The sequence below is a fragment of the Pantoea sp. BAV 3049 genome (assembly GCF_009765445.1).
Lineage (GTDB): Bacteria > Pseudomonadota > Gammaproteobacteria > Enterobacterales > Enterobacteriaceae > Erwinia.
Genome location: NZ_WHOY01000031.1, coordinates 1,172,302 through 1,287,644, shown reverse-complemented (window position 1 = coordinate 1,287,644; position 115,343 = coordinate 1,172,302). Strand labels below are relative to the sequence as shown.

Here is a 115,343-nt window from a genome sequence, read left to right as displayed (position 1 = left end):
CGGATTACGCGCAGGAGCCATACTACTCAACGGCGGTTGGCTTACTGCACTACGGAAAAGAGTCTCACCTCAGCGGTGAGGCAGATGTGGAAAAAAGAGCCTCAGTGGGCAACTGGTTCAAACGAATCAACAGCTGGCTGAGAAAAGAGTTTTAATTTTGAGAAAAGGGGATCATGCTAAGCTTGTTTATGATCTCCCGGCGACAGGCACATAACGGAGAGAAATTATGTTTGAACCTATGGAATTAACCAATGACGCGGTGATTAAAGTCATCGGCGTCGGCGGCGGCGGCGGTAACGCCGTAGAGCACATGGTGCGCGAGCGCATCGAAGGCGTAGAGTTCTTTGCCGTTAACACCGACGCCCAGGCGTTACGTAAAACGGCAGTAGGCCAGACTATCCAGATTGGTAACGGGATTACCAAAGGTCTGGGGGCTGGCGCGAACCCGGAAGTGGGCCGTAACTCTGCTGAAGAAGATCGTGAAGCACTGCGTCAGGCGCTGGAAGGTGCAGACATGGTGTTTATCGCAGCTGGCATGGGTGGCGGTACGGGTACCGGCGCTGCACCAGTTGTGGCTGAAGTCGCAAAAGACTTAGGTATCCTGACCGTTGCTGTGGTGACAAAGCCTTTCAATTTCGAAGGCAAAAAACGCATGGCTTTCGCTGAGCAGGGGATTGCCGAACTCTCCAAGCATGTCGATTCTCTGATTACAATTCCAAACGACAAGCTGTTGAAAGTACTGGGCCGTGGTATCTCTCTGCTGGATGCGTTTGGTGCAGCCAACGACGTGCTGAAAGGCGCGGTACAGGGTATCGCTGAACTGATCACCCGTCCTGGCCTGATGAACGTCGACTTTGCTGACGTGCGCACCGTGATGTCCGAAATGGGCTACGCGATGATGGGTTCTGGCGTGGCTTGTGGTGAAGACCGCGCTGAAGAAGCGGCTGAAATGGCGATCTCCAGTCCACTGCTGGAAGATATCGACCTGTCTGGCGCTCGCGGCGTGCTGGTTAACATCACTGCTGGCTTCGACCTGCGTCTGGATGAGTTCGAGACTGTAGGTAACACCATCCGTGCGTTTGCTTCCGACAATGCGACCGTGGTTATCGGTACCTCGCTGGATCCGGAAATGAACGACGAGCTGCGCGTAACCGTTGTGGCTACTGGTATCGGCATGGACAAACGTCCGGAAATCACGTTGGTAACCAATAAACAGCAGCAAACCCAGCCTGTGATGGATCATCGCTATCAGCAGCACGGCATGGCCCCGTTGCCTCAGGAGCAGAAACCTGCGGCGAAAGTGGTCAACGATCCGGGTACGCAAACCAACAAAGAGCCTGATTATCTGGATATTCCGGCCTTCCTGCGTAAGCAGGCGGACTAAGAATTTCCTGAGAATTGGGATTCTCCGCTCTTTGTGCTAAAGTGTTCGCCCGCCAGTAAGATATACTGGCGGTCGGATGAGTAATTTTGCGAGATAATGCGATGATCAAACAACGGACATTAAAACGTATTGTTCAGGCGACGGGTGTCGGTTTACATACCGGCAAGAAAGTCACACTGACGTTACGCCCTGCGCCGGCTAATACCGGGGTCATCTATCGCCGCACTGACTTGAATCCACCGGTTGATTTCCCGGCTGATGCAAAATCCGTGCGTGATACCATGCTCTGCACTTGCCTGGTTAATGAGCATGACGTGCGTATTTCTACAGTCGAACACCTGAATGCAGCCCTCGCAGGCCTTGGCATTGATAATATTGTGGTGGAAGTGAACGCGCCTGAAATTCCTATTATGGATGGCAGCGCTGCCCCCTTTATCTATCTGCTGATGGATGCCGGCATTGAAGAACTGAACTGCGCTAAGAAATTTGTCCGCATCAAACAGCCTGTCCGGGTTGAAGATGGCGACAAATGGGCGGAACTGAGACCGCATAACGGGTTTACGTTGGATTTCACTATCGACTTTAAACACCCGGCGATTGATGCCAGCTCACAACGCTACAGCATGGACTTCTCTGCTGAAGCCTTTGCGCGCCAGCTTAGCCGTGCCCGTACATTCGGCTTTATGCGTGACATCGAAGCACTGCAGTCCCGTGGCTTGTGCCTCGGCGGCAGCTTTGACTGTGCAATCGTGGTGGATGACTACCGCGTATTGAACGAAGACGGTTTACGCTTTGAAGACGAATTCGTGCGTCACAAAATGCTTGATGCGATTGGCGATCTGTTTATGTGTGGTCATAACATCATTGGTGCGTTTACCGCATTCAAAGGTGGTCATGCACTGAACAACAAGCTGCTGCAGGCTGTTCTGGCTAAGCAGGAAGCCTGGGAATGGGCGACCTTCGAAGACGAAGCAGAGCTGCCGGTGACCTTCAGGGCACCCAATCTGGTTCTGGCATAAACCAGAGCTACTTATTACGACTGGTTGAGCTGGTACTCTCTCCGGCCAGTGACGCCAGTCGTTCTATTATCTTCTTCAGTTTTTCCGGGCTTCGGCTTGCGACACTCCGCAATATTTCCGCACTATGCTCACTGAGCTGACGTCCTGCTGATTTCTCTTCTGACTGTTTGCTGCTTTCCTGCGCGCTTTCCTGACCTTTTACTGCTAACGATGGATTTATCCTGATGTCGATTGCCGTCAAAGATGGTAATATTTGCGCTCGTAAAGCTGACAGCAGGCTGGATTGCTCATAGCGTAAGCGCATCATCCAGCTGGCATTAGCGGTTTCGAGCACCAGAATGCCCTGGCGAAAATTCGCCACGCGGCACCAGGGATGCAGCTGTGCCGGGAGAACACCCTGCACCGCACGGTTCAGCTTGTTCAGCGCAATGGCGCGATGCTGAATGGATTGCAGCATTCCCTGGCCTTCAGTTGCTTCGAATAAATTTTCTATAGATTGCGGGCGACTATCGCGCATAGCAGGCTCCGGCGGAAAACAGTGGGTATTCTAAATCGTTGGCGACAATTTGGCAGACGTTATTTCTGGCCGCATCTCCTGTTGGGGATGGTCGCGGCGAGTCTCGGCCTGCCACATGCTGCCAGCGACCGTACAACCTTACCAGAAACCTCTTCCCGAAGCCTGAATATAAGCAGCGGTGTGCGTTTTGACAGTCTCGCTCTGCTGCAGGAAAGCGCCCGCAGGCCGAATTTTACGGTGGATTACTGGCATCAGCATGCCATCCGCACCGTTATCCGCCATCTCTCCTTTACGCTGACGCCAGCCAGTCTGCCAGCAGCCGAGCAGGCCGTGCCGCTCGAAGTACAGAAGCTGGCGCTGCTGGATACGCTCAATGGGTTACTGACCCACGAGGCAAAACCGCCAGCCATTATTCGCCAGACAGAACAGCGCCAGGCGACAATCCAGCCCCGCTATCAGGCCGGTCTGTGGCTGGCCCGGATTCAGGGCATCCGCGCCGGACCTGCTTCTCTCGCATAATATTTGTTAATCCATCATACCTGAATTAAATGCTTCACCGCAGAACGCGGTGGTTGAGAGAATTTATTTACTATGTTAATCAAATTATTAACCAAAGTTTTTGGTAGCAGCAATGACCGCACGCTGCGCCGTATGCGCAAAGTCGTTGAACAGATCAACAAAATGGAACCGGATTTCGAAAAGCTGTCTGACGATGAGCTCAAAGGGAAAACCGTTGAGTTCCGTGCGCGTCTGGAAAAGGGCGAAGTGCTGGAAAATCTGATCCCGGAAGCCTTTGCGACCGTGCGTGAAGCCAGTAAGCGCGTGTTCGGCATGCGTCACTTTGACGTCCAGCTGCTCGGCGGTATGGTACTGAACGATCGCTGCATCGCTGAAATGCGTACCGGTGAAGGTAAAACGTTGACTGCAACGCTGCCAGCTTACCTGAATGCCCTCAGTGGCAAAGGCGTTCACGTGGTTACCGTGAATGACTATCTGGCTCAGCGTGATGCGGAAAACAACCGTGGCCTGTTTGAATTCCTCGGCCTGACCATCGGCATCAACTTGCCAGGCATGCCTGCTCCGGCCAAACGTGAAGCCTACGCTGCGGACATCACTTACGGAACTAACAACGAATACGGTTTTGACTACCTGCGCGACAACATGGCTTTCAGCCCTGAAGACCGCGTGCAGCGTAAGCTGAACTATGCGCTGGTGGATGAGGTCGACTCCATCCTGATCGATGAAGCGCGTACCCCGCTGATCATCTCCGGGCCGGCAGAAGACAGCTCTGAGCTGTATATCAAAGTTAACAAGATCATCCCGAGTCTGATCCGCCAGGAAAAAGAGGATTCCGACACCTTCCAGGGGGAAGGCCACTTCTCCGTGGACGAAAAAGCCCGTCAGGTCCACCTGACCGAGCGTGGTCTGGTTGCCATTGAAGAGCTGATGGTCAGCGAAGGCATCATGGAAGAGGGTGAGTCTCTGTACTCTCCGGGCAACATTATGATGATGCACCACGTGACCGCCGCACTGCGTGCCCACGTGCTGTTTACCCGTGACGTTGACTACATCGTGAAAGACGGTGAAGTGATCATCGTTGATGAACACACCGGGCGTACCATGCAGGGTCGTCGCTGGTCTGACGGCCTGCATCAGGCCGTGGAAGCCAAAGAGGGCGTGGAGATCCAGAATGAGAACCAGACGCTGGCCTCTATCACCTTCCAGAACTACTTCCGCCTGTATGCCAAACTGGCGGGCATGACCGGTACAGCAGACACCGAAGCGTTTGAATTCAGCTCGATCTACAAGCTGGAAACCATCGTGGTGCCGACCAACCGTCCAATGGTGCGTAAAGATCTGCCGGATCTGGTCTACATGACCGAGAAAGAGAAGATCGATGCGATCATCGAAGATATCCGTGAGCGCACCGCCAACGGCCAGCCGGTACTGGTGGGTACCATCTCCATCGAGAAGTCTGAAGTGGTGTCAGAAGAGCTGACCCGCGCCGGGATCAAACATGCGGTACTGAACGCCAAGTTCCACGCCCGTGAAGCGGATATTGTTGCTCAGGCTGGTCAGCCAGCGGCTGTGACCATCGCCACCAACATGGCTGGTCGTGGTACGGATATCGTGCTGGGGGGTAGCTGGCAGGCAGAGATTGCCTCGCTGGAAGCGCCAACGGCGGAACAGATTGAAGAGATTAAGAGCGCCTGGCAGATTCGCCATGATGCGGTGCTGGCTTCAGGCGGTCTGCACATCATTGGTACCGAGCGCCATGAATCCCGTCGTATCGATAACCAGCTGCGGGGCCGTTCTGGTCGTCAGGGTGACAACGGTTCTTCCCGTTTCTACCTGTCAATGGAAGATGCGCTGATGCGTATCTTTGCCTCCGACCGCGTCACCAACATGATGCGCAAGCTGGGCATGAAGCCGGGCGAAGCCATCGAGCATCCATGGGTGACCAAAGCGATTGCCAACGCACAGCGTAAAGTGGAAAGCCGTAACTTCGATATTCGTAAGCAGCTACTGGAATATGATGACGTGGCTAACGACCAGCGTCGCGCTATCTACACTCAACGTAATGAGCTGCTGGACGTGGCGGACGTCTCTGAAACCATCGGCAGCATCCGTGAAGATGTGTTCAAAACCACCATCGATAGCTACATTCCACCGCAGTCTCTGGAAGAAATGTGGGATGTGCCGGGGCTGGAAGAGCGTCTGAACAACGACTTCGATCTGGCATTGCCGATTGCTGAATGGCTGGATAAAGAACCAGAATTGCATGAAGAGACGCTGCGTGAGCGCATCATGGAGCAGGCGAAGGAGCAGTATCAGCGTAAAGAAGAAGTGGTCGGCATTGAGATGATGCGTAACTTCGAGAAAGGCGTGATGCTGCAGACGCTGGACAGCCTGTGGAAAGAGCACCTGGCCGCGATGGATTACCTGCGTCAGGGTATCCACCTGCGTGGTTATGCTCAGAAAGATCCAAAACAGGAATATAAGCGCGAATCCTTCGCCATGTTCGCCGCGATGCTGGAGTCACTGAAGTATGAAGTGATCAGCACCCTGAGCAAAGTTCAGGTGCGCATGCCGGAAGAAGTGGAAGCCATGGAAGAGCATCGTCGTGAAGAAGCCGAGCGTCTGGCGCAGCAGCAGCAGCTGAGCCATGTGGATACTGAAACCGAAGCAGCGATTGCGCTGGCGGATCAGACCGGCGATCGCAAAGTGGGTCGAAACGATCTGTGTCCTTGTGGTTCAGGTAAAAAATACAAGCAGTGCCATGGCCGTCTGGCATAACAGCCGGTTGTGACGCTAAAGGGGCTGGAGATTCTCTCCGGCCCTTTTTTTCGCAATCTTTCCTGAATAGCGTTGAAGAGCCTGGCCAGCCCGACCGTTCAGTCAGAGAAACAGTAGCCAGCCTGTCCTCAGCCATTCTGCCAGAGAAACAGCACCCAGCCTGCCAGCGCCAGCGCCGGACCAAAGGGAAATGGCTGTTGCAACGAGCGGCCGCTGAGCAACCTAGCGGCAACAAGCGCTATCAGCGCTACTGCTGAAGCCATCAGCATCAGCACCGGAAGCCAGAAAATCCCCAGCCACGCGCCGAGAGCGGCCAGCAGTTTGGCATCACCCCGCCCCAGCCCCTCTTTTCCCCGCAACAGTCGGTATCCCTTTGAGAGCAGAAAAAGCGCGCTGTAGCCTGCCACTGCACCGAAGACTGCCTCAGTCAGCGGCGGCACCGGTAGAAAACCGCTTGCGTTGCTCAGTAACCCTGACCACAGCAGCGTCAGTGTCAGCCGGTCCGGAAGCTGCAGAGAGTGGATATCGATCGCCGCCAGGCCCAGCAATAACCAGCTTAGCAGCAGCGTCAGCAGCAGAAGAATGCCGCCCGGAATACGCCAGATAACCAGCAACGTTACGACGTTTGCCAGCACTCCGGTTAAGAACAGCTGATGACGTTGCAGTGTCATACACATTTTCCCTCCTTTGAATGGTCTGGCGGTGACTTCCGGGGCGACTATACCTCCCGGGAGTGGGAGGCGTCGCTGACTATCCTTCATTGCAGGGTATTGCATAAAAAAATTGCGGGGAGGCTCGTAAGAGGCTGTTTCTGACTTGTTATCAGACGCGAACGCTGGAATAGTGGCGGGGTGTAAAGTCTCTCAGAGAAAAAATGAATGAAGCATCTGCAAGTGGCGGTAGGCATAATCCGCGATCAACACCAGAATATCTTTCTGGCCAGGCGTTCCGCTCAGTCGCATATGGGCGATCTGTGGGAGTTTCCTGGCGGAAAAATCGAACCGGGTGAAACGCCGGAGCAGGCGCTGAAGCGCGAGCTGTATGAAGAAACCGGGATTGAAGTCACCAGCGCCGTCGCTTTTGACCAGTCTGAACATGCGGACAGCCAGCTTCGGGTGACGCTGCATTTCTATATCGTGGAAAACTGGCAGGGCGAGCCTTACGGACGGGAAGGGCAGCCTCAGCGCTGGGTTGCGCAAAAGGATTTGGTGGCAGAAGAGTTTCCACCGGCTAACGTACCGATTGTGGCCCGCCTGCTGGCCGAAGCAGAGTAATGCACTGCCCGCCACAGAAACTGGCGGGCTCAGGCGATTAAAAATGCTTAAGCGCGACAGCTTCCGTTAAGGGACAGACGCAGATTAATCGCGATCCCTGGGCAGCTCGCTCCAGTCATCGCTTTCTGAGTGCTCGCCTTCGCTGGCAATCCGTTTCTCTTCGTTTGCCCATTCGCCCAGATCGATCAGCTGGCAGCGCTTGCTGCAGAACGGACGCCAGGGGCTCAGCTCATCCCAGATCACATCTTTTGAACAGGTCGGGCATTGCACAATCATTACTTCATCATTCATTAGCAAAAAACCTTAGCAGCAGGCCAGTTGGAAATCGAGACGCGCCGGCACTTCGCCATGCTCGCTGTCGAGCGGCAGAAAACGGATGGCATAGCGGCTTTTATGGCCGGAAACCTGCGGATAGAGCGAGTCGGCAAGCAGCAGCTGCAGGCGTAACAACTCAGCGCCTTCGGCGTTATCCTGGAAAAAGCCGTTCAGGCTGGTGTGGTTGCGAAATTCGCCAGACTGGCGGATCAGATCGAGGATCAGCGTCAGCGCGTCACGGATCGGGGCGAGGGAATCCATCCATTGCGTCACCTGTGCATCACGCATTTCCTGCCCGATATGCAGCCAGATATGTAATGTGGGGAGATCAAAACTGCAGCAGCCACCTGGGATACTCAGGCGCTGGCGAACCAGCCCAATCAGGCGATCTTCACGCATCAGCTGGCCCATACGCGGTGCGGCCATCAGCGTGGCAGAACGGGATTTCAGGCTGTCGCGCAGGCTGTTAATCAGCTCCATATCCACACCCGGCACCTCGGCCCAGGAGCGCAGTTTCTGCTGTTGCTTATCCAGCTCCTTGGCGATTTCGGTACGTAATTCGCCGCGCTCAAAAACGTCTAACAGCTCTGCTGCATTATGGAAAAAGGTCAGAGCACCCAGATGGTCTGTAATCGTCCGGCTGCTCTCCAGCTGGCTGAGCAGGAATTCAATTCGCAGCCAGGTGCGCATTTTTTCGTTCAAAGGGTACTCAAATAAAACGGTTGTGCTCATGCTGTTAATCCTGGTCTGTTGCCCCGGCAAGCTGGCGGTAACGCTGGTCCAGCAGAGCAACTCGCGCGGCCACATCATCTGGTGACCCGCCGTTATCAATAATGTCATCGGCCACGGCAAGTCGCTGTTCGCGCGTTGCCTGTGCAGCCAGAATATGCTCAGCCTGTTCGCGGCCGATCCCGTCCCTGGCCATGGTACGTCTCAGCTGCGTGTCGCGATCGACGTCCACTACCAGCACCCGGTTCGCCAGGTGCTGTAAATTATTTTCAACCAGCAGCGGTACCACCCATAAACACCATGCGGATTGAGTCAGCGCCAGCTGGCGGTGAGTTTCTGCGTGGATCAGGGGGTGCAACAGGGCATTAAGCCAGGTTTTATCCAGAGGCGAGGAGAAGATGCGCTGCCGTAAAGCCGCCCGGTTCAGCGTGCCATCTTTCTGTAATACATCCCCACCAAACTTATCATGGATAGCGGCCAGAGCCGGTTTTCCCGGTTCCACTACCTGTCGCGCGATGATATCGGCGTCGACAATGTCCACGCCACGTGCGGCAAAGGCATTGGCAATGGTCGTTTTTCCGCTGCCGATCCCGCCGGTCAGCGCAACAGTATAGCGCATAAGCCTCTTTTCTTACGGTACTGACCAGTGCCATCAATCTTTGCTGCGATCGCCCGCTGCGAAGCTTGCGGGAATAATGAGGCACAGATCACATCACAGAGTGTCGGATAAATTTATGCGATTGTAGCGTAAATAAACCTGTTTTCGCAGTCTTGTCGGCGCGTTTTTACCGCGTATGATAGCTTCACTGGAGCTGGCAGCAGCGCCCGATCGTCAGATTTGCGCCATCAACCAGGAAGTGATTTATGCGTATTGAAGAAGATATTAAGTTAGGTTTTAAAGATGTTCTGATCCGGCCAAAGCGTTCCACGCTGAAAAGCCGCTCACAGGTAGAGCTGAACCGTCAGTTCACCTTCAAACATTCCGGCGTTGCCTGGTCAGGTGTGCCGATTATTGCCGCGAATATGGACACCGTTGGCACCTTCAGCATGGCAGAGGCGCTGGCCTCTTTCGATGTGCTTACCGCCGTTCATAAACATTACAATGTGGCGCAGTGGCAGGCGTTTATCTCCCGCGTGCCCGAAAGCGTGCTGAAGCACGTGATGGTTTCTACCGGTACCTCTGAAGCTGATTTCATCAAGATGCAGCAGATTCTGGCACTCTCCCCGGCACTCAATTTTATCTGTATTGATGTGGCTAACGGTTACTCCGAGCATTTTGTAGATTTCCTGAAGCGCGCCCGTGAAGCCTGCCCGGGGAAAACCATCTGTGCCGGAAATGTGGTGACTGGCGAAATGGTTGAGGAGCTGATCCTCTCCGGCGCGGACATCGTTAAAGTAGGCATTGGCCCGGGTTCCGTCTGCACCACCAGGGTTAAAACCGGTGTGGGCTATCCTCAGCTTTCTGCGGTGATCGAATGTGCCGATGCTGCTCATGGTCTTGGCGGCCAGATTGTCAGCGATGGTGGCTGCTCGGTACCGGGTGACGTGGCCAAAGCGTTCGGCGGCGGTGCTGATTTTGTAATGCTGGGGGGGATGCTGGCAGCGCACGATGAGTGTGAAGGCACTATCGTTGAAGAAAATGGTGAGCAGTTTATGCTGTTCTACGGCATGAGCTCAGAGTCGGCCATGAACCGCCATGTGGGCGGCGTGGCAGGCTATCGCGCAGCAGAAGGTAAAACGGTTAAGCTGCCCGTTCGTGGCCCGGTGGACACCACTGCCCGCGATATTCTCGGTGGCCTGCGTTCAGCCTGTACCTATGTTGGGGCCGAGCGGCTGAAAGAGCTGACCAAGCGCACCACATTTATCCGCGTGGCAGAGCAGGAAAACAGGGTGTTTAACCGCTAAGCGCCAGCCGTTGCTCAGCCAGTCTCCGTTGCCCATCCCGCCCTCTGCGGGGTGGGCTTTTAACCCAGAGCTTCACCCAGATTAAAGATTGGCAGATACATGGCAATCACCAGCGTACCGACTATTCCCCCGGTCACTACCATCATCAGCGGTTCCAGCGCCGCAGCCAGATTATCCGCCCGTTCATGCGTGGCATTTTCGTAAAGTTCTCCTAACCGGGACAGCATGCTGTCTAACGATCCGGCTTCTTCCCCCACTTTAATCAACTGAAAGCTTAAAGGCGTGAACAGCGGATGCCCGGCCAGAGCCTGATGCAGAGGATTGCCTCCGGAGATGTGTTGCTGTAGTCCGGCAATCGCTTCCTGCCAAAGTCTCTGACCCAGGGTCTTTTCCACCGCCTGTAAACTTTGCAGCAGTGTCAGGCCCGCTTGCTGAGTTAACGCCAGGGTCATAAATATTTTGCTCAGTTGGCCATCGCGGAACAGCTCGCCAATTAACGGAAGCTTCAGCAATCCCCGCTGGTGCCAGCGCTGCCAGTCGGGAGAACGGCGCGTTTGCCATCGCCAGCCACAGATCGCGGTAAGCCCCACGGGCAGCAGAATCGGTCCATATTCCTGCATATTCTGGGAAAGCGAGATCACTGCGGTGGTGAACAAAGGCAGGGGAGCATCAAAAGCCTGTTAGATGGCAACGAACTCCGGCAGGACAAAGAGCAGCATCCCGATGCTGACCAGCAGAGCGATCGCCAGTACAAACAGCGGGTAGCGCAGAGCTTTAACCAGCTTCTTTTGCAGCAACCGTTGCTTTTCCTGTTGGCTGGCTAGCTGCAGGCAGCATTCGTCCATCTGCCCGGTCAGCTCTCCTGTCTGCATCAGAGCAGGAAACAGGGCCGGGAAGACAGTAGGCCACTCCGCCAGTGCCTGTGAAAAGGGCGTCCCCCCGGTCACGCGCTGCTGGATATAGCCGAGCAAGGCCTGCCAGCCCGGTTCGCTGTGTCCTTCACCGGCCAGTTGCAGGCTGGCAGAAAGCGTCATCCCCGCCCTGAGCAGCGTGGCAAGCTGGCGGAAGAGGGTGATCTTATCCTGCCATTTCCAGTCTCTGGCACGATAACGCCGCCCTGCTGTCAGCTGCAGGGGAAGAAAATCCCTCGCGACCAGTCGCTCCATAGCCTCCTGACGGTTAAGGCAGAAAAATGCCCCCTGCCTTAACTGCCCGTCAGCGCTGACCGCTTGCCAGCGGAACAGAAGCGGATCAGCCATCCTCTGTTCCTACAATGCGATTCAGCTCTGCCAGCGTGGTATCACCCCGATTAACACAGTGCAGTCCCTCAACGAATAAAGAATTGAATCCCTGCCGTTGTGTCAGCTCCAGCAGTTTTTCGTGTGAGCAGTCCGCAGCAATGGCGTTTTGCAGTGGAGCAGTGATCGGCAGTAGTTCAAAGAGCGCCAGCCGCCCGTAATAACCGGAGTAACAACGTTCACATCCCACGGCCCGCCAGGTTTTGACCGTACCGGGCCACAAAGTTCTCGGGAAGTGGGCCAGGGCTTCTCCAGGCTGGCGACAGTGTGGGCAGAGACGACGAATCAGACGTTGGGCAATCACCAGTTTCAGAGCCGAAGCCAGTAAATAGCCAGGGATGCCAATCTGTCCCAGCCGCGTGAGCGTTTCCGTGGTGGAATTGGTATGCAGCGTGGAGAGGACCAGATGGCCCGTTTGCGCCGCTTTAATGGCAATCTCTGCCGTTTCGGCATCGCGGATTTCGCCAATCATAATCACATCAGGATCCTGACGCAGCAGTGCACGCAGGACACGATTAAAGTCCAGCCCTGCTTTGGGGTGGATCTGGGTCTGATTGACGCCAGCCAGTGGGATCTCAATGGGATCTTCCACGCTGCATAAGTTGCGGCAGGGATCGTTAAGCGAACTCAGCCCGCTGTAGAGGGTAAAGGTTTTGCCACTCCCTGTGGGGCCGGTTACCAGGATCAGCCCCTGCGGTCGCGCCAGTGCCTCACGGAATCGCCGGAGGGAAGCTGGCGGCATTCCCAGATTTTCCATAGCCACCGACTGAGTTTCGTTTTGCAGCAGGCGGATAACGGCTTTCTCGCCAAAGCCGGTTTGCAGCGTGGAGAGGCGAAAGGAAGCCTGCTTTCCTCTTAACGTCAGCGTAAACTGCCCGTCCTGTGGCATCCGACGCTCGGCGATATCCAGACTGGCCAGAATTTTCAGTCGGGCCAGCAGCGCGTTGCCATTGTCGCTGAAAACGGACGGAACGCTTTGCAGCACGCCATCCACCCGAAAGCGAATGCGCAGGCCTTCTGCCTGCGGCTCAATATGCACGTCCGAGGCCCGTTGCTGAATCGCTAAAAAAAGCAGGTGATCAATCCGTTCCGTCGCCGTTTCGCTGTTTCCCGCAGCCGCTTCGGTCTGGCTGGTGCCGGAAGACTGGGCCTGTTCATTGCGGAAATGTTCAAGCCGCGCAGGTGGCCAGTATTCAACATCAATGGTGCAATGAGCCGCAAAACGAAGTGCTGCCATGATCTCCTGTGGGAGGGCGGTCGCCGAAGCAATATTCAACCGCTCAGCAGTAAAGTTCAGGATCACTGCCTGATTTTGCTGGCAGATGGTTTCGACGGCACGCCGTGTGGATGAAGTGATCATGGGTGACTCCCGCTGGCAAGATCGGCAAAACGGAAGACGTTTTCGCAGGCTTCTTTCAGCCCTGACTGTGAGGAGGCGCAGCTGCGCTGCCAGCTCATTTGCCCTTCTGCGCCATCCCAGACTGGTTGCATGGTAACCTTCAGACCGTTCAGGCTCTCCTGCCCGGTCAGGGTCACTGCTCCGGCCTCGACAGTCACCGCAGAGACGTAGCGGGACCCTTTACCGGCAGGAATGCCATGACTACCTTCACTGCAGCTCCCGGTTCCTCCCTGTTCAATTGCACATATTTCAACGGACGTTTTGAACGGCATAGCCGTTTGCAACATGTCGGTCAGAGCGGCTTTCTGCAGATAGCCCTGGTAAGCGGGCAGCCCAATCGCGCTGAGGATGGCGATGATGGCAATCACAATCATCAGTTCAATCAGGGTAAATCCTTGCTGGTATTCCATATCAGACCTCCTTGTGGTGTAGAGGTCTGCAAGGTAGCGCCAGCCATTATCACTGAACAGCAGGCAAAATCAGTTTCCCGAGCCGGTATGGAGAGAATTTCAGCGCGTTGCATGAGCATACATTGCCACCTGAAAGCGGCTCGCAAGATGGTGGTAAAGAAAGAAAAACGCCATCACTTAATGGATGGCGTGGGGTATAAAAGGGCAACTTAACGAAAACGCATGGAGAGGTCCAATGCACGAACATGCTTGGTTAACGCGCCAACAGAGATGTAGTCGACACCGGTTTCCGCGAAGATGCGCAGCGTCTCGTCAGTGACATTGCCGGAAACTTCCAGCAGGGCGCGGCCATCGGTGCGCTTAACAGCTTCACGCATCTGCTCCACGCTGAAGTTATCCAGCATGATGATATCTGCTCCGGCATCAATGGCCTGATCCAGCTCATCCAGAGATTCGACTTCCACCTCGACCGGCACGTCCGGATGTAGCCAGAAGGCTTTTTCCACGGCCTGGTGAATCGAACCGGTGGCAATGATGTGGTTCTCTTTAATCAGGAAAGCATCCGATAAGCCAAGGCGGTGGTTGGCTCCGCCGCCGCAGAGCACGGCATACTTCAGCGCGGTACGCAGTCCCGGTAAGGTTTTGCGCGTATCCAGCAGTTGGGTTCGGGTACCATCGAGAATAGCCACATATCGGCTGACCTCGGTTGCCACGCCTGAAAGCGTCTGGACAAAATTCAGCGCGGTGCGTTCTGCAGTCAGGATCAACGCAGCGGGGCCGGTGACTTCAAACAGCGGCTGGTTGGCTTTGATCGCATCACCATCTTCAACATGCCAGACGATCTGTGTTTTGTTGCCAAGCTGGATAAAGACTTCCTCCACCCAATGTTTGCCGCAAAATAAGCCGTCTTCACGGGTGATCACTACCGCGTGAGAAGTAGTATCGGCAGGCAGCAGGCTGGCGGTAATATCATTGGCAGGATCCACTTCACCGCCCAGATCTTCACGCAGGGCCTGAGCAACGCTTGGTGGAATATCATCCTCAATACGGTCGAGCAGCGCGGTTCGGCGGCTGTCCGGATCGTAACGACGGGTAGTCATGATCAAACTCCGAAAGGTCGGATAGAGAGTCCGACCATGCTAGCCTGTTTGTCTGCGGCTTGCCAGCCACCACATGGTAGGTGAGCACGCTGGTCAGCATGGGCTTATTCTCCGGCTTCAGCAGGTTATCTACCGTACCCGCTGGAAGTTTGGCAAAGGCTTCGTTAGTGGGGGCGAAGACGGTGAACGGCCCCTTGCCTTGCAACGTATCGACCAGGCCGGCAGCTTTAACGGCAGCCACCAGGGGCATTCCTTGTGGAGTAGGGAAGGCAACATTGCCTCACAAAGCTATTTACGGATGAGGGGGCAAACTGGATGCAAAAAAAAGAAAAAATTTTTCCGGGCGATTTTTTCCGGCCACGCAATGTGCTTTCCGAAAAAGAGAATCATGCTACTCTGATGAAATCTTTATGAAAGGAGAGCAGAGCATGCAGCTGCAAGCAGGGTGGATCCACGGAGTGAAACGGGTGCCTTCTCCCCATTTCAACGAGCGCCCCGATAATGAAACGCCAACGCTGCTGGTGATCCACAACATCAGCCTGCCGCCGGGAAAATTTGGCGGTCCATGGATTGATGCGTTGTTTACCGGCACTCTCGATCCCGAAGCCGATCCCTATTTTGCCGGTATTGCTCATTTGCGGGTTTCTGCTCACTGCCTGATCCGCCGCGATGGCGAAATCGTTCAGTATGTTCCTTTCCATCAGCGAGCCTGGCATGCGGGCATTTCCTGTTATCAGGGCCGCGAAGCCTGTAACGACTTTTCAATTGGCATCGAGCTGGAGGGGACGGATACGCTGCCCTATACCGATGCGCAGTACCAGGCGCTGGAAGAGGTAACCCGTTTACTGACTGAGCACTATCCGCAAATGACTGAACACATGACCGGGCATAGTGATATTGCGCCGGAAAGAAAGACCGATCCTGGTCCGGCATTTGACTGGGTAAGATTTCGGGGTGCGCTGGGTCAGCCCGGTGCCACGCCAGAGCAGGAGTAACAGGCATGACGCTTTTTAGTTTGTTGTTGGTATTAGGCTGGGAACGCCTGTTTAAAATGGGTGAGCACTGGCAGCTGGATCATCATCTGGCTGGTTTTTTCCGCAGACGTAAGCATTTTTCAATGCTCCGGACTGTGCTGATGACGCTGGTGGCTATGGTGGTAGTGGCGCTGTGTCTGCAGGCACTGAAAGGATTATTCTTTGGGCTTCTGCTGCTGATTTTCTGGATTGGTGTGGGCCTGCTGTGTATTGGGGCGGGGTCTGTGCGCCTGCATTATCATGCTTATCTTAAGGCGGCCAGCCATAACGATACTGCAGCCCATACCGCGATGGCGGAAGAGCTGACGCTGATCCACGGCCTGCCGGTGGAGTGTAATGAACGCGAGTATCTTTGCGAGCTGCAAAATGCTCTGCTGTGGATTAACTTTCGTTTCTATCTGGCGCCGCTGTTCTGGTTTGTGATGGGGGGGCCGTGTGGTCCGGTTTTACTGGTGGGATACGCATTCTTACGAGCCTGGCAGAGCTGGCTGGCCCGTCATTACTCTCCGCTGGAGCGCTCACAGTCTGGAGTTGATGCCATCCTCCACGTAATCGACTGGATACCAGTGCGTCTGGTTGGCGTGGCTTATGCCCTCCTGGGTCATGGTGAGCGTGCGCTGCCCGCCTGGTTTGCATCGCTGGGCGACCGGCATACTTCGCAATATCAGGTGCTTACCCGTCTTGCACAGTTCTCACTGGCGCGGGATCCACATACGGATAAGGTGGAAACACCGCGTGTGGCTGTTTCACTGGCGAAGAAAGTTTCACTGGTGATCGTGGTGGTGGTGGCGTTGCTCACTATTTACGGTGCTCTTGTGTAATGCCCATCAATGATGAGTGATACATCCAGCCAATTGGATATATCACTTAGCAGCTGTGACTATTTATTCTGAAGGCGTGTCGGTTCCAGTGTCCGTGCTATTGCCATCAAAAAAAAACTCCGATAAATGCACCAATACTGTCACCAATAAATCCACCGATTTTTATTTCCGATAGCTCCGGTGACGCTCGAAACTATCTTTGTTACTGCCGGTGGATTTGATTAACAGCGCTTAAAATCAGGCTGAAGGTGTTTCATCGTTGCCGCCGAAAAGGCCTTCAACCAGCGATCCAAAAGCATCACCAATAAAGCCGCCGACTTGCTTACCGATATAGCCAGTAATGTTGGAAACCACAGTGGTAACAACTGGAATCATCACCAGACTACCAAGTGCCTGTCCGATAAAGCCGCCTGCCTGTTGTCCTGCCCAGCCAGTCAGATCGCGGAACAGGCCTGCGCCGCTAACAACTTCAATTTCCTGTGTAGTCAATTCTCTCATTTTATAATTTCCTTATATTCCCTGTTGAAGAGACTGATTTGTAACCCGCCTGGTTACACTTTGCAATAATTAACCCCGGTTATTACAGGCTTTAGAATCAAAATCGATTTTATTCGATGCATTTCAGCGGTATTTTCAGGAAAAAAAGACAATAAAAAAGGGCGCCTTAGCACCCTTTAAGACTGGTTTAAATCAATCAGGCTTTCGCAGCGCGGTTCTTAATCGCGTAGCCAATGGCCAGGATTACCAGCCAGACCGGGATCAGCCACACGGAGATCGCCATACCTGGGGTCATCGCCATAATCACCAGAATGCCCACCAGGAACAGCAGGCAGATCCAGTTACCGGCAGGATAGAAAAGCGCTTTGAAGCGCGTCTGCACGCCCTGCTGATCTTTCTTACGGCGGAACTTCAGGTGAGCTAGGCTGATCATCGCCCAGTTGATCACCAGCGCGGAAACCACCAGCGCCATCAGCAGACCAAAGGCTTCGCCAGGCATCAGATAGTTAATCAGCACGCAGATGGCGGTAGCCGCAGCAGAGACGCCAATCGCCACAACAGGTACGCCACGGGCGTCCACTTTCAGCAGCGATTTCGGGCCGTTGCCCTGTTTCGCCAGGCCGTACAGCATACGGCTGTTGCAGTAGACACAGCTGTTATAAACAGACAGGGCCGCCGTCAGGATCACCACGTTCAGCGCGTTAGCCACCAGGCTGTCACCGAGATCGTGGAAAATCATCACAAACGGGCTGGCACCGCCAATCACTTTGGTCCACGGGTAAAGCGACAGCAGGATGGTCAGCGAGCCAATATAGAAAATCAGGATACGGTACAGCACCTGATTGGTGGCTTTAGGAATGCTCTTTTCCGGGTTGTCCGCTTCGGCTGCCGTAATCCCCACCAGCTCAAGACCGCCGAAGGAGAACATGATCACCGCCATCGCCATCACCAGGCCGGAGATGCCATTCGGGAAGAAGCCGCCTTTATCCCAGAGATTCGTCACGGTCGCATCCGGACCGGCATGGCCACCAAACAGCAGCCAGGCACCGAAGACAATCATCCCGACCACCGCAACCACTTTAATGATGGCGAACCAGAACTCCATCTCACCGTAAACTTTTACGTTTGTCAGGTTAATAGCGTTAATCAGCAGGAAGAAAACCGCGGCAGAAACCCATGTCGGGATTTCCGGATACCAGTACTGAATGTACTTGCCGACGGCAGTCAGCTCGGCCATTGCCACCAGGACATAGAGGATCCAGTAGTTCCAGCCCGAGGCGAAACCAGCAAAGTTGCCCCAGTATTTATAGGCAAAATGGCTGAACGAACCGGCTACCGGCTCTTCAACCACCATTTCACCGAGCTGGCGCATGATCAGAAAGGCGATAAATCCGCCGATGGCATAGCCCAGCAGCACAGACGGGCCGGCCATTCTGATCGTGTCAGCGATCCCCAGAAACAGGCCGGTACCGACGGCGCCTCCTAACGCGATGAGCTGAATATGGCGGTTTTTAAGCCCGCGCTTCAGCTTATCGCCCTGCTGTTGTTCCATAATTACCTCATGGTCTCGTTATTTTTTTAACTCAGGACGTGCCTTTGTCGGTCTTTTAGTACATCTATGTACTGAATTCTGTACAGTGCAGTAGGTAAGAATTAGAGGGTAATGCTACCTTCGCGACAAGAATAGTGATAAGCGCTGCCCATTGCACTCGCTTTCTCTTTTTGTGCGGGAGAGTGCTTAAAAAAACACCTGTCGGGCAGAATTCACGTTTCTGTCATATAGCGGGTGAAAAGACGACCCGGTTTACCTTATGGCGAGGGGGTTTACAGGGCACTAAGCGCTTGCCGGATTTCATGAAAGTTAAAAAATTTAACATTTAATTCCGCGTGCTTCAGGGTCGCTTTTTAACCACTAACCTGTTGCAGATTAACGAGACCGTCGTCCGATTTCAGTCGGTTGCCATATAGACATCAGGTGAATACTTTGTTACTTTACGGGCACCTTATTGCAATTGGTATTACCAATTTACTCCGGCAGCAGGCAGAAGAAGGGACGATGGCCTACAGCAAAATCCGCCAACCAAAGCTATCCGATGCAATTGAGCAACAGCTCGAGTCCCTGATTATGGAAGGGACGCTGCGTCCGGGTGAAAAGCTACTCCCTGAACGTGAACTGGCTAAACAGTTCGATGTCTCCCGTCCTTCTCTGCGTGAAGCTATCCAGCGTCTGGAAGCGAAAGGTCTGCTGCTGCGCCGTCAGGGTGGTGGCACCTTTGTGCAGAAAAGCCTGTGGCAGAGCCTGAGCGATCCGCTGGTTGAACTGCTTGCCGGTCATCCGGAATCACAGTTTGATTTACTGGAAACGCGCCACGCGCTGGAAGGGATCGCGGCTTACTATGCCGCGCTGCGTGGTACCGATGAAGATATCGAGCGCATTCGCCACTGCCATGTGCAGATACAGGCCGCACAAGATTGCGGGGATCTGGACGCCGAGGCTAACGCGGTCATGCAGTATCAGATTGCTGTCACAGAGGCGGCGCATAATGTGGTGCTGCTGCATTTGCTCCGTTCCATGGGGCCGATGCTGGAACAGAATGTTCGACAGAATTTTGAATTGCTCTACTCGCGCCGCGAAATGCTGGCAAAAGTGAGCGGTCACCGCGCCAGTATTTTTGAGGCGATTGTGGCACGCGAACCTGAACAGGCACGCGAAGCCTCACACCGCCACCTGGCGTTTATAGAGGAAATATTGCTGGACAGAAGTCGGGAGCAGAGTCGTAGAGAGCGCTCCCTGCGACGTTTACAGCAACGTAATGAATAGCGCGTAACTATAACGCGGAAACCCGGCCCGACACCGCTGGCGAGATTTATGCCAGGATTGAAGGCATAGCGACGGGCCTGTCTCCCTGTGCTTTGGCTTACCAGAGTGCAGGGAGACAGGCTCCAGACAATTCAACGTATTAGACACAGATAAGGAATACCCCCATGTCAGAACGTTTACCCAATGACGTGGATCCGATCGAAACTCGCGACTGGCTACAGGCGATCGAATCGGTCATCCGTGAAGAAGGTGTTGAGCGCGCGCAGTTCCTGATCGACCAGGTATTGAGCGAAGCACGCAAAGGTGGCGTGAAAGTGGCTGCAGGCGCTGGGGCCAGCAACTACATCAACTCTATTGCTGTTGAAGATGAGCCGGATTACCCGGGGAATACTTCTCTGGAACGCCGCATTCGTTCCGCGATCCGCTGGAACGCCATCATGACCGTTCTGCGTGCATCGAAGAAAGATCTGGAACTGGGTGGCCACATGTCCTCCTTCCAGTCTTCTGCGACCGTCTATGAAGTGTGCTTTAACCACTTCTTCCGTGCGCGTAGCGAAAAAGACGGTGGCGACCTGGTATACTTCCAGGGGCACATCTCTCCGGGCGTGTACGCACGTGCTTTCCTGGAAGGCCGTCTGACCGAAGACCAGATGAACAACTTCCGTCAGGAAGTTCACGGTAAGGGCCTCTCCTCTTACCCGCATCCTAAGCTGATGCCTGACTTCTGGCAGTTCCCGACCGTCTCCATGGGCCTGGGCCCACTGGGTGCGATCTACCAGGCTAAATTCCTGAAATATCTGGAACACCGTGGCCTGAAAGATACCTCACAGCAGACCGTTTACGCCTTCCTGGGCGACGGTGAGATGGATGAGCCGGAATCCAAAGGGGCGATCACCATCGCGACCCGTGAAAAACTGGATAACCTGGTCTTCATCATCAACTGTAACCTGCAGCGTCTTGACGGTCCTGTGACCGGTAACGGCAAAATCATTAACGAACTGGATGGCATCTTCGGTGGCGCCGGTTGGGAAGTGATCAAAGTTATCTGGGGTGGACGCTGGGATGAATTGCTGCGTAAAGACACCAGCGGCAAGCTGATCCAGCTGATGAACGAAACGGTTGACGGTGACTATCAGACCTTCAAATCCCGTGATGGCGCGTATGTGCGTGAGCATTTCTTCGGTAAATATCCGGAGACCGCAGCCCTGGTCAAAGACATGACTGACGACGAGATTTGGGCGCTGAACCGTGGCGGCCATGATCCGAAGAAAATCTACGCTGCACTGAAAAAAGCTCAGGACACCAAAGGCAAGCCGGTGGTGATTCTGGCGCATACCATCAAAGGCTATGGTATGGGTGACACCGCGGAAGGCAAAAACATTGCACACCAGGTGAAGAAAATGAACATGGATGGCGTGCGTTACATCCGTGATCGTTTCAACGTGCCGGTTGACGATGCCAACATCGAAAAACTGCCGTACGTTACCTTCGACAAAGAGTCTGAAGAGTATAAATACCTGCACGGCCAGCGTGAGAAGCTGGGTGGCTATCTGCCAACCCGCCAGCCAAAATTCAGCGAGAAGCTATCCATGCCTGCGCTGGAAGACTTCCGTCAACTGCTGGACGAGCAGAACAAAGAGATCTCCACTACTATCGCTTTCGTGCGTGCTCTCAACGTGATGCTGAAGAACCCGTCGATCAAAGATCGCCTGGTGCCGATCATCGCCGATGAAGCGCGTACCTTTGGTATGGAAGGTCTGTTCCGTCAGATTGGTATCTACAGCCCGAACGGTCAGCAGTACACCCCGCAGGACCGCGAGCAGGTTGCTTACTACAAAGAAGACGAGAAAGGCCAGATCCTGCAGGAAGGGATTAATGAACTGGGCGCAGGCGCATCATGGCTGGCGGCGGCAACGTCTTACAGCACCAACAACCTGCCAATGATCCCGTTCTATATCTACTACTCCATGTTCGGTTTCCAGCGTATCGGCGATCTGTGCTGGGCAGCAGGCGACCAGCAGGCTCGCGGCTTCCTGGTGGGTGGTACTTCCGGTCGTACCACGCTTAACGGCGAAGGTCTGCAGCATGAAGATGGTCACAGCCACATTCAGTCGCTGACCATTCCTAACTGTATCTCTTACGATCCGGCTTATGCCTACGAAGTGGCAGTCATCATGCATGACGGTCTGGTTCGTATGTACGGTGAAGCGCAGGAAAACGTCTACTACTACATCACCACGCTGAACGAAAACTACCACATGCCTGCCATGCCGCAGGGTGCGGAAGAGGGTATCCGTAAGGGTATCTACAAGTTGGAAACTGTGGAAGGAAGCAAAGGCAAAGTGCAGCTGTTGGGCTCAGGTTCTATCCTGCGTCACGTTCGCGAAGCAGCGCAGATCCTGGCGAAAGACTACGGCGTTGGCTCTGACGTGTTCAGCGTAACCTCCTTCACCGAGCTGGCCCGTGATGGTCAGGACTGTGAACGCTGGAACATGCTGCATCCGACGTCAGCCCCACGTGTGCCATACGTTGCCCAGATCATGAGCGATGCACCGGCCGTGGCTTCAACCGACTACATGAAACTGTTTGCCGAGCAGATCCGCACCTTCATGCCAGCCAGCGATTACCGCGTACTGGGCACTGATGGTTTCGGTCGTTCTGACAGCCGTGAAAACCTGCGTCACCACTTCGAAGTGGATGCGTCTTACGTGGTGGTTGCGGCTCTGGGTGAACTGGCTAAACGCGGTGAAATCGATAAGAAAGTGGTTGCGGATGCCATCACCAAATTCAATATCGATGCCGATAAAGTCAACCCGCGTCTGGCATAAGAGGTAAAAGATTAATGGCTATCGAAATCAAAGTACCGGATATCGGTGCAGACGAAGTGGAAGTCACCGAAATCCTGGTCAAGGTCGGTGACAAGATTGAAGCGGAACAGTCGCTGATCACCGTGGAGGGCGACAAGGCTTCCATGGAAGTCCCTTCGCCAGAAGCTGGCGTGGTGAAAGAGATCAAAATCTCTACCGGTGACAAAGTGGAAACCGGTTCGCTTATCATGATTTTCGAATCTGCTGAGGGTACCGCTCCTGCGCCTGCCAAAGCAGAAGAGAAAAAAGAAGAAGCGAAACCAGCCGCAGCGGCTAAAGCAGAAAGCAAAGAAGTGAACGTGCCGGACATCGGCGGTGACGAAGTGGAAGTCACTGAGATCCTGGTTAAAGTAGGCGACACAGTGGAAGCCGAGCAGTCACTGATCACCGTTGAAGGCGACAAAGCCTCAATGGAAGTGCCTGCCCCGTTCGCGGGTACCGTGAAAGAGATCAAAATTGGCACCGGCGACAAAGTCAGTACCGGTTCCCTGATCATGGTCTTCGAAACGGCAGGTTCAGGCGCAGCGGCGTCTGAAGCCAAGCCTGAAGTGAAAGAAGAAGCGGCGGCTCCTGCCGCTGCGGCCGGCGGCCCGAAAGATGTTGCGGTTCCGGACATCGGCGGTGACGAAGTTGAAGTGACCGAAGTGATGGTGAAAGTGGGCGATAAAGTGGCTGCCGAGCAGTCGCTGATCACCGTTGAAGGCGATAAAGCCTCAATGGAAGTCCCTGCGCCATTTGCCGGTACCGTGAAAGAGATCAAAGTCTCTACCGGCGACAAAGTCAGCACCGGCTCACTGATCATGGTCTTCGAAGTGGAAGGTGCAGCTCCGGCAGCGGCTCCTGCAGCGAAGAAAGAAGAAGCTGCGCCTGCGCCAAAACAGGCCGCTCCAGCTCCAGTGAAAACGGAAGCTAAAGGTGAGTTCTCCGAGAACGACGCTTACGTCCATGCCACTCCGGTTATCCGTCGTCTGGCACGTGAATTCGGCGTGAACCTGGCGAAGGTGAAAGGCACCGGTCGTAAAGGCCGTATCCTGAAAGAAGACGTTCAGGCCTATGTGAAAGATGCGGTGAAACGCGCCGAGACTGCGCCAGCCGCAGTGACCGGTGGCGGTCTGCCAGGCATGCTGCCATGGCCGAAAGTTGACTTCAGCAAGTTCGGTGAGATTGAAGAAGTTGAGCTGGGTCGTATCCAGAAAATCTCTGGTGCTAACCTGAGCCGTAACTGGGTGGTGATCCCTCACGTAACCCAGCACGACAAAGCCGACATCACTGACGTTGAAGCTTTCCGTAAGCAGCAGAATGACGAAGCGGCGAAAAAGAAACTGGATCTGAAGATCACCCCACTGGTGTTCATCATGAAGGCGGCTGCCAAAGCGCTGGAAGAGTTCCCACGTTTCAACAGCTCGCTGTCTGAAGATGGTCAGAAGCTGACGCTGAAGAAATACATCAACATCGGCGTGGCGGTTGATACGCCAAACGGTCTGGTGGTTCCGGTGTTTAAAGACGTCAACAAGAAAGGTATTGTTGAGCTGTCTAACGAACTGTCGGTGATTTCGAAGAAAGCGCGTGACGGCAAGCTGACCGCTGGCGATATGCAGGGCGGCTGCTTCACCATCTCCAGCCTTGGCGGCATTGGCGGGACATCGTTCACCCCAATCGTCAACGCACCGGAAGTGGCGATCCTTGGCGTGTCCAAATCTGCCATGGAACCCGTCTGGAACGGCAAAGAGTTCGTTCCACGTCTGATGTTGCCTCTGTCACTCTCATTCGACCATCGGGTGATCGATGGCGCGGCGGGTGCACGCTTCGCGGCATACATCGCCACCATCATGGCGGATATCCGCCGTCTGGTGATGTAAAAAAGTTACAAGGCCGGCAAATGCCGGCCTTCTCATAGCCGACTTTCGATGTTTTAAGTCGACAAGGTAGTTGAAAACGTTTCGTATCAAGTGGTTTGCAGTTAATTAACAATTCTGTAAACTCTTGCGGTGAAAACGTACCGGTGGATGAATGAATATCCCAGCGGTTAACTAAGAGGTCATGATGAGTACAGAAATTAAAACTCAGGTCGTGGTACTTGGGGCTGGTCCTGCAGGTTACTCTGCAGCCTTCCGCGCAGCCGATTTAGGTCTGGAGACCGTCATTGTTGAGCGTTTCAGCACCCTCGGTGGGGTCTGTCTGAACGTGGGTTGTATCCCTTCTAAAGCGCTGCTGCACGTGGCGAAAGTGATTGAAGAAGCCAAAGCGCTGGAAGAGCACGGTATCGTGTTCGGCAAGCCGCAGACTGATATCACCAAGATTCGTACCTGGAAAGAGAAAGTCATCACTCAGCTGACCGGTGGTCTGGCGGGTATGGCTAAGGGCCGCAAAGTGAAAGTGGTCACCGGTCTGGGTAAATTTACCGGCGCTAACACGCTGGTGGTTGAAGGCGAGAATGGTGCCACCACCATCAACTTCGACAACGCGATTATTGCTGCGGGCTCCCGTCCGATTCAGCTGCCATTTATTCCACATGAAGATCCACGAGTGTGGGACTCTACCGATGCGCTGGAGCTGAAAGAAGTTCCTGAACGTCTGCTGGTTATGGGCGGCGGCATCATCGGTCTGGAAATGGGCACCGTGTATCATGCGCTGGGTTCTCAGATTGATGTGGTCGAGATGTTTGACCAGGTCATTCCTGCGGCTGACAAAGACGTGGTGAAGGTGTTCACCAAACGTATCAGCAAGCAGTTCAACCTGATGCTGGAAACCAAAGTGACCGCCGTTGAAGCGAAAGAAGACGGTATCTATGTCACGATGGAGGGTAAAAAAGCGCCAACCGAACCACAGCGTTACGACGCAGTGCTGGTTGCGATTGGTCGTGTGCCAAACGGTAAAGGTCTGGATGCCGGTAAAGCTGGCGTTGAAGTTGACGACCGGGGCTTTATCCGCGTCGACAAGCAGATGCGTACTAACGTGCCACACATCTATGCAATTGGCGATATCGTCGGTCAGCCAATGCTGGCGCACAAAGGTGTCCATGAAGGCCACGTAGCGGCAGAAGTGATTGCAGGTAAGAAACACTACTTCGACCCGAAAGTCATCCCTTCCATCGCTTACACCGAGCCAGAAGTTGCCTGGGTGGGTCTGACCGAGAAAGAAGCAAAAGAGAAGGGCATCAGCTACGAGACGGCGACCTTCCCGTGGGCGGCTTCCGGCCGTGCTATCGCTTCCGACTGTGCAGACGGTATGACCAAACTGATCTTCGACAAAGAGTCTCACCGTGTTATCGGTGGTGCAATTGTCGGCACCAACGGTGGCGAGCTGCTGGGTGAAATCGGTCTGGCCATCGAGATGGGCTGTGACGCCGAAGATATCGCACTGACTATCCATGCTCACCCGACTCTGCACGAGTCCGTTGGCCTGGCAGCAGAGATCTTCGAAGGCAGCATCACCGACCTGCCAAATGCTAAAGCCAAGAAGAAGTAAGTTTCTTTTTTGCTGATGGAAGCCTCCTTGAAGGGGGCTTTTTTTTGCATTTTATTTGCTGGATTAAAAATTAAAGACGGATTAAATTTTAACCAGGAAGTTGGTGGTTTTTTCTGGCCCTGAAAACTTCAATACTATCATTGGGATTATTTTAGGGTGTTCCCCACATGCGTGGGGATAAATTTGATGCTCATGCTATGTTCCTTTGTGAAATAGGGTGTTCCCCACATGCGTGGGGATAAACCGGCACGTCCGCTGGTAATTGATCGCGACAGGACGTGTTCCCCACATGCGTGGGGATAAACCGCATGTTCACACGCCAGCCGTTCCCCAGGATACGTGTTCCCCACATGCGTGGGGATAAACCGAACATTCAAACTGACTTTTCCGCCATTACGGCGTGTTCCCCACATGCGTGGGGATAAACCGGTAGGGTATTCGCCCCTTGAAACCTTGCTCAGGTGTTCCCCACATGCGTGGGGATAAACCGCGCACGGATACGGAACAGTTTTCTGCCAAAAAGTGTTCCCCACATGCGTGGGGATAAACCGCCATACCCACCGGCCAGGTGCCGGGTCAATTTGTGTTCCCCACATGCGTGGGGATAAACCGATTTCTGGCTATCCATATGAATTAGCAGATGAATGTTCCCCACGTTAGTGGGGATTACCGTCTGGTACTATTCTTTAATCAGGCAACCTTTCTTAGCGTGAAATCGAAGTGGATGGCATCGTAAGGGAAGAGAATACCTTGTTCACCTTTTTCGATAACGCCCTGGTTGATGAGCTTTTTAACATCAGAATGCACAGCTCTGACATCTCGATTCACCCGGCGTGCAACCTCACGTATTGAAACCTCACCAATGCCGGTCATTGCGTGGATGATTGCCATTCGGTTGGGGGATAACGTGTCGTGCAGTAATTCCCAGCTTATAAACGAGAGAAAGTGGCCTCTGGTCGACTCATCGCCGCGCAGTGCCGCCAGTGTGTTCTGTTTGAGTTCATCGAGTGAGGCTACCCGGATTGTCACAGTGGTCATAGTATTACCTCCTGAGTGTCTCTATATCGTTAAAAAAATCGTTAATCAGCGCTTCGATTGTGGTGAACACCGTATTCATCTCGGCCAGACCGACATGCTTGTGATCGCCTTTTCCCCGCTCATTGTCGTATCGCATGATGCAATCCCCATCTACGACGTAAGCCAGACTGTATTTGTAGCTGTGGAAACTACCAGGAATGTTGGGATCAACTTCCCAGATAACCATCGAAATAAATGACTGATCATCAAGGTAATATTTATCCTTACGAAACAACGTGGCACTCATAATCCTTACCTCCGTGTGCTTGTGCTGCTAACAATAGCAACACATTGATATTGTTGTCCATGAAAGCAACACTGATGTGTGTTCTTCACGCTGGCGTAGGTTAACCGCTCATATTCTTCAGCCTCGCAGATGACGAATGTCCAAAGGCCATGATTAAATTGTTAAATCATAAGTATTGTAAACTGATCGAGATCAGCTGATTTTTTTCTTTCAAGATAAAGCTCAGTTTTTTGCTTGTAAAAGCCATACTATTTGATAATTTTAAAAAGCTCGTACTTTTAATCATAAAGGGAAATTATGAATCCGGATGTGCCTGATTTCTATCGCTATTGGGGGAAAAGTAGAAATAACTTAACCACCGCAAGCGCACCATATCATTTGCTCGCCTGGCATTGTCTGGATGTGGCGGCATGTGGTTATCTTATGGTGAAAGAAAATCGCTATGGCCTCGGCGACATTCTGGCAGACCTTGGCCTTACAGGGGAAGATGCCGAGCAATGGATTGGTTACCTTTTTGCCTGTCATGATATTGGGAAATTTGCACGAGGTTTTCAGCAGCAGGCTTCTCATCCTGGCTCGCCTTTGGTTTTGCCAGTCAATGGTATAATTTATAGTGTTCGACATGACTCTTTGGGCTACTGGTTATGGGGGAAATTATTTTTATCCTGGTGTAATGAAGAAATCGATCTTTTCTCTGATATTACACCTGACGAGCGAGATAATTTTGGATGGGCACTTGATATCTGGATGGCAATAAGCGCTGGGCACCATGGAAAACCTCCTGACAAATCTGTAGATGGATGTTCACTGGCATTTACCAAAGAAGATGTTATTTCTGCAGGCCAATTTTTGTCTTCAATAAATATATTATTTCCGGTCAACAAACTGCCAGAAAAGTGGTTGGAAAAAAGTTGGCGTAAAATGTTAAAAAAACAAAGTTGGGTCCTGGCAGGAATTATCACCTTAGCCGACTGGATTGGATCGGATGAACGCTATTTTCCATTTGAAAGCCGCCCGCTACCGCTGAAAAATTACTGGTCTGTAGCCTGTGAGAGAGCCAGGCTTGCGCTTTCTCAGTTACCAGTACCATCCCTAAACACTCGTTATGCCGGGCATCAGGCACTTTTCCCTTTTATTCGGACATTAACACCTTTGCAGCAGTTCGCGACTAAGCTCGATATCAATTGCTCTGGGCCGCAATTATTCGTATGCGAGGATGTTACTGGTGCGGGGAAAACGGAGGCAGCAATTATTCTTGCTCATCGTTTATTATCTGGAAATAAAGCCAAAGGGTTATATGTTGGTTTGCCAACTATGGCGACCGCGAATGCGATGTATTATAGGCTGAGTAAAGCGTATCGTGCTCTCTTTACGAAAGATAGTCGTCCTTCTCTGGTGTTGGCACATGGAGGAAGACATATGTCAGCTGCGTTTTCTGATTCAGTTTGGAAACCAGAAGAAACATCAGAATATCGTGATTATGCCAGTATCGACGCCAATGCAAGCAGTGAGTGCCATGAATGGTTTGCCGATTCAGGAAAAAAGGCTTTACTGGCAGAAGTTGGAGTTGGAACAGTCGATCAGCTCCTGATGGCAGTGATGCCATTCCGCCATCAGTCGCTACGATTATCAGGAATGCGGGATAAAATAATGCTTTTGGATGAGGTCCATGCTTACGATAGCTATATGGTCAGGCTGTTAGAAGGGCTACTCCGCTTCCATGCGTCTTTGGGAGGGAGTGCAATTATTTTGAGCGCTACACTGCCGGCAAGCCTGCGGGAAAAACTACTGGTAGCTTTCAGTGATGGTGCCGGATTCAGTCATTGTGCCCCTCAATCTGATGCTGGATATCCCTGGTTAACCCAACTTTCCTCTATGGGATTAAAGGAACAACAAATTCAGACCCGTAAAGAGGTACAGCGCCGCGTGGCAATAAATTGGATAAATGACAGCGATCGGGCGCTGGAGATTATTTACCAGGCAGTAGAATCAGGGCAGTGTATTTGTTGGGTGCGTAATACAGTTGATGACGCTCTGATGGCTTTTCAACGTTTGTCAGATGAAGGAAAAGTCTCTTCGAAAAATCTTTTGCTTTTCCATAGCAGGTTTGTCTTTAAAGATCGTATGGAAATTGAAAACAAAACGTTGGACTGGTTTGGTAAAGAAGCATCAGCTGATAACCGACATGGCAAAGTTTTGATCGCTACGCAAGTTGTCGAACAAAGTTTGGATCTCGATCTGGATCTGATGATTTCCGATTTAGCCCCTATCGATCTACTCATCCAGAGAGCCGGACGATTACAACGCCATATTCGTGATGCTTACGGCAATTGCAAATCTCACTTGCCAGACGAACGTCATCCTCCCGAACTTCATATTCTGGCCCCTGAGTGGCATGAGCAGCCTGAACCGGGTTGGCTGGGTGAGGAATTAAAGGGAACGGGTTATGTTTACCCCGATCATGCTTGTTTATGGCGTACTCAGGCATTGTTGCAACAATTTGGGCAAATTCGGATGCCTGAAGATGCCCGTGCTTTGATTGATGGGGTATATGAAGAAAAAATCCCGACACCTTCAGGATTACAGACTATTTCTGATGATTTTTTTGCTGAAGTGTTGAGTCGCCGCTCAGTAGCAACCCAAAATTTATTACAACGTGATAAAGGTTACGACAGGGAATCAAGCGATTTTTTTTGGGATGAAGGGCGGGAGTTTTCTACCCGGTTGGGTGAAATGAGTGTGGATGTTTATCTCGCTTGGTTGGATCGGGAAGGGCAGTTACAGCCTGTAGCTAATGAAGGTGATTATTTGTGGGAAAAAAGCCGGGTTCAGGTTCGCTTATCCTGGTGGCAAAAACATACCCGCAGTTTTTGCCTGCCAGACGAGTTGCTACTTGAGGCGTTTCGTAAGCAAATTTACCGGCCTGCGGCGCAGATTGTGCTGGTTTCCGAAAATGGAGAGGCGAGTTACTACAACAGACATCAGGGATTTACAGGGTGAAGGTTTATCCCCGCTGACGCGGGGAACGTATAATAAGACTATGGTGTAACCGGTTTATCCCTGCTGCTGCAGGGAAGCTTGGGAGAATATCAAAGTAATACCTAATTTTAAAAGTTAAAATTTCTGATTACTTCCAGTTAGAATAAGAATAAGGTGTAACCTTTATTTTTTTATCTTGACCCTAAAACATTAATGCCTATTATGGATGCCAACAGAGGGGAAAGATGCTCCTGCAAAGGATCTATCTTTGGAGGTGGACGCCAATACCGGAGCAGAGGTGAGACCTGCATTCTAAACGGCGTCTGTGTCACTATCAATAAAAAGGTATTGTTATGGTGATTACACTGGCATTCAATCATCAGGAAATCGTCTTTTTGATGTTTATCCTGCTGGCCAGATTGAGACGTTTGTAATGCCTGCTGGCCTTTCATGGGCCAGCTTTACAGGAGTTAAATCAATGGATTTGATAACAGAGCCGTGGTTACCGGTAATCAGTCGTTCCGGCACCAAAAAGAAAATTTCTATTTCCGCTCTCCTAGATAGCGACATTCATGATGTTGCTTATCCACGGGCTGATTTTCAGGGGGCGGCCTGGCAGTTTCTTATTGGTATATTGCAATGTTCCGTTGCACCTGAAGATGAAGAGGATTGGACTGAAGTCTGGAAAAAAGGAATTGATGCGACAGTTTGGAAGCAGGCATTACAAGTAATCACGCCTGCGATGCAATTCGGTGCGTGTAAACCGGCTTTCCTGCAAAGCTACGAGCCACTGGACAGTGAGAATACCTCCATTATCGGGTTGCTGATTGACGCACCTGGTGGTAATACCCTTAAGCTCAATAAAGATCATTTTGTCAAACGTCATACTGGCGAACGAATCTGTCCGCATTGTGCGGTGATGGCATTGTTCACTGTGCAGACTAATTCTCCGGCAGGTGGCGCCGGTTACCGCGTCAGCCTGCGTGGCGGTGGCCCCTTAACAACGCTGGTAGTGCCTGTTGCAGATGGCGAATTTCCACTTTGGCAGAAGTTGTGGCTGAATGTTTTACCCCAGGAAGTACGGCCAGATTCAGCTCGATTGGCTGACATTTTCCCATGGCTTGCACCAACAAGGACCAGTGAAAAATCGGGAAACAAAGTGACTCCCGAAAATACTCATCCTTTACAGGCATATTGGGGAATGCCAAGGCAGATTGAGTTGGATTATGAACATACCCAGGCTGGGCTATGCGATCTCTGCGGTGAACACCATGAAGCATTGCTTCTTGCGATGCGCAATAAAAATTATGGCGTACAGTACGACAATTGGTTACATCCGCTTTCACCCTATCGCCAGCTTCTTAAAGATTCCAGTGCTCCTTATCTTGCGCTGAAAGGCCAGCCTGGTGGGTTGAGTTATAAAGACTGGCTGGGATTGACGTTGAAATGTGAAGACAATTTTAACCGGACTATCCCGGCGCGTGCTGTCCGTGCCATCGCCGGAAGGCGGCGCTTACCTGTAACAGGATTATGGTGCTTCGCATGGGATATGGACAATGCTAAAGCACGTTGTTGGTATCAACATCGTATTCCATTAATCAACAGTACCAGCTCAGAAAAATTAAGCGATGTTATCCAGCGTATTATTATGCTCGCCTCGGCTGCTTTGCAGATATTAAGAAAATATTTAAAAAGCGCATGGTTTATCACCCCGGAAGAGGCAAAAGTTGATTTCAGTATGATTGATATCGCCTTCTGGCAAGAAACAGAATCAGCGTTTCGTTCCTTATTAAATATCTTGATCCCCAATCCTGAACTTCACCATTCCGCAACACGCTATGCATTGAAAGAGTGGGAAAGAGGACTCCATCTTTATTTGTTGAATGTATTTGATCTTGAAGTGTTGACCGATCCTGAATCGCCTGATGACATCTTGCTGCGCCAGCTAAAAGCTCGTCGGAAGCTTGATGAAGACTATTGCAAACTGAAATTGCGCAGGGAAGTTCTGGCACTGGCAGAAGAACAAAAGGAAACAGGAAATGTTTAATAGCGATACCGAAAAAGAAATAATTATCATTAATCTTGATGCAAAAAAGATATTAACCGATTGGTTTGATATCTTATCGGAGCGCGATGCGAGACCGGACGGGACGCGAATTAATGGTCGTGCGCGCCGAGCAGAGTTACGCCGAATGGAACCGCCGTTTGGCGTGATGATGTGCGAAGGTTATGATGCTTTATTCTGTAAACTTGCCAGCGTTATGCCTTTGAAACCTGTTGACAAAATGGCGCTGGCTATATTTGTCTCGGTTGCTGTTCATATCAAAAATAGTGAGACGGGTCGGAGTTTTGCCGCGCAGTTGGGCGAAAAGATAAAAGATAAACCCTGTCTGACTCCATCACGTTTTGAACGCCTACAGCAGGCAGAAGAACCAGAGGTATTATGCGTACAGTTAATTCGCGCGGTAAAGCTGCGTGGAAAAGAAGGCGTAAACATAGTCTCTCTGGCTGATGGCATATTTTTATGGATGAGGGAATGGCAGGATCGGCAAGAAGATCTTCCGGTAACGGCTAACCCTTTTGCACGCAATCGTATTCGTTGGGCAAGTGAATATCTTTCTTCCGCTCGTTAGTTATTTTTTATAAGGACTTAATAATGACAACCTTTATCCAGCTTCATTTACTGACGGCTTACGCCCCTTCTAACCTCAATCGTGATGATTCCGGCAGGCCAAAAACCGCGAAGATGGGGGGCGTTGATCGTTTGCGCATCTCTTCGCAAAGTCTGAAAAGAGCATGGCGAGTCTCTGAACTTTTTAGTGAGGCAATGACAGGGCATATTGGAAAGCGAACCCGGCGCATCGGCAAAGATTATGTTTATGAGCCCATGCAGGCTTTGGGAATTACCGATAAAGTAGCCAAAAGTTCGGCGGAAAAAATTGCAAGCCAGTTTGGGAAATTGAAAAAAGAGAATACCCTCGAAATTGAACAATTGGTGCATATCAGTAACTATGAAATCACACTGATTAAAGATTTGGTTAATGTACTCATCGCCGACAAGCGCGAGCCATCAGATGAAGAAGTGAAGCTGCTGAGAAAAGATCAGCGAAGCGTGGATATGGCGCTGTTTGGCCGGATGTTAGCTTCATCGCCGGAATTTAACGTTGAAGCAGCATGCCAGGTGGCTCATGCGCTGGGTGTCAGTGCGGTTACCGTTGAGGATGATTTTTTCACTGCGGTGGATGATCTAAACAATAAAGAAATCGACACTGGATCGGCCCATATGGGGGAGCAAAATTTTGCTTCCGCGCTTTTTTACACCTATATCTGCATTAGCCGCGATCTGCTGCTGGAAAATCTTGGTGGTAATGAAGAACTCACCGATCGTGCGATAGCGGCGCTGACTGAAACGGCGATGACGGTTTCACCAACTGGTAAACAAAATAGTTTTGCTTCCCGCGCTTATGCTTCTTACGTGCTGGCTGAAACAGGTAACAAGCAGCCTCGCTCGCTGGCGGTCGCATTTTTTCAGCCAGTGCGTGGTGAGGATCAGCTACAAACAGCCATTGAGCGCTTACAGCGCCAGCGTGACAATTTAGACCAGGTCTATGGGAAATGTGCGGAGCGACGCTATGAACTGGATGCTACAAAAGGCGAAGGCTCAGTGGCTGAGCTGCTGGACTTTGTGCATGGATAAGGAAGCGCTATGAAGCAATACCTGGTTTTTCAGCTTTATGCGCCGATGGCATCATGGGGAGAAGAGGCTGTTGGAGAAGTCAGGCACACGGCCGCCATCCCCACTCGCTCTGCCATCCTGGGCCTGCTTGCTGCCGCGTTGGGAATTTATCGGGATGAAGAAGAACGTCTCTCTTCATTCAACCAGCATTATCATCTGGCGGTACGCCCATTATCGACTGGTGAGCGATGGTTACGCGATTACCATACGGTTAGCGTACCTCGTGAGAATAAAAAATACCGTTATTACACGCGACGTGATGAACTTTGTCTGGCTCCCGATGAGGTCGGAACGATTGTCACTCAGCGCGAATATCGATGTGACGGATACTGGCATGTGGCTGTAAGTGCGACTCAGCATGCCCCCGTTGCCCTTGAAGCCATACAAGTGGCTTTGCTGGCTCCCCATTTCCCTCTTTATTTGGGGCGAAAATCCTGCCCGCTGGCGCTTCCTCTCTCTCCCTGCCTTATGAGTGGTTCCCTGAATCAGGTCTTTCTTCAGGCTGAACGGACTCTTGTTGCTTCAGAGCTGACGATACTCACGCAAAACCAACGCTATTGCTATTGGGATGATCCTGAAGAAACCAGCCTGCTTCAGCAGGAACAGCAGTATTGTCATCATCAGTCTGTTAGTCGTCGGCGTTGGCAATTTGGAAGTTATATCCGCTACAGTGGAATATTACAGGAGATGGAATAATGTATCTGTCTCGTATTCACCTCCGGTTAGAGCGCCTGAACCCAGCCATGCTGCAGAAATGGGATGAAGCCACTTCTTATTCGGCTCATCAGTGGCTATGGCAGCTTTTTCCTGAGCAGAAACTGAGAAATTTTTTGTTTCGTCAGGAACCTCAGTCACGTTTTTTTGTTTTGTCAGAATCTCCTCCTTTAAGCCAACATGAATTGTTTCTTATCGAAACTAAGCTCTTTAATCCACGTATTGAAGATGGTTTGGAGCTTGATTTTCAATTGCGTGCAAATCCCGTCATTAGCCGAAAAAATAAGCGGTATGACGTGATGATGGATGCTAAATATCAGGCCAGAGCCAGTGGTATTGCGAAAGAAAAGTGGTGGGATATTCAGACTGCAGCAGCCAGTCACTGGCTGGAAAAACAAGGGCTCCAGCATGGTTTCGTTTTGACCGCGCGCTCCTCAGGGGATTTTGGCTGTTGGGCTGGTGATGATAGTGAAGTGTATCCAGCTGTGAGTAGTGATTGTGTTAGAGCACATCAGCAACATCGTTTTATGCGACGATCTGGTGAACAGCCAGTTCTCTACAGTAGTGTTGATTATTCGGGGATGCTTAGAATTACTGATGCGGTCAGGTTTCGGCAGGCTTTATACCGGGGCTTAGGTAAAAGTAAGTCATTTGGCTGTGGCATGTTAATGATAAAAAGGCCGGATTTATGAGTTGGCTCCCGCTGAAACCTTTGGCATTGAAAGATCGTGTTTCAATGATCTTCCTGCAATATGGTCAGATCGATGTAATTGACGGTGCCTTTGTCTTGATTGATAAAACCGGTGTGCGAACGCACATCCCGGTTGGTTCTGTCGCCTGCATTATGTTGGAGCCGGGTACACGGGTTTCTCATGCTGCAGTGCGCCTCGCCGCAACGGTAGGCACGTTGTTGGTTTGGGTTGGTGAAGCGGGAGTTCGGCTTTATGCATCTGGTCAGCCTGGAGGTGCCCGGTCGGATAAGCTGCTATATCAGGCAAAGCTGGCGCTGGATGAAGATCTGCGACTTAAAGTCGTTAGAAAAATGTTTACCCTGCGCTTCGGAGAGGACGCTCCCAGCCGACGATCCGTTGATCAGCTGCGCGGTATTGAAGGAAGTCGGGTTCGGGCAACCTATAAGTTATTGGCCAAACAATATGGTGTTAAGTGGCATGGGCGACGTTACGATCCAAAAGATTGGGATAAAGGAGATGTTGTCAATCAGTGTATAAGTGCGGCAACGGCTTGCTTATATGGTGTTACCGAAGCGGCAGTGTTGGCTGCCGGTTACGCACCGGCAATTGGTTTTGTACATACCGGTAAGCCGCTTTCGTTTGTATATGATATCGCCGACATCATCAAATTTGATACCGTTGTACCTAAAGCGTTTGAAATAGCACGCCATAATCCAGCTAAACCCGATCAGGAGATAAGGCTGGCTTGCCGGGATATTTTTCGCAGTAATAAAACATTGGCAAAACTTATTCCTTTAATTGAAGAGGTGCTTGCTGCGGGGGAAATATCGCCACCACTTCCTCCGGATGACGCTCAACCTGTTGCTATTCCTCTCCCTGAAACGTTTGGTGATGCAGGTCATCGGAGTGGATCATCATGAGTATGGTTGTTGTGGTAACTGAGAATGTCCCCCCACGATTAAGAGGAAGGTTAGCAGTCTGGCTTCTTGAAGTCCGAGCTGGTGTGTATATCGGGGACGTATCAAAACGGATACGTGAAATGCTTTGGGAACAAATCACGGTGCTATCTGAAAGCGGTAATGTAGTCATGGCATGGGCAATGAATACAGAATCTGGATTTGAATTTCAGACGTATGGTGAAAATAGAAGAATCCCGGTGGACCTTGATGGTCTGCGTATGGTTTCTTTTCAACCAATTGAAAAACAATGAGTTAGCGATCTTTAAAAATTTGATTATTTTGGTGGGATTTTCTTTGGTAAAAAAACCTTAGAATACAATAATATATTTTTAGAGTGTTCCCCGCGCCAGCGGGGATAAACCGATAGTCGGTGTTTCCAGGCTGCTTAACGTTCCGTGTTCCCCGCGCCAGCGGGGATAAACCAGTCTGCCGGATACGGAAAATCCGTCATCACCCGTGTTCCCCGCGCCAGCGGGGATAAACCGTATGGATTCAGTTTCTTAAAGAGGAAAAACAAGTGTTCCCCGCGCCAGCGGGGATAAACCGAAAACCGCTATGACGACAACTGGCAGGCTGAAGTGTTCCCCGCGCCAGCGGGGATAAACCGTGATCAACAGTAAGCCGAAAGGCGGGAGATGTGTGTTCCCCGCGCCAGCGGGGATAAACCGCGTCACGATGATGTGGCGGCAATACAGCTAAGGTGTTCCCCGCGCCAGCGGGGATAAACCGGGATTACCTCGCCGTATACGCGCTCCATCGCTGTGTTCCCCGCGCCAGCGGGGATAAACCGTATTCAGCTTGTTTTAGCTTATGTAAAAACAGGTGTTCCCCGCGCCAGCGGGGATAAACCGGGAAGCGTAAACGCCGTCACCTTCACCCGGTCGTGTTCCCCGCGCCAGCGGGGATAAACCGCACGCGCTGGATACCAGCGTCAGCACCCGTACGTGTTCCCCGCGCCAGCGGGGATAAACCGTTTTTTTTAAAAATTAATGTTATGAACACCATGTGTTCCCCGCGCCAGCGGGGATAAACCGGGGGGCTTGCTATGTGTGGAGGCGGAGGAAAAGTGTTCCCCGCGCCAGCGGGGATAAACCGAACCGGGTATCAGCTGGAAAAGCTGGATTAGCGTGTTCCCCGCGCCAGCGGGGATAAACCGGAGAGTTTGAGCTGCTGCAGCTTCTCGCTGGCGTGTTCCCCGCGCCAGCGGGGATAAACCGCCATTGACGTTGCTACCAGTCTTCATATGCAGGTGTTCCCCGCGCCAGCGGGGATACACCGACCTATAACCGTATATGCCGCTTCGCTCAGGGGTGTTCCCCGCGCCAGCGGGGATAAACCGCAGAGATTTCAGCGGTGAATTGATGTCGCTGCGTGTTCCCCGCGCCAGCGGGGATAAACCGAATGCACCCAGTGCCACTACGTGAAGCCAGTCGTGTTCCCCGCGCCAGCGGGGATAAACCGATGGCTCTAAACTCAAAAAGTTTAAGTGTTTAGTGGTCCCCGCGCCAGCGGGGATAAACCGGCATGGAAACAGGCTACAGTACAGCTGGACGTGTGTTCCCCGCGCCAGCGGGGATAAACCGAGTCAGGGTAAAATTAATTCAGGGCTTGTAAAGTGTTCCCCGCGCCAGCGGGGATAAACCGCGGGAGGCATAGCCTACAAATTTATCTCGCCGGTGTTCCCCGCGCCAGCGGGGATAAACCGAGCCTGGGGCTGGGTCAGTACCGGCAGTCAATGTGTTCCCCGCGCCAGCGGGGATAAACCGTTAAATAAATCTGCCTCGCTGATACCACAAAGGTGTTCCCCGCGCCAGCGGGGATAAACCGGATGAAACCATATAGCTTAATCATGGCTGGAAGTATTCCCCACCTGTCGGAGAAATGCATGCTTACACTTCAGGCCACCACTCTGTAGTAGGGGAAAGCTCTTCTCCACCCTGGTTAAGCTCCAGCAGCCACTCAATAAAGCAGCGAAGAACGCTGGAGTAGCACTTGCGGCTGGGATAATAGAGCCAGAAGCCTTCGGAAGGTGTAGAGAAGTCGGTCAGCACTTCTACCAGCTCGCCACTTTACAGCCGTAACAAAGCCAGCCCTTTCAGCACAAATGCCAGCCCGGCACCCATAGTGGCTGCTTCAATTACACTGGCGTATAACAACATGCTGCTCACCCAACTGAATGAGATAGCCGCTGGTTACAGCAGCACCTCAGCTCAAATAGCCCTGGCGTGGGTTCTGACTAAAGGTCAGCACATCGTACCTATCCCCGGCGCGAGCAAAATCACTCATCTGGAAGATAACTGTTGTGCTGCATACAGTGAGTTGAGGGCAGGGGGTAATTGAGTTGCTGGATCGGCTGTTCAACAGTGAAAACATTGCCGGAGAGCGTTATAACGCAGGCGAGTTTGCGCTGGTTGAGCGGTAGAATTGGCAAGCCTGATGTACTGATAGTCAGTTAATAAATGAAGCTACCCCCCTGTACTTCGTTGGGTATTATTCCAGGCAGAAATAGGGCGGTGGCTTCTGCTTTTTAGTCGCCAGTCACAGTAGCCCTTTCTCAGACCTTTTTTTTGAGGTGTTTGTAACGCTATGATTTTTAATGACTCGATATCATGGTAAAAGAAAAGGGTATTTTGGCGATATGGGTCAATTCTTTTTGTAAAACGGGGCGTTCTGATGCTTTCGCTACTGTTCACTGCCGTACAGGCAGCTTAGAAAAGATCCGGAGTTTGAGGAAACAACGCTAATGTGTTGACTGCCGTACAGGCAGCCAACAAACACACATACCGATGGTTTTACGCCAGAGCAGGTTAAAACAAGGGTTTTCCATTCCCCATATATAACCTCTTTCACTCATGCCCCCGAATGAAATAGCGCCAGGTTATGTATATCCGACGGCTCCCGGCTGATGAGGCTTCATGCTGCAAAATAATGTTGCTTTTTTGTAAACAGATTAACATGGGCATGAAATCCTGCTATGCTGGCCCTCGCGGAACCGGGCGCTTTACCCTACAGAATGAGCAAATCACCTCGCGGTGAACCTGAGGGCGTCCGGTATGCCAATACAATGTGAGCGAGGAGAACGTCGTGCTAGAAGAATACCGTAAGCACGTTGCCGAGCGTGCTGCCCAGGGGATCGTTCCTAAACCATTAGATGCTTCCCAAATGGCCGCGCTGGTTGAACTGCTGAAAAACCCGCCAGCGGGTGAAGAAGAATTTCTGTCCGATCTGTTAATTAATCGAGTCCCGCCAGGTGTTGATGAAGCGGCCTACGTGAAAGCCGGCTTCCTGGCTGCTGTCGCCAAAGGCGAAGCGACCTCTCCTCTGGTTTCCCCAGAAATAGCCATAGAGCTGTTGGGAACCATGCAGGGCGGTTACAACATCCACCCGCTGATTGATGCGCTGGATGATGAAAAACTGGCCCCCATCGCGGCCAAAGCCCTGTCCCACACGCTGCTGATGTTCGACAGCTTCTACGATGTGGAAGAAAAAGCCAAAGCCGGTAACCCGCACGCTCAAAAAATCCTGCAGTCCTGGGCCGATGCCGAATGGTATCTTTCCCGCCCTGAGCTGGCTGAAAAAATTACCGTTACCGTCTTCAAAGTCACCGGCGAAACCAACACCGATGACCTGTCTCCCGCTCCTGATGCCTGGTCCCGTCCTGATATCCCACTGCACGCGCTGGCCATGCTGAAAAACGCCCGCGAAGGCATTGAGCCGGACGACGCTGGTAACATCGGCCCGATTAAACAGATTGAAGCCCTGCAGAAGAAAGGTTTCCCTCTGGCCTATGTCGGCGACGTGGTCGGTACTGGTTCTTCCCGTAAATCCGCTACCAACTCGGTACTGTGGTTTATGGGCGACGACATCCCTAACGTGCCGAACAAAAAAGGCGGCGGCGTGGTGCTGGGCAACAACATCGCCCCAATCTTCTTCAACACCATGGAAGATGCTGGTGCCCTGCCGATTGAAGTGGATGTGCAAAACCTGAACATGGGCGATGTCATCGACATTTATCCGTACAAAGGTGAAGTGAAGAACCATGAAACCGGCGAAGTGCTGGCGAACTTCTCACTGAAAACCGAAGTGCTGCTGGATGAAGTGCGTGCCGGTGGTCGTATCCCGCTGATCATTGGTCGCGGCCTGACTACCAAAGCGCGCGAGTCTCTGGGCCTGCCACACAGCGATGTGTTCCGTCTGGCGAAAGACGTGGCGGCAAGCACCCGTGGCTTCTCTCTGGCGCAGAAAATGGTTGGCCGTGCCTGTGGTACCGACGGCGTGCGTCCTGGCAGCTACTGCGAACCAAAAATGACTTCAGTCGGTTCTCAGGACACCACCGGTCCAATGACCCGTGATGAACTGAAAGACCTGGCGTGTCTGGGCTTCTCCGCCGATCTGGTGATGCAGTCATTCTGTCATACCGCCGCTTATCCTAAGCCAGTTGATGTGTCGACTCACCACACTCTGCCAGACTTCATTATGAATCGCGGCGGCGTTTCCCTGCGTCCGGGCGACGGTATCATCCACAGCTGGCTGAACCGTATGCTGCTGCCGGATACCGTGGGAACCGGTGGTGACTCACATACCCGTTTCCCAATCGGTATTTCCTTCCCGGCAGGTTCTGGTCTGGTGGCGTTTGCTGCTGCGACCGGCGTGATGCCACTGGATATGCCTGAGTCGGTGCTGGTGCGCTTCAGAGGAAAAATGGAGCCGGGGATCACCCTGCGCGACCTGGTTCACGCCATTCCTCTTTACGCCATCAAGCAGGGCTTGCTGACTGTTGAGAAGAAAGGGAAGAAAAATATCTTCTCCGGCCGTATCCTGGAAATCGAAGGTCTGCCAGATCTGAAAGTTGAGCAGGCGTTTGAACTCTCCGATGCCTCCGCTGAACGTTCTGCTGCTGGCTGTACCATCAAGCTGGGCAAAGATCCGATCATCGAGTATCTGAACTCCAACATCGTGCTGCTGAAGTGGATGATCTCCGAAGGTTACGGTGACCGCCGTACGCTGGAGCGCCGTATTCAGGGCATGGAAAAATGGCTGGCCGAACCTGAACTGCTGGAAGGCGATGCCGATGCGGAATACGCAGCGGTGATCGACATCGATCTGTCGGAAATCAAAGAGCCAATCCTCTGTGCGCCGAACGATCCGGACGATGCCCGCCTGCTGTCGGACGTGCAGGGCGAGAAGATCGATGAGGTCTTTATCGGTTCCTGTATGACCAACATCGGTCACTTCCGAGCGGCTGGTAAGCTGCTGGACAGCCATAAAGGCCAGCTGCCAACCCGTCTGTGGGTGGCTCCGCCAACCAAGATGGATGCGGCCCAGCTGACAGAAGAGGGCTATTACAGCGTCTTCGGTAAGAGTGGTGCACGTATTGAGATCCCGGGCTGTTCACTGTGCATGGGTAACCAGGCGCGTGTGCAGGACGGCGCGACGGTAGTTTCCACCTCGACCCGTAACTTCCCGAACCGTCTGGGTACCGGTGCAAACGTCTATCTGGCATCCGCTGAACTGGCTGCGGTAGCGTCTCTGTTGGGCAAGCTGCCAACGCCGGACGAGTACCAGCAGTTTATGGCGCAGGTTGATAAGACGGCGGTGGATACCTATCGCTATCTGAACTTCGACCAGTTGAGCCAGTATACGGATAAAGCTGACGGCGTGATTTTCCAGACTGCGGTTTAAACCATGCAGGAGGATTAAGCTGATGAAAATAGCTTAATCAGGGATCGGCTGAACGATCCATGCATTTTATTGAACCGGGAAAGTTTTCTTTCCCGGTTTTTTTATGCGAATTTCTTAGCGTGGTGCTGTTTTGTCTTCTCCAGGCGTTCCTGGTTTTGATACTTTTGTGGAGGTGGTTGATGAAATGATGAGTACATGGAGAAAGAACCCTTTTTTAACTGTGGTTCTAACCTGTTGATTTATCGTGCTCTCTTAGAAGGTGTTTAAAAAAGTTTTTTTCGATTTTGGTTAGATTTATTTTTAAAACAATGAGTTATGATGCAACTGTCACTTTTCACTGCTGTACAGGCAGCACACAGCGCAAAGCTGTCAGGTACGCGGCGACACCGCCTTCTTCATAGATATCATCTAATGCCATCTGTGAGTAGACTTCGGCGTAATCCGGATCGGCTTTCAGTTCCTCAATCATGGCAGCATCATGATTGGCTGAAGGGGATGATTCTCAGAAAGCTGCCTTGATTGCTGCTTCATTATTTCTCTTCATGTCCTTTCTCCTGATAAAGCTGCTTTTCCCGAGCCAGCCTGCGATAATGCGAGTCATCCCCCGGTAAATTACCGCCACTGCGCGGAAAATGCACGGTATCCGTGCGCGACAAATCAGTCAGGTCAGAGGAAAGCACCATGGAATATGAATTTTTACGAGACGTCACCGGCGGGGTGAAAGTACGCATGTCGATGGGGCATGAGGCTGTGGGTCACTGGTTTAATGAAGAAGTGGATGAAAACCTGGCCCTGCTTGACGAAGTGGAAGCTGCCGTGGCAGAAGTGAAGGGCAGCGAGCGCCAGTGGCAGCGCGTCGGCCGCGAATACACGCTGTGGATGGATGAGGAAGAAGTTATTGTCCGCGCTAATCTGCTGAGCATTGAAGGCGATGAGATGGAGGAAGGAATGAGCTACTACGACGAAGAGAGCCTGTGCTTCTGCGGCGTGGAAGATTTCCTTGCCGTGATTGCTGCCTACCGCGCATTTTTGCAGGGGCGATAGCGGACAGTGCGCCAGTTGAAGCACTGCTTCCCTGCCAGTGAAGATTCAGGCTGGCGGTTTTAATCCCGCCTGGCTTGTGAGTCTTTCGCCCGTCACCGCTCGTAAGCGTCGTTTTCCGTCAGCGTCATTGCCGGTGCATCTACAGTGACCTGCTCAAAGTGCAGGTTATTGACGCCAGCAATCTTGCCAAATTCCTGCGCCTGCAAATGAACATGGCTGAAATGAAGTTTATTAATCGGGCACTCCTCCGTGCCTTCAATAAAGAAAGCACGGGAGAAATTCTGCTGCCGGGTAAGCTGGCTGGTGATATGGGAAATCATAATATTTTCCACGCGCGTCAACCCGGCCATTCCCTCCACGCCCTCGCTAAGTTTGCGCCAGTGTAAAGGTTGCTGATCGCTGACTTGCTGGCCGTAGCTGTATTGCGGGAACCAGTTCAGCTGTAGCATAAAAGGGTAACAGACATCCTTTAACGTCAGATGTCGCACGATAATATCTCTGATAAAGCCCCCGCGATTACGGGATGATTTAATACGAAATCCTACGCCGGTACCAGAGAAGTGATTATGCTCAATAATAACTCTTTCGATGCCACCAGAAGTTTCGCTGCCCAGCGTAATACCAGAACCTTTATGCAGTTCGCAATTGCGGATAATAATATCGCTCGCCGTTTTTGCCAGCTGCTGCGCTTCTGCGCCGCGTCCCGATTTAACGCAGATATTGTCATCATTGCAGGAAACGCTGCAGTTCTCGACGCGAACATGCTGACAGGAGTCGATATCAATGCCGTCGGTACTGGGGCCAGTGGAGTTGTTCACTGCCACATTCTGCAATAAAACCTGAGTTGAGTAGCACAGATGGATATTCCAGAAGCCGGATTCTCGCGAAGTAAACTCACTCAGCGCTATCGCTTCACTCTGATAAACCACCACATTTCGCGGGCGCTCGCACTCGTAATCGACCACCCAGCGCAACCCTTTTTGGCTGTACTGCGCCAGCATGCCGCCGTTTTCATCATCGCCCCAGAATTTATGCCACCAGAAGGCACCCTGTCCGTCGAGGGTACCTGCTCCGGTCACTTTCACGTTACGGCACTGGTTAATATTCAGGATCCCCGCAGGCCAGGGCATCTCAATACCGGCGACACGAGTCGGTATTCTGCGGTAGTCCTCCAGCCGCTGGCTGCCCAGTAACACCGCGTTTTCAGCCAGTTCCAGCGTCAGATCGCTTTTAAGAAACAGGGAACCAGTCAGAAAACGTCCGGAAGGAATAAATACGGTATCGCCCGATGAGGCCCGATCGATAGCATCTTGTATTGCCAGAGTTGCGAGAGTGACACCGTCCGGAACAGCACCGAAATCTGAAATGTTTAAAATCGCCATTTATCCTGCCTTCAGGTACGAATCGAAAAGGATTAACGTTATCAAACTATCATCCATAAACGGCCGTATTATTGTTTCAGGTCAGGTATTTTAGCGTACTGATAAGCGGGGGAAAACGGATGAATTATGTGCTCTGCAGCCCTGGTCTGTCCCAGGGCGTCCTGATTAAAAAAAGCGTTTCTGCCTATAAAGAAGCGCCCCCGCAAAGTACCAACTCCTGTCCTGTCATTGCTCCGGCGGCGGGTGACAGCAGATAGCTCACCAGTCCGGCCACTTCCTCCGGCTGAATATAGCGTCCAATGGGAGGCAGCTTCGGCGGTGAGCTTTCCCTGCCCGGCATATTGAGCATTGGCGTGGCGGTGGCCCCCGGTGCGACGATATTGGCGGTGATACCCCGTGGAGCCAGCTCTGTTGCCCAGCTTCGCACCATGCCTTTCATGGCCGATTTGGTGGCAACGTACTGGCTGCGGCCTGCCGCCCCGGTTGACGTCCGGCTGCCGAGCAGCACAATCCGGCCTCCTTCTGTCATCGCCGGAGCAAAAGTGTTGGCCAGGCATTCCGCCACGGTGATATGCAGATGCCACAGCTGACGGCTGACCTCCTCATCCAGCTCACCCAGTGGCGCAGCCTTCATCATCCCGGCAGCATGCACAATCGCCTGAGGGGCTTCCATGTCTGCCAGTACACTACCCAGCTGCTGGCGATCGTTCAGATCGACCGACAGCGAGGTGAAGGCCGGATGGTCGCGTTCGATCCTTCTCCGGCTCAGGCCGGTTACCTGCCAGCCATCAGCCAGCAGGCGTTTCACCACCGCCTCACCAATCCCTGAGCTGGCCCCGGTGACCAGCGCCTGGCCCATTTTCATTGTGTCACCCACTCTTCATTCACACAGACGTATTTGATTGCCTGACGATACCAGGTATAAGCGATGTGCAGCTCGCCATTCACGCCCTGTTTGATGCTGGGATAGGAGAACTCGCGGTTGAGCTTCTGCTGCGAGTTATTGGTCATGCAGTAGCCGTCGCCCTCGTCGAGGTTGCGCTTCCACGGCCAGCTTTTGCCGCCATCTTTTGAAATCGCCAGCGTCATTGGGGCACGCGGTGCGCCCCAGAAAGCTGTTTTACCGGTACGCACCACGGGCTCAGCGGCAACGGCAACGCCCTCATCTTCATCCTCAATCTCGTCATACAGCGACAAACGGCGCTCGCTGGCACCTTCGGCGCTCATGGCATTATAAACCAGCGCCAGATCGCCATTCGCCAGCGTGGTCACCTGAATGGACGAATTGTTATTTGGCAGGTCAGTTGGCTGCGGCGCTGACCAGCTTTCACCGTTATCTTCCGAGCGGCTGAGGTAGATATGATCCGCCCAGCGGCTGCGATACAGCGCCAGCAGCGAGCCATCCTGCAGTAGTGTGATATTCATATGCACACAGCCGGTGCTGTCCGGCACGATCACGTCGCGCCAGCTCCTGCCCTGATTGGCAGAGATTTTCACCGCGCTGGTGTCGTTATTGCCGACCCATTTTTCACCGGGCTTCGTGGTGCAATAAAACACAGGAAGCAGCCAGTTGCCGTTCGGCAGCACCACCACCGGCTGGCGGATAAAGGTGCCGGGACGATCCAGCAGGGTGGCAATCGGCCCCCAGCTTTTACCCAGATCCATCGACTGGCGATAGCGCACAATAGCGGTGTCCTGATTGCCGGATTTCTGCGCGGTGTACATCAGCCAGAGCACGTTATCCGGGGCCAGAAACAGCACCGGATTCTGCTCCGATCGGCTGCTGTCTTCCGACAATTTCTGCGGTTCACTCCAGCGCTGGCTGCCTTTTGCCAGCCGCGAGCACCAGATGGAGATATCGGCAATCCCCTCCTGAGTGCCGCCAAACCAGCAGCAGAGCAGGTCGCCATCCGGCAGCGGCAGCAGATTGGCCGCGTGATTCTGTGGGCAGGCAGAGGGCAGCATCGCCACCTGTAGCTGGCTGTCGTTTTCGGCCGGATGAACCAGGCCATTGCGATCCACGGTCACTGTTTCCTTCATATTACGCTCCACTCTTTTGCAGACTGTTTTTGGTTTGCTTACTGCTTTCACGACGTGGGATCAGATGGTCAATGACCATAATCACCGCTGGAGTAATCAGTGCGATATACATGTTGTTGATACCGAACGGGTCACCCAGCACGAACCACACCGAGGTCACCACGCAGGCACCAATCAGCCCCCAGTTGGCTCCTCTGGCGCTTTTAAACATCGGCAGATAGAAAGCGATAATTGCCACCACGGAAATCGACAGGCGGATAGCGCGTGTGAAGAAAGAGAGCTTCAGCACTTCCGGTACGAACAGCACGAAGACCAATGGGGCAAAGCCGATGACCAGCGACAGCAGACGTGTCATTTTGAACTCGCGCTCTGGCGTCGGGTTACGGTAGGGCACGTAGAAGTCTTTGACGATCAGCGAGGCAATCGCCAGCGCCACCGTGCCCACGCTGACGAAGATCGAGGCGACCAGCGAAGTGGTGACGATCCCGGCCAGCCACGGACTCATATCCTGCAGGAACACCGGCAGGGCGTAGAGGCTGTTGATCTCCGGATGAAGGTACTTCGCTGCCACGCCAATCGCCGCGATGGCAAGGCCAATCGGCAGGCAGAAAAAGAAGGCCACCCAGGTCGCGCGTCGGGCTGCGGCAGGCGTTTTGGTCGAACAGATCGCCTGAATCACAAACTGGGTACAGAAGATCGACCCGATAGTCCCGATCAGCCAGGCGACAATGGTGCTGGCCCCCACGTGGCCGTCCCAGGTCCAGTAGAAGTCCGGCATTTTCTGCACCATCGGCGTGATGCCGCCGGTCATCTTCAGCGCCACGCCCAGGATAATCAGGATCCCCACGTACTTCAGGCCGCTGTGCAGCATGGTCACCCAGGCCATCCCCTTCATGCCGCCAAAGGCAAAATAGAAGGTGCTGACAATGGCGGTGATAAAGGCTGCCACCGGCAGGTTCACTTTCAGCACGGTGGAGATAGCCGCCGCGCCGCTGACGTAGTTACCGACGTTCACCAGCAGCAGGGCATAAATCATAATGATCGAGATAATGTTTTTGGTGGTGCTGCCGTACTTCTCGGCAATCGCCCCGGAGATGGTGATTTTGCCGGTGTTGTAGATGCGCTTCACCAGCAGCAGCCCGAAAATCGGGAAGCCAATAGCCGCCCCGATCACCGACCAGGAAGCGGCAAAACCACTCTCGAAAGCGGCCTGTGCAGTGCCGACGGTGGATTTGGCACCGATGTATTCAGACATCAGCATGATGCCGACGATAAAGGCGGGCATAGCCCTTGCGCCTTCCATAAAATCGCCGGAACTTTTGCTGCGTAACCGGTAAGTCAGCCAGGTGGTAAAAAGAATATAGGCCAGCACCATCCCAACGATGATCAGCGTGCCTTCAGAGGAGAACTCTTTCATAGTGATGCCTCACAATGAGTCAAAACGCGCCGACCTTCTGGTTCTGTTCGCGCCGTGTAGGGTTAAAGGAGTTTCAGACGGTGGCTATTGGCGTGGCGGGAGAACCCACTGCGCCGGGCAGCCTTAGTGGTGGTGCTGTTAATAAAAATGCGTGGCGCTGGTGGGCGCTCAGCCAGTCGGCCAGTTCGCTCATATGCCAGAGTTCGCCCAGGTAAACGCCCAGCCGGAACAGGCAAAGTTCATGCAGCGGGTGCGAAGGGTAGAACTCGTTGTTGAGCGGCTGGGCAGGCAGGATTTCAACCGCCGGGTTATCGGCCAGCAGGGCGACAACGCCGCTGTCGATCACCCACTGGCGCAGTTCAGGATCGCTGCCGTTCAGCCCGGCGAAATGTGCATTCAGGTACGCCATATCGGGTTTGCCAGCCATCTGGTAAATGGCTTCGTCCATGCCGGTGCGAAAGCAGACCAGGTCGCCCTGACGGATCCCAATGCCTTCTTCATCGAGGATCTGGCGTAGATGCTGGTAGCCAAAAGCAAAGCGCTTAATACCAAAATATTTTTTGATATCAATCATTACCGCGCGGCCCTGGATGCCGTGCTTTGCCATATTCTCGATGCCCAGTGCCTTCGCGCCGAGATGGCTGCCATGCGAACAGCCACAGCCGCCGCGATAGTCCGTTTCGCCGACGATCTCTTTTCCGGCGCGATAGCCGTTATAAAACACCATCTCCGGCTCGCCGTTGCCCGCCACGTCAAACCACTGCCCCATATGTGCCAGACTGTCCCACTGGGTGGAATACTGCAGGGCGAGAGTGACCGCATCGTCGCAAATCACATCGGTCAGACGCGCGTCATCTCTGGAGAGTGGATAGGTCATATTGGCATTCTCGCCGCGCCGGGTAGCTGCCAGCTGTGGTGGTGGCCGACGTGGGTTCATGGCCGTTCCGCCAGGCAGATCCAGCGGCAAACTCAGGCAGAAGGTCTGCCCGGTCTGCACCTCGGCAATGCCTTCTCTGACCTTTTGTGGCGTCAGCAGATTCAGCCGTCCCAGCTGATCGTCCGGGCCAAAGTCGCCCCAGGTGGCGTGTTCAGGGCGCTGTTTCCAGCGGGGGGCAGTGGTCATCAGGCTTTTCCTCCGGCGGTATTGAGCTGCATTGGCGTCACGCGCGGCAGCCAGAAGCCGTAAATCAGCGCGCCCAGCAGGCCGACAATCCCTGCCAGTACCAGCGGGATCACAAATGAGTGGGTGAACTGCATCAGCACGCCAATCAGGATCGGTGAAATGATGCCGGCGAGGTTGGCCGCCATATTCTGAATGCCGCCGATGGTGGCGACATTGGCGCGGTTAGGTGCAACGTCTGAAGGCAGTGCCCACAGCGCTGCAGAAGCAAAAGTGGCGGCGAAGTTGGCGAAGCATAGCGCGCTCAGGGCCAGCGTCACGGTCGGCGAGAAGGCCGCCAGGCCAATCACCGCGCTGCCCAGCATGCCACCGACCAGCGGAATTTTACGCGCCACGGTCAGCGAGACGCCGCGACGGACCAGACTGTCGGAAAGCAGGCCGCCGCACCAGCCGCCGACAATGGCGGCAATGCCGGGCAGCATGCCGAGAAGGCCGAACTTCATCAGCGACAGATGGAAGGTTTCCACCAGGTAAGTGGGGAACCAGGTGAAGAAGAAGTAGGAGACGAAGTTAATGCAGAAGAAACCGGCCATCATCGCCTGCACGGTACGCTGGGTGAGCAGCTGACGGATGCTCATCGGCTCACCGGTTTGCGGATCCTGATTCGCTTCAATGAATTCCACCTCTGCGGCAGATACGGTTTTGTGCTCGCGGGGATCGCGGTACCAGATATACCAGCCCACCGCCCAGATCACGGCGACCAGACCGGAGATCACAAAAGTCATGCGCCAGCCGACCAGCGCGATCAGGAAGGAAATAATCGGGATCGCCAGCGTGCCGCCGATCTTGCTGCCGTTGTTAAACGTGGCGGCGGCGAAGCTGCGTTCCTGACGAGGGAACCAGCGCGTGACCGTTGAGGAGCTGGCAGGATAGCTGGGCGCTTCCACCGCGCCGAGCATAAAGCGGAAGCCGACCAGCGCGGTTAAGCCGTTTGCCAGGCCGCACGCTGCGGTGGCAAGGCCCCAACCGAGGCTGCTGACCGCGAAGGTGATCCGTGGCCCGAGCTTATCGACCAGCCAGCCGCCCGGCAGCTGGAACAGCACGTAACTCCAGAAAAACGCCGAGAGCAGCAGGCCGCTGTCGGTGCTGGATAACTGGAGATCGTGCGACATAAACGGGATCGCCACGCTCATCGCGGCACGATCGACGTAGTTAATCGCAATTCCAAACGAGAGAACGGTAAGGATCACAAACCGCATCTTCCCGCTGGCTCTCTTTTCACCTGCGTTGGCAATCACAGCATTATCATGAGAATTGATCGACATGATCGGCTCCGGAACAGAGTTTTTTATAGTTTTAAGGCGATAAAGCCCCCGTCACACCCCATTATTGGGGTGTGAACCGGCAGGCCGCAGGGTTATGCCCGGCCCACAGACATCTGGTGCGCCGGGGCTTTTTCTTCGTCGGAAATGGGCTCGACTTTGCCCATCAGAAACAGGTAGTTGAGGATGCCGATCACCACCAGAATGGCGGAGAAAACCAGCGCCCAGGTGAAGGAACCGGTAGCGGCAACGATGGCACCGGTGACAATCGGACCGACTGCGCCACCGAGATTAGAGACGGTATTTTGCAACCCGGCCACAATGGAGACGCTGTTTTTCGGTGCCACGTCGCCGGGCAGCGCCCAGACCTGGGAAGCAGCCACGGTGGTGCCGGATTTTGCCACGCACAGCAGGAACACGGTCATAAATACCGAGTCAGTAAAGGGTGCGAAGCCAATGCACAGCGCCATCAGCAGGCCGATGGTCAGGAACAGCTTGCGGGTGGCGGTCAGTGACAGCACTTTCTTGTGCACCATACGATCCGAGGCCCAGCCAGCCACCACTTCGATGATCATTCCGCACAGCAGAGGCAGGGCGGCGATCATCCCCATCTTGATGAAATCCATCCCTTTTTCTTTCACCAGATAGGTCGGCAGCCAGGTGATAAAGAAATAGGAGGTGTAGTTAATGGTAAAGAAGCCGATGCACATCGCCCAGATGTTGCGATAGCGCAGCAGCTTGTACCACTTCATCGGTCGTATACCTTTATCACCGTGCTTGCGGGCCTGGCCTTCACGGATCAGGCTGATTTCGTGCTTGCTGATGTAGTTGTGATCTTCCGGATTCTCGGCATAGATAAAATACCAGGCGATCACCCACAGCAGGCCGACGCTGCCGATGATCAGGAAGGTCAGCCGCCAGTCGAACATGTAGATCATCCAGACGATCAGCGGCATCGCCACCGCGCCACCGAACTTCGAGGCGCTGTCGAACAGGCCGGAAACGGTGGCTCGTTCTTTGTCCGGGAACCAGCGGGCGGTGATCCCGGCATTGCTGGGGTAGGCGGCCGCTTCTCCGACACCTAACGCCAGGCGCAGGGCCAGCAGGGATTTAAAACCGGTTGCCAGCCCCATCACCGACGTGGCGATGGACCACCAGGCGACGGCCAGACCAAGACCCTTTTTCTGGCCGAAACGATCGGCGAACCAGCCCGCCGGGATCTGCAGCAACGAGTAAGACCAGAAGAACGCCGCCATGATGAAGCCCATCATTTCTGGGTTCAGCTTCAGCTCGTCGATCAGGTGCGGAGCCGCCGCCGACAGCACGGTGCGGTCAATATAGTTGATGGCGATTGCCAGCCACATCAGGCCTGCAATCCACCAGCGGATACGGGTATTACCAGCAGAAGTGTTCATAGTCTTAGCCCGGTACAGAGGTGGTTATTCGCTGGATCGTGGTCCAGCTTTGTTTAACGGGGCGGGAACGACGCCCCGGGCCTGATTACAGTGAATTCATCACGTTGACGGGTCGTTGCTGCTCTTTCACACACTGAATAATTTGCTGCACACAGCGCTCGCCGATGGCGCTGATCGCCCCGTCGGTGTAGCCCGCGATATGCGAGGTGGGGATAAAATTATTCAGCGAGAACAGGGGATGCGTCTCCAGCGGTTCATGATCAAAGACGTCTGCGGCTGCTCCGGCGATCGCATTGTCGGACAGGGCGTTAAACAGATCGGCTTCATTCACCACGCCACCGCGTGAGACGTTGATCAGAAAGGCCGATTTCTTCATCCTCGCGATTCTGGCAGCATTAAAGAGGTTGCGGGTTTCATCGGTCAGCGGCGTATGCAGAGTGATAAAGTCACACTGCTCCGTCAGCCGATCCAGGCTGGCAAACTCAATATTGTGCTCATCGGCAAATTTCTGGTCGGGATAGAAATCAAACGCCAGCACGCGCATGTTGAAGCCGCTGGCACGCAGGGCGACCTGCTTACCGATATTGCCGAGGCCGATAATGCCCAGCGTTTTGCCGTACACATCGGTGGCGAAAATGCGTGGCCACTGCCCGGCACGGGTTTCCACTGCGGCCGTTGTCACCTGACGTGCCGCATTGAGGATCAGCGCAAAAGCGAAGTCGGCCACGGCATGTTTGTTGGCATCCGGCACGTTGGTCACAAAGATACCGCGTGCTTCAGTGGCGTTCAGATCGATATTGTCGACGCCCACGCCGTGCTTGCAGACAATCTTCAACTGCGGTGCCAGCGCGAGTAATTCTTCATTTACGTCGGTAAAGGCTACGATCATCGCAACCGTCTCTGCCAGGTGCGGCTGCAGCGCGCTCAGCGGCGCATCGGCAGGCAGCGCGACCAGCTCAAAACCCTGCTGGCGCAGCGTGTCGATCGGCTGGGCATCGTATTTGGCGAATGAGGGAGAAGTACAAATCACTTTCATCTTGCGTATCCTGGTATCAAAGCAGGCGGCACCGCAGCGCCGCCGCAAAATCAGTGAGTGTATTGATTGACGATCTGGCGAATGCGTTGCTCTTCTTCGGCGCTGAAGCGCACGGCATAGCGGCTTTCGCCCACGTCATGGCCCATCAGCGAGACGGCTTTTTTCACCGCCGCAGGCGAGAAGCCTACGCTGTAAAGATCGGTACGCAGGCCGGTGACGTTTTCCTGTGCCTTGTGCGAACCAGCGATATCACCCGCGTGGAAGTGCGCCCAGATGGCATTGATTTCATTCGGTGCCACGTTAGCCAGCCCGGAGATGCAGGCAGAGCAGCCATCCACAAAGCCCTGATGGATCAGGGAATCTGGGCCGTTCAGCACGTCAAAATTATCAATGCCTTCCGCCGCTTTCAGGAAGCCGCTCAGGCTCTCGTAGCTGCCCGCGCTGTCCTTGATGCCGACAATGTTCGGGTGAGCGGCCAGCTTGCGCACCGTCTCCGGTTGCAGCGTGTTGCCGGTGCGTGCCGGAATGTTATAGAGGAAAACCGGCACGTCCAGCGCATCGGCGACTTCTTCGTAATGGGCGATCAACTCTTCCTGCTTCAGCGGAACGAACCAGGGAGTGATCACCGAAACGGCATCCACGCCCAGAGCCGCAATTTGCTTGCCGAGGCGAATGGTTTCACGGGTGGAGATCTCGCCAATGTGCGCGACCACGTGCGCTTTGCCTGCCACTTCTTCCATGCAGGTTTTCGCCACGGCCAGCTTCTCTTCGGCGTTCAGCACGAAGAACTCGCCGTTGGTGCCGCCGCAGAAAATGCCGTTACCGGCTGCCAGCTGACGCTGGATCTGCACGCGCATGGCCGCTTCGTTATAGTCGCCATCTTTAGTGAACGGCGTGACGATGGCGGTCAGTACGCCGGTGATTTTTTTGTTCATGGTGTCCTCTTAATCTGTTAGTGATTCTGTGCCGGGAACAGCGCCAGATAGACGTCGCGGACATCATTTGCGCTGACCGGGGCAGGAACGTTTTTCATCAGGCGCTGTACGTCCAGCGCGGCTTCGACGAGATAGGGCAGGTGATCTGAGCCGATGCCAAGTTCATCCAGGCTGGCGGGCAGCTTCAGGCGCTTCACCAGCGCGGAGAAATAGTCGACCAGCGCCACGGATTTCTGTTCTTCGCTCAGTGACGGATCCGCATCCGGCAGCAGGTCATAGGCCTGAGCAAATTTGCTCACCGCAGCCGGGCGCACAAAGCGCATGCACGGAGCCAGCAGGATGGCATTCGCCACGCCGTGGGGTATGTGGTACTTGCCGCCGAGCGGATAGGACATGGCATGAACCAGGTGCGTACCGGCATGAGCAATCGCCGCGCCGCCGTAATAAGAGGCCCAGAGCATGTCGAGGCGGGCTGCCAGGTTGCCAGGTTCTGCTACGGCAATTTCCAGGCTGGTAAACAGTTTTTTCAGGCCAATCAGCGCATAGTTATCGCTTACCGGATTCGAAACGGTGGCGGTGAAGCACTCAATCAGATGGCAAAGCGCGTCAATACCGGTAGAGGAGGCGATGTGTGCAGGCATGCTGGTGGTCAGTTCCGGAGCCAGCACCACATAGTCTGGCAGCATCACCGGGGAGATAATGCCGACCTTGGTCTCTTTCTCAGGAATGGCCAGAATGGCGTTTGGCGTGGCTTCTGAGCCGGTGCCTGCGGTAGTCGGGATCAGCAGTGAAGCGGTGCGGCGCTGTGGCTTTTCGCCTTTCAGCAGCGCTTCCAGCGTTGGCGCATTCTCCACGCAGAGCACCGACAGCAGTTTAGTGACATCCAGCACGCTGCCGCCGCCGACGCCAATCACCAGATCCACACCGTCGGTATTCAGCGTTGCTGTAATCGCGGCCACATCGTGCTGGCTTGGCTCTGGCGGCACGGAGTCAACCATGGTCACTGCCTGAACCTTACTGCCAATTTGCTTAATCAGCGTCTGCACCGCTGGAATGCCAGCGATGTTCTTATCGGTCACCAGCAGGACGTGCTGTACGCCGTGCAGCAGATAGCCAATGTCATTGAGAGTCTGGTAGCCACTGATTACGGTGCTGTTGATATTCATTCGCCTTACCTTATGCCTTGCCGTCGTCGAATTGATTGTATTTCGTCATTTTCCCGCCAGAATGCGCGAGCTGTGCCTAATTTTATAGGACAAATTGATTTCGATTAATTTGATCTTGCTCACATATAATCAATCATGATTGAATATAATCATATTCAGCGGAGGCCATCGGCTTCCCTTCTTTTCAGCAGGAGACGAGATGACGCGCAATCAGTGGAAGCAGCCTGTACTGGCTATCGCCGACGACTTTACCGGGGCTAACGATGCCGGTAGCGGGCTGGCCAGAGCAGGTGCGCGGGTCAACGTTCTGTTTGATGTGGCGGCGGAAGTGGCAGATGCGCAGGCGGATGTATGGGTGATCAGCACCGACAGCCGGGCAGTCAGCGCGGAGACGGCGGCACAGCGTACCCGACTGGCGGTTGAACGCTGGGCGGAGAAAGTTCGTGGCGGTTGGATATTTAAGAAGATGGATTCAACGCTGCGCGGCAATCCGGGCGCAGAGACAGAAGCAGCCTTGCTGGCAAGCGGAGCCGCTGCGGCGCTGGTGGTGCCTGCGGTGCCGAAACTGGGCAGAACCACGCGGGAAGGTCTGTGCTACATCCACGATCGCCTGCTGACGGCAACAGAGTACGCCAGCGATCCTAAAACGCCGGTGAGTAACGCCAGCGTGCTGGCGCGGCTGCAGGAACAAAGTGAGCTGAAGGCTGGGCTGTTGCCGCTTTCTACGGTACGCAAACCGGATCTGGCTGCCAGCATGGCTGCGGCCATAGCTGAAGGACAGCGGCTGATTGTGGTGGATGCCGAAACCGATGAGGATCTGCTGCACATCATGCGTGCGGCGGCGGCGTTACCGGCCAGGCCACTGCTCGCCGGGGCTTCCGGACTCAGTGATGCACTGAGCGACCTGCTGACGGAAAGTGATGAGGCCAAAGCCTCTTTATCCGCGCCGCTGAGCCCTCAGTCTACAGTGCTGGCGGTGGTCGGCTCGATGAGCGAAATTGCCCGGCAGCAGATTTCCCGGTTGCAGCAACGCTATCCGCTGCAGCTGATTGACGTCAGCATTCAGCAAATTTTCAACGGCGAGGGTGCAGATGCGCCATGGCGGCAACAGGCAATCAACGCGCTGCAACAGGGGCAGCACTGCGTGATTCGCACCTGTCAGCAGGCGAGCCAGCGCGAGGAAATTGACGCGCTCTGTGCGCAGTATGGCCTGACCCGCCAGCAGCTGGGCGAACAGATTTGCGCTTTCCTGGCCGGGCTGACCCGCGATGTCCTCAGCGACGTGCAGCCTGCCGGGCTGTATCTCTCCGGCGGAGACGTGGCGATTGCGGTGGCGCGAGGCCTGGGGGCTGAAGGGTTCAGGATTATGGGGCAGGTGGCGGGCTGTGTGCCCTGGGGCCAGCTGCTGAAGAGCAAAAACGACCTGCTGGTGCTTACCAAGGCTGGCGGTTTTGGTGATGAAAACACCCTGGTAGAAGTTTTTCGTTTTATTGAGGAGAAGGCTGGTGAGTAAAATTATTGCGGTTACCATGGGCGATCCGGCGGGTATTGGCCCGGAAATTATCATCAAATCCCTGGCGGAGGGAGAGCTGTCAGGTGCACCTGCAGTGGTGGTGGGCTGCGCCAGTACGCTGCAACGCATTACAGGCATGGGCATCACACCACAGGCTGAGCTGCGGGTGCTGAACAACGTGGCTGACGCGCACTTCGCGCCGGGCATTATCAATATCATCGACGAGCCGCTGGCTAACCCGCAGGCGCTGAAGCCGGGCGTGGTGCAGGTTGAGGCAGGTGACCTGGCTTACCGCTGCGTGAAAAAGGCCACTGAGCTGGCGATGGCGGGCGAGGTGCATGCCATTGCCACCGCGCCGCTAAATAAAGAAGCGCTGCATTCGGCAGGGCATCTGTATCCCGGCCACACGGAGCTGCTGGCGAAACTCACTGGCAGTAAAGATTACGCGATGGTGTTGTACACCGATCGACTGAAGGTGATCCACGTGACCACCCATATCGCCCTGCGTAAGTTCCTTGATACGCTGAACCGTGAGCGCGTGGAGACGGTCATTGGCATGGCAGACACCTTCCTGCGTCGCGTTGGCTTTGATAATCCACGCATTGCGGTGGCCGGGGTTAACCCTCATGCCGGAGAAAACGGCCTGTTTGGTGACGAAGAAATTAAAATCGTCGGCCCTTCCGTCCAGGCTATGAAAGCGGAAGGCCTGAACGTCTTCGGCCCGTGCCCGCCGGACACGGTTTTCCTGCAGTGCTATGAAGGCCAGTACGATATTGTGGTGGCAATGTATCACGACCAGGGACACATTCCGCTGAAGCTGCTCGGCTTCTACGACGGGGTGAATATCACAGCCGGACTGCCGTTTATCCGCACTTCTGCCGACCACGGAACGGCATTTGATATTGCCTGGACAGGTAAAGCGAAGTCTGAGAGCATGGCGATCTCCATCCAGTTAGCGATGCAGCTCGCATAAGGACATATGAAGGGACAAAGTCGCCTCGACCAGATTATGGACTATCTGAAAAGCCATAATCTGGTGACCGTCGATCAGCTGGTGGCTGCGATTTCAGCGTCACCGGCGACTATCCGGCGGGATTTGATCAAGCTCGATCAGGAAGGGGTTATCAGCCGGTCGCACGGCGGGGTGACCCTCAACCGTTTTATCCCTGCTCAGCCGACCACGCTGGAAAAAATGCAGCGCAACCTTGCTGAGAAGCAGGCCATTGCCCGGGCGGCGGCCAGTATGGTCAGCTCAGGTGATTCAGTGGTGCTGGACGCGGGTACCACGATGATGGAACTGGCCCGACAGCTGACGCATCTTCAGCTGCGGGTGATCACCGCCGATCTGCATATCGCGCTGTTTCTGTCCGAATTTAAACAGATTGAGGTGACGATTATTGGCGGACGGATTGATGATTCCAGCCAGTCCTGTATTGGCGACCATGGTCGCAGGCTGCTGAGGAATCTCTATCCCGACGTGGCGTTTGTCAGCTGCAACTCCTGGAGTCTGGAGAAGGGCATCACCACGCCGACCGAAGAGAAAGCCGGTCTGAAAGAGGATCTGCTGGCCAATGCGCGACGCCGGGTTCTGCTGGCCGACAGCAGCAAATACGGCTCCTGGTCACTGTTCTGTGCCACGCCGTTGCAGAACCTGACCGATATCGTCACCGACAGCCACCTGAGCGATGACGTTTACCACGAATTGTGCGGGCATCCCTTCGACCTTCAGTTGACCCAATCCTGAAGCACAAATAAAAACGGGCGACCCTGAGGTCACCCGCTAATCACCGTTGATTATCTTACGGCGCGACGGACGGAATGTTGCGTCCGTAGTAAATCTCACGCATCTCTTTCCACAGCAGATCGGTAATGCGTTTGTGCTCCTGCTGGCTCAAATCTTCCGGTCTGGTGTTGAACAGGTAGTGTTTCAGATCGAACTCTTTCAGCAGCATCTTGGTGTGGAAGATATTCTCCTGGTAGACGTTCACATCCATCATGTCGTACATCGACTTCATGTCTTCGGACATAAAGTTCTGGATCGAATTGATCTGATGGTCGATGTAGTGCTTCACACCGTTAATGTCGCGGGTAAAACCGCGCACGCGATAGTCAATGGTGACGATATCGGATTCAAGCTGGTGGATCAGATAGTTCAGCGCTTTCAGCGGAGAGATCACGCCACAGGTCGACACTTCGATATCAGCGCGGAAGGTACACAGGCCGCCTTCAGGGTGGCTTTCCGGATAGGTATGCACGCAGATATGGCTCTTATCCAGGTGCGCAACCACGGAATTTGGCAGCGGACCAGGGTGCTCAGAGTTATCGATGTCTTTCGGATCGATCGGCTCTTCGCTGACCAGGATCGTCACGCTGGCGCCCTGAGGCTCATAGTCCTGGCGGGCGATATTCAGCACGTTAGCGCCGATAATCGAACAGGTTTCGCTGAGGATCTCCGTCAGGCGGTTGGCATTGTACTGCTCATCAATGTACGCAATGTAGCCGTCACGCTCCGCATCGGTATTGGCGTAACAGATATCGTAGATACAAAAACTCAGGCTTTTCGTCAGATTATTGAAGCCATGTAGTTTTATTTTTTGCAATTTAGTTCACCCCCTTGAGATGGCCGGTCACTCGGCCAGCGCATTCAACAGATATTGCGGCAGGGCAAAGCTGCCAGTGTGGATCGCCGGATTGTAGTACCGACACTGCAGACCTGCCGCGTCAAAACGCGCCTGTAGAGTGGCGGTATCCAACTGACGCAACGCCGGGTAGTCGCTGGCCCAGGCAAAGGTCATGATGCCACCGTAATAGGTGGGGATCGCCGCCTGGTAGAAGCTGACGTCGCCAAAATAGTGGCTCAGCTTGCGATGGCTGTTGACCGCTTCATCCTGCTGCAGGAAGCACACGCCATTTTGCGCCACGAAGATGCCATTTTCATTAAGGCAGCGGCGGCAGCCTTGATAAAACTCGGAGGTGAACAGGCTTTCGCCCGGACCGATGGGATCGGTGCAGTCAGAGATAATGACGTCAAACTTGTCGGCACACTCACGGACGAAGTTAACGCCATCGTCAATCACCAGATTGAAACGAGGATCTTCATAAGCGCCAGCGCTGTGGTTTGGCAGGTACTGCTTACAGAAGGTCACCACGCCCGCATCGATTTCTACCATAGTGATGTGTTCGATGTTTTTATGACGGCTGACTTCACGCAGCATGGCACCGTCGCCACCGCCGATAATCAACACCCGCTTAGCCGCACCGTGGGCCAGCAGCGGAACGTGCGTCATCATCTCATGATAGATGAACTCATCGCGCTCGGTGGTCTGCACCACGCCGTCAAGTGCCATCACGCGGCCTAAGGCGGCGTTTTCAAAGATGATCAGATCCTGATGTCCGGTCTGCTCACGGTACAGTACTTTGTCGACAGAAAAATACTGTCCGAAACCGGCATGAAGCGTTTCATACCACATTTCTTTTTCGGCCATGATAGGGTTCTCCTGGTCAAAACTGCCACGAAAAATGGGCGCGATATAATAGCTAACTATGACCGTGGTTGCACGGTCAAATTATCAGCAGGAAAGGAGGCTGGGACGGGGATTATTTCACGTAGGCGAGCAGACTCAGGGAATCCCGGGCCAGTGATTTGCACTTCATGTCGTTAGGGACGGCGATGCCGCTGAGATCTTTGTAGCTGTCTTCGCCCAGCGACTTCATGTTGTAGCTGTTGTAGTTGCTCAGATCCCAGCGATTCTGCTGGGCAAAGAACACCAGCGCCCGGCGGATCTGACCGTCCGGTAAATCCTGGTAGCCACAGTCATTTTTGAGATAAACAAACACAGCGGTCAGATCCGCCAGATCTTCCGCTTCCGACTCGCTAAGCGCAAAACTTGTCGACGAGAAGCCAAACAGACCCAGTAACAACAGAGCCTTGATGCTTTTCTTCATAATTGTTCTCAACCGATTGCAATAGCCTGACGTTAGCACAGTTATTGGCAGGCTACAGTCAATTTTGCCAGGGAAATGTCCGGATCTGATGATTTTCTTGTTCCCGGGGAAACAACGCGGCTCAGAAACTTGACCTTCCCTCAGGGGAAGGGTAAAAGAAATATTCCCACGTCTCTTAGTGTCTACTCTGTCACCTTTTAACGCCTGCCATCACTGGATCCCCGCCATCTTAAATTCTACCTTTGTCTACTGGCGTTGCAGGAAATCAACCTGTAACTGGGGGCCTCTTACGGGGCCTTTTCAGCAGATAAGGAGATAGGGATATGCCGTTAACCGCCCGCCCGGCTGGCGAACGGCAATGACTCCATGATGACGGCGGTTGCTGCCGCCCTGGCCGCGCCGCTGATTGGTCTGGCCGGTGCGGACGGTTTCGGCATTCATTTTTATGAACAGTCCAGCGCGGGCAAAACCACCACGGCTAATGTTGCCACCAGCCTTTACGGGCACCCCGATTTACTGCGCCTCACGTGTTACGGCACCGCGCTGGGGCTGGCGAACGAGGCCGCCGCCCATAACGACGCGCTGATGCCGCTGGACGAGGTCGGACAGGGCATTGACCCGTGGAGCGTGGCGCAGTCCACCTATGCGCTGTTTAACGGCGTGGGGAAACTTCAGGGCGCGAAGGAAGGTGGCAACCGTGATTTAAAACGCTGGCGCACCGTGGCAAACAGCACCGGGGAAATGGATATCGAAACCTTTATCGCCGGTGCGGGGAAGAGTATCAAAGCGGGCCAGCTGGTAAGGCTGCTGAATATTCCACTGAGCAGGGCCACAGAGTTTCATGAGTATCAGAATGGGAAACACCACGCTGACGCGCTGAAAGAGGCCTGGCAGAATAACCACGGCGCGGCGGGCCGGGAATGGATTAATCACCTTGCCGCCCACCAGCAGCAGGCGGGAGAGGTCGTGCGGGCCGCCGAAAGCCGCTGGCGCTCGCTGGTTCCGCCGGACTAAGGCGAACAGGTTCACCGGGTGGCGGCGCGGTTTGCCTTACTGGAAGCGGCGTTACTGCTGGGGCAGGTGATTACCGGCTGGGATATGCAGACGTGTCGGGATGCCATTCAGCACAGCTTTAAAGCCTGGCTGGGCGCTTTTGGCACGGGCAACAAAGAGAGAACAGGTTATCGGGCAGGCCGTGGCGTTTCTGAATGCGCATGGTCAGGGACGTTTCGCGCCCGTTCAGTATGACCCGAGGGATTTTCCCCTCCCGGAAATTTACGGCTACAGGGACGCGGGAGAGCGTTACGACGCGCCGGTGCTGTATTACGTGCTTCCCACCCCGTTTAAAGAGCAGGTGGCGAAAGGTTTTAATAAAGACTCTGCTGCCAGAATCCTGCACGAAGCCGGAATGCTGAAAAAGCCCGCCAGCTGCAAGGGCTGGCAGATGAGAACGCCCAGGCTTAAGCACCTCAACAACGCCCGCCAGTGGACTTACTGCCTTTCCTTCCCTGATGAAGGTAACGAATCTGAATAACACTCACACGCGAGAGGAAAAACGGTCATCCCGTTTATCCCAGGTGCATTTATTAATGATTTATTTATTGTTATTTAAGAAAAAAACAAACAATTTCCGGGATAACTCCGGGATAAAACCAGGCCGTTTTGGGATAACTCAGGGGGATTTTGGGACAATTTTTTACCCTAGCTGGCCGGGATAAGGTGGAAACGGGTTCAGCTTGTCCCAAAACAGGGGGGAGTTATCCCGGAAATTAAAATTTAATTGTTTTAATTCATCCTGTTAGTCTTTTTGGGATAAACGGGACAGCCGGGATAACCGTTTTTTTGTATATATACATGAATCGTGCGTGTGAATGCGTTTTGCCACCGCTGGTGGCCGTTATGCAGCCTGTTTGCAGGCAGCGGGCTGGCCTGATGAATCTTAAAGTGCTGGATATTAACGGCTTAACTTTTGCTTAATCAGGGTGTAAGGTGACCCGGATGATTTTTGTCCAAAAGGAAATGGATATGAGTATCAGCCTGCCCGGGAATTATCTGTATTACCTGCCCAAAGACGATCTGGAACCTGAAAAGTACGAGCGCATTATCTCCCCTCTCTCTGCGTGGCGTCGCATATGTGAAAAGTATGAATTTGACGACAGTCGCAGCGGCGGCGTTTATCTAATCAGTATGCGGGAGCGGGCTTTTTACATGAATCCCCATCAACCTCCCTCACATGGCGTACGCGAAAAAGCCAGGCTTGAACGCATGGTTAAATCTGGTGACGTGGTGATGCTCAGTGATTTGTATGGCCCCGGTAAAGTTTTTTATATTGATGATGAAGGTAAGCTGAGAGGGAATGATTCATCAGCTTTTTCATCTGAAGCCGTTAAAAAGATTGTCCGGGAATATGACCGCTCAGTAAGCGGCAGGGATTATCGTGCCACAGGAGGCAAACCACGCCCGACTAAACGGGAAGTGATAAAAAGAGCGGCAGCTCCACAACCAGAAATCTATGGAACGATAAACAGCAAGATGGCAGGCCGGTTGCTGGCTGCCGGTGGAGTGTATAACCAGAATCCGGAGATGTTTGCAGATACGGCCAGAAATCTTGGTGGTGAGGCTGCGGAAGGGTTTGACCAGGTATTAAATGAAAAAACAGCAGGAGCCGCTATAGCAGCGTCTTCAGTACTGTTAGCAATGAATCGTTCTGGATCGCAAGACATACTCAAAGAAACTCAGGAATTACAAAAGACCCTACGGGGAGCCGAGAGAGCTGCGAAATTTGCTAAGAACTGGCCTGAGGCAGATCTAAACGCTGCTGTAACAAAGTTTGCTGGTGATAAACCGATAGTTACCATGACTGATAAGGGTAAGCGTATATACCAACATCCTGAGACAGGGGTAGAAGTTGTTGAGGACATATCAGGGAGTTATTTTAGGATACATGATCCATCATTATCAGGGAAACGGACATATTTAGACCTTGATGGAAATGTCCCTAACAATAAAACCTTAGAAAATGGTAAGCTGGCTGGAAGAAATCAGAGTGAATATAATGAAGTAACACACTTTAGAATTAAAGGTGAATGAAGATGAAAAATATAACTGTACCTGTTAATGAAGATGCGATGTCTCGTCTGGATTATGACAACTGCGAGCCAGATGATTTGATTGAACTTTTCATTAATGATGATGAGTTTAACTCCCTTTGGAAAAGCGGAGTTTTTGAAAAGTTTAATGATAAATTTTCGATGCATATTGATGATTATGAGGATGAATCGTTAATGGGCTTGGATAATTTATTAGCAGCAAAAGAGATGCTTGAAAGTATAAAATCTGAAGATAAAACTTTCCTTGATTTAAAAGCTATGTTTGATAAAGCGGTTGAATGTAATACAGGTGTGTTTTTCTTTTTTTAAGTTCATTTTGATTGCGGTTTATTTTGGCAAGGCCCCACTTTTGACAAGCGGGGCCTTGACTTAAGACAAAAGGAGTGTCCTGAAAGGAATGTATGACGTCAGCTATTGATGATACATCATCTAAGCATAGAAGAAACATTGCCTCATGTGTGAATCATTCGAGGTGCTCAATACTTAATTTCTTTTTTTAAGAACGTTAAACATTTACAGGATGTGTTGGCAACGCATGAAAGACTAACCAGAACTGGCCCTTATGGTAACGTGGGGTTAGTAGGTATCAAGATCACCTTGTGTGATAAGATTGCTGCGTCTGAGTCTGCAACGTTGCATGTTTTTTCATCCGCCGCCTTCACGTGTAACTAAATGTAACAGGAAAATAATTTATTTTGGGGGCTTTAATGGGGGCCTTCAACAACTGATTTTTTATTTTATGATTTAAAATCATCAAATTATTAATAACTTGACCTTCCCTCAGGGGCAGGGTTTATGCTGCGGCGCAGTTAATGATTGCCAGGATAAGGAAGGGCTGATGCAACGCCGTGATTTTATTAAGTTGAGTGCCGCAATGGGGGCTGCCAGCGCGCTGCCATTATGGAGCCGTTCTCTGATGGCGGAGCAGGTGCGCCCGGAACTGCCTGTTCCGGCGTTACTGACGCCGGACCCGCGCGGGATGATCAATATCGCGGCGCAACAGGGCCAGACCCAGTGGATGGGAAAATCCTTCACCACCTGGGGCTATAACGGCAACCTGCTGGGGCCGGCCCTTCAGCTGGAGCGCGGCAAACCGGTGACGCTCAACCTGCATAACAAGCTGCCGGAAGCGACCACCGTTCACTGGCACGGGCTGGAACTGCCTGGCGAGGTGGATGGCGGTCCGCAGGCGCTGATTGCACCGGGGAAGTTCCGCACCGTCAGTTTCACTCCCGATCAGCCGGGCGCAACCTGCTGGTTCCATCCCCATCAGCACGGCCGTACCGGTTACCAGGTTGCGCAGGGGCTGGCCGGGTTGGTGATCCTGAAAGATGACGCCACCGAGAAGCTGCTGCTGCCTAAAATCTGGGGCGTCGATGATATCCCGGTGATCCTTCAGGACAAGCGGCTGAGTAAAGACGACGGCAAAATCGATTATGAGCTGGACGTGATGAGTGCGGCGGTGGGCTGGTTCGGCAATACCATGCTGACTAACGGCGCAATCTATCCGCTGCAGGCTGTGCCGCGTGGCTGGCTGCGTCTGCGTTTGCTGAACGGGTGTAATGCCCGTTCGCTGAATCTGACCACCAGTGACCACCGCCCGATGTACGTTATCGGCAGCGATGGCGGGCTGCTGACGGAACCGGTGAAGCTGATGGAACTTTCAATGATGCCGGGCGAACGCTTCGAAGTGCTTATTGATACCCACGATGGCAAAACTTTTGACCTGCAGACACTGCCGGTGCGGCAGATGGGCATGACGCTGGCCCCGTTTGACCAGCCGTTGCCCGTGCTGACTATTCAGCCGTTGCAGATCCTCGCCAGCGGCTCGCTGCCGGACAAGCTGGTGGACGTGCCTGCACTTCCTGCGCATGAAGGAGTGAAAGAGCGCTGGCTGCAGTTGATGATGGACCCTGAGCTGGACCGCCGTGGCATGCTGGCGCTGATGGAGAAATATGGCCGTGCCGCGATGGCGGGCATGAGTGGCGATGCGCATGATAACGATGGCGATAATTCTGCGGGTAAGGGCGGGATGGACCATGGCGCGATGCAGGGTTCAAATCAGGGGTCAATGCAGGGAATGGAGCACGCATCGATGCCGGACATGCAGCATAATCAGGCAGGTTCCACATCTTACGATTTCCGCAATGGCAATAAAATCAATGGGCTTGCGTTTGATATGACGACACCGGCCTTTGATGTGCAGCAGGGCGTACTGGAAAAGTGGACGATCTCCGGCGAAGGCGATGAAATGCTGCATCCTTTTCATATTCACGGCACTCAGTTCCGTATCCTCTCCGAGAATGGCAAACCCCCGGCACCACACCGCAGCGGCTGGAAAGATATGGTCCGCGTGGAAGGCTGGCGCAGCGAAGTGCTGGTGCGCTTCAACCACGCCGCAGCCAAAGATCAGGCCTATATGGCGCACTGCCATCTGCTGGAACATGAAGATACCGGCATGATGCTGGGGTTTACCGTGACGGGTAATAGCGCTGACGAGAGCTGAGGCCTGAATCCATCGGATCATTTCTGGTGATAATTTCCGGGAGTAACTATTATGTCGGCAGCAGGTAAGAAAAAAAATCCCCGCCGGAGCGCGGGGATTTTTCTCTGTATTACACGGGAAACCGATCAGAAGTGGTAAGTGATCCCCGCTATGCCGCTATAGTCAGTCTGAAAGGTGCCACCGAAGCTGGTTTTTACCTTTGCACTCAGCGACAGGCTTTTACTGATATTCCCTTCGATACCGAGCTGTGCGCGATAGCGGTTATCAGAGAAAGCGCTGAATTCACGGTGTGCCTGGCTGTCGCTTAGCGTCAGACGAGAACCCGCCTGGCCGGGGGAATATTGATATTCAAGCCCTGCTGTCAGCATCACATCAGGATTGCTGGCCCAGATACCTCGCTTTTTCAACTCCACGCCACTGGTCACGAAATAAGGCGAGCCGGAGCTTAGAGCGATCTGAGCATCTTCCCCTTTCACCTTATAACCTGACATATAGCCGCCACGGAGACCGATGTATGGCGATACGGAGAAATCACCTTCCGCCATGCTGAACTGATAGCCGGTTTTGACACTGCCCGCAAGGATATTACTGTCCCGTTGTGCGCCATTGATCCCCAGGATTGGGTCGAAACTGAACTCCTGGCTCAGGTGCATATAGCGACTGGCCGCATCCACGAACCAGCCTGCCGGGGAAGACCAGGAGTAGTCGACGCCAACCGTTGCCAGGCGATGGGTCTGCTGACCGTTGCCTTTGGTTTTACCCTGAGTGTAGCTGGCGTTGAAACCGAACATCTGCTGGTCGCGAACGCTATCCACCCCCACGTTCAGCGTCTGCTGATTAACGGTAAACCCTTCAAAACCGCCTTTGCTTTGCTCAATGGTCGCCCACTGACCGCTTTTCTCCGGCTGTGAGCGCAGCATTGAGGCACGACTGTTCAGCTGGCTGAGCGCTTCACTGAAAATATACTGACGGGAAGCCATCAGCCCGCGCGTCTCGCGGATCAGTATTTTGTTGTCCTGGATGGTGAACCAGTCATCAGGATTGAAAGCCGACTGTTGATCTGCTTCAGAGGCTCCCTCTTTTGCTGATGCGGGATCTTCTGCGTTCACGCCAGGTTGTGTCTTATCACCAGAAGGTGACTCAGGCTCGGCATCAGGTTGTTGAGGAGTAACGTCAGGAACATCCGGCGCAGGCTCAGGTTCCGGTTCAGCATTATGCTGCAGGAGCCACTGCACCCTGTTGTCCGTATCTTTCACTCTATAATCAGGCGTATAAAGACTGAATCCACGGGCAATATCCGGCAGGGTAAAATAATCATGAGCGGTACCCGCTGGCGCATCCACCATCACGACATCTTCCAGCAGTGAAACGGGCTGGGATGAGTCAATCAGCAGTGAAACGTCCAGAATATTGCTGTCACCCGTTGCGGCGTTTTTAATCGTAAGCTTATCGCTCTCTGCCGTGGCTGGTTTCACTGCCAGACTTAGGGTCAGTCCGGTTGCGTTCAGCGTATCGACTTCCAGATTTTTCGCTGACCATATTTCACCGGAGAGCATCGACAGTTGTGAACCACTGATTGCATTCAGGGTGGTGATGTTGCTGTTACCCGTCATCGTCCAGTAAGCGGAAGGATCCAGCGTGACGCTGGTGCTGCCCGTTGAGGTGATGTTGCCCTGATAATCCACTTTGCCCAGATACAGGCTGGCGTTGTCTGCCAGCGAGACATCACCAGTCACGGCGCTGGCCGGCAGCAAGGCCAGTTCAGCATCCGTACGCACGGGCTGGCTGCAGGACGTTGTGTCGGTGTTGATCACCGAATAGCAGCGCCAGATTTTATCTTCTTCTGCGGTACTGTTGTTATAGCCAAATATCACGCGCGAAGACTCACCGGCAACGATATCTGCCGTAACATCCGCGTATTCGCCGACCTGGAAGGTCGCATCCTTATTCACGACGATCTGGCTGGCTTTGAAATAAGATGTCGACCAGTCATCGTCCACCACCACACCTGCAGCATGGGCGACGGGCTGGCCGGACAGCAATACGGTTCCCTGCTTCACATTCAGGTCGCCATTCAGGTTCATGCCACCCGTCAGGGCCATTTTTGCCTGTGCTCCGGGCTGATCAACATTGACTTCTAAGTGACCGTTTATTTTATCTTCGTCAGTTTCCCCAATGAAGCCACGAAACACCTGCTGGTTAAGTTGCGCCAGGCGGTAATCAATTGCCGCATTCAGATCGGTGCCTAAATAAGTCCAGGTAGCCGTGCTGCTTTTATCCGTCGGATAGTACCAGTAAGAAGACTTATTCAGCTGGAAATATTCTGTGTCTTTGGTGTAAGGGTTTGGATAGATATAAATCGAACCAACGGTGCCTCGTGGGTTGGATCCATTGAATTTTTCAATAGTAATGTCACTACTGCTGAAGCCGCTCAGTGTCACCGTCGCAGAAGTTGAATTATTGTGGTTAGCTAATATTGCTCCGCTGTCGGTATGATTGATTTTTTTGAAGTCGAGAGCGTTACCGTTGAGATCTAAAGTTCCTCCCCGATACCCAAAGAAGATATTCGACGTGCTGACCTGATCGACATCAGCGAGGACCACCGTTGGGCGTCCGCTAACCAGGGTGACGGATGAGAATGCTTGTTTCTGTCCGTCAGCATCCGCCTGTTGATCCAGGATCACCGTACCGGCACCCGTGTTCAGGCTACCTTCGTTGACCCCGGTAGCATTGATATGCAGCGTACCGTCACCGATTTTATGCAGTGCATCATCAGCAACGCCATTAACCTGCCACAGGACTTCTTTACCGGCATCCACTTCCACGCCGCCGCCTGCCCAGGTAGCATTAGCGCCGCTGGCTGATGTCAGGGAATAGTCAGCGGAAAACTGCAATTTACCCGCGCCCATATTGACGGAATCTGCCAGTTCAATAACGCCGCCATCGCCGCTGAAGCGTAAATCTTTGGTGGCGTCGAGTTCTTCATTGGTCGCTTGCGAAGGGGCCTGGTTTTTATAGTCATCAGCCAGTCCCTGCCATGACCACGCATTACCGCTCTGGGTAATAGAGTCGCCCCAATGAATAGTGCCGCCATCGTTACTGTCGGTCACGTCAGCAGAGGTGTTATTTTCCTGGATGGAGGCGAGATAGCCATCTGGCAAATAGCCGATGACATTGCGATCCTGATAGATGCCTTTATTTGAATCGCTTCCCACCAGAACACCAACCACTTTCCATTGTTTTTCAATGGAGTCATAAGCAAAAACAGGGCTGCCGCTGTCGCCAGCATGCCCGCCAATGGAAAGCAAAGTGGTATTCGGGTCATCAGGCGGCAACTGGTAATATCGTAAATAGCTGCTGTAGGATAAACTATCAACGCTTTGTTTACTGATTGTTCCGCCCGTTTTCCAGCTGTAGGCACCGGCCAGTTGGATAAGCTCCGTGCCCTCTTCATTAATCTGAGCCTGAGTCCCGGCACCCATCCGGGTATACCAGGCGTAGCGCGATTTATAGTCGGATAAGTAATCTGACTTCTCCACGAATGCGGCAGGAGCGGCGTCAGTGACCACTTTATTCAGGCGTGGGGCGTGGAAATCGGCAGAACTGTATTCGTTGCGATTGATGAGATTGTAGGTGGCAGCGTATTGGGCACCATTACCAAATGAAACGTTCTGATAGCCTCCGTTGTGCTTGACGCTGACGATATAAGAAGGCGAAACCAGCGTGGAATATCCCATTGACACCACTGAGCCGAAGTCAGGCATGGCAAATTCCAGATAGCCTGATAAAGAACCATCTGTTTTATAAACGGGAACATTCGTTGCTCCGGCAGTGTATTTCCCAAGGTTTTCCGCAAAGTCACGGTAGTCCTGAACGGATACATCAGGATTTAACACACCAGCTGAGGAAGTCAGGCAAACAAAAAAAGAGCAACAATAAGCAATTTTTCTTCTTTTCAAAGTCATTATCCTTAACAATAATTCCATTTTTATACTCTTCGGGAGTTCACGGTTCCCACTCTCCCTGAATAAATCAGGCCTCCTGTGTACTAAAAGAAGAGTTTTATCGAGTCCTCTGAAAAGGCATAAGATTCTGAAGGATATAAGCGGTCATTTCAAGAAAAGTCTTAAATGATTAAACGAGAGGTGAAATAAGGTTGAAAAATATAATTTTTTACTTTTCAGACTTACAGATCGTAGTGTGATAATTTAAATTCATTCTTTTTGAGGGCGCTTGTTTAGAAAATAATTGTAATTTTAACAATTAGCATGAATATTTACTCATTGTTTTTGTCTAAAATTTAACATTGGTGGATTTAATAAATATTTTTGCCAATATTACTATTTATTTTCCTGTAGTTATCCTGTTTGCTCCAGAACAGACAATATCAACGGTCGCTCAGAGACACCGTTTATCTTTGCTGCTGGCATGATAAAACACCAGCATCAGGCAGGGGAGAGCAGGCAGTATGTGAAGACCGGTTTTAAACCCCCTCCAGCGCGATCCGTAAATCCTCAATCAAATCATCCTTATTCTCAATGCCAATCGAGACGCGCACCGTTGCGTCATTAATGCCAATACGCGCGCGGACATCGGCAGGCACGCCGGAGTGGGTAGTGGTGCCCGGATGGCTGGCGAGGGATTCGGTGCCGCCAAGGCTTACCGCCAGTTTGAAAAGTTGCAATGTGTTCAGAAGCTTGAACGCGGCTGGCAGGCCGCCTGCCACATCAAAGGAGAACGTGGAGCCTGCACCGGAGCACTGCTTACTGAAGGTTTTTCCTGCAGGTGAGTCAGCATCCAGGAAGGGCAGATAGTGCAGTTTTTCAATTTTCGGATGAGAACGCAGGAACTCCGCTACGGCAGCCGCATTGTCGTTAGCCCGTTCCATACGCAGCGACAGCGTCTCCAGCGAGCGGCCAATCATCCAGCAGGAGTGCGGGTCCAACTGAGTGCCAATGGCACCTCGCAGTGATTTAATTTGTTTAATCAGGGCCTTGCTACCCATTGCCGCACCCGCAATCAGGTCAGAGTGTCCGCCGACGTATTTGGTCAGTGAGTACAGCGACAGATCGGCTCCCTGCTCAATCGGGTGCTGGAACACTGGCCCGAGTAGGGTGTTATCGCAGGCTATAACCGGACGGTGCTGCTGCTTTTTCTCAATGACACCGGCTACCCGTTTAATCAGTGCAATATCGACCAGGCTGTTGGTGGGGTTAGCCGGAGATTCAATCAGGATCACTGCAACCCGGCCCTGTTTCATCGCCTCTTCAGCGGCTGCCTGCACCTGGGCTTCATTCACCCCGTCGGCAAAGCCCACGGTAGCCACACCCAGCTTGCGGAAAGTTTTGGTCAGCAGGGTTTCAGTGCCGCCATACAACGGTTGCGAATGCAAAATGGCATCACCTGGTTCGACAAATGTCAGCAGGGTAGTGGAGATAGCCGACATTCCCGAAGAAAACAGTGCGGCGCTTTCGGTGCGCTCATAAATTGCCAGGCGGTCTTCCACAATCTCGCTGTTGGGATGGTTAAAGCGCGAATAGACCAGGCCGTTTGCGCCACCAGGAGGCGGTTCACGCCGCCCTGAAACATAATCAAAGAAGTCGCGGCCTTCTTCTGCGGTGTTAAAAACGAAGGTTGAGGTTAAAAAGACCGGCGGTTTGACCGCGCCTTCAGACAGCGCCGGATCATAGCCGTAGTTAAGCATCTGCGTTTCAGGTTGCAGCTTGCGGCTGCCGGGGTGAGTCTTTTGGGAATGCGGGGTGTTCATGCAATCTCCTGCCGGGCTGGCATGTGGTCATACTGTTAAGTTGAGCATAAGCCAGCATGGCGAAGGGCGCAAAAGCGTGGCTGAAGTGTGATAAACTTCGCGGCTTCCCTTAAGCCATCGACAATATCGACATAAGTTATGAAACACACCGTAGAAGTCATGATCTCTGAAGATGAGATCGCCAAACGTATCGCTGAAATGGGCAAGCAAATCACCGAACACTACCGCAACAGCGGCAGTGATATGGTGCTGGTCGGCCTGCTGCGCGGCTCCTTTATGTTTATGGCGGATCTCTGCCGCAAAATCGACGTCTCTCACGAAGTCGATTTTATGACCGCCTCCAGCTACGGCAGCGGCATGTCGACCACTCGTGACGTTAAAATTCTCAAGGATCTGGACGAAGATATTCGTGGCAAAGATGTTCTGATCGTTGAGGACATCATTGATTCGGGCAATACCCTGAGCAAGGTGCGCGAAATCCTCGGCCTGCGTCAGCCGAAGTCACTGGCGATCTGTACGCTGCTGGATAAGCCGGAGCGTCGTGAAGTGGAAGTGCCGGTTGAGTACGTCGGCTTCACCATTCCTGATGAATTTGTGGTGGGCTACGGGATTGATTACGCCCAGCGCTACCGTCATCTGCCCTTCGTGGGCAAAGTGGTGATGCTGGACGACTAATACGCCTGATTTCAGGCGGGTAGCGGTACAGCACAATCGACTAAGGCCGGACTTTCCGGCCTGTTATATTAAGCGACTTGTTAATCGTTCGGGCTTTCCACGTCGGAAAGCAGGTTAGCAATACCGTGGCGGTAGCGCTGTTCCAGGATTTCGCGGTTGGTGGCGGCCACTTCCAGGTCGCGCAGGTAGCCGTCCTGAATGCCGTAAACCCAGCCGTGAATGGTCACTTTCTGACCGCGCTTCCACGCAGACTGCATGATGGTGGAGTGACCCAAATTATATACCTGCTCAATCACGTTGATTTCACACAGTTTGTCGAAGCGTTTTTCCGGCGGCAGCTCGCCCAGTACCGAACTATGCTTGTACCACAGATCGCGGATGTGCAGCAGCCAGTTGTTGATCAGCCCCAGTTCAGGGTTTTCCACCGCTGCCTGCACGCCGCCGCAGCCGTAGTGACCACAGATAATAATGTGTTCCACTTCCAGCACTTCCACGGCGTACTGCACCACGGAAAGGCAGTTTAAATCGGTGTGGATCACCAGGTTGGCGACGTTGCGGTGAACAAACAGTTCACCCGGTTCCAGACCGGTCAGCCGCTCAGCCGGTACGCGGCTGTCGGAACAGCCAATCCACAGAAAACGGGGTTTTTGCGCCAGAGAAAGGCGCTCAAAAAAGCCCGGGTCTTCCTCTTTCAGTAGCTTGGACCACTCGCGGTTGTTGCTGATAAGGGTATCAATATCTTTCATTTTTACTCGGCCAATACTCGGAACACGTTGCAGTAATATAGGCCAGGAAAACGTGATTTAAAACGGCAAATAAGAAAACCACTCAAAACAGGGCACTCTTTAACCTATGACTTATGCACTGGAACTTTCCAATCTGACCAAAACCTATGCAGGCGGCGTTCAGGCCCTCAAGGGAATTGATCTCACTGTCGAAGCCGGTGATTTCTATGCGCTGCTCGGGCCTAACGGCGCGGGAAAATCCACCACCATTGGCATTATCAGCTCGCTGGTCAATAAAACCAGTGGCAAGGTGCGGGTGTTCGGTTATGACCTGCAGCAGGATGTGGTCAATGCCAAACGCCAGTTAGGACTGGTGCCGCAGGAATTTAACTTCAACCAGTTTGAGACCGTACAACAGATCGTGGTGGATCAGGCTGGTTACTACGGCGTGGAGAAGAAGGACGCCATTGTCCGGGCGGAAAAATACCTCCGGCAGCTCGATCTGTGGGAAAAGCGTAACGAGCGGGCAAGGATGCTCTCCGGCGGGATGAAGCGCCGCCTGATGATTGCCCGTGCGTTGATGCATGAGCCAAAGTTGCTGATCCTTGATGAACCTACCGCAGGCGTGGACATCGAACTGCGTCGTTCGATGTGGACCTTCCTGCAGGATCTTAACGCCAGGGGCACCACCATCATTCTGACCACCCATTATCTGGAAGAAGCCGAGATGCTGTGTCGCAATATCGGCATTATCCAGCGTGGCGAACTGGTGGAAAACACCACCATGAAGGGCCTGCTGTCCAAGCTGAAATCAGAAACTTTTATCCTCGATCTGGCGCCGAAAAGCCCACTGCCGCAGCTGGAAGGTTTCCAGTATCGTCTGGTGGACACTTCCACGCTGGAAGTAGAAGTGCTGCGCGAGCAGGGGCTGAACAGCGTATTCAACCAGCTCAGCCATCAGGGCGTACAGGTGCTGAGTATGCGCAACAAAGCAAACCGTCTTGAGGAGTTGTTTGTTGACCTGGTGAACGGTCGCAAAGGAGAGAAAGCATGACACATTTGTACTGGGTTGCCCTGAAGAGCATCTGGGGAAAAGAAGTGAACCGTTTCGCCCGCATCTGGATCCAGACGCTGGTGCCGCCGGTGATCACCATGACTCTTTATTTCATCATCTTCGGCAATCTGATCGGTTCGCGGATTGGCGATATGCATGGTTTTACCTACATGCAGTTTATTGTGCCGGGTCTGATCATGATGGCGGTGATCACTAACGCCTATGCCAACGTGGCCTCGTCATTCTTCAGCTCCAAGTTTCAGCGCAATATCGAAGAGCTGCTGGTCGCGCCGGTTCCCACTCACGTGATTATCGCCGGTTATGTAGGCGGTGGTGTGGCACGTGGCATCTGTGTTGGCGTGCTGGTAACGGTAATTTCGCTGTTCTTCGTGCCGTTCCAGGTGCATTCCTGGCTGATGGTGGGCGTGACGCTGCTGCTGACGGCCATCCTGTTCTCGCTGGCGGGCCTGCTTAACGCGGTGTTTGCCCGCACCTTTGACGATATCAGCCTGATCCCGACATTTGTGCTGACGCCGCTGACCTATCTGGGCGGGGTGTTCTATTCGTTAACGCTGCTCCCTCCTGTCTGGCAGATGATCTCCAGGCTGAACCCGATCGTCTATATGATCAGCGGCTTCCGTTATGGCTTCCTTGGCATCTCCGATGTGCCGCTGGTATTTACCGTGGCAGTGCTGGTAGCCTTTATCGTGGTGTTTTACCTGATGGTCTGGGTATTAATCCAGCGCGGGCGTGGTCTGCGGACCTAATCAGGAAATTTAATAATAAAGCGGGCCGCAACAGGGTCCGCTTTTTTTATGTTAAAAAAACAAGATTATCTTAAAAACAGGTCCGGAAAGTTTTTTTACTTTCGCTGTTTGCCTGGAGAGAGTAATAATAATTAAGAAACCAGACGGGTTTCAGAAATATCATGATGATGGTGTTTTCAAAGGATTGAAATATGAACCGAATTACCTGGGTAGATAACCTGCGTGGTCTGAGTATTCTCGCCGTTATATTTCTGCATTGCACGATTGCCGTTAATGGTTATACCGGTCATTTCACTGCCCTTAGTGAGCTGATCAACACCCTGTTTCAGCCCTTGCGTCTGGGCCTGATGTTTTTCGTTTCCGGGCTGTTTGTTGAAAGTGGTTTAAAAAAGGGAATTCCGCTTTTTCTGCGCAATAAGGTATTGAATATCCTCTATCCTTTTGCGGTATGGGTGACAATATACGGCGGCATGAAGATGCTGTTCAGCCGCTACTCAAATCATCCACAGTCACCGCTGGCCGTGCTGGTTTCTCACCTGAGCGGCGGCGGTGATATCACCTGGTTTCTGCATTCCCTTTTTCTGTTTTTTATGGTCATCCTTCTGGTCAGGCATATCGCATTTTATTGGGTTATTTCAGCCTGCATATTATTGAGTTGGCTGTTACCCGCCATCCCTGACGGCATCTTCGCCAGCTTTGACAGCATGCATGTTAATAAATCTATTTACCTTTTCATTTTTTTCTATCTGGGTGATTTTTTAGTGAAAAACAGAGTGAACATTCCCCACTTATGCCAGAACAATCGCCTGATAGCCGTTTCTCTGACCGCTTTTGTTGTGCTCTCGTGCCTGAATCTTTTTATGGTGCATAAAATTGCTTATCCGTTGCTGGCCCCGTTGGCACTGATGGCCGTCCCGCTATTTATTCGTCTGGCGATGAAAATCAAGTTGCGTGCGGTGTTTTTTATTGGTGAGAACTCAATTGTGTTTTATCTGACCCACTACCTGGTGATCCAGGCTTTTGCCAAGCTGCTGAAACACAGTCACGACTCACTGCTGATCAGCGATCTGAAGTTTGTTGGTGCTTTGGTTGCTTCACTGGCATTCCCACTGGGAATTTGCCTGCTACGTAAACGCGGATGGCTTAACTTTCTGTTTACCGCGAAGCGGCCGGTCAGGATGCCGGTGCTGGCGCAATAAGGGGAGGGGCTGGCCGCAGCCAGCCCATACGGATCAGGCGACCTGAACCGGGACCGCTTTCGCCAGGCGTTTCATCACGTTGTCGCCTTCGAAATAGGCCACTTTCGGCTGCCACTGGCGCGCTTCTGCGTCGGGCATATCCACGTAGGAGCAGATAATCAAAATATCCCCTTCGCAGGCGCAGCGGGCTGCGGCACCGTTGACGGAGATGATTTTAGACCCCCGTTCAGCCGCAATAGCGTAAGTGGAGAAACGCTGACCGTTGGTCACGTTATAGATGTCGATCGCTTCGTACTGCAGAATGCCGGAAGCGTCGAGGAAATCCTGATCGATGGCGCAGGAGCCTTCATAGTTCAGATCCGCCTGGGTCACTTTGACCCGGTGAAGTTTGCCCTGCAACATAGTACGGTTCATAACTTTCTACCTTTACCTTAACGGGAAATCAGAAAACGAACGCCAGTATTCACTGAGCGTGAAAACCAGTTACTGAGTCTACGCTTCATACTTCAAGTTGCAGGTGCGTTAGCTGCACGAGCGCACCCCAGTCACTTACTCAAGTAAGCTCCTGGGGATTTGCTCGCTGGCTGCCTTCCTGCAACTTGAATTATTATGCGTAGAGATTTACCTGTTGATTATCAATCAGGCGTGCTTTACCGAGCCATGCGGCCATCAGGACCACCGCTCGCTGGCTGTCCACGTTTAGTGGCAGCAGCGTGTCGGCATCGCAGATTGCCAGACCGTCGGCGCGCAGTCCATTCTCTGCCAGAGCCGCTTCGGCATCGGCCAGTAACTCATCCACATGCCGCTCTCCATTGGACAACCGCTCAGCCAGGCTGTTCATCACTTTGCTCAGGCCAGGTGCCAGCTTGCGCTCATCGGCGGTCAGATAGCCGTTGCGGGAGCTCAGCGCCAGGCCATCCTTCGCGCGAACGGTCGGTACGCCGACAATCTCAATATCGTAGCCCATATCGGCCACCATCTTGCGGATCAGCGCCAACTGCTGGTAATCCTTCTCGCCGAAGCAGGCCAGATCCGGCTGCACCAGGTTGAACAGCTTGCTGACGATGGTGGATACGCCGCGGAAGTGGCCCGGACGGCTTGCCCCTTCAAGCAGCGTGGAGAGGCCCGGCACATCCACAAAGGTCTGCCCGCCCAGCCCTTGCGGGTAAACGTCTGCCGGTGCCGGTGCGAACACCAGATCCACCTTGCGGCGGTTCAGCTTCTCACAGTCTTCCTGCAGCGTGCGCGGGTAGGCAGCCAGGTCGTCCGGACGTTCAAACTGCATCGGGTTGACGAAAATCGACACCACCACGATATCAGCATGCTCACGGGCCTCATCGACCAGCGTCATATGCCCGTCGTGCAGGTTACCCATGGTCGGCACCAGCGCGATGCGCTTGCCATCCTGCCGCCAGCGACGGATTTCCCGGCGCAGCATCGGCAGGGTTTCAATAATCAGCACAGCGTTTCTCCTGTGTTAGTGGAAACTGTGTTCTTCGGCAGGGTAGGTCCCTGCTTCGACTTCCGCCACATACTGCCTGACAGCGGCACGTATATCACCGGTTTCGGCGAGGAAATTTTTTGCGAATTTCGGGATATGGCCGCCGGTCACGCCAAAGGCGTCGTGCATCACCAGAATCTGACCATCGGTCACGTTGCCCGCGCCGATGCCAATCACCGGAATACTCAGCGCATCGGTAATTCGCTGCGCCAGCGCCACGGGAACGCACTCCAGCACCACCATCTGTGCTCCGGCAGCTTCCAGCGCCAGCGCATCGGCCAGTAACGTCTCAGCAGCTTCGTTTTCGCGCCCCTGCACCTTGTAGCCACCGAAGATATTAACGGACTGTGGCGTCAGGCCAAGGTGGCCACACACCGGCACCGCACGTTCGGTTAACAGCCTGACCGTTTCTGCCAGCCATTTACCGCCTTCCAGCTTGACCATATTGGCTCCGGCACGCATCAGCAGCGCAGCGCATTCAAAAGTCTGTTCCGGCGTGGCGTAAGTCATAAAAGGCAGGTCAGACATCAGCAATGCAGCGGGCGCACCGCGACGCACCGCCTGGGTGTGGTAAACAATGTCCGCCACGGTGACGGGCAGCGTGGAATCGTGTCCCTGTACCACCATGCCCAGCGAGTCGCCAACCAGCATCACCTGGATGCCTTCATCGGCAAACAGGCGGGCAAAGCTGAAGTCGTAGGCGGTAATGGAGGCAAATTTGCGTCCGCTTTTTTTCCACTGGCGAAGGGTAGAGACCGTGGTCGGTTTCATCGCAACCTCTCAAGATATGTTCTGGTGGGCGTATCTTAATGGAAGGGAAAGGGCTTTGCACTACCAGGGCTGAATGGCGGAAGCATCCAGTGTTGCAAGGATCTCAGCTGCACGGCTGCCGTCCGGGAAGGCAATTTCCGGCGCGATGGAAAGCAGTGGCACCAGCATAAAGGCGCGATTACGGATATCGTAGTGCGGCACAATCAGACGCGGTGTGTTAAGCGTCAGATCGCCAAACAACATGATATCCAGATCCAGCGTGCGGGGTCCCCAGCGTTCGTCTTTCCGTACGCGGCCCTGATCGAGTTCAATACGCTGGGTCAGGTCAAGCAGGGCTTCCGGCTCCAACCCGGTATCCAGCGCAACGGCAGCATTCAGATAATCTGGCTGATTGGGTGGTCCGTAAGGCGGCGTGCGGTAAAAAGAGGATGTGGTAACCAGAGTGGTCTGAGGAAGGGCAGCCAGTGCATCAAGTGCGGCCTGCACCTGATGCAATGGATCGGCAAGATTGCTGCCTAACGCGAGATAAACGCGGTTCATGCGTTGCTGCTGTTACCGTCGCGACGCGGGCCGGGAACGCGCTTGCGCGGGCGGCGGGTACGGCGTCGTGGCACCGGATCGTCTCCCAGCGTATTGAGCATGGTTTTCTGCTGCGGCGGTGCGGCTACCTGGAATTCACCCCACCAGGCCGAAAGGCGCAGCAGTTCCTGATTGTTTTCCACTTCAGCACGCAGCGCCAGCAGGTCATAGGCCGCACGGAACTTAGGATGCTCCATCAGCTTCCAGGCGCGCTTGCCGTGGCGGCGCGACAGGCGAAGTTGCAGCTGCCAGATGTCACGAATCAGGGTAGTAATACGCTTCGGAATGGCCAGCGAACGGCAGGCTTCATCCAGCACGTCATTCATCGCCAGGGCAAAGGCATCGTAATAAGCCAGGCCGCTTTCCTGAGCAATCTTTTGCGCGGCTTCCAGCTGCGGATACCAGAACATAGCGGAGAACAGGAAAGCCGGATTAACGCGCATATCATTGTGAATGCGGTTATCGGTATTTTTCAGTACCTGGAAGATCATCCGCTCCATATTGCTGTCACCCTGTTCCGTAAAGTAACGGGTGAGGATTGGGAACAGCGGCTGGAACAGCTGGTATTCGCGCAGTTGCAGATAGGTGCTGTAGCCATAGCCCGCCTGCAGCAGCTTCAGCGTTTCTTCAAACAGGCGGGCTGCCGGGATATCGTGCAGCAGCGTTGCCAGGCGTGGGATCGGTTCTGCCGTCTCTGCGGCAATGCTCATATCCAGCTTGGCGGCGAAGCGGATCACGCGCAGCATCCTGACCGGATCTTCGCGGTAGCGGGTTTCCGGGTCGCCAATCAGGCGCACAATGCCCTGTTGCAGATCGTTCAGGCCGCCGACATAGTCACGCACGGTGAAGTCGGCCACGCTGTAATAGAGGCTGTTGATGGTCAGATCGCGGCGCTGGGCATCATCTTCAATAGTGCCGAAGATATTGTCGCGCAGCAGCATACCGTTCTGGCCGCGCTGCGAATTGTTGCGATCTTCACCCGACTGCTCGGCTTCGTGGTGCCCACGGAAGGTGGCGACCTCGATGATCTCCGGGCCAAACATCACGTGTGCAAGGCGGAAGCGGCGGCCCACCAGACGACAGTTGCGGAACAATTTACGCATCTGCTCCGGCGTGGCGTTAGTGGTGACATCGAAATCTTTCGGTTTTTTTCCCAGCAGTAAGTCACGGACGCCACCACCCACCAGATAGGCCTCATAACCCGCTTTATTCAGCCGGTACAGCACCTTGAGGGCATTTTCGCTGATGTCTTTACGCGAGATAGTATGGCCGTCACGGGGAATAACGGTCATCTTATGCACTTCACCGACCTCGGCAGGCGTCTCGTCTTCGCGACTTAAAACTTTTCGGCAAAAATTAGCAACTCGGGTAAAAATGGGACACCTCGATAGTGACAAATATGCTTAGCGATAAAAAACAGCGGCTAATCATAGCTCAGTGCGGCCCGTTTGAGAATGCTCATCTCTCATCCCCTTACTCTTTCAGGTAAGAGCGTGGAGATCCCTGAGGGAGGGCATTCCGGTAAAGAGCGTCCTGGCGGGGGATTGTAGCCACATCCCACTGCATGGCAGCCTGCTGTAATAATACCGACAGCGGCAGATCCTGCCAGCCGGGAGTGACCGGCTGACCCAGAAACTGCAGGGCCTGCACCAGCACAGGGCGCGGGTCCCCCTCCGGTAACGCTGGAGCATGGTTCTGCTTCGACAGCTTGTTACCGTCGGCGTTGATTGCCAGCGGCAGGTGCAGATAACCGGGGACCGGCCAGCCAAATTGCTGATAAAGGGCGATCTGCCTGACCGTGGGCTCGATCAAATCCGCCCCACGAACCACTTCCGTCACGCCCTGATAATAGTCATCTACTACCACCGCAAGATTGTAGGCGAACAGCCCGTCCCGGCGATGAATAATAAAATCCTCCTGCGCCAGCCGCGTATCCGCAACGACTTCACCCCGCAGGTTGTCGTGGAAGTGATCGACAGGGACATCAACCCGCAGACGTAATGCAGCATTATCCGGGCCACAATTACGTGTGCGGCAGTGCCCATCATAGACCCCGCCGACCTGCTGAATACGGCTGCGGGTGCAGGTGCAAAAATAGCTGTGATTATGCTGCTGTAACCTGGCCAGCGCCTCGCGGTAGGCATCATGGCGCTGCGACTGCCAGAGCACTTCGCCGTCCCAGTGCAGGCCATACTGTTCCAGCTGCAGAAGAATGCGCTTTGCGGCACCGGGCACTTCACGGGGGGGATCGATATCTTCGATGCGAACCAGCCACTGGCCTTGCTGCGCGCGCGCCTGCAGGTAACTGCCCAGGGCAGCGATCAGGGAGCCAAAATGTAAAACGCCTGAGGGAGAGGGGGCAAAACGCCCGATATAAGAAGGTGACATGGTGGTGAAGACAGGCAGTGAAGCGGGTAATCTACCAGCCTCACTGCACAATCCATTAGCCATTAACCGGCCATTTGTTTTTCGCGGATTTCCGCCAGCGTTTTACAGTCGATGCAAAGATCGGCGGTAGGACGTGCTTCAAGGCGACGGATACCGATTTCAACGCCACAGGATTCACAGTAGCCGAAATCGTCGTCTTCCACTTTCTTCAGCGTCTTTTCGATCTTTTTGATCAGCTTGCGCTCGCGGTCACGGTTACGCAATTCAAGACTGAATTCTTCTTCCTGTGCAGCCCGGTCTACCGGATCGGGGAAGTTGGCGGCTTCATCCTGCATATGGGAAACTGTGCGATCAACTTCATCACGAAGCTGGTTACGCCAGGCTTCCAGAATCTTCTTGAAATGCTCCAGCTGGGCTTCATTCATGTACTCTTCGCCCGGCTTCTCCTGGTAAGGCTCCACCCCAGCGATGGCGAGAATACTCAGGGACGAGGTTTTACGGTTTTGCCCTTCTTGCATGTTGTTTCTCCTGGATAACACGCACTATCGATCCCCACAGGGGATAAAAACAGGTCGCTATAAATAGCAGAAGCGATCAAGGTTGGCAATTATTCCTGAACATCCCTTGACAAGCCTGTGAGTAAAAGCGTATTTGGCGCAACTGTAAGACCATTCCTATAACAGCAAATTGCGCCACACTTTACAACTCCACAACCAGTGCCTTTTTTAATGAGAGTCCTTCAGGTGATAATTGTGCTTTATAACAAAGCACTTCAACCCCGCTCTGTTGCGCCTGTGCCAGTAGTTCTGCATAACGCGCGTCGATATGACGCGCCGGGGTGACGTCCTCAATCCCCGAGTGCAAAACGGCAAAAAACAGAACCGCGCGTTCACCATTTTCAACAATCTTCGCCAGTTCACGGAGATGCTTCTGGCCGCGCACGGTTACCGCATCCGGAAAATACCCTTTTCCAAGGTGTAAAAGCGTCACGGATTTGACTTCAATATAGCAGTTCGCCCGGTCATCTGCCTGTAGCAGAAAATCAATGCGACTCTTTTCCGCGCCGTATTTCACCTCAGAGCGCAGGGTGGAGTAACCGGATAATTCTGGAATAGCCTGGTTTGCCAGCGCCTCTTTCACTAAGCCGTTGGCCCGTAAGGTATTCACACAAATCCAGTGATCCTGCTGCGTTTCAGTAAGCTCCCAGCTGTGTGGGTATTTCCTTGTCACGCTGTCCGACGTTGAGTACCAGACCGTGTCACCCGGCGTGGCGCACCCGGTCATCGCGCCGGTATTGGCGCAGTGAAGTGTCAGCTTTTCACCCTCGGGTGTTATCACGTCGGCCAGAAAACGTTTGTAGCGCAAAATCAGCGTGGCTGGCCGCAGCGGTGGATCATAAATCATACTTATTCCTGCTTCAGTTCCCAGTCCGCCAGCTCTTTATACTGCGTGCGTCCTTTAGCAAAAACGGACTCGAACAGTGCAAAGCGCTCAACGTGAAACTGCCAGCGAAAATTGCGCGGCGGTAACGTGACTGGCTGCGTAGCGTTACGCAGTAATGTGACATGCGGATGAAAGGGCATCGGGCTCTGGTAACAGCCGCTGCGGGCAGCCTGCGAACGAAGAATCTCTGCCAGTTGCAGCAGCCCACGGGGCGACTGTTTTGGTCCCAGCCAGACCACGCCGGAGCGTGGCCAGTGGCCCGCATCATCCAGGGTAAGCGTGAAGCCGGGCTGCTTAATTCTTCCGGCCAGCTGCTTCAGCGCCTCGCTCTTTTTTTTGCTGATTTCACCGAGAAATGCCAGTGTCAGGTGCAGATTATCAGCTGCCACCGGGCGGCCTGCCTCTGCGGGAAAGGTGTCGGCACGCCATCTTATTAAGCTCTGCCTGATCTCATCTGGCAGACTGAGGCCAAAAAACAGCCTTTTTTGCTCACTCATGGTGCTCTCCGGTATTCCAGAAGCGGGAATGGTACAATGCCCGGCAAATTCAGACCATGACGTTATGGAGCATAAGTGAGTTCATTACCGGTCAGCGCCGTTTTATCCAACCTGCTGACAGCCCTGCGGGAGTCTCCTCAGGTGCTGCTGGCGGCACCTACCGGCGCGGGGAAATCGACATGGCTGCCGCTGCAGATCCTGAAGCAGGCGGCGTTCAGCGGGCGTATTTTGCTACTGGAGCCACGTCGTCTGGCCGCGCGAAACGTGGCACATCGGCTGGCGGAACAGCTGGGTGAACAACCGGGTGAAACAGTCGGCTACCGGATGCGATCGGAGAGCCGCAGCGGCCCAAATACCCGGCTGGAGGTGGTGACCGAAGGGATCCTGACCCGCATGCTGCAGCAGGATCCGATGCTGGACGGCGTGTCGCTGGTGATACTTGATGAATTCCACGAGCGCAGCCTGCAGGCGGATCTGGCGCTCGCGCTGCTGCTGGATGTGCAGCAGGGACTGCGTGATGATCTGAAAATTCTGCTGATGTCGGCCACCCTCGATAACCAACGCTTACAGGCGCTGCTACCCGATGCCCCGATGATCTGCTCTGAAGGACGCTCTTTCCCTGTTGAACGCCGTTACGCTTCACTGCCTGCTAACCTGCGATTTGATGAAGCGGTAGCCCGTCAGGTCAGCCAGTTGCTGCGCGAAGAGAGCGGCTCGCTACTGCTGTTCCTGCCCGGTGTGGGAGAGATCCAGCGCGTGCAGTCTCACCTTAGCCCACTGATCGCTAATGATATCGACCTTTGCCCTTTATATGGCGCTTTGCCGCTGGCTGAGCAGCGTAAAGCGATCCTGCCCGCCGCTGCCGGACGCCGTAAGGTGGTACTGGCGACCAATATCGCCGAAACCAGCCTGACCATTGAGGGCATCCGGCTGGTGGTGGACGGTGCGCTGGAGCGTGTGGCGCTGTTTGATACGCGCACCGGACTGACCCGTTTGCAAACCCAGCGCGTCAGTCAGGCGTCCATGACGCAGCGCGCCGGACGTGCGGGACGTCTGGAACCCGGCCTTTGTCTGCATCTTATTGCCCGGGAGCAGGCAGAGCGAGCGGCAGGTCATGCCAATGCGGAAATCCTCAACAGCGATCTTGCGGCACTGTGGCTGGACTTACTGCAGTGGGGCTGCCACGACGTAGCCCAGTTAACGTGGCTGGATTTGCCGCCCGCCAGTAATATCCGTCAGGCCCAGCAGCTGTTGAAGCAGCTGGGCGCGACAGATGCCGCGGGCAAGCTCACCAGCAAAGGGAGGAGCATGGCGGCGCTGGGCAGTGAACCACGTTTCTCAGCGATGATGATTGAGGCCGGAAACGACAGCGATAAGGTGACTACAGCAACGCTGCTGGTAGCGATGCTGGAAGAACCTGCGCGTGGCAATGTTGATTTGAGGGACAGTTTCCATCGTCGGCAGCCTAACTGGCTGAAGCGGGCAAAGCAGCTGCAAAAACGCCTCAAAGTGCCTGAGGGCAACGCGGACAGCGATCTGATTGCGCCACTGCTGGCGGGGGCTTTTCCGGATCGCATTGCCCGCCGTCGTGGCGCAGAAGGACGTTACCAGCTGGCAAACGGCATGGGAGCCATGCTCGATAGCGATGAAGCGCTGACCCGTTACGAATGGTTGCTGGCACCAGGTCTGCTGCAGGGCAGTTCCCAGCCGGATGCCCGCATTCTGCAGGCGATGCCGCTGGAGATTGAAGTGCTGACGAAACAGCGGCCTGCGCTGGTAGAGCTTCGTACGGAAGTGGAGTGGGATGACGAGCGTGGCACGCTTAAAGCCTGGCGCCGTGAGCAAATTGGCGAGCTGGTGCTGAAGTCACAGCCGCTGAGCAAACCGGATGAGGATGAGCTTCATCAGGCGATGCTGCGCTGGATCCGACTCAAAGGATTATCGGTCCTGAACTGGACGCCACAAACCGAGCAATTACGGCTGAGAATGGTCTGCGCCGCGCAGTGGCTGCCGGAACAAAACTGGCCCGCAGCCCGCGAGGCTGACCTGCTAGTCAGCCTGGAAAAGTGGCTTCTGCCCGCCATGAGCGGCGTGCGTGACGCAAAGGGCCTGAAGCAAATTGACACGACCAGTGCTTTATTACAATTGCTCACATGGTCCGGGCGTCAGCAACTGGATAGTCTGCTGCCAACTCATTACACTGTGCCCACCGGAAGCCGGCTTCCGATCCGTTATGATGAAGAGAAGCCGCCCGCGTTGGCGGTTCGCCTGCAGGAAATGTTTGGCGAAGCACAAAATCCCTGCGTGGCCGGCGGGCGTGTCGCCCTGGTGCTGGAGCTGCTGTCACCCGCACAGCGCCCTTTGCAGATCACCCGCGATCTGGCGGCGTTCTGGCAGGGTGCGTACCGTGAAGTGCAGAAAGAGATGAAAGGACGCTATCCCAAACATGCCTGGCCAGACGATCCGGGCAGTGCGCTGCCAACGCGCCGTACCAAAAAATATTCTGCGCCCTCCTGAACCGGTGGGCTTTGATTTCGGAAGGTTCCCGTTCCGAAGTGGTTGATCTAAGTACAAAGTAGCGGTCCCTGAGCGGCGCTCGCTGGAGAAATGAAACGAATGTCAGACGATCGCGAACCTATTGGGCGTAAAGGTAAACAGCCCAAACCTCCGCGCAAGGTGGCGGGCAGGGGTCGCCGCAGGGATGATGAACACGATGAATATGATGATTTTCAGGATGAAGACCACGATAACGAGGAGGTAGAGTCGGTGCCACGTAAAGGAAAAGGGCGTCCACCGCGCAAGAAAAGAGGCTGGCTGGGCTTATTTATAAAGCTGCTGCTGGTCTTTATTGTGCTGATGGCCGTGTACGGGGTTTACCTCGATTCACAAATCCGCAGTCGTATTGATGGCAAAGTCTGGCAACTGCCTGCGACGGTTTACGGCCGCATGGTCAACCTTGAGCCGGGCATGTCCTACAACAAAAAAGAGATGATCGCTCTGCTGGAAGGCACGCAGTATCGTCAGGTGAGCCGCATGACGCGCCCCGGCGAATTTACCGTGCAGGCTAACAGCATCGAGATGATCCGCCGTCCGTTTGACTTCCCGGACAGCAAAGAAGGGCAGATCCGCGCACGGCTGAGCTTCAGTAATGACTCGCTGAACGAGATTAAAAACCTCGACAGCGGGCGCGACTTCGGCTTCTTCCGTCTCGATCCCCGGTTGATCACCATGCTGCAGTCGCCAAACGGCGAACAGCGCCTGTTCGTGCCGCGCGCGGGCTTCCCGGATCTACTGGTGGACACGCTGGTGGCGACCGAAGATCGTCACTTCTATCAGCATGACGGCATCAGCTTCTATTCGATTGGCCGTGCTTTCCTGGCCAATATCACCGCCGGTCGTGCGGTGCAGGGCGGCAGTACGCTGACCCAGCAGCTGGTCAAAAACCTGTTCCTGACCAACGAGCGTTCGCTGTGGCGTAAAGCCAATGAAGCCTATATGGCGCTGATCATGGATGCACGGTACAGCAAAGATCGCATTCTCGAGCTGTATCTGAATGAAGTCTATCTGGGGCAGGCGGGGAACGATCAGATCCGCGGCTTCCCGCTGGCCAGCCTGTACTACTTCGGCCGTCCGGTTGACGAGCTGAGCCTCGATCAGCAGGCGCTGTTGGTGGGTATGGTGAAAGGGGCCTCGCTGTATAACCCATGGCGTAATCCGAAACTGGCGCTGGAACGTCGCAACCTGGTGCTGCGCCTGCTGCAGCAGCAGAAAGTGATCGACCAGGAGCTGTATGACATGCTCAGCGCCCGACCGCTCGGCGTGCAGCCGAAAGGTGGGGTAATCACTCCTCAGCCAGCGTTTATGCAGATGGTGCGTAACGAATTGCAGGCGAAGCTGGGCGACAAAGTGAAAGATCTGTCGGGGGTGAAGATCTTCACCACGCTGGATCCGGTCTCTCAGGATGCGGCAGAGAAAGCGGTTGAGGATGGCGTGCCGGTGCTGCGTAAGCAGCGTGGCCTGAACGATCTGGAAACCGCCATGGTGATCGTTGACCGTTTCAGTGGCGAAGTGCGTGCCATGGTCGGTGGTGCGGATCCGCAGTTCGCCGGGTATAACCGTGCTCTGCAGGCCCGCCGTTCGATTGGTTCTCTGGCCAAGCCTGCGACCTATCTGACTGCCCTGAGCCAGCCGGATAAATTCCGTCTTAACACCTGGATTGCCGATAACCCGATTGCACTGAAGCAGCCGAACGGGCAGGTCTGGAAACCGCAGAACGACGACCGCCGCTTCAGTGGCCAGGTGATGCTGGTTGATGCGCTGGCGCACTCGATGAACGTGCCAACGGTTAACCTGGGGATGACGCTGGGACTGCCGCAGGTGGTGGATACCTGGACCAAACTGGGCGTGCCGAAGGATCAGCTGCAGGCGGTTCCGGCGATGCTGCTGGGGGCGCTTAATCTGACGCCGATCGAAGTGGCTCAGGCGTTCCAGACCATCGCCAGCGGCGGTAATCGCGCTCCACTCTCCGCGCTACGTTCGGTTATTGCTGAAGATGGCACTGTGCTTTATCAGAGTTTCCCGCAGGCTGAGCGTGCCGTTCCGGCACAGGCCGCTTATCTGACTCTGTATGATATGCAGCAGGTGGCAGAAGAGGGGACCGCTCATGCCCTGGGCGCGCGCTATCCGAAAGCGCATCTGGCGGCGAAAACCGGGACCACCAACAATCAGGTCGACAGCTGGTTTGCCGGTGTGGATGGCAAAGAAGTGGCGATCACCTGGATTGGTCGTGACAACAACCAGCCGACCAAACTATATGGTGCCAGCGGGGCGATGCAGATCTACCGCCGTTATCTGGATAACCAGGCCCCCACGCCGTTGCTGCCAACGCCGCCGGAAGATATTGCCCCGATGAACGTTGATTCAGCCGGTAACTTTGTCTGCGGAACAGGCAGCAGCAGCTGGAGAACGCTGCCGGTGTGGACCACCGATGCCAGCGCGCTGTGCCAGCAACAGCAGCAGCAGGCTCAGCAACAGCAGCAGCTGCAGCAACAGCAACAAAATGAGCAGAAAGACAGTAACGGTGTGGCCGGTTGGATCAAGGACATGTTCGGTAAGTAACTGACCCCACAAAAAAAGCCGGTTCATGATGAACCGGCTTTTTTTTCGCCCGTGATTGCTGGCCGCAGTGAACATAACAGCAACAAAGATGCGTTTCAGCGTCACAAGGTCATTGCTTCCCTATTTCCCACAATTTACATCAGGTTATTCGGCCAGCAAACAGCGTTGAGACGGCTGTTTTTTTCTTGAGCGCTTCCCGCAATTCGCATATTATCCAATCGTTATAATAATAATTCTCGTTTACGTTTACATTCAATCAATCTCAGTCAGAGAAAAGCTAAATGGCTACCATGTCTTTTAACCGTTTATCCTTGCCAGTGAATACCTCAATTCGCCGACTGGCCATCCTTGTTGCAATGGGTCTTTCTTCCTCCACTTTCGCCGCGGGTGAAGAAACTATTACCGTGAATGCTAATGCCGCTGCTGCGCCACAGGAAAGTGCCTGGGGTCCGGCACCGACTATCGCGGCCAAACACTCTGCAACCGGGACAAAAACAGATACACCAATAGAAAAAAACCCGCAGTCAGTGTCAGTGGTGACCCGCCAGGAACTGGACATGCACCAGTTCCAGTCGGTGAAAGAAGCACTGGGTTACACGCCAGGCGTGACGGTTAACAGCCGCGGTGCTTCCAATACTTATGACTTCGTGATTATTCGCGGCTTCTCATCACGCGGTCTGAACCAGAACAATTATCTGGACGGCCAAAAGTTGCAGGGCGACTTCTATAACGATGCGGTGATTGATCCTTACATGCTGGAGCGCGTGGAACTGATGCGCGGTCCAACTTCCGTGCTGTACGGAAAAAGCAGCCCGGGCGGTATCGTCTCTATGGTCAGCAAGCGTCCGACCACTGAACCGCTGCGTGAAGTGCAGTTCAAAATGGGTTCCGATAACCTGATGCAAACCGGGTTTGACTTCAGCGATGCGCTGGACGACAACGGCGAGTTCTCTTACCGCCTGACCGGTGTGGCCCGCTCCAACAACGAGCAGCAGGACAACGCCAAACAGCAGCGTTATGCCATCGCGCCTTCCTTCTCCTGGCGCCCGGATGACAAAACCAACTTCACCTTCCTGTCCTATTTCCAGAACGAACCTTCTACCGGTTACTACGGCTGGTTACCGAAGGAAGGCACCGTCGAGCCGCTGCCAAACGGTGGCCATCTGCCAAACAGCTTCAACGAAGGCGCGACCAACAACACCTATTCCCGTAACGAGAAAATGGTGGGTTATGCCTTCGAACACGGCTTTAACGATACCTTCACCGTGCGTCAGAACCTGCGTTTCTCTGAGATGAAAACCTCTCAGCAGAGCGCCTACGGCACCGGGCTGTGTAACAACAGCATGAACGGCTTCAACTCTTACTGCACCAGTCTGACTCCAGCCCAGCAGGCCCATTATCTGGGTCGCGGTACGGTCGTCGATCAGGAACGCCTGCAGAACTTCAGCGTGGATACCCAGCTGCAAACCAAATTTGCCACTGGCGACATGGACCACACCCTGTTAACCGGTGTCGACTATTCCCGTATGCGTAACGATATCAACGCGCTGTTCGGCAATACCACGTCACTGGACCTTGATAACCTGCCGTCAATGACCGATACCGATTTCGGCACCGCGGTTCCTTATCAGATGAACGAATCCAAACAGACCGGCCTGTATGTTCAGGACCAGGCTGAGTGGAACAAGTGGGTGTTTACGCTGGGCGGCCGTTACGACTGGTCTACTCAGGCGACCACCGTGCGTGCCGATAACGGCTATATCGACCGTAACGATCATCAGTTCACCTGGCGTGGTGGAGTGAACTACCTGTTTGATAATGGTATTACGCCTTACTTTAGCTACAGCCAGTCCTTCGAGCCGAACGCATTCAGCCTCTACAGCACCCCTCGCGTGGCCTATGCGCCATCGAAAGGTGAGCAGTATGAAGCCGGCGTGAAGTACGTGCCGAAAGACATGCCAATCGTGATGACCGGTGCACTGTATCAACTGACCAAAACCAACAACCTGACGGCTGACCCGAATAACGCCTTAAATCAGGTGCCGTCTGGTGAGATCCGCGCCCGTGGTGTTGAGCTGGAAAGCAAAGCAGCGCTGACCCAGAACATCAACATGACCGCGTCTTACACCTATACTGATGCGGAATATACCAAAGATACGACTCTGAAGGGCAACACGCCAGAGCAGATCCCTAAGCACATGGCTTCACTGTGGGGGGATTACACCTTCAACAATGGCGCGCTGAGCGGTCTGACTTTAGGGACCGGTGGACGCTTCATTGGCTCAAGCTACGGCGACCCGGCGAACAGCTTCAAAGTGGGCAGCGCTGCGGTCATGGATGCGGTGGTGAAATATGATCTGGGCCGCTTTGGCCTGTATGGTTCAAGCCTGGCGCTGAACGTTAACAACGTACTGGACCGTGAATATGTGGCCAGCTGCTTCCAGACCTACGGGTGTTTCTGGGGCGCAGGTCGTCAGTTCGTGGCGACAGCGACATTCCGTTTCTAATCTTTAAATCAGGCGCGGCTCGCCGCGCCCACCAATCAGAAGACTGCTATGCATCCTCCGTTTGCCTCAGAAACCACCTTCTCGCTCGATCAGGCTACCTTCACCGTTCCCGGCAGAACCCTGCTGCAGCCGTTGTCGCTGACTTTTCCTGCGGGTAAAGTCTGTGGGCTGATAGGTCACAATGGCTCCGGCAAGTCGACCCTGCTGAAAATGCTGGGCAGGCATCATGCTGCAACCGGTGGACAGGTATTGCTGAATGGCAAACCGGTGGCTTCATTCCCGGGTAAACTGTTTGCCCGTGAAGTTGCCTATCTGCCGCAGCAGCTTCCGCCTGCTGAAGGGATGACGGTACGCGAGCTGGTGTCGATGGGACGCTATCCATGGCACGGCGCGCTGGGTCGTTTCGGTGCGGAAGATCGCGAGCGGGTCGAAGAAGCCATCACGCTGGTTGGCTTAAAACCTTTTGCTCAACGCCTGGTGGACAGTCTCTCCGGCGGTGAGCGTCAGCGGGCGTGGATCGCCATGCTGGTGGCGCAAAACAGCCGCTGCCTGCTGCTGGATGAACCCACGTCCGCGCTGGATATTGCCCATCAGGTTGAAGTGCTGGCCCTGATCCAGCGCCTGAGCCGCGAACGTGGCCTGACGGTGATTGCGGTCCTGCATGATATCAATATGGCTGCCCGTTACTGCGACACGCTGGTGGCGCTGCGCAGCGGCGGTATGATTGCCCGGGGCGATGCTGAGGCGATTATGCAGCCTGAAGTACTGAACCGGATTTACGGCATCCCTATGGGGATTTTGCCTCACCCTGACGGCGGTACGCCGGTGAGTTTTGTTTACTGACGGATTGGTGTTTTCATGCCTGATTATCTCCGCCGCCGCCTGCTGATGGCGATGGCTCTTTCTCCGATGCTGCCCGCACTGCGTGCTCAGGCTGCCCCGTCCGTTGATATCACGCGCATCATTACGATTGAGTGGTTCCCCACCGAGTTGTTGATGGCCTTGGGTGTGATGCCGATGGGCACCGCTGAAATATATCAGTACAAGCTGTGGGTGGGGGAGCCGAAGCTGCCTGCTACCACGGTGGATGTCGGCTTGCGGACCGAACCCAATCTGGAACTGATGATCCAGATGAAACCCTCGCTGATCCTTTACTCAACCGGCTATGGCCCGGCAAAAGAAAAGATTGAACGCATTGCGCCAGTCATGGGGTTTGCCTCCAATAATGCCGACGGCAAACCGCTGACTCATGCACGTAACTCGCTGATGCAGCTGGCGGAATGTCTGAATGTGGTGCCCCAGGCTCAGCGTCATCTGGCTGATTTTGATGCCTGGATGGCACAGGCAAAGGCGCGCCTCAGCCATCGCGCCAAACGACCTCTGTTGCTGATGTCGATCCTTGATCCCCGCCATACGCTGGTGTTCGGTAAGGGGAGTCTGTTCCTCGAAGTGATGGATCAACTGGGGATTGAAAATGCCTGGCAGGGTGAAACCAATTTCTGGGGCAGCGCGGTGGTTGGCATTGAGCGTCTGGCGTCGATGAAGAATGTGGATGCGATCTGCTTCGATCACGGCGACGATGCTCTGGTAGAGCAGGTGACTTCCACGCCGCTGTGGAACTCGCTCTCCTTTGTCCGGGAGAAGCGCTTCCGTCGCGTGCCGCAGGTCTGGTTCTATGGCGCAACGCTTTCGGCGATGCGTTTTTGTCACCTGCTCGACACCGCGCTGGGGGAAGCATGAGAACGTCGTACCGCTTCCCGATCGTCCTGTTAACGCTGATGCTGGCTGCAGCGCTCGGGCTGACCTTTTACAACTTCAGCCAGCAACTGCCGCCTGCGCAGTGGCTGAGTGCAATCAATGCCGCCAATCCGGACAATGTCACGGAGATGGTGTTCCACTACAGCCTGATGCCGCGCCTGGTGCTTTCTTTGTTGATTGGGTCTGGTCTGGGGCTGGTTGGGCTGCTGTTCCAGCAGGTATTGCGCAATCCGCTGGCAGAGCCGACCACGCTGGGCGTGGCGACGGGCGCACAGCTGGGCCTGACAGTCGCCACGTTGTGGAGCCTGCCGGGGGGTATTTTCACCCAGCAGATGGCGGCGATGATCGGGGCGATCCTCGTTGGTCTGATCGTGTTTGGTATCGCCTGGGGTAAGCGCCTCTCGCCGGTAACGTTGATCCTCGCCGGGCTGGTGATGTCGCTCTACTGCGGCGCGGTCAATCAGATCCTTGGCCTGTTTAACCATGACCGCCTGCAGAGCATGTTCCTGTGGAGCACCGGCACGCTGAACCAGATGGACTGGAGCAACGTCAGCTTTATCTGGCCCAAGCTGCTGGTGGGCTTTGTGCTGTCGCTGATGCTGTTACGGCCGATGACGCTGATGGGGCTGGATGATGGCGTCGCAAAAAACCTTGGACTGGCTTTGTCGCTGGCTCGTTTAGGCGTACTGGCACTGGCGATTATCCTCAGTGCTCAACTGGTGAACGCTGCCGGGATCATCGGGTTTATTGGCCTGTTTGCGCCGCTGCTGGCGAAAATGCTCGGTGCGCGGCGCTTGCTCAGCCGGTTATTGCTGGCCCCGCTGATCGGCATGCTGCTGCTGTGGCTGGCCGATCAGTGCGTGATCTGGCTGACGGAAAACTGGCGGGAAGTGTCCACCGGCACGGCGACGGCAATCATTGGTTCTCCGCTGCTGCTGTGGCTGCTGCCGCGTCTGAAGACCTCCTCCGGTATGCCAGCGATGAATCAGGGCGATAACGTCCCTGTGGAGCGCCATAACGTGCTGATGTGGGGCATTATCGGTGTGGTAACACTTCTGGTGCTGAGCGTGGTTGCCCTGAGTTTTGGTCGCGATGCGCATGGCTGGCAGTGGGCAACCGGCGAGCTGTGGCAACAGCTGTTGCCGTGGCGGATGCCGCGACTGGTGGCGGCGGTCATGACGGGCCTGATGCTGGGCGTGGCGGGCTGTATTGTCCAGCGGCTGACAGGTAACCCGATGGCCAGCCCGGAAGTGCTGGGGATCAGCTCAGGTGCGGCTTTTGGTGTGGTGGTGATGCTGTTCCTGGTACCGGGCGACGCCTTTGGCTGGCTGCTGCCTGCGGGCAGTCTCGGCGCGGCGGTGACGTTGCTGATTATCACCTTTGTCGGCGGGCGCGGCGGTTTCTCTCCGGAGCGCATGCTGCTTGCAGGGATGGCGCTGAGTACCGCTTTTGCCACGCTGTTGCTGCTATTGCTGGCGAGCGGCGATCCACGTATGGCCGCCCTGATGACGTGGATCTCAGGCTCTACTTATAACGTGAATGCTGCTCAGGCATGGCGTACCGTGATAGTGGCTGCTGTGCTGCTGGCGCTGACGCCGTTATGCCGTCGCTGGCTGACTCTGCTGCCGCTTGGGGGGGAGACGGCCCGCTCGCTGGGGCTGGCGCTGAAGTCTTCCCGTATGGCATTGCTGCTGCTGGCGGCGGCGCTGACAGCGGCGGCAACCCTGACCATTGGTCCGCTGAGCTTTATCGGTCTGATGGCACCACATATTGCGAGGATGCTTGGCTTCAGGCGTGCGATACCGCAGCTGGTGATGGCAGCGCTGTTGGGTGGGGCATTGATGGCGGTAGCCGACTGGTGTGGCAGGATGGTGGCGTTCCCCGGACAGATCCCGGCGGGACTGCTGGCGACCTTTATCGGCGCACCTTACTTTGTTTATCTGCTTCGGAAGGTTTAAGCTCTTACTGCGTGGGAAAACGGGAGTAAAACGTCCCGCTGTCCTGTAAGGCGTTGTCTGCTTTTACCAGGCAAACAACACCAAATTTGCTGTGCGGGGAACACAGGCCGGGAATAAAGCGTCCCGCACCATAGACGGTGCGGGCTGCCATGGACGGTTTGTGTCTTTTATGAGCGGCCTGTGGTCCCCGCGCAGGCACTGTATTGGGTTTTTAGCGTAGCTTCGCGAAGCAGCGGCGGGCCGCATCGACGGTACGCTGGATATCTTGCTGGCTGTGCGCCAGAGACATAAAACCTGCCTCAAACGCGGAAGGGGCCAGATACACGCCTTCTTCCAGCATCAGATGGAAGAATTTCTTAAAGCGCTCAACGTCACACTTCGTCACGTCCTCATAGCAGGTCACTTCCGGCGCATCGGTAAAGAACACGCCGAACATGCCGCCAACGTGGTTCACCACCAGAGCAATACCTTCCTCCTGCGCAGCGGCCAGCAGGCCGTTCGCCAGCTGCGCGGTCAGTTCCGTCAGGGTGGCATGGGTGCCAGGTTTGGCGATTTCGCTCAGACAGGCAAAACCGGCAGCCATGGCAATCGGGTTACCGGATAAGGTACCTGCCTGGTAAACCGGGCCGGTCGGTGCCAGCGCCTCCATCACTTCACGACGGCCACCAAACGCGCCCACCGGCATACCACCACCGATGATTTTACCCAGGCAGGTCAGGTCCGGCACCACGCCGTAATAATCCTGCGCACCAGACAGTGCAACGCGGAAACCGGTCATCACTTCGTCGATGATAAACAGTGCGCCGAACTCATCACAGAGTGCTCGCAGACCCGGCAGGAAGTCCGGCTGCGGCGGGATGCAGTTCATGTTTCCCGCAACCGGTTCAACGATAATACAGGCGATTTCGTGCGGGTATTGCTCAAAGGCGGCGCGCACGGAAGCCAGATCGTTATAGGTGCAGGTCAGGGTATGTTTGGCGAAATCTGCCGGAACACCCGGTGAATTCGGCTGGCCGAGGGTGAGGGCACCAGAACCGGCTTTCACCAGCAGGCAGTCAGCGTGGCCGTGGTAGCAGCCTTCAAACTTAATAATTTTGTCACGATGGGTGAAACCACGCGCCAGGCGGATTGCGCTCATGGTCGCTTCGGTTCCGGAGTTCACCATGCGCACCATATCCATGGTTGGCACCAGCTCGGTCACCAGCTGCGCCATTTTCACTTCCATCTCGGTTGGCGCACCGAAACTCAGGCCGCGCTGCGCTGCTTCAATCACCGCGTTGCGAATCGCCGGGTGGTTGTGACCCAGAACCATCGGCCCCCAGGAACCCACGTAATCCACGTAGGCTTTGCCGTCGGCGTCATACAGATAAGCACCGTCAGCATGTTCAATAAAGAGCGGCACACCGCCAACGCCGGTAAAGGCGCGCACCGGTGAGTTCACGCCACCGGGAATTAATTGCTGCGCCTGAGCATACAGATTTTCAGACTTACTCATGGTTCCGCTCCTGAGGATGCATTAAGAAAAACACCGCCATTCTAAGGGAACCTGCGGCAGGGTCAAAAGGTCAGTGGGCTTTTTGACACGAATGGAGAACATTTTTTCCCGGGACATACGGCCTGATATGAGTAAGATACTGACCTTTCCTGACAAACTAATGAACGGGATATGAACGAGCCAACCTCATCGACCGACCAGTTAAATGTGGTTCCTGCCAGACGCAGTGATTTCCTTCGCATGCTGATACGCCGCGATAAAACGCCCGCAATCGTGCTGATTATGGCGGGAATTGTCGGTACCCTCGCCGGACTTGTCGGGGTGGGATTTGAAAAAGCCGTCAACGCGGTCAGCACTCACCGCCTTGAAATCCTGGCAAAGGTGGAGCATCACTGGAGCCTGGCGTTCCCGCTGGCATTTATCCTCTCCGCGATCCTCGCCGTTATCGGTTACTACCTTGTCCGCCGTTTCGCCCCGGAAGCCTCCGGGTCCGGCATTCCTGAAATCGAAGGTGCGCTGGAAGAGTTGCGGCCGGTGCGCTGGTGGCGGGTGATCCCGGTAAAATTTATTGGCGGCATGGGCACACTGGGGGCCGGAATGGTGCTCGGGCGGGAAGGGCCGACGGTACAGCTGGGTGGCAATCTCGGCCGGATGGTGCTGGATATTTTCCGCATGAAAAGCACCGAGGCGCGTCATTCTCTGCTGGCTACCGGCGCGGCGGCAGGTCTGTCAGCCGCCTTTAATGCCCCGCTTGCGGGCATCCTGTTTATCATTGAAGAGATGCGCCTTCAGTTTCGTTACAGCGTTATTTCCATCAAGGCGGTGTTTATTGGCGTAATTATGTCGAGCATCGTTTTCCGCATCTTCAATGGCGAACATGCGGTGATCGCGGTAGGCAAACTGGCAGAGTCCCCGGTGAACACCCTGTGGCTGTATTTGCTGCTGGGAATGATCTTTGGCGTGGTGGGCGTGGCGTTCAATGCGCTGATTTTCAAAACGCAGGATATGTTCCAGCGCCTGCATGGCGGAAATATGCGCAAGCTGCTGATCATCGGTGCGGTGTTGGGCGGCGTTTGTGGCGTGCTCGGCCTGATTGAGCCGGAAGCGGCAGGCGGGGGTTTTAACCTGATCCCGGTTGCGGCAGCGGGTAATTACACCGTCGGTATGCTGCTGTTTATTTTCATCGCCCGCGTGGTGACCACGCTGCTGTGCTTTGGTTCGGGCGCGCCGGGTGGCATCTTCGCCCCGATGCTGGCACTGGGCACCTTACTTGGGACCGCGTTTGGCATGGCCAGTGCTTCGTTGTTCCCTGCTTATCACCTTGAAGCCGGCACTTTCGCTATTGCCGGAATGGGCGCGCTGTTCGCCGCTTCAGTCCGGGCACCGCTGACCGGCATTGTGCTGGTTCTGGAAATGACCGACAATTATCAACTTATTCTGCCGATGATTATTACCTGTCTTGGGGCAACATTGCTGGCACAGTTTCTCGGGGGCAAGCCGCTCTATTCAGCCCTGTTGGGCCGCCTGCTGGCGAAACAGCAACAGGCAGAGGAAGACACAGCAGCACAGAGTGCCACGTCTTCCCGGACCAAACAGGCTGATACTTGATTGCTATACTGCTATATAAGATAATAACGCTAATGATGGTCGAAATATCACGTCGTCCTGAATGCCTGATGGAGTACTAAATGAGTGACGATATAGCTCTGCCCCTGCAGTTCACTGAAGCAGCGGCCAGTAAAGTCAAAAACCTGATTTCAGATGAAGAGAACCCGGATCTGAAACTGCGCGTTTATATCACCGGTGGCGGCTGCAGCGGCTTCCAGTATGGCTTTACCTTTGATGATAAGGTCAACGACGGTGATATGACCATTGAGAAGGCGGGTGTGGCGCTGGTAGTCGATCCGATGAGCCTGCAGTATCTGGTGGGCGGTTCGGTGGATTACACCGAAGGGCTGGAGGGCTCACGCTTTGTGGTGACCAATCCGAATGCCAAAACTACCTGCGGCTGCGGTTCCTCCTTCAGCATCTGATAAAAAACCCCGGCGCTTTCGCTGCCGGGGTTCTGCTTACCATTCCACTGTGATCAACTTCGACACCTGACGTCTCGCCCTGTCCTGCGAAATAACCGCCTGGGTCACTTTCGGCTGCACGGCAACCTGTTGACCACAATCTACTGCCGGTGATGCTGCTGGTGTGGCACTTTGCCCGTCAATGCGAATAAATGTTCAGTTTGAGCCCGATGCTGCCGGTAATCGAAGCGGCACAGGCATGACCAGCCCTAATCAGCCCAGGAGCCAGATAGATGGCTTTCATAACGCTTATTTCCTGGTATAAAAAATCAGGGCATCAGCCCAGATACGGAACGTGAGGGTAAAAAATTCGCCGGTCCGTTAGTTGATTAACGGCAATTTTTGTTGAAAATTTAACCGTGTTTTTGCGGTTTTAGTTGTTTCAGGGTGTTTGCTCTGGGTGCAGTTGGCTGCATAATTGTTGAGCAGCCAGCATAATCCGGGGGCCGGGCCGGCTAAACCAGTCATCTTTTACTGGGATCACTCTCACATTAAGTTGCGGATGCCAGAAAGCTTTAATCGCCGGAACACGCTGAGGGTCACCACCGATCACCACCACCTCCGGATGGCGCATCAATACCTGCTCACGGCTGACCTGTGGCCAGGCCACGCGGCTGTCGGCAAAAATATTCTCACCGCCGCAAACCTGCAGGATTTCGTTCTGTAAGGTGTTGCGGGAAGCAGTAAACAGTGGCTGCATGCCAAATTGCAGAAACACCGCTTTCTTCGGCTGGCTGGCATAACGTTGTTGTAACGCTTCCCACTGTTTCTGCAACAGTTGCGCTTCCTGCTCTGCCTTTTCAGGTTGCGGGCTCCAGGCTTTCAGCTGCCGCACGCCGGCAATCATCTCGCTGACCGTAGCTGGCTCAATCCATTCCACTTTAATGCCAAACGCCTTCAGCTGATCCACCTGCCGCTGCGGGTTCCCGTCGCGCCACGCCAGCACCACATCAGGCCTGAGGCCAATAATGCGCTCGGTGTTGATCCCCTGCCAGTTCGCCACCTGTTCAATCTTCTCTGCCGCAGGAGGATAGTCCGAGTAAGCACTTACGCCAACGGGAGTGATCCCGGCAGCAAAAGCCAGTTCGGTCAGATTAGGAGCGAGAGTGACAACGCGGGGCGCAGAGGCTGCTGCCGTCCCGAAGCAGGACAGCAGCAGTAAAAGACAGGGCAGGAATTTAGCCACGGGCCAGATGGGTCAGCAGCGTTTCAACCAGCAGGGAAGAGTGCTTAGCGGCAACGGTGAGGAACTCATCAAAGCTCAGGTGTGATTCCTGATCGGCCACGTCAGAGATGGCGCGTACCACCACAAACGGCGTCCCAAACTGGTGGCAGACGTGCGCAATGGCGGTTGCTTCCATCTCCACGCCCACAGCCTGCGGGAAGGTGGAACGGATGCGCGCCAGCGGCTCTGCTCCATTGATAAAAGCATCGCCACTGACCACCAGGCCGCGAACCGCGTGCTGACCAAGCTCTTTGATGCAGGTTTCTGCCGCTTCAATCAGTCGGGCGTCTGCGGTAAAGGCGGCAGGGCAGCCCGCCATCTGGCCCGCTTCGTAACCGAAGGCAGTGACGTCAGCGTCGTGGTAACGCACTTCACCGGACACCACGATATCGCCCACTTTCAGGGTTGGGGCCAGGCCACCGGCGGAACCGGTGTTAATAATAAAGTCAGGTTTGCACATCTGCAGCAGCAGAGTAGTGCCCATCGCGGCTGAGACTTTACCAATTCCCGATTTCAGCAGAGCAACTTCCACGCCGTTCAGCGTACCGGTATAAATTTCACAGCCTGCCAGTTCAATCGTCTGGCGGTTTTCAATTTTGTCACGCAGCAGGGTAACTTCCTGCTCCATCGCACCAATAATGCCTGCTTTCATAGGGATACTCGCTAAGGTTGTGGTAAAACTCGTCAAATATGGTGCATAGTTTACCATGATTAAACGTCATTAAACTCACTGCACCAGTCAGTAATCCAGGGGACGACTATGTCAGCAATCGATTTCAGGACGAAATTCAGCTTTGAGAGACCTTTTAATAATCGCGAAGAGCCTGCGGGCGAATATCTCATCACTCGGCATTTTGAAAGCGATCGTGGCAGGATCATTAATTCTGCCGCCATCCGGCGTCTGCAGCAAAAAACGCAGGTCTTCCCGCTGGAGAGAAATGCTGCCGTCCGATCGCGCCTGACGCACTCCCTTGAGGTGCAGCAAACCGGCCGCTATATAGCCAAAGAAATTATTCAGAAGCTGAAAGAGCAGCCGGGCGGGCTGGCGCAATATGGCCTGGATGGTTTTACCGGCGCCTTTGAAAGCCTGGTGGAGATGTCCTGTCTGTTGCATGACGTGGGTAACCCGCCGTTTGGTCATTTTGGCGAAGCGGCAATTAATGACTGGTTTAAGGTAAATCTTCCTGGCATGTTGATAGAACCGGCAGAGGCGGGGGTGGAAAATAACCAGCAGAATGAAAAGTTTCTCGCGATGAATGCCAAACTTCGCCAGGATCTCTGCCATTTTGAAGGCAATGCTCAGGCTATACGCCTGGTTCATACTCTTCTGCAGCTCAATTTGTCTTATGTTCAGGTTGCCTGCATCCTGAAATACACTGCGCCTGCCTGGTTCCAGGGCGAAAAACCTCAGCAGTTTAAAACGCTGATGAAAAAGCCAGGCTATTATCTGTCGGAAGAGAAATACGTCTCAGAATTACTGCGGGCGACAGCAACTGAGCAATATCACCGTTTTCCTCTGACTTATATTATGGAAGCGGCCGATGATATTTCTTACTGTATTGCCGACCTGGACGATGCCGTGGAGAAGGCCATATTCAGCGTTGAACAGCTGCACGGTTATCTGAAAGACGAATGGGAGTTGCTGAAGAAGAAGAAAAAAGTCAATTCCGATGAGCTGTTTGTAAAGATAGTGGGCTTTGCTTACAGTGAGGCGCAAAACAAAGAGCGCTATCGCAGCCGCAGCGATACCTTTTTTATGAAGCTGCGGGTAAGGGTTCAGTCGGTATTGGTGGAGCACGCGGTTAAACGCTTTATTGATAACATTGAACCTATTTATCAGGGCAGTTTTAATCATTCGTTGCTGGAAGATGAAGGGGATGAAAGTCAGTTACTGACGCTTTTCAAAGCTGTGGCCAGAAAGCATGTATTTAATCACGCGGAGGTGGAACAGCTGGAATTGCAGGGATATCAGGTCATCAAAGGCCTGCTAAATATCTATCAGCCGTTGCTGTCCATGTCTTATACCGATTTTAACATCCTGATAAATGATGCTTTTCATAAAGATTACCCGATTGAGACACGTTTATTTCACAAACTTTCTGGTAAGCATCGTAAGGCTTATTCCGTTCATATGCGCAACCTGATAATTGAACATCGCTTTGAACGTTTGCTGTGGGAACGTTATTATCGTGCGCGCCTGCTGCAGGATTATGTCAGCGGCATGACGGATTTGTATGCGTGGGACGAGTATCGTCGGTTGATGGCGGTCGAATAATGCGGGTGGAGGAGTGAGTTTTGTAAAGGAAGAGAATAAATTTTTACCTTTAGCAGAAACTTCCTCATGAACTTAGCGTTAAAACTTGACTCTCAACATCACGACCACAGCAATGGTTGCATAATTGGACACTTAGAGAAACAGACGCATGAAAAAAACACTTTTAGCCAGCGCGTTGGTTCTGAGCCTGGGAATGGCGATGGGCCCGCTTACCGCCACCGCAGCAGAAACTGCTTCTTCCTCCAGCCAGCAGCTGCCAAGCCTGGCACCGATGTTAGAAAAAGTGATGCCTTCAGTTGTGAGTATCAATGTTGAAGGAAGCACAACAGTACGCACACCTCGTTTGCCTCAGCAGTTCCAGCAGTTCTTTGGTGATAATTCACCGTTCTGCCAGGATGGCTCACCTTTCCAGAGCTCGCCAATGTGTCAGGGCGGCGGTGGACAGGGTGGTCAGGGTCAGGGCGGCGCGGGTACCCAGCAGGAAAAATTCCGTGCGTTGGGATCGGGTGTGGTGATTGATGCCGCCAAAGGCTACGTCGTGACCAACAACCACGTGGTCGATAATGCCACCAAAATTCAGGTTCAGCTGAGTGATGGCCGCAAATATGACGCGAAAGTGATCGGTAAAGATCCGCGTTCGGACATTGCGCTGCTCCAGCTGAATGATGCAAAAAATCTGACCGCTATTAAAATTGCCGATTCAGACGATCTGCGCGTCGGTGATTACACCGTGGCGATCGGTAACCCTTACGGCCTTGGCGAAACGGTCACCTCCGGTATCGTATCAGCGCTGGGACGTAGTGGCCTGAACGTGGAAAACTACGAAAACTTTATCCAGACCGATGCGGCAATCAACCGGGGGAACTCGGGGGGTGCGCTGGTGAACCTGAACGGTGAACTGATCGGGATTAACACCGCGATCCTCGCGCCGGACGGTGGCAACATCGGTATCGGCTTCGCTATCCCAAGTAATATGGTCAAGAACCTGACTGCGCAGATGGTCGAATACGGCCAGGTGAAACGGGGCGAGCTGGGGATCATGGGGACCGAACTGAATTCCGAGCTGGCTAAAGCGATGAAAGTTGACGCCCAGCGCGGTGCCTTTGTCAGCCAGGTGCTGCCAAACTCTTCAGCAGCGAAAGCCGGTATCAAAGCGGGCGACGTGGTGACCTCGATCAACGGCAAGGCGATTTCCAGCTTCGCCGCACTGCGTGCGCAGGTGGGTTCACTGCCGGTGGGCACCAAAATGGCTCTGGGCCTGATCCGCGACGGTAAGCCAGTCACGGTGAACGTGGAGCTGCAGCAGAGTACCCAGACCAAAGTTGATTCCGGCACTATCTACACCGGTATTGAAGGGGCTGACCTGAGCAACTTCGACGTGAAAGGCGTGAAGGGCGTGAAGGTCGACAGCGTGAAAGCGGGTTCCGCAGCCGCTCGCATCGGGCTGAAGAAAGACGACGTGATCCTTGGCGTTAACCAGCAGGCCATCGCCAACCTGGGCGAACTGCGCAAGATCCTCGACACCAAACCTTCGGTGCTGGCGCTGAATATCCAGCGTGGTGACAGCTCCATTTACCTGCTGATGCAGTGATCGCACCAGGGCTGGCCTGCGGCCCAGCTGCCTGATGAAAGGGACCGGTCATTGTGGCCGGTTCCTTTTTTATTGTCAGGTGCTTTGATCTTGCTCTCCTGGTAAACAGCCACAGAGAACAGGACTCTTTTCTGTAACCGCCATCCCTGAGGGGCTGGTCGTTAAGGCCAGTACCTGCTGTTTTATGCCCCGACATCCCCCCGCTTTGTGAACCCTGCCGCAATTTTCACAGCCGGTATCACGCTTAGTGCAGTTGCACAATGTACCGGCACGGCCCTGCAGGTATGCTGGCTGAATAATGCTTTTCAGGAGTAGTGGATGGCCACTTATCATCTGGATGCCCGCCTGGCGCAGGAAATTGTTGCCCGCACGATGCAAATTATTGACAGCAATGTCAACGTGATGGACGCGCGCGGCCGTATTATCGGCAGCGGTGACCGTGAGCGTATTGGAGAAATGCACGAAGGGGCGCTTCTGGCTTTGTCACAGGCGCGCGTGGTGGATATTGATGAAGCCGTGGCAAAGCATCTTCACGGCGTACGCCCGGGCATCAACCTGCCGATGCGTATCGACGGCGAAATTGTCGGCGTCATTGGGCTGACCGGCGAACCCGAGTCGCTGCGGCACTATGGAGAGCTGGTCTGCATGACGGCCGAGATGATGCTGGAGCAGGCCCGACTGCTGCATATGCTGGCGCAGGACAGCCGTCTGCGCGAAGAGCTGGTACTGAACCTGATCCGCAGCGACACGCTTTCACCGGCTCTGATGGAGTGGGCGCAGCGTTTGCGCATCGATCTTAACCAGCCGCGCGTGGTGGCAGTGGTGGAGGTGGACAGCGGCCAACTGGGGGTGGACAGCGCGATGTCTGAGCTGCAACAGCTGCAGACGCTGCTGACCACGCCGGAGCGGGATAACCTGATTGCTATTGTGTCGCTGACCGAGATGGTGGTGCTGAAACCCGCTTTTAATGCCCATGGCCGTTTTGATGCAGAAGACCATCGCAAACGGGTGGAGCTGTTGCAGTCGCGGATGAAGGAGAGCGGTCATTTGCGTATGAGGATAGCGCTGGGCAACTTCTTCACCGGACCGGGAAGCATCGCCCGATCTTACCGGACGGCCCACACCACCATGGTAGTGGGCAAACAGCGTATGCCTGAGCAGCGTAGCTATTTTTATCAGGATCTGGTGCTACCGGTGCTGCTGGACAGCCTGCGCGGTGGCTGGCAGGCCAATGAGCTTTCCCGCCCGCTGGCAAAACTGAAGTCGATGGACAATAACGGTTTGCTGCGCCGCACGCTGATTTCATGGTTCAGCAATAACGTACAACCTTCGGCCACGGCGAAAGCGCTATATATTCACCGCAACACGCTGGAATACCGGCTTAACCGTATTTCGGAACTGACGGGGTTAAATCTGAGTAATTTCGATGACAGGCTGTTGTTATATGTTGCCCTGCAACTGGATGAACAGCCGTAATATACTCTGAGGACTTTGCAGATGGGGCCGCTGCACGAAAAAATCCCAGTCACTTACCTGAATAAGCTTCCGGGATGTTATCGCTCAGAGACTCAGAGAATATTAACGACCGCTGCGGGTCAGTTTTTCCAGATCGGATTCAATTTCGTTGATTTTATTAGAAACAACGTTTTCCAGATGACGCAGGTCTTCCAGAATTTTACGTTTCAGATCCACTTCCACCTGGTCGCGCTGGCAAATCTGGTCCAGTTCATCAATCACATAACGCAGATTAGGGCTGATTTCCTGAATTTCTTTGTAGCCCTGGCTGACATTATCGGCCACTACGGTTTTGCGCTGGCGTGGATATTTAAATTTCACGCTCTTGGCAAAAAACTCGCCTTTGTCTTTGCGGAAATAGATTTTCAGAATGTCGTTGCTGGCTTCCTGACGCAGGCTGTAACGGTCGATATCGTCAGGATTAGAGATGCCAAGGCCTTTCAAATTATCGTACATGAGTTTTTTTCCTAAGTGAGGTGAATGTCGTCCCGGCTGCGCATTGTGAATACTGCGTTGTGCAGTGCTCGCCATGCTCGCAGACTTTTAATCTGCGACCGGGGCTGCGCGCTTACGCCTTGTCTTCACTTAGCTCGTTCGTTCAGGACTGATGCGATAAATGTAGTCGCAAAAGTCACAGCACGGATAACGTCAGGGTTCATGGTCTGAATCAATGGCGCGGATTATCGCCTGGTTATTGCGCAATAGCACCAGTTATTTCGTGTCGCGAAACAGGTTTTTGACGTGACAGGTGTAAAGAAAAGATTACGGGCCACAGCGAGTGGCCCGGAAGGTGATTTAGTCGATGGTGCGCAGCAGTTCGTTGATGCCCACTTTACCGCGAGTTTTCGCGTCAACTTTCTTAACAATAACCGCACAGTACAGGCTGTAGCTACCGTCTTTAGATGGCAGGTTACCGGAAACCACCACGGAGCCCGCAGGCACGCGGCCGTAATGCACTTCGCCAGTTTCGCGATCGTAGATTTTGGTGCTCTGGCCGATATAAACGCCCATAGAAATCACCGCGCCTTCTTCCACGATCACGCCTTCCACGATTTCAGAACGTGCGCCGATAAAGCAGTTGTCTTCGATGATGGTCGGGTTAGCCTGCAACGGCTCCAGCACGCCACCGATGCCCACGCCGCCGGACAGGTGAACGTTTTTACCGATTTGAGCACAGGAGCCGACGGTAGCCCAGGTATCCACCATTGAGCCTTCATCAACGTATGCGCCGATGTTAACGTAGGAAGGCATCAGCACGGTGTTGCGTGCAATAAATGCGCCCTGACGTACAGCTGCTGGTGGAACAACGCGGAAGCCTTCTTTTTTGAAGCGGGCATCATCGTAGTCAGCGAATTTCATTGGCACTTTGTCGTAGAAACGACTTTCTGCACCATCAATCACCTGATTGTCATTGATGCGGAAGGAGAGCAGCACGGCTTTCTTCAGCCACTGATGGGTCACCCACTGGCCGTCGATCTTTTCCGCCACGCGCAGGGCGCCGCTGTCCAGAAGGCCGATCACCTGGCTTACGGCTTCGCGGGTCACTGTGTCGGCATTGGCTGGGGTGATCTCGGCGCGGCGCTCGAAGGCGCTTTCAATAACACTCTGTAATTGTTGCATTAAGTCTGATTTCCTGTGTCAAATCATGTCTCCGGGAGCGGTCGCTGTCCGCCTGCTCGTTGGCGCTGAACTGGCAGCCTGGCCCCTGGAAAGCGTGGTAAAAATTAAATCTGAGTCACACTTTATCGTTTGGATTAAGGGCGTCTGTCAACCGTTGTTGCAACACTTCACACAATTCCGGACTGAGTGCGCGTCGTTCGCTGTTGGCGAGGATAAATAAATCCTCCACCCGTTCGCCGATGGTACTGATGCGCGCACCGTGCAGCGACACGCCCAAATCGGCGAAAACTTCCCCAACCCGGGCCAGCAGCCCCGGCTGATCCAGAGCGATCAGTTCCATATACGTCCGGCGGTCCGTGTGGGTCGGCAGGAAAATTGCTTCCGTCTCGACGCTGAAATGCTTCAGGCGGGCGGACTGGCGGCGCGTGCGTGCAGGCTGCCAGCTGGTCTGGCCGATAGCCTGTTCCAGCGCCTGGCGGATCATCTCATGCCGGTCGGCCGCCAGCGGGCTGCCATCCGGTTCCAGCACGATAAAGGTATCCATTGCCATGCCGTCACGGCTGGTAAAAATTTGCGCATCGTGCACGCTGAGGTTGCGGCGATCCAGCTCTCCCGCCACGGTAGCGAACAGGTAAGGGCGGTCCGGGCTCCAGATAAAGATTTCCGTACCGCCGCGCGTGGCCTGCGGACTGACCAGCACCAGCGGTTTGGTCAGGTCGTGGTTCATCAGGTGGCGGGCATGCCAGGCCAGCTGGTTGGGCGTGTGGCGCAGGAAGTAATCCGCCCGACAGCGTCCCCAGATATTGTGCAGGGCCTGCTCGTCGATATTATCCATCCGCAGCAGCGCCAGCGCCTGCAACCGGTGATGACGGACCCGCTCGCGCAGATCCGGGCTGTTTTCCATGCCGCGACGAAGCTGCTTTTCGGTGGCGAAGAACAGCTCGCGCAGCAGGCTCTGCTTCCAGCTGTTCCACAAGTTTTCATTGGTGGCGCAAATATCCGCCACCGTCAGGCAGACCAGGTAACGCAGGCGGTTCTCATTCTGCATCACTTCAGCGAACTGCTGGATTTCCGTCGGATCCTGGATATCACGGCGCTGCGCGGTCACTGACATCAGCAGGTGGTGACGCACCAGCCAGGCAACCAGCTGCGTCTCGCGGGAGTTAAGTCCGTGCAGCTCGGCAAATTCCAGCGCATCCTGAGCACCCAGGATCGAGTGGTCGCCGCCGCGGCCTTTGGCGATATCATGGAACAGCGCCGCCATCAGCAGCAGCTCAAGCTGCGGCAGTCTTGGCCAGATCTCCACACATAAAGGATGTCGCGGGCGGGTCGCCTCGTTAGCGAAGCTTTCAAGTTTTTGCAGCACGCGGATAGTGTGTTCATCAACGGTATAGGCGTGGAACAGGTCGAATTGCATCTGCCCGACGATGTTGCCCCACTGCGGCATATAAGCCCACAGTACGCTGTGGCGATGCATCGGCACCAGCGCCCGGCTGACCGCACCCGGATGGCGCAGAATCGACAGGAACAGCTGGCGGGCCTCCGGAATGTTACACAGCGGCTGCTTCAGATGGCGGCGGGCATGGCGCAGCTGACGCAGCGTTGTTGAGTAGATGCCGGTAATGTTTGGCGTACGCACCATGGTGTAAAACATACGCATAATCGCTTCGGGCTGACGGGCGAACAGCGTTTCATCGATCAGGTCGATCAGCGGACCACGCAACTGGAATTCACTGTCGATAGCACGGGGCTTCTCATCTTCGCCCAGCGCCAGGATCGCCTCTTCAAAAAGCTGCAGCAGCATATGATTCAGCTCGCCGACCCGGCGAGTCACGCGGTAGAAGTCTTTCATCATCCGCTCGACCGGCTCGTTACCTTCGCCCTGATAGTTCAGGCGCTGCGCCACGCTGAGCTGGCGGTCAAACAACAGGCGGTTGTCGTAACGGGGCAGGGAAAGGTGCAGCGCGAAGCGGATTTTCCACAGGAAGTTCTGGCACTCGTTCAGCTCGTTGCGCTCGGCTCCGGTCAGGAAGCCAAAGCCCACCATTTCATCCAGCGAGGTGGCGCCAAAGTGGCGACGGGCAACCCACAGCAGCGTATGGATATCGCGCAGGCCGCCGGGGCTGCTTTTAATGTCCGGCTCCAGGTTATAGCTGGTGCCGTGATAACGTTTGTGACGCTCCTGCTGCTCTTCAATTTTGGCCGCGAAGAAGCGGTCAGACGGCCAGAAGCCGTCGCTGAAGATGTTTTTCTGCAGTTCGAGGAACAGTGCAACGTCCCCGGTCAGCATGCGGGACTCAATCAGGTTAGTGGCGACGGTCAGGTCAGACAGGCCTTCCAGCAGGCACTCTTCCAGCGTTCGTACGCTGTGGCCTACCTCCAGCTTCAGGTCCCACATCAGCGTCAGCAGCTCGCTGGTGCGCTGGGCATCTTCGGCGGAAAGTGGGGTGCGGCTGAGGATCAGTACATCAATATCGGAAAGAGGATGCAGTTCACCGCGGCCATAGCCCCCAACGGCAACCAGCGCAATATCTTCCTGCTCAGGGAAACCATAAAAACGCCACAAACGGCGCAGCAGACGGTCGATAAACAGCGTCCGGGCATCGATTAAGGTTTCCACCTCTTCGCCCGCATCAAAAGCGGCAGCCAGCTGATGCTGGAAATGCTCCAGATGTTGCTTCAGCGCTTCGCGTGTCAGTTCCGCGTCATTCCAGTGTGCAGGAGAGTCCGCCAGCCCGTAATTTTTCAGTGTCTTGGTCACGCCAGTGCTCCCGGAGTATCTCAGCTATTCGGAATATTTTGATAGTCCACAGGACAATAGCGCCAGAGGGTGGTAGAGATCAAAGAAAAACGGCAGTCTGCGATCCAGAGCTTTCTCCGGCCTTTATTGTTATTGCGATCTGTCCGGTGCCATGACCCTGGCCCAAATCCTGCTGGTGGATTGAGTAAGCCCAATCTCATCATAAATTTCAGTGAGTTGCATATATGCTACGCTTAAATTATTGGTTTCTTTACAGCGGTTACTTAATTTTTATTACCGATTTGACAACCCTGGGTTGTTGACTGGATATAAGGGAAAAGAATGCTAATGATATTCGGTGAGTTATCGGGTGCTCCAGTTTGGGTACCGGCAGTATTGCTCGTCATTCTCTCACTTGCACTGGGGTTCCTGGCTCGATTTATCCTTCTGAGGTTCATTCGTTACTGGCAAAATCGTGACAGAAAGCTTTTCAAATCACTAGAAAAACATCTTCGTGGATCGCTGTTTCTTTTTATGCCCCTACTGTTGATAAATGTAGGGGTTAATTATATTAACATTCAGCCAGACTCACTGGGCTTTATTACGGCAACCCTTAATGTATTCATTATATTATCATTTTGCTCGATTCTGATTCGTCTGGCTAATGTTGCACAGGATATGCTTTTCATTCGTTATGATATTAACCTATCGAATAATCTTCGCGCCCGTAAAATTCGCACTCAGATAATATATGTAAAAAAAGTCGCTATTGTACTTCTCGTGTCATTCTGCCTTACTCTGATACTTCTCAGTTTTCCCGGTTTTCGAAAATTCGGCACGACCATACTGGCTGGTGCTGGAGTGGCCGGAATAATTATTGGATTTGCCTTGCAGAAGTCGCTTGTGAACCTGTTTGCCGGCATTCAGATCGCTTTTACGCAACCGATAAAGATTGATGATGCTGTGGTCGTCGAAAATGAATGGGGCTGGATAGAGGAGATCAACCTGACTTATGTTGTTGTGCGTATCTGGGACCTGCGCCGCCTGGTTCTGCCCATCACCTACTTTACAGAAAATCCTTTTCAGAACTGGACTCGTAATAACGCACAGATATTAGGATCTGTTTTTCTTTACCTCGATTATTCCATGCCGTTAGCGCCTCTCCGTGCACATTTTGAAAAGGTCCTCAGTGAAACAAAACTCTGGGATCAACAGATTCAGGTGCTTCAGGTGACTGATACTACTGACAAAACCATGACGATCAGATTATTGATGACCGCACAGAATTCGCCAACGGCCTGGGATTTACGCTGCTACGTGCGGGAAAAAATGATTGAGTTCGTTCAGCAAAATTATCCTCAGAGCCTTCCTCACGTGAGGGCGACACTGACCGATTCGGAGTTTGACAGGCCGGGAGACAGGTAGTGAGTTGCTTTCCACATAAAAATAAACGGAGCCTGCCGGCTGTATGTCGGCAGGTACCCGTTTATTTGTAAGGAAGTTACATCTCGTGCGTCAGGATCGCCGGGATGGTGTCATCCTTACGCAGGGTCATAATTTCGCAACCGTTTTCAGTGACCACCAGAGTGTGTTCGTACTGAGCAGAAAGGCTGCGGTCTTTGGTCTTCACCGTCCAGCCGTCTTTCATGCTTCGGATGCGATAATCCCCGGCATTCACCATCGGTTCGATGGTGAATGCCATACCAGCCTGCAGCACCACGCCGCCGTCATCCGCATCGTAATGCAGCACCTGTGGCTCTTCGTGGAAGCCTTTACCGATACCGTGACCGCAATACTCACGCACCACAGAGAAGTCCTGTGCTTCCACATACTTCTGGATCTCGCGGCCGAGAGTGCGCAGGCGAATACCCGGCTTCACCATCCGCAGCGCGAGGTAGAGGCTTTCCTGAGTCACGCGGCACAGGCGCTCACCCTGAATGGTTGGCTTGCCGGCGATAAACATTTTGGAAGTATCGCCGTGATAGTCATCTTTAATCACGGTAACGTCCACGTTGACGATATCGCCATCTTTCAGAATTCTGTCATCGCTGGGAATACCGTGGCAGACCACTTCGTTAATGGAAATGCAGACAGATTTTGGAAAGCCGTGATAGCCGAGGCAGGCCGATACGGCTTTCTGGGTATTGACGATGTAATCGTGGCAGATGCGGTCCAGCTCGCCGGTGCTGACGCCCGGTTTCACATGCTCTTCGATCATTTCCAGCACTTCAGCGGCCAGCCGACCGGCGACGCGCATTTTCTCGATTTCTTCAGGGGTTTTAATTGTAATTGCCATTAATTTAGTCCGCAGTTGTCGATATTTTCGACAATAATAAGGGAAGTGCAGCAATGTTAGCAGCCCACCTTGCCGCTGCCAATTGCAGTTTGTGGAGGGAGGGGCTGAGCGAACAAATATTGGCTTCACGGGTGGCTTTGTGGTATAAAGCGCGCCGACGATTCTCTGTGGGCAGTTTTGCAGAGAAACGCATAAATCTCATTATGTGTAAATAACACACATGTATCGACACGTACTCCGGGGTGCCTTAAACGCTGCGTAAGCAGTTTGAGAGGTCGGTTGTATGGGATACATGGAGGCTTAACCCCAAATCATTCTATAGAGGTAATCATGGCAACTGTTTCCATGCGCGACATGCTCAAGGCCGGTGTACACTTCGGTCACCAGACCCGTTACTGGAACCCGAAAATGAAGCCATTCATCTTCGGCGCTCGTAACAAAGTTCACATCATCAACCTTGAAAAAACTGTACCAATGTTCAACGAAGCTCTGGCTGAATTGACCAAGATCTCTTCCCGTAAAGGTAAGATCCTGTTCGTTGGTACCAAGCGCGCTGCAAGCGAAGCGGTAAAAGAGCATGCTCTGAGCTGCGATCAGTTCTTCGTCAACCACCGCTGGTTGGGTGGCATGCTGACTAACTGGAAAACTGTGCGTCAGTCCATCAAACGTCTGAAAGATCTGGAAACTCAGTCTCAGGACGGTACCTTTGATAAACTGACCAAAAAAGAAGCTCTGATGCGTAATCGCGAGCTGGCCAAGCTGGAAAACAGCCTGGGCGGTATCAAAGACATGGGCGGCCTGCCGGACGCACTGTTTGTTGTTGACGCTGACCACGAACACATCGCTATCAAAGAGGCTAACAACCTGGGTATCCCAGTGTTCGCTATCGTTGATACCAACTCTGATCCAGACGGCGTTGACTACATTATCCCTGGTAATGACGATGCGATCCGTGCTGTGAGCCTGTACCTGACTGCAGTGGCTACCACTGTACGTGAAGGTCGCTCTCAGGACCTGGCTCAGCAGGCAGAAGAAAGTTTCGCTGAAGCTGAGTAATAAGGACTGCTCCCGAGAGAGCCCTTAGACATCAGATTAAAATCTGTAAGGGGCCTGATTGGCCCCTTTATTTTTTCAACTTTGCTTTGCCGCTTGCTTGTCACAGACGGCGGGGCAGAATATTTCTCCCGAGACCAGGCATGTGTCGCGCCGTCTGATGACGCCGCGGGCAGATGCGAGCTAACCGAGGATTAGAGAATGGCTGATATTACTGCTGCTCTGGTAAAAGAACTGCGCGAGCGCACTGGCGCTGGCATGATGGACTGTAAAAAAGCGCTGACCGAAGCCAATGGCGACATTGAGCTGGCAATCGAAAACATGCGTAAATCTGGTGCGATCAAAGCCGCCAAGAAAGCAGGCAACGTTGCTGCTGATGGCGTGATCAAAACCAAAATCGAAGGCAACTACGGTGTGATTCTGGAAGTGAACTGCCAGACTGACTTCGTTGCTAAAGACGGTGGTTTCCAGGCCTTCGCTGACAAAGTGCTGGATGCAGCGCTGGCTGGCAAAATTACTGACGTTGAAGTGCTGAAAGCTCAGTTCGAAGAAGAACGTGTTGCTCTGGTTGCTAAAATCGGTGAGAACATCAACATCCGTCGCGTGGCTTCCCTGGAAGGCGATGTGCTGGGTAGCTACCTGCACGGCGCGCGTATCGGCGTTCTGATCTCCGCTAAATCAGCGGACGAAGAGCTGGTTAAGCAGATCGCTATGCACGTTGCAGCAAGCAAGCCAGAATTCGTTAAGCCAGAAGACGTGTCTGCTGACGTGGTAGAGAAAGAGTACCAGGTTCAGCTGGACATCGCCATGCAGTCTGGCAAGCCTAAAGAAATCGCAGAGAAAATGGTTGAAGGCCGCATGAAGAAATTCACCGGCGAGGTTTCTCTGACTGGTCAGCCTTTCGTTATCGACCCAAGCAAAACTGTGGGCCAGGTTCTGAAAGAGAAAAATGCTGATGTTGTTAACTTTATCCGCTTCGAAGTGGGTGAAGGCATTCAGAAAGCTGAAACAGATTTCGCAGCAGAAGTTGCGGCGATGTCTAAACAGTCTTGATGGATTGAAAAGAACCGCCAACCGGCGGTTCTTTTTTGCCTGTGTTCAGGGCGCTTTTCAGTCACATCCCAATAGTATTTCTGCAACGCTAAGGGGATGATAGATCAGATTTAACTCCTCACATCGACCTATAAATTCCGGGAAAATACACCATGGCGACCAATGCAAAACCTGTATATCAACGTATCCTGCTGAAACTGAGTGGCGAAGCCCTGCAAGGTGCCGAAGGCTTCGGCATTGATGCCAGCGTGCTGGATCGTATGGCTCAGGAAGTGAAAGAGCTGGTAGAACTGGGCATTCAGGTAGGTGTGGTTATCGGTGGTGGGAATCTGTTCCGTGGCGCTGGTCTGGCGCAGGCTGGAATGAATCGCGTCGTTGGCGACCATATGGGCATGCTGGCAACCGTGATGAATGGCCTGGCAATGCGTGATGCACTGCATCGTGCCTATGTGAACGCTCGCCTGATGTCCGCCATTCCACTGAATGGTGTTTGTGATAACTACAGCTGGGCAGAGGCGATCAGCCTGCTGCGTAACAACCGCGTGGTGATTTTCTCCGCCGGTACCGGTAACCCCTTCTTCACCACCGACTCTGCGGCCTGCCTGCGCGGCATCGAAATCGAAGCTGATGTGGTGCTGAAAGCCACCAAAGTGGATGGTGTTTACTCGGCTGATCCGGTGAAAAACCCGGATGCGACCCTGTACGATCGGATTAGCTACGCTGACGTGCTGGATAAAGAGCTGAAAGTGATGGATCTGGCGGCGTTTACGCTGGCCCGTGACCATAAACTGCCGATTCGCGTATTCAACATGAACAAACCTGGCGCGCTGCGCCGTGTGGTGATGGGCGAAAAAGAAGGGACCCTGATTACGCAATAATATCAGTCAGCGCGTAAAATAAGGTATATTCTGCCTCTGTGGCGCGAAGCGCGCTACAATCAGCACGACAGACTATTTTGAAACGGGCCCTGATACAGGGCCTGCCTGGTAACCAGAATCCAAGGGTTCCAACGTGATTAACGAAATCAGAAAAGATGCTGAAACGCGCATGGAAAAATGCGTGGAAGCATTCAAAAACAACATCAGCAAAATCCGTACCGGCCGTGCGTCGCCAAGTATTCTTGACGGTATCATGGTCGATTATTACGGTTCTTCCACCCCTCTGCGCCAGCTGGCCAGCGTGACGGTTGAAGATTCACGTACGCTGAAAGTCAACGTGTTCGACCGCTCAATCAGCGCGGCCGTTGAAAAAGCGATCATGACCTCTGATCTGGGCCTGAACCCAAGTTCAGCGGGCAGCGACATTCGCGTTCCCCTGCCAGCCCTGACCGAAGAGCGTCGTAAAGACCTGATCAAAATCGTCCGTGGCGAAGCAGAGCAGGGCCGTGTGTCCGTGCGTAACGTCCGTCGTGACGCCAATGATAAAGTGAAGGCTCTGCTGAAAGACAAAGAGATCAGCGAAGACGAAGAGCGTCGTTCTCAGGATGATATTCAGAAAATGACCGACGT

96 protein-coding genes, 3 pseudogenes and 2 CRISPR repeat arrays (2 of these 101 only partly in view) are annotated in these 115,343 nt (G+C 53.9%); of the genes and pseudogenes, 51 read left to right on the top strand and 48 right to left on the bottom strand.

Annotated elements, in window-relative coordinates; genetic code table 11:
* From ftsA to lpxC, 3 genes are all read left to right on the top strand, one after another.
* Positions 1-155, top strand: the end of a protein-coding gene (ftsA, locus tag GSQ70_RS06750; RefSeq protein WP_158781834.1) for a cell division protein FtsA. The gene continues 1,102 nt to the left of window position 1, outside the view; the window shows 155 of its 1,257 coding nt (coding positions 1,103-1,257); its start codon lies beyond the left edge, outside the window; the stop codon is at positions 153-155.
* A 71-nt stretch (positions 156-226) separates the two neighbouring features.
* Positions 227-1,384, top strand: a complete 1,158-nt coding sequence (gene ftsZ / locus GSQ70_RS06745) for a cell division protein FtsZ (RefSeq protein WP_158781833.1) — start codon at positions 227-229, stop codon at positions 1,382-1,384.
* Positions 1,385-1,485: 101 nt separating this feature from the next.
* A complete protein-coding gene (gene lpxC / locus GSQ70_RS06740; protein ID WP_158781832.1) occupies positions 1,486-2,403 on the top strand; it encodes a UDP-3-O-acyl-N-acetylglucosamine deacetylase in 918 nt (305 codons plus the stop codon).
* Positions 2,404-2,410: 7 nt separating this feature from the next.
* Here lpxC and GSQ70_RS06735 read toward each other — a convergent pair whose 3' ends face one another.
* Positions 2,411-2,920 carry a DUF721 domain-containing protein gene (locus tag GSQ70_RS06735; protein ID WP_158781831.1) on the bottom strand — a complete coding sequence of 170 codons (510 nt, stop codon included), beginning with the start codon at positions 2,918-2,920 and terminating at the stop codon, positions 2,411-2,413.
* Positions 2,921-2,941: 21 nt separating this feature from the next.
* On the opposite strand from GSQ70_RS06735, the gene secM reads away from it, so the two are divergent.
* Together secM and secA are read left to right on the top strand one after the other, a co-directional pair.
* Positions 2,942-3,439 carry a secA translation cis-regulator SecM gene (secM, locus tag GSQ70_RS06730; protein ID WP_158781830.1) on the top strand — a complete coding sequence of 166 codons (498 nt, stop codon included), beginning with the start codon at positions 2,942-2,944 and terminating at the stop codon, positions 3,437-3,439.
* A gap of 72 nt (positions 3,440-3,511) precedes the next feature.
* A complete protein-coding gene (gene secA, locus GSQ70_RS06725; RefSeq protein WP_158781829.1) occupies positions 3,512-6,217 on the top strand; it encodes a preprotein translocase subunit SecA in 2,706 nt (901 codons plus the stop codon).
* Between the two features lie 128 nt (positions 6,218-6,345).
* Here the strand turns inward: secA and GSQ70_RS06720 are convergent, their stop codons facing one another.
* Entirely contained in the window at positions 6,346-6,888 is a 543-nt protein-coding gene (locus tag GSQ70_RS06720; RefSeq protein ID WP_158781828.1) for an A24 family peptidase, read from the bottom strand.
* A gap of 207 nt (positions 6,889-7,095) precedes the next feature.
* Here GSQ70_RS06720 and mutT point away from each other — a divergent pair, with 207 nt between their 5' ends.
* Positions 7,096-7,491 carry an 8-oxo-dGTP diphosphatase MutT gene (gene mutT, locus GSQ70_RS06715; protein ID WP_158781827.1) on the top strand — a complete coding sequence of 132 codons (396 nt, stop codon included), beginning with the start codon at positions 7,096-7,098 and terminating at the stop codon, positions 7,489-7,491.
* An 84-nt stretch (positions 7,492-7,575) separates the two neighbouring features.
* Here mutT and yacG read toward each other — a convergent pair whose 3' ends face one another.
* Genes yacG through coaE form a run of 3 tightly spaced genes read right to left on the bottom strand, consistent with a single transcriptional unit; the run spans position 7,576 to position 9,154 of the window.
* Positions 7,576-7,782 (bottom strand): DNA gyrase inhibitor YacG, encoded by a 207-nt coding sequence (yacG, locus tag GSQ70_RS06710; protein ID WP_158781826.1) that lies wholly within the window; start codon positions 7,780-7,782, stop codon positions 7,576-7,578.
* A 12-nt stretch (positions 7,783-7,794) separates the two neighbouring features.
* Positions 7,795-8,538 carry a cell division protein ZapD gene (gene zapD / locus GSQ70_RS06705; protein WP_158781825.1) on the bottom strand — a complete coding sequence of 248 codons (744 nt, stop codon included), beginning with the start codon at positions 8,536-8,538 and terminating at the stop codon, positions 7,795-7,797.
* A 4-nt stretch (positions 8,539-8,542) separates the two neighbouring features.
* Positions 8,543-9,154 (bottom strand): dephospho-CoA kinase, encoded by a 612-nt coding sequence (gene coaE / locus GSQ70_RS06700; protein WP_158781824.1) that lies wholly within the window; start codon positions 9,152-9,154, stop codon positions 8,543-8,545.
* A 245-nt stretch (positions 9,155-9,399) separates the two neighbouring features.
* Between coaE and GSQ70_RS06695 the strand changes: the two genes are divergently transcribed.
* Positions 9,400-10,440, top strand: coding sequence for a GMP reductase (locus tag GSQ70_RS06695; protein ID WP_158781823.1), 1,041 nt, complete (start codon positions 9,400-9,402; stop codon positions 10,438-10,440).
* 59 nt (positions 10,441-10,499) lie between these two features.
* Here GSQ70_RS06695 and hofC read toward each other — a convergent pair.
* The 5 genes and pseudogenes from hofC to GSQ70_RS06670 form a co-directional block, all read right to left on the bottom strand.
* Positions 10,500-11,699 (bottom strand): annotated as a pseudogene (hofC, locus tag GSQ70_RS06690) (protein transport protein HofC).
* Positions 11,692-13,095, bottom strand: coding sequence for a type II secretion system protein GspE (gene gspE / locus GSQ70_RS06685; RefSeq protein ID WP_158785247.1), 1,404 nt, complete (start codon positions 13,093-13,095; stop codon positions 11,692-11,694). Before gspE ends, hofC begins: the two are co-directional and overlap by 8 nt.
* A complete protein-coding gene (gene ppdD / locus GSQ70_RS06680) occupies positions 13,095-13,547 on the bottom strand; it encodes a prepilin peptidase-dependent pilin (RefSeq protein ID WP_158781822.1) in 453 nt (150 codons plus the stop codon). Before ppdD ends, gspE begins: the two co-directional genes overlap by 1 nt.
* A 209-nt stretch (positions 13,548-13,756) precedes the next feature.
* Positions 13,757-14,647 (bottom strand): carboxylating nicotinate-nucleotide diphosphorylase, encoded by an 891-nt coding sequence (gene nadC / locus GSQ70_RS06675; protein ID WP_158781821.1) that lies wholly within the window; start codon positions 14,645-14,647, stop codon positions 13,757-13,759.
* 40 nt (positions 14,648-14,687) lie between these two features.
* Positions 14,688-14,891 (bottom strand): annotated as a pseudogene (locus tag GSQ70_RS06670) (fasciclin domain-containing protein); the annotation flags it as partial.
* Positions 14,892-15,075: 184 nt separating this feature from the next.
* Here GSQ70_RS06670 and ampD point away from each other — a divergent pair.
* Together ampD and ampE are read left to right on the top strand one after the other, a co-directional pair.
* Positions 15,076-15,642: a 1,6-anhydro-N-acetylmuramyl-L-alanine amidase AmpD gene (gene ampD, locus GSQ70_RS06665; RefSeq protein ID WP_158781820.1), complete on the top strand. Its 567-nt coding sequence runs from the start codon at positions 15,076-15,078 to the stop codon at positions 15,640-15,642.
* Positions 15,643-15,647: 5 nt separating this feature from the next.
* Positions 15,648-16,502, top strand: a complete 855-nt coding sequence (gene ampE / locus GSQ70_RS06660; RefSeq protein WP_158781819.1) for a beta-lactamase regulator AmpE — start codon at positions 15,648-15,650, stop codon at positions 16,500-16,502.
* 237 nt (positions 16,503-16,739) lie between these two features.
* On the opposite strand, the gene GSQ70_RS06655 is transcribed toward ampE, so the two are convergent.
* A complete protein-coding gene (locus GSQ70_RS06655; RefSeq protein ID WP_158781818.1) occupies positions 16,740-17,000 on the bottom strand; it encodes a hypothetical protein in 261 nt (86 codons plus the stop codon).
* Between the two features lie 196 nt (positions 17,001-17,196).
* Positions 17,197-18,552: an aromatic amino acid transporter AroP gene (gene aroP / locus GSQ70_RS06650; RefSeq protein WP_158781817.1), complete on the bottom strand. Its 1,356-nt coding sequence runs from the start codon at positions 18,550-18,552 to the stop codon at positions 17,197-17,199.
* A gap of 504 nt (positions 18,553-19,056) precedes the next feature.
* On the opposite strand from aroP, the gene pdhR reads away from it, so the two are divergent.
* The 4 genes from pdhR to lpdA all read left to right on the top strand — a co-directional run bounded on the left by pdhR (position 19,057) and on the right by lpdA (position 26,156).
* A complete protein-coding gene (gene pdhR / locus GSQ70_RS06645; RefSeq protein ID WP_158781816.1) occupies positions 19,057-19,821 on the top strand; it encodes a pyruvate dehydrogenase complex transcriptional repressor PdhR in 765 nt (254 codons plus the stop codon).
* A gap of 164 nt (positions 19,822-19,985) precedes the next feature.
* Positions 19,986-22,649, top strand: a complete 2,664-nt coding sequence (aceE, locus tag GSQ70_RS06640) for a pyruvate dehydrogenase (acetyl-transferring), homodimeric type (protein ID WP_158781815.1) — start codon at positions 19,986-19,988, stop codon at positions 22,647-22,649.
* Positions 22,650-22,663: 14 nt separating this feature from the next.
* On the top strand, positions 22,664-24,547 hold the full coding sequence (gene aceF / locus GSQ70_RS06635) for a pyruvate dehydrogenase complex dihydrolipoyllysine-residue acetyltransferase (RefSeq protein ID WP_158781814.1): 1,884 nt from the start codon (positions 22,664-22,666) through the stop codon (positions 24,545-24,547).
* A gap of 184 nt (positions 24,548-24,731) precedes the next feature.
* A complete protein-coding gene (gene lpdA / locus GSQ70_RS06630) occupies positions 24,732-26,156 on the top strand; it encodes a dihydrolipoyl dehydrogenase (protein WP_158781813.1) in 1,425 nt (474 codons plus the stop codon).
* Between the two features lie 156 nt (positions 26,157-26,312).
* Positions 26,313-26,829: a CRISPR direct-repeat array (repeat unit 29 nt; unit sequence GTGTTCCCCACATGCGTGGGGATAAACCG).
* A 17-nt stretch (positions 26,830-26,846) separates the two neighbouring features.
* On the opposite strand, the gene GSQ70_RS06625 is transcribed toward lpdA, so the two are convergent.
* The gene (locus GSQ70_RS06625) at positions 26,847-27,194 is read right to left on the bottom strand and encodes a winged helix-turn-helix transcriptional regulator (RefSeq protein ID WP_158781812.1); all 348 of its coding nucleotides are present in this window, start codon (positions 27,192-27,194) and stop codon (positions 26,847-26,849) included.
* 4 nt (positions 27,195-27,198) lie between these two features.
* Positions 27,199-27,480, bottom strand: a complete 282-nt coding sequence (locus tag GSQ70_RS06620; protein ID WP_158781811.1) for a DUF6516 family protein — start codon at positions 27,478-27,480, stop codon at positions 27,199-27,201.
* A 297-nt stretch (positions 27,481-27,777) separates the two neighbouring features.
* Between GSQ70_RS06620 and cas3 the strand changes: the two genes are divergently transcribed.
* The 8 genes from cas3 to cas2e all read left to right on the top strand — a co-directional run bounded on the left by cas3 (position 27,778) and on the right by cas2e (position 36,811).
* Positions 27,778-30,480, top strand: coding sequence for a CRISPR-associated helicase Cas3' (gene cas3, locus GSQ70_RS06615; RefSeq protein ID WP_158781810.1), 2,703 nt, complete (start codon positions 27,778-27,780; stop codon positions 30,478-30,480).
* 457 nt (positions 30,481-30,937) lie between these two features.
* The gene (gene casA, locus GSQ70_RS06610; protein WP_158781809.1) at positions 30,938-32,506 is read left to right on the top strand and encodes a type I-E CRISPR-associated protein Cse1/CasA; all 1,569 of its coding nucleotides are present in this window, start codon (positions 30,938-30,940) and stop codon (positions 32,504-32,506) included.
* Positions 32,499-33,092: a type I-E CRISPR-associated protein Cse2/CasB gene (gene casB, locus GSQ70_RS06605; protein ID WP_158781808.1), complete on the top strand. Its 594-nt coding sequence runs from the start codon at positions 32,499-32,501 to the stop codon at positions 33,090-33,092. Before casA ends, casB begins: the two co-directional genes overlap by 8 nt.
* A 23-nt stretch (positions 33,093-33,115) precedes the next feature.
* Positions 33,116-34,156: a type I-E CRISPR-associated protein Cas7/Cse4/CasC gene (gene cas7e, locus GSQ70_RS06600; RefSeq protein ID WP_158781807.1), complete on the top strand. Its 1,041-nt coding sequence runs from the start codon at positions 33,116-33,118 to the stop codon at positions 34,154-34,156.
* A gap of 9 nt (positions 34,157-34,165) precedes the next feature.
* Positions 34,166-34,891, top strand: a complete 726-nt coding sequence (gene cas5e, locus GSQ70_RS06595; RefSeq protein WP_158781806.1) for a type I-E CRISPR-associated protein Cas5/CasD — start codon at positions 34,166-34,168, stop codon at positions 34,889-34,891.
* Positions 34,891-35,601 (top strand): type I-E CRISPR-associated protein Cas6/Cse3/CasE, encoded by a 711-nt coding sequence (gene cas6e / locus GSQ70_RS06590; protein ID WP_158781805.1) that lies wholly within the window; start codon positions 34,891-34,893, stop codon positions 35,599-35,601. The genes cas5e and cas6e overlap by 1 nt, the downstream gene beginning before the upstream one ends.
* Entirely contained in the window at positions 35,598-36,521 is a 924-nt protein-coding gene (gene cas1e / locus GSQ70_RS06585) for a type I-E CRISPR-associated endonuclease Cas1e (protein WP_158781804.1), read from the top strand. Before cas6e ends, cas1e begins: the two co-directional genes overlap by 4 nt.
* Positions 36,518-36,811 carry a type I-E CRISPR-associated endoribonuclease Cas2e gene (gene cas2e, locus GSQ70_RS06580; RefSeq protein ID WP_158781803.1) on the top strand — a complete coding sequence of 98 codons (294 nt, stop codon included), beginning with the start codon at positions 36,518-36,520 and terminating at the stop codon, positions 36,809-36,811. The genes cas1e and cas2e overlap by 4 nt, the downstream gene beginning before the upstream one ends.
* An 83-nt stretch (positions 36,812-36,894) precedes the next feature.
* Positions 36,895-38,387: direct repeats of the CRISPR family, unit length 29 nt; unit sequence GTGTTCCCCGCGCCAGCGGGGATAAACCG.
* 62 nt (positions 38,388-38,449) lie between these two features.
* Here the strand turns inward: cas2e and GSQ70_RS06575 are convergent.
* Entirely contained in the window at positions 38,450-38,611 is a 162-nt protein-coding gene (locus tag GSQ70_RS06575) for a hypothetical protein (RefSeq protein ID WP_158781802.1), read from the bottom strand.
* A 106-nt stretch (positions 38,612-38,717) separates the two neighbouring features.
* Here GSQ70_RS06575 and GSQ70_RS06570 point away from each other — a divergent pair, with 106 nt between their 5' ends.
* Together GSQ70_RS06570 and acnB are read left to right on the top strand one after the other, a co-directional pair.
* Positions 38,718-38,900 carry an aldo/keto reductase gene (locus tag GSQ70_RS06570; protein WP_233268542.1) on the top strand — a complete coding sequence of 61 codons (183 nt, stop codon included), beginning with the start codon at positions 38,718-38,720 and terminating at the stop codon, positions 38,898-38,900.
* Positions 38,901-39,644: 744 nt separating this feature from the next.
* On the top strand, positions 39,645-42,242 hold the full coding sequence (gene acnB, locus GSQ70_RS06565) for a bifunctional aconitate hydratase 2/2-methylisocitrate dehydratase (protein WP_158781801.1): 2,598 nt from the start codon (positions 39,645-39,647) through the stop codon (positions 42,240-42,242).
* A gap of 334 nt (positions 42,243-42,576) precedes the next feature.
* Here acnB and GSQ70_RS26230 read toward each other — a convergent pair whose 3' ends face one another.
* The gene (locus GSQ70_RS26230) at positions 42,577-42,711 is read right to left on the bottom strand and encodes a hypothetical protein (protein ID WP_255455402.1); all 135 of its coding nucleotides are present in this window, start codon (positions 42,709-42,711) and stop codon (positions 42,577-42,579) included.
* A gap of 212 nt (positions 42,712-42,923) precedes the next feature.
* Here GSQ70_RS26230 and yacL point away from each other — a divergent pair, with 212 nt between their 5' ends.
* Positions 42,924-43,286 (top strand): protein YacL, encoded by a 363-nt coding sequence (yacL, locus tag GSQ70_RS06560; protein WP_158781800.1) that lies wholly within the window; start codon positions 42,924-42,926, stop codon positions 43,284-43,286.
* Positions 43,287-43,378: 92 nt separating this feature from the next.
* Here yacL and GSQ70_RS06555 read toward each other — a convergent pair whose 3' ends face one another.
* The 10 genes from GSQ70_RS06555 to GSQ70_RS06510 all read right to left on the bottom strand — a co-directional run bounded on the left by GSQ70_RS06555 (position 43,379) and on the right by GSQ70_RS06510 (position 55,119).
* Positions 43,379-44,668, bottom strand: a complete 1,290-nt coding sequence (locus tag GSQ70_RS06555; protein ID WP_158781799.1) for a glycoside hydrolase family 28 protein — start codon at positions 44,666-44,668, stop codon at positions 43,379-43,381.
* Between the two features lie 184 nt (positions 44,669-44,852).
* Entirely contained in the window at positions 44,853-45,527 is a 675-nt protein-coding gene (locus GSQ70_RS06550) for an SDR family NAD(P)-dependent oxidoreductase (RefSeq protein WP_158785246.1), read from the bottom strand.
* A 2-nt stretch (positions 45,528-45,529) separates the two neighbouring features.
* Positions 45,530-46,708, bottom strand: a complete 1,179-nt coding sequence (locus GSQ70_RS06545) for an exo-alpha-sialidase (protein ID WP_158781798.1) — start codon at positions 46,706-46,708, stop codon at positions 45,530-45,532.
* Between the two features lies 1 nt (position 46,709).
* Positions 46,710-48,125: a sodium:solute symporter family protein gene (locus GSQ70_RS06540; RefSeq protein ID WP_158781797.1), complete on the bottom strand. Its 1,416-nt coding sequence runs from the start codon at positions 48,123-48,125 to the stop codon at positions 46,710-46,712.
* Between the two features lie 73 nt (positions 48,126-48,198).
* Positions 48,199-49,248, bottom strand: coding sequence for a cyclase family protein (locus GSQ70_RS06535; RefSeq protein ID WP_158781796.1), 1,050 nt, complete (start codon positions 49,246-49,248; stop codon positions 48,199-48,201).
* A complete protein-coding gene (locus GSQ70_RS06530; RefSeq protein WP_158781795.1) occupies positions 49,248-50,570 on the bottom strand; it encodes an MFS transporter in 1,323 nt (440 codons plus the stop codon). Before GSQ70_RS06530 ends, GSQ70_RS06535 begins: the two co-directional genes overlap by 1 nt.
* 92 nt (positions 50,571-50,662) lie before the next feature.
* Positions 50,663-51,982, bottom strand: coding sequence for an MFS transporter (locus tag GSQ70_RS06525; RefSeq protein ID WP_158781794.1), 1,320 nt, complete (start codon positions 51,980-51,982; stop codon positions 50,663-50,665).
* A gap of 85 nt (positions 51,983-52,067) precedes the next feature.
* Positions 52,068-53,018, bottom strand: coding sequence for a phosphoglycerate dehydrogenase (locus GSQ70_RS06520; RefSeq protein WP_158781793.1), 951 nt, complete (start codon positions 53,016-53,018; stop codon positions 52,068-52,070).
* 50 nt (positions 53,019-53,068) lie between these two features.
* Complete coding sequence (locus GSQ70_RS06515; protein WP_158781792.1) at positions 53,069-53,953, bottom strand: dihydrodipicolinate synthase family protein; 885 nt, start codon at positions 53,951-53,953, stop codon at positions 53,069-53,071.
* A gap of 17 nt (positions 53,954-53,970) precedes the next feature.
* A complete protein-coding gene (locus GSQ70_RS06510) occupies positions 53,971-55,119 on the bottom strand; it encodes an iron-containing alcohol dehydrogenase (protein ID WP_158781791.1) in 1,149 nt (382 codons plus the stop codon).
* A gap of 199 nt (positions 55,120-55,318) precedes the next feature.
* On the opposite strand from GSQ70_RS06510, the gene GSQ70_RS06505 reads away from it, so the two are divergent.
* Genes GSQ70_RS06505 through GSQ70_RS06495 form a run of 3 tightly spaced genes read left to right on the top strand, consistent with a single transcriptional unit; the run spans position 55,319 to position 58,376 of the window.
* On the top strand, positions 55,319-56,632 hold the full coding sequence (locus tag GSQ70_RS06505; protein WP_158781790.1) for a four-carbon acid sugar kinase family protein: 1,314 nt from the start codon (positions 55,319-55,321) through the stop codon (positions 56,630-56,632).
* The gene (locus GSQ70_RS06500) at positions 56,625-57,605 is read left to right on the top strand and encodes a D-threonate 4-phosphate dehydrogenase (RefSeq protein ID WP_158781789.1); all 981 of its coding nucleotides are present in this window, start codon (positions 56,625-56,627) and stop codon (positions 57,603-57,605) included. Before GSQ70_RS06505 ends, GSQ70_RS06500 begins: the two co-directional genes overlap by 8 nt.
* Before the next feature lie 6 nt (positions 57,606-57,611).
* Positions 57,612-58,376 carry a DeoR/GlpR family DNA-binding transcription regulator gene (locus tag GSQ70_RS06495; RefSeq protein ID WP_158781788.1) on the top strand — a complete coding sequence of 255 codons (765 nt, stop codon included), beginning with the start codon at positions 57,612-57,614 and terminating at the stop codon, positions 58,374-58,376.
* Positions 58,377-58,431: 55 nt separating this feature from the next.
* Here GSQ70_RS06495 and speD read toward each other — a convergent pair whose 3' ends face one another.
* From speD to GSQ70_RS06480, 3 genes are all read right to left on the bottom strand, one after another.
* A complete protein-coding gene (gene speD, locus GSQ70_RS06490; RefSeq protein WP_158781787.1) occupies positions 58,432-59,232 on the bottom strand; it encodes an adenosylmethionine decarboxylase in 801 nt (266 codons plus the stop codon).
* 27 nt (positions 59,233-59,259) lie between these two features.
* Entirely contained in the window at positions 59,260-60,117 is an 858-nt protein-coding gene (gene speE / locus GSQ70_RS06485; protein WP_158781786.1) for a polyamine aminopropyltransferase, read from the bottom strand.
* A gap of 112 nt (positions 60,118-60,229) precedes the next feature.
* Entirely contained in the window at positions 60,230-60,577 is a 348-nt protein-coding gene (locus GSQ70_RS06480; RefSeq protein ID WP_158781785.1) for a YacC family pilotin-like protein, read from the bottom strand.
* Between the two features lie 339 nt (positions 60,578-60,916).
* Between GSQ70_RS06480 and GSQ70_RS06475 the strand changes: the two are divergent.
* From GSQ70_RS06475 to cueO, 4 genes and pseudogenes are all read left to right on the top strand, one after another.
* Positions 60,917-62,111, top strand: a pseudogene (locus GSQ70_RS06475) (DUF927 domain-containing protein); the annotation flags it as partial.
* 464 nt (positions 62,112-62,575) lie between these two features.
* On the top strand, positions 62,576-63,667 hold the full coding sequence (locus GSQ70_RS06470; protein ID WP_233268254.1) for a hypothetical protein: 1,092 nt from the start codon (positions 62,576-62,578) through the stop codon (positions 63,665-63,667).
* 2 nt (positions 63,668-63,669) lie between these two features.
* Positions 63,670-63,996, top strand: a complete 327-nt coding sequence (locus tag GSQ70_RS06465; RefSeq protein ID WP_158781784.1) for a hypothetical protein — start codon at positions 63,670-63,672, stop codon at positions 63,994-63,996.
* A 529-nt stretch (positions 63,997-64,525) separates the two neighbouring features.
* Complete coding sequence (gene cueO, locus GSQ70_RS06460; RefSeq protein WP_158781783.1) at positions 64,526-66,193, top strand: multicopper oxidase CueO; 1,668 nt, start codon at positions 64,526-64,528, stop codon at positions 66,191-66,193.
* A 125-nt stretch (positions 66,194-66,318) separates the two neighbouring features.
* Here cueO and GSQ70_RS06455 read toward each other — a convergent pair whose 3' ends face one another.
* Both GSQ70_RS06455 and GSQ70_RS06450 read right to left on the bottom strand, forming a co-directional pair.
* The gene (locus tag GSQ70_RS06455) at positions 66,319-70,089 is read right to left on the bottom strand and encodes a S6 family peptidase (protein ID WP_158781782.1); all 3,771 of its coding nucleotides are present in this window, start codon (positions 70,087-70,089) and stop codon (positions 66,319-66,321) included.
* Positions 70,090-70,676: 587 nt separating this feature from the next.
* Positions 70,677-71,960, bottom strand: a complete 1,284-nt coding sequence (locus tag GSQ70_RS06450) for a cystathionine gamma-synthase family protein (protein ID WP_158781781.1) — start codon at positions 71,958-71,960, stop codon at positions 70,677-70,679.
* A 138-nt stretch (positions 71,961-72,098) separates the two neighbouring features.
* On the opposite strand from GSQ70_RS06450, the gene hpt reads away from it, so the two are divergent.
* Positions 72,099-72,635, top strand: a complete 537-nt coding sequence (gene hpt / locus GSQ70_RS06445; protein ID WP_158781780.1) for a hypoxanthine phosphoribosyltransferase — start codon at positions 72,099-72,101, stop codon at positions 72,633-72,635.
* An 80-nt stretch (positions 72,636-72,715) separates the two neighbouring features.
* Here the strand turns inward: hpt and can are convergent, their stop codons facing one another.
* Positions 72,716-73,381, bottom strand: a complete 666-nt coding sequence (gene can, locus GSQ70_RS06440; protein ID WP_158781779.1) for a carbonate dehydratase — start codon at positions 73,379-73,381, stop codon at positions 72,716-72,718.
* Positions 73,382-73,487: 106 nt separating this feature from the next.
* On the opposite strand from can, the gene GSQ70_RS06435 reads away from it, so the two are divergent.
* The 3 genes from GSQ70_RS06435 to GSQ70_RS06425 all read left to right on the top strand — a co-directional run bounded on the left by GSQ70_RS06435 (position 73,488) and on the right by GSQ70_RS06425 (position 76,380).
* The gene (locus tag GSQ70_RS06435) at positions 73,488-74,414 is read left to right on the top strand and encodes an ABC transporter ATP-binding protein (RefSeq protein WP_158781778.1); all 927 of its coding nucleotides are present in this window, start codon (positions 73,488-73,490) and stop codon (positions 74,412-74,414) included.
* Positions 74,411-75,181 carry an ABC transporter permease gene (locus GSQ70_RS06430; protein WP_158781777.1) on the top strand — a complete coding sequence of 257 codons (771 nt, stop codon included), beginning with the start codon at positions 74,411-74,413 and terminating at the stop codon, positions 75,179-75,181. Before GSQ70_RS06435 ends, GSQ70_RS06430 begins: the two co-directional genes overlap by 4 nt.
* Before the next feature lie 191 nt (positions 75,182-75,372).
* Positions 75,373-76,380, top strand: a complete 1,008-nt coding sequence (locus GSQ70_RS06425; RefSeq protein WP_158781776.1) for an acyltransferase — start codon at positions 75,373-75,375, stop codon at positions 76,378-76,380.
* A 33-nt stretch (positions 76,381-76,413) separates the two neighbouring features.
* Here the strand turns inward: GSQ70_RS06425 and panD are convergent, their stop codons facing one another.
* The 9 genes from panD to thpR all read right to left on the bottom strand — a co-directional run bounded on the left by panD (position 76,414) and on the right by thpR (position 83,559).
* On the bottom strand, positions 76,414-76,794 hold the full coding sequence (gene panD, locus GSQ70_RS06420; protein WP_158781775.1) for an aspartate 1-decarboxylase: 381 nt from the start codon (positions 76,792-76,794) through the stop codon (positions 76,414-76,416).
* A gap of 193 nt (positions 76,795-76,987) precedes the next feature.
* Positions 76,988-77,842: a pantoate--beta-alanine ligase gene (gene panC, locus GSQ70_RS06415; protein WP_158781774.1), complete on the bottom strand. Its 855-nt coding sequence runs from the start codon at positions 77,840-77,842 to the stop codon at positions 76,988-76,990.
* A gap of 15 nt (positions 77,843-77,857) precedes the next feature.
* Positions 77,858-78,652, bottom strand: coding sequence for a 3-methyl-2-oxobutanoate hydroxymethyltransferase (panB, locus tag GSQ70_RS06410; protein ID WP_158781773.1), 795 nt, complete (start codon positions 78,650-78,652; stop codon positions 77,858-77,860).
* A 60-nt stretch (positions 78,653-78,712) separates the two neighbouring features.
* Positions 78,713-79,192, bottom strand: coding sequence for a 2-amino-4-hydroxy-6-hydroxymethyldihydropteridine diphosphokinase (gene folK / locus GSQ70_RS06405; RefSeq protein ID WP_158781772.1), 480 nt, complete (start codon positions 79,190-79,192; stop codon positions 78,713-78,715).
* The gene (gene pcnB, locus GSQ70_RS06400) at positions 79,189-80,607 is read right to left on the bottom strand and encodes a polynucleotide adenylyltransferase PcnB (RefSeq protein WP_233268540.1); all 1,419 of its coding nucleotides are present in this window, start codon (positions 80,605-80,607) and stop codon (positions 79,189-79,191) included. The genes folK and pcnB overlap by 4 nt, the downstream gene beginning before the upstream one ends.
* A gap of 97 nt (positions 80,608-80,704) precedes the next feature.
* Positions 80,705-81,619 carry a tRNA glutamyl-Q(34) synthetase GluQRS gene (gene gluQRS / locus GSQ70_RS06395; RefSeq protein WP_158785244.1) on the bottom strand — a complete coding sequence of 305 codons (915 nt, stop codon included), beginning with the start codon at positions 81,617-81,619 and terminating at the stop codon, positions 80,705-80,707.
* Between the two features lie 62 nt (positions 81,620-81,681).
* Positions 81,682-82,137, bottom strand: coding sequence for an RNA polymerase-binding protein DksA (gene dksA, locus GSQ70_RS06390; RefSeq protein WP_158781770.1), 456 nt, complete (start codon positions 82,135-82,137; stop codon positions 81,682-81,684).
* Between the two features lie 181 nt (positions 82,138-82,318).
* Positions 82,319-83,023 (bottom strand): DNA/RNA nuclease SfsA, encoded by a 705-nt coding sequence (sfsA, locus tag GSQ70_RS06385; protein ID WP_158781769.1) that lies wholly within the window; start codon positions 83,021-83,023, stop codon positions 82,319-82,321.
* Between the two features lie 2 nt (positions 83,024-83,025).
* On the bottom strand, positions 83,026-83,559 hold the full coding sequence (gene thpR, locus GSQ70_RS06380) for an RNA 2',3'-cyclic phosphodiesterase (protein ID WP_158781768.1): 534 nt from the start codon (positions 83,557-83,559) through the stop codon (positions 83,026-83,028).
* A gap of 75 nt (positions 83,560-83,634) precedes the next feature.
* Between thpR and hrpB the strand changes: the two genes are divergently transcribed.
* The 6 genes from hrpB (at position 83,635) to fhuB (ending at position 94,900) form a co-directional block, all read left to right on the top strand.
* Positions 83,635-86,076: an ATP-dependent helicase HrpB gene (gene hrpB, locus GSQ70_RS06375; RefSeq protein WP_158781767.1), complete on the top strand. Its 2,442-nt coding sequence runs from the start codon at positions 83,635-83,637 to the stop codon at positions 86,074-86,076.
* Between the two features lie 99 nt (positions 86,077-86,175).
* On the top strand, positions 86,176-88,677 hold the full coding sequence (gene mrcB, locus GSQ70_RS06370; RefSeq protein ID WP_158785243.1) for a bifunctional glycosyl transferase/transpeptidase: 2,502 nt from the start codon (positions 86,176-86,178) through the stop codon (positions 88,675-88,677).
* 290 nt (positions 88,678-88,967) lie between these two features.
* Positions 88,968-91,184: a ferrichrome porin FhuA gene (gene fhuA / locus GSQ70_RS06365; RefSeq protein WP_158785242.1), complete on the top strand. Its 2,217-nt coding sequence runs from the start codon at positions 88,968-88,970 to the stop codon at positions 91,182-91,184.
* A 48-nt stretch (positions 91,185-91,232) separates the two neighbouring features.
* A complete protein-coding gene (gene fhuC / locus GSQ70_RS06360; protein WP_158781766.1) occupies positions 91,233-92,027 on the top strand; it encodes a Fe3+-hydroxamate ABC transporter ATP-binding protein FhuC in 795 nt (264 codons plus the stop codon).
* Positions 92,028-92,042: 15 nt separating this feature from the next.
* Positions 92,043-92,924 (top strand): Fe(3+)-hydroxamate ABC transporter substrate-binding protein FhuD, encoded by an 882-nt coding sequence (fhuD, locus tag GSQ70_RS06355; RefSeq protein WP_158781765.1) that lies wholly within the window; start codon positions 92,043-92,045, stop codon positions 92,922-92,924.
* Positions 92,921-94,900 (top strand): Fe(3+)-hydroxamate ABC transporter permease FhuB, encoded by a 1,980-nt coding sequence (fhuB, locus tag GSQ70_RS06350; RefSeq protein WP_158781764.1) that lies wholly within the window; start codon positions 92,921-92,923, stop codon positions 94,898-94,900. Before fhuD ends, fhuB begins: the two co-directional genes overlap by 4 nt.
* Before the next feature lie 211 nt (positions 94,901-95,111).
* On the opposite strand, the gene hemL is transcribed toward fhuB, so the two are convergent.
* The gene (gene hemL, locus GSQ70_RS06345; RefSeq protein WP_158781763.1) at positions 95,112-96,395 is read right to left on the bottom strand and encodes a glutamate-1-semialdehyde 2,1-aminomutase; all 1,284 of its coding nucleotides are present in this window, start codon (positions 96,393-96,395) and stop codon (positions 95,112-95,114) included.
* A 171-nt stretch (positions 96,396-96,566) separates the two neighbouring features.
* Between hemL and clcA the strand changes: the two genes are divergently transcribed.
* Together clcA and erpA are read left to right on the top strand one after the other, a co-directional pair.
* Positions 96,567-98,003 (top strand): H(+)/Cl(-) exchange transporter ClcA, encoded by a 1,437-nt coding sequence (gene clcA / locus GSQ70_RS06340; protein WP_158781762.1) that lies wholly within the window; start codon positions 96,567-96,569, stop codon positions 98,001-98,003.
* Positions 98,004-98,083: 80 nt separating this feature from the next.
* The gene (gene erpA, locus GSQ70_RS06335; RefSeq protein WP_158781761.1) at positions 98,084-98,428 is read left to right on the top strand and encodes an iron-sulfur cluster insertion protein ErpA; all 345 of its coding nucleotides are present in this window, start codon (positions 98,084-98,086) and stop codon (positions 98,426-98,428) included.
* Between the two features lie 421 nt (positions 98,429-98,849).
* On the opposite strand, the gene btuF is transcribed toward erpA, so the two are convergent.
* Both btuF and mtnN read right to left on the bottom strand, forming a co-directional pair.
* Positions 98,850-99,653: a vitamin B12 ABC transporter substrate-binding protein BtuF gene (gene btuF / locus GSQ70_RS06325; protein WP_158781760.1), complete on the bottom strand. Its 804-nt coding sequence runs from the start codon at positions 99,651-99,653 to the stop codon at positions 98,850-98,852.
* Entirely contained in the window at positions 99,646-100,344 is a 699-nt protein-coding gene (gene mtnN / locus GSQ70_RS06320; protein ID WP_158781759.1) for a 5'-methylthioadenosine/S-adenosylhomocysteine nucleosidase, read from the bottom strand. Before mtnN ends, btuF begins: the two co-directional genes overlap by 8 nt.
* A gap of 108 nt (positions 100,345-100,452) precedes the next feature.
* Here mtnN and dgt point away from each other — a divergent pair, with 108 nt between their 5' ends.
* The 3 genes from dgt to GSQ70_RS06305 all read left to right on the top strand — a co-directional run bounded on the left by dgt (position 100,453) and on the right by GSQ70_RS06305 (position 105,034).
* Entirely contained in the window at positions 100,453-101,967 is a 1,515-nt protein-coding gene (gene dgt / locus GSQ70_RS06315) for a dGTPase (protein ID WP_158781758.1), read from the top strand.
* 148 nt (positions 101,968-102,115) lie between these two features.
* Positions 102,116-103,558, top strand: a complete 1,443-nt coding sequence (gene degP / locus GSQ70_RS06310; protein ID WP_158781757.1) for a serine endoprotease DegP — start codon at positions 102,116-102,118, stop codon at positions 103,556-103,558.
* 318 nt (positions 103,559-103,876) lie between these two features.
* Entirely contained in the window at positions 103,877-105,034 is a 1,158-nt protein-coding gene (locus tag GSQ70_RS06305) for a CdaR family transcriptional regulator (protein ID WP_158781756.1), read from the top strand.
* 102 nt (positions 105,035-105,136) lie between these two features.
* Here the strand turns inward: GSQ70_RS06305 and GSQ70_RS06300 are convergent, their stop codons facing one another.
* The 3 genes from GSQ70_RS06300 to glnD all read right to left on the bottom strand — a co-directional run bounded on the left by GSQ70_RS06300 (position 105,137) and on the right by glnD (position 109,454).
* Complete coding sequence (locus GSQ70_RS06300) at positions 105,137-105,529, bottom strand: DUF3461 family protein (protein ID WP_158781755.1); 393 nt, start codon at positions 105,527-105,529, stop codon at positions 105,137-105,139.
* 339 nt (positions 105,530-105,868) lie between these two features.
* Positions 105,869-106,693 (bottom strand): 2,3,4,5-tetrahydropyridine-2,6-dicarboxylate N-succinyltransferase, encoded by an 825-nt coding sequence (gene dapD / locus GSQ70_RS06295; RefSeq protein ID WP_158781754.1) that lies wholly within the window; start codon positions 106,691-106,693, stop codon positions 105,869-105,871.
* A gap of 115 nt (positions 106,694-106,808) precedes the next feature.
* Positions 106,809-109,454, bottom strand: a complete 2,646-nt coding sequence (gene glnD / locus GSQ70_RS06290) for a bifunctional uridylyltransferase/uridylyl-removing protein GlnD (protein WP_158781753.1) — start codon at positions 109,452-109,454, stop codon at positions 106,809-106,811.
* Positions 109,455-109,775: 321 nt separating this feature from the next.
* On the opposite strand from glnD, the gene GSQ70_RS06285 reads away from it, so the two are divergent.
* Positions 109,776-110,858 carry a mechanosensitive ion channel family protein gene (locus GSQ70_RS06285; protein WP_158781752.1) on the top strand — a complete coding sequence of 361 codons (1,083 nt, stop codon included), beginning with the start codon at positions 109,776-109,778 and terminating at the stop codon, positions 110,856-110,858.
* A gap of 76 nt (positions 110,859-110,934) precedes the next feature.
* On the opposite strand, the gene map is transcribed toward GSQ70_RS06285, so the two are convergent.
* On the bottom strand, positions 110,935-111,729 hold the full coding sequence (gene map / locus GSQ70_RS06280) for a type I methionyl aminopeptidase (protein WP_158781751.1): 795 nt from the start codon (positions 111,727-111,729) through the stop codon (positions 110,935-110,937).
* 330 nt (positions 111,730-112,059) lie between these two features.
* Here map and rpsB point away from each other — a divergent pair, with 330 nt between their 5' ends.
* The 4 genes from rpsB to frr all read left to right on the top strand — a co-directional run.
* Positions 112,060-112,785, top strand: a complete 726-nt coding sequence (gene rpsB, locus GSQ70_RS06275; protein ID WP_158781750.1) for a 30S ribosomal protein S2 — start codon at positions 112,060-112,062, stop codon at positions 112,783-112,785.
* A gap of 198 nt (positions 112,786-112,983) precedes the next feature.
* On the top strand, positions 112,984-113,835 hold the full coding sequence (tsf, locus tag GSQ70_RS06270; RefSeq protein ID WP_158781749.1) for a translation elongation factor Ts: 852 nt from the start codon (positions 112,984-112,986) through the stop codon (positions 113,833-113,835).
* Between the two features lie 152 nt (positions 113,836-113,987).
* On the top strand, positions 113,988-114,713 hold the full coding sequence (gene pyrH / locus GSQ70_RS06265) for a UMP kinase (RefSeq protein ID WP_158781748.1): 726 nt from the start codon (positions 113,988-113,990) through the stop codon (positions 114,711-114,713).
* A gap of 133 nt (positions 114,714-114,846) precedes the next feature.
* Positions 114,847-115,343, top strand: partial view of a ribosome recycling factor gene (frr, locus tag GSQ70_RS06260; RefSeq protein ID WP_158781747.1) — the 5' portion only. Its footprint extends 61 nt past the window's final position; only the first 497 of its 558 coding nucleotides appear in the window; it begins with the start codon at positions 114,847-114,849; its stop codon lies beyond the right edge, outside the window.

Coding starts and splice junctions, on each gene's coding strand:
- casB (WP_158781808.1), top strand. CDS start 32,499: ATGTTTAATAGCGATACCGAAAAAGAAATAATTATCATTAATCTTGAT.
- speE (WP_158781786.1), bottom strand. CDS start 60,117: ATGGCCGAAAAAGAAATGTGGTATGAAACGCTTCATGCCGGTTTCGGA.
- GSQ70_RS06655 (WP_158781818.1), bottom strand. CDS start 17,000: ATGAGAGAATTGACTACACAGGAAATTGAAGTTGTTAGCGGCGCAGGC.
- nadC (WP_158781821.1), bottom strand. CDS start 14,647: ATGACTACCCGTCGTTACGATCCGGACAGCCGCCGAACCGCGCTGCTC.
- cas5e (WP_158781806.1), top strand. CDS start 34,166: ATGAAGCAATACCTGGTTTTTCAGCTTTATGCGCCGATGGCATCATGG.
- pyrH (WP_158781748.1), top strand. CDS start 113,988: ATGGCGACCAATGCAAAACCTGTATATCAACGTATCCTGCTGAAACTG.
- GSQ70_RS06450 (WP_158781781.1), bottom strand. CDS start 71,960: ATGAACACCCCGCATTCCCAAAAGACTCACCCCGGCAGCCGCAAGCTG.
- GSQ70_RS06465 (WP_158781784.1), top strand. CDS start 63,670: ATGAAAAATATAACTGTACCTGTTAATGAAGATGCGATGTCTCGTCTG.
- GSQ70_RS06545 (WP_158781798.1), bottom strand. CDS start 46,708: ATGAAGGAAACAGTGACCGTGGATCGCAATGGCCTGGTTCATCCGGCC.
- ppdD (WP_158781822.1), bottom strand. CDS start 13,547: ATGGAATACCAGCAAGGATTTACCCTGATTGAACTGATGATTGTGATT.
- panB (WP_158781773.1), bottom strand. CDS start 78,652: ATGAAACCGACCACGGTCTCTACCCTTCGCCAGTGGAAAAAAAGCGGA.
- mrcB (WP_158785243.1), top strand. CDS start 86,176: ATGTCAGACGATCGCGAACCTATTGGGCGTAAAGGTAAACAGCCCAAA.
- fhuA (WP_158785242.1), top strand. CDS start 88,968: ATGTCTTTTAACCGTTTATCCTTGCCAGTGAATACCTCAATTCGCCGA.
- yacL (WP_158781800.1), top strand. CDS start 42,924: ATGGAATATGAATTTTTACGAGACGTCACCGGCGGGGTGAAAGTACGC.
- GSQ70_RS06695 (WP_158781823.1), top strand. CDS start 9,400: ATGCGTATTGAAGAAGATATTAAGTTAGGTTTTAAAGATGTTCTGATC.
- sfsA (WP_158781769.1), bottom strand. CDS start 83,023: ATGATTTATGATCCACCGCTGCGGCCAGCCACGCTGATTTTGCGCTAC.
- panD (WP_158781775.1), bottom strand. CDS start 76,794: ATGAACCGTACTATGTTGCAGGGCAAACTTCACCGGGTCAAAGTGACC.
- mutT (WP_158781827.1), top strand. CDS start 7,096: ATGAAGCATCTGCAAGTGGCGGTAGGCATAATCCGCGATCAACACCAG.
- GSQ70_RS06435 (WP_158781778.1), top strand. CDS start 73,488: ATGACTTATGCACTGGAACTTTCCAATCTGACCAAAACCTATGCAGGC.
- GSQ70_RS06495 (WP_158781788.1), top strand. CDS start 57,612: ATGAAGGGACAAAGTCGCCTCGACCAGATTATGGACTATCTGAAAAGC.
- hpt (WP_158781780.1), top strand. CDS start 72,099: ATGAAACACACCGTAGAAGTCATGATCTCTGAAGATGAGATCGCCAAA.
- GSQ70_RS06510 (WP_158781791.1), bottom strand. CDS start 55,119: ATGAATATCAACAGCACCGTAATCAGTGGCTACCAGACTCTCAATGAC.
- dksA (WP_158781770.1), bottom strand. CDS start 82,137: ATGCAAGAAGGGCAAAACCGTAAAACCTCGTCCCTGAGTATTCTCGCC.
- GSQ70_RS06535 (WP_158781796.1), bottom strand. CDS start 49,248: ATGACCACTGCCCCCCGCTGGAAACAGCGCCCTGAACACGCCACCTGG.
- tsf (WP_158781749.1), top strand. CDS start 112,984: ATGGCTGATATTACTGCTGCTCTGGTAAAAGAACTGCGCGAGCGCACT.
- clcA (WP_158781762.1), top strand. CDS start 96,567: ATGAACGAGCCAACCTCATCGACCGACCAGTTAAATGTGGTTCCTGCC.
- lpdA (WP_158781813.1), top strand. CDS start 24,732: ATGAGTACAGAAATTAAAACTCAGGTCGTGGTACTTGGGGCTGGTCCT.
- GSQ70_RS06285 (WP_158781752.1), top strand. CDS start 109,776: ATGCTAATGATATTCGGTGAGTTATCGGGTGCTCCAGTTTGGGTACCG.
- GSQ70_RS06570 (WP_233268542.1), top strand. CDS start 38,718: ATGCTGCTCACCCAACTGAATGAGATAGCCGCTGGTTACAGCAGCACC.
- GSQ70_RS06515 (WP_158781792.1), bottom strand. CDS start 53,953: ATGAACAAAAAAATCACCGGCGTACTGACCGCCATCGTCACGCCGTTC.
- map (WP_158781751.1), bottom strand. CDS start 111,729: ATGGCAATTACAATTAAAACCCCTGAAGAAATCGAGAAAATGCGCGTC.
- GSQ70_RS06470 (WP_233268254.1), top strand. CDS start 62,576: ATGATTTTTGTCCAAAAGGAAATGGATATGAGTATCAGCCTGCCCGGG.
- yacG (WP_158781826.1), bottom strand. CDS start 7,782: ATGAATGATGAAGTAATGATTGTGCAATGCCCGACCTGTTCAAAAGAT.
- fhuC (WP_158781766.1), top strand. CDS start 91,233: ATGCATCCTCCGTTTGCCTCAGAAACCACCTTCTCGCTCGATCAGGCT.
- thpR (WP_158781768.1), bottom strand. CDS start 83,559: ATGAGTGAGCAAAAAAGGCTGTTTTTTGGCCTCAGTCTGCCAGATGAG.
- rpsB (WP_158781750.1), top strand. CDS start 112,060: ATGGCAACTGTTTCCATGCGCGACATGCTCAAGGCCGGTGTACACTTC.
- GSQ70_RS06520 (WP_158781793.1), bottom strand. CDS start 53,018: ATGAAAGTGATTTGTACTTCTCCCTCATTCGCCAAATACGATGCCCAG.
- cas6e (WP_158781805.1), top strand. CDS start 34,891: ATGTATCTGTCTCGTATTCACCTCCGGTTAGAGCGCCTGAACCCAGCC.
- GSQ70_RS06525 (WP_158781794.1), bottom strand. CDS start 51,982: ATGAACACTTCTGCTGGTAATACCCGTATCCGCTGGTGGATTGCAGGC.
- GSQ70_RS26230 (WP_255455402.1), bottom strand. CDS start 42,711: ATGATTGAGGAACTGAAAGCCGATCCGGATTACGCCGAAGTCTACTCA.
- can (WP_158781779.1), bottom strand. CDS start 73,381: ATGAAAGATATTGATACCCTTATCAGCAACAACCGCGAGTGGTCCAAG.
- gluQRS (WP_158785244.1), bottom strand. CDS start 81,619: ATGTCACCTTCTTATATCGGGCGTTTTGCCCCCTCTCCCTCAGGCGTT.
- zapD (WP_158781825.1), bottom strand. CDS start 8,538: ATGAGCACAACCGTTTTATTTGAGTACCCTTTGAACGAAAAAATGCGC.
- aceF (WP_158781814.1), top strand. CDS start 22,664: ATGGCTATCGAAATCAAAGTACCGGATATCGGTGCAGACGAAGTGGAA.
- GSQ70_RS06300 (WP_158781755.1), bottom strand. CDS start 105,529: ATGTACGATAATTTGAAAGGCCTTGGCATCTCTAATCCTGACGATATC.
- GSQ70_RS06540 (WP_158781797.1), bottom strand. CDS start 48,125: ATGAAAGAGTTCTCCTCTGAAGGCACGCTGATCATCGTTGGGATGGTG.
- lpxC (WP_158781832.1), top strand. CDS start 1,486: ATGATCAAACAACGGACATTAAAACGTATTGTTCAGGCGACGGGTGTC.
- GSQ70_RS06620 (WP_158781811.1), bottom strand. CDS start 27,480: ATGAGTGCCACGTTGTTTCGTAAGGATAAATATTACCTTGATGATCAG.
- GSQ70_RS06305 (WP_158781756.1), top strand. CDS start 103,877: ATGGCCACTTATCATCTGGATGCCCGCCTGGCGCAGGAAATTGTTGCC.
- GSQ70_RS06720 (WP_158781828.1), bottom strand. CDS start 6,888: ATGACACTGCAACGTCATCAGCTGTTCTTAACCGGAGTGCTGGCAAAC.
- mtnN (WP_158781759.1), bottom strand. CDS start 100,344: ATGAAAGCAGGCATTATTGGTGCGATGGAGCAGGAAGTTACCCTGCTG.
- secA (WP_158781829.1), top strand. CDS start 3,512: ATGTTAATCAAATTATTAACCAAAGTTTTTGGTAGCAGCAATGACCGC.
- GSQ70_RS06425 (WP_158781776.1), top strand. CDS start 75,373: ATGAACCGAATTACCTGGGTAGATAACCTGCGTGGTCTGAGTATTCTC.
- GSQ70_RS06505 (WP_158781790.1), top strand. CDS start 55,319: ATGACGCGCAATCAGTGGAAGCAGCCTGTACTGGCTATCGCCGACGAC.
- aceE (WP_158781815.1), top strand. CDS start 19,986: ATGTCAGAACGTTTACCCAATGACGTGGATCCGATCGAAACTCGCGAC.
- cas3 (WP_158781810.1), top strand. CDS start 27,778: ATGAATCCGGATGTGCCTGATTTCTATCGCTATTGGGGGAAAAGTAGA.
- ampE (WP_158781819.1), top strand. CDS start 15,648: ATGACGCTTTTTAGTTTGTTGTTGGTATTAGGCTGGGAACGCCTGTTT.
- aroP (WP_158781817.1), bottom strand. CDS start 18,552: ATGGAACAACAGCAGGGCGATAAGCTGAAGCGCGGGCTTAAAAACCGC.
- coaE (WP_158781824.1), bottom strand. CDS start 9,154: ATGCGCTATACTGTTGCGCTGACCGGCGGGATCGGCAGCGGAAAAACG.
- dgt (WP_158781758.1), top strand. CDS start 100,453: ATGTCAGCAATCGATTTCAGGACGAAATTCAGCTTTGAGAGACCTTTT.
- cas7e (WP_158781807.1), top strand. CDS start 33,116: ATGACAACCTTTATCCAGCTTCATTTACTGACGGCTTACGCCCCTTCT.
- GSQ70_RS06530 (WP_158781795.1), bottom strand. CDS start 50,570: ATGTCGATCAATTCTCATGATAATGCTGTGATTGCCAACGCAGGTGAA.
- dapD (WP_158781754.1), bottom strand. CDS start 106,693: ATGCAACAATTACAGAGTGTTATTGAAAGCGCCTTCGAGCGCCGCGCC.
- GSQ70_RS06550 (WP_158785246.1), bottom strand. CDS start 45,527: ATGGGCCAGGCGCTGGTCACCGGGGCCAGCTCAGGGATTGGTGAGGCG.
- fhuB (WP_158781764.1), top strand. CDS start 92,921: ATGAGAACGTCGTACCGCTTCCCGATCGTCCTGTTAACGCTGATGCTG.
- cas1e (WP_158781804.1), top strand. CDS start 35,598: ATGAGTTGGCTCCCGCTGAAACCTTTGGCATTGAAAGATCGTGTTTCA.
- GSQ70_RS06430 (WP_158781777.1), top strand. CDS start 74,411: ATGACACATTTGTACTGGGTTGCCCTGAAGAGCATCTGGGGAAAAGAA.
- cas2e (WP_158781803.1), top strand. CDS start 36,518: ATGAGTATGGTTGTTGTGGTAACTGAGAATGTCCCCCCACGATTAAGA.
- GSQ70_RS06735 (WP_158781831.1), bottom strand. CDS start 2,920: ATGCGCGATAGTCGCCCGCAATCTATAGAAAATTTATTCGAAGCAACT.
- GSQ70_RS06555 (WP_158781799.1), bottom strand. CDS start 44,668: ATGGCGATTTTAAACATTTCAGATTTCGGTGCTGTTCCGGACGGTGTC.
- pdhR (WP_158781816.1), top strand. CDS start 19,057: ATGGCCTACAGCAAAATCCGCCAACCAAAGCTATCCGATGCAATTGAG.
- GSQ70_RS06625 (WP_158781812.1), bottom strand. CDS start 27,194: ATGACCACTGTGACAATCCGGGTAGCCTCACTCGATGAACTCAAACAG.
- GSQ70_RS06480 (WP_158781785.1), bottom strand. CDS start 60,577: ATGAAGAAAAGCATCAAGGCTCTGTTGTTACTGGGTCTGTTTGGCTTC.
- ampD (WP_158781820.1), top strand. CDS start 15,076: ATGCAGCTGCAAGCAGGGTGGATCCACGGAGTGAAACGGGTGCCTTCT.
- hemL (WP_158781763.1), bottom strand. CDS start 96,395: ATGAGTAAGTCTGAAAATCTGTATGCTCAGGCGCAGCAATTAATTCCC.
- degP (WP_158781757.1), top strand. CDS start 102,116: ATGAAAAAAACACTTTTAGCCAGCGCGTTGGTTCTGAGCCTGGGAATG.
- folK (WP_158781772.1), bottom strand. CDS start 79,192: ATGAACCGCGTTTATCTCGCGTTAGGCAGCAATCTTGCCGATCCATTG.
- casA (WP_158781809.1), top strand. CDS start 30,938: ATGGATTTGATAACAGAGCCGTGGTTACCGGTAATCAGTCGTTCCGGC.
- erpA (WP_158781761.1), top strand. CDS start 98,084: ATGAGTGACGATATAGCTCTGCCCCTGCAGTTCACTGAAGCAGCGGCC.
- fhuD (WP_158781765.1), top strand. CDS start 92,043: ATGCCTGATTATCTCCGCCGCCGCCTGCTGATGGCGATGGCTCTTTCT.
- ftsZ (WP_158781833.1), top strand. CDS start 227: ATGTTTGAACCTATGGAATTAACCAATGACGCGGTGATTAAAGTCATC.
- cueO (WP_158781783.1), top strand. CDS start 64,526: ATGCAACGCCGTGATTTTATTAAGTTGAGTGCCGCAATGGGGGCTGCC.